The following is a 115,343-nucleotide window of genomic DNA, read 5'->3' as shown; positions in this document are numbered from 1 at the left end:
GCTCACTCACGATCGCGATCACCTCGATCCTGCTCAACCTGCTGTCGGTCGGCGCGGCCTACGGCATCCTGGTGATCGTCTTCCAGCACGGATGGGGCGCCTCGCTGGTGGGCGCGGAGGGTGTCGGCGCGATCGTGACCTGGCTGCCGCTGTTCCTCTTCGTGATCCTTTTCGGCCTGTCGATGGACTACCACGTGTTCGTGGTCTCGCGGATCCGTGAGGCCCGGATGCGGGGCCGTACGACGAACGAGGCCATCCAGCACGGAGTGGTCACCACGGCCGGTGTCGTGACCAGTGCCGCGGTCATCATGGTCGCCGTCTTCGCGATCTTCGGGACGCTCTCCATGCAGACCATGAAGCAGATGGGTGTCGGCCTCGCCGCCGCGGTGCTCATCGACGCGACGATCATCCGGGGCGTGCTGCTGCCGGCCGTGATGGCGCTGCTCGGCGAGCGCAACTGGTACCTGCCGAAGTGGCTGCACCGGCTGCCCGACCTGACCCATGACGAGGCGCCTGAGGCCGTGGTCCGTCCGACGGTGCGCGACGACGAGGGTGAGCGGCTGGGGGTCTGATCTCCCTGGAGATGTGAACCCTCCATGACTGAGGGCCCGCTGGTCACCGGGGTGCCAACGGGCCCTCTGCCGTGCGTGATGTTACGGCAGCTCGGCCTCGATGAGGTCGGCCGCGCGGCGGGTGCCGCCCTCCTCGGCCATCTCCGCCTGGACGTCCTCGAGTCGGCGGGCGACCTCCGGGTCGTCCACCAGCGCGAGGGCGGCTGTCCGGAGCGCCTCGGCGGTGACCTCGTCCGCCGGGAGGTGACGGGCCACGCCGAGCGACTGGAGCATGTCCGCGTTGCCGAACTGGTCCACGGCCTGCGGTACGGCGATCATCGGGGTGGCCGTGGCCAGGCCCTCCTGGCTGCCGCCCGCACCGGCGTGCGTGACGAACAGGTCGGCCTGCTTCAGGATCGCCAACTGCGGCACCCAGGACCGCACTTCGACGTTGCTCGGCAGGTCCCCGAGTTCGGCGGGGTCGACGTGCCTGCCGATCTGGAGGACGAGGTGCCAGCCGGGCAGGTCGCCGAAGGCCGCGACGCACTCGCGGTAGAAGTCGGGCTGTTTGGTGAACGACGATCCCAGTGACACGAGGACGACCTTCTCGGCGTCGGCGGGCCTGGTCCACTCCCCCTCGGCGGCCCGGTCGCCCTGGCAGGCGCCGACGAAGCTGTACACGCTCTCGTCGACCCGGTCGGCGTTCGGCTGCAGTGCCCGGGGGATCAGCACGAGGGAGCGGTCCGGGCGGCCGAGGAAGTCATCGTGGTTGAGGGTGATTCCGTTCTCCTCCAGCCAGGCGTGGAAACGGGCGAGATAGGCCTTCCCGCGTTCGCTGCTCTTCGGCTCGGCCCACAGCGGCTCGGCGACCTCCTTGTCGTAGCCCTCCCAGGCGACGAGGTTCGGCGACAGGGAGATCGCGGGCACGCCCCAGCGATGGGCGAGGACCCGGGCCGGGTACGCGGTGATGTCGTGCAGCACGAGGTCGGGCTCGTCGCCCTCGTACGCGTCGGCGATCTGCGGCAGCGCCTGGATCGCGTCCTCCATGAAGAGCTCCACGTGGTCCAGCAGGACGGAGCCCCAGGCCGACGGGTCGTCGTCCGGACCGGGCAGCGTGGAGTGCCACGGCTTGACCTCGGCTCCGACTGCGGCGACCTTCTCGGCGAACGCGGGCGGAATGGCGTACGTGACCCGGTGCCCCCGCGCCACCAGCTCCCGGATCACTTCGAGGCTCGGGTTCACATGGCCGTGGGCGGCGATGGAGAACATGGCGATGTGTGCACGGCGACTGGTCATGAGACCGACCCTACGCGAGACGATACGTCTCGTGCAATGCGATTAACCCTCGGCTGGGCAGTCCGCATCCGCCCCCTCCGTACGGAAGCCGTCCGGCTGGGTCACGGACACCGGCTTCGGGGGCGTCCCGGGGGAGGCGATCCGCTGCGCCTCCAGGGCCGTACAGATGAGCTGCGCCACTGCGAGCTTCCTGCCGTCCAACTCCGCGCTCACCGAGAGCTGGACGGCGTCGTCGCTGGTCCGCACCCTCACGAAGCCCTCCGTGCCGACCGTCGTCGGGACCGGGACCGGGACCGGGACCGCGCCGCCCGCGGCCGGGGCCGCCGTCGGCAGCAGGGTGACCGACGAGGGCAGCTCCGTCGTGACGCCCTTCACGCCCTCCCGGTCGGTCGGTCCCTGGAGCAGCGCGTCCATGGCGGTCCGCACGTCCACCCGGCCGTCGACACCGCGATATACGCCGAACAGCCCGTCGTCCACCACGAAGTACACCCGCACCCTGGCCTCGATCCCGCTCGCCGGGCCGCCCGCCTCGACCACGTCGGTGGCGGGGATGCCGCAGGCGGTGAGCACGGCCGGCAGCAGAAGGAGCGGCGACACACGGCGAAGCAGGGCGCTTTTCATGACCAGCTCTCTTCGGACGGCCCGCGCAGCGGCAGTTCCACGGTGAAGACGGCTCCGCCCTCGGGCCGGTTCGCGGCGCGGACCGTGCCACCGTGCAACCGGACGTTCTCGGCGGCGATCGCGAGGCCCAGACCGCTGCCCTCGGTACGGGTGCGGGCGGCGTCCGACTTGTAGAAGCGTTCAAAAACGTGCGGCAGCACATCGGCGGGGATACCGGGTCCACTGTCCAGCACCTCGATGATGGCCCGTCGCACGGGTCCGGCGCCGCCTCTCTCCCACAGCCGCAGCAGGACGGGTCGGCCGCCGTGGCGCAGGGCGTTGCCGACCAGGTTGGCCACGACGACGTCCAGCCGACGCGGGTCGACGGTCGCGCGCAGGGTGTCGGGGGGCGGCAGGTCGGTGCCGACCACGTCGGTCCAGGCGCGGGCGGCAAGGGTGCGGCGCAGCGACTCGGCGAGGTCGATCTCGTCCAGGTGCAGCACGGCCGCGCCCGCGTCGAAGCGGGAGATCTCCATCAGGTCGTCCACCAGCCGGGTCAGCTTCACCGTCTCCTCGCTGATCAGCCGAACGGCGGTGGCGGTGTCCGGGTCGAGTCGGGCGGCGTCCTCGTCGAGAACGTCGGTGACCGCCGACATCGCGGCCAGCGGGGTGCGCAGCTCGTGCGAGACGTCGGCGGCGAAACGGCGGGCCCTGCCCTCCATGCCGCGCAGTTCGGCCACCGACTCCTCCAGCGCGGCGGCCGTCTCGTTGAACGTGAGCGACAGATCGGCGAGTTCGTCCGAACCGTGGACGGCGAGCCGGGTGTCCAGCCGGCCTTCGGCGATGCTGCGGGTGGCGCCGCGCAGGGCCCGCACCGGCCGCAGCACCCCGCGCGCGGCCAGCAGCGCGAGCAGCACGGCGAGGGCCAGGGAGGGAATCGTGGCCCGTTCGACGGCGGTGACCAGGGCGTCGATGTACGCCCGCTCCGTGGTCTGCGGCACCGTCAGGAACACCCGTACGCCGGAGGGATTCCGCACCCCCGTCTCGGACGTGGCGAAGACGACGGACATACCGACGACCAGAACGGTGCGGTCACCACGGGTCACGCGCTGGAAGACGGTGGCGGTGCTGGAGTCGACAGCCCGGCGCAGGGCGGGTGTCCGCTCCTCGAACCGGTCGCCGGGCACCGAGGTGGCACTGAGGTCGCCGTACTCGACGAGGACGCGCCAGGTCCCGGCGGGTTCCCCGCGGGCCACGCCGGAGGCGAACCGCTGCAGTTCGGCCTGGTCCGGCGGGTAGGCCAGGTCGGGGGCGAGCTGGTCGACCTGGGTGCGCAGAAGTTTGATCACGGTGTCCTGGCCCTGCTGGAGCACGCCGGTGCGCGCCTCACGGAAGGTCAGCGCGCCGGTGGAGGCGGCGGTGAGGGCGGCGACCAGCGCGAAAGCCACGACCAACCGCATCCGCAGCCCACGCAGTTGGGGTGCCCTGATCCGGGCCCGCACCCCACCCCGAGCCGGGCGCTTGCTCGGGGCCCCCTCCGAGGGCGTCGCCGAGGCCGTCGGGGGCTGTCCCGAGGCCTTCGCCGAACGACACGGTCGGCCCCTCACCGGGCCGCGAACCGGTAACCGAAACCGCGCACGGTCTGGATGTAGCGGGGCTCGCGCGGTGGTTCGCCCATCTTGGCGCGCAGCCGTTTGACGCAGGCGTCCACCAGGCGCGAGTCCCCGTGGTAGCTGTGCTCCCAGACCGCTTCCAGGAGCTGCTGCCGGCTGAACACCTGGCCGGGAGAGGCGGACAGGGTGAGCAGCAGCCTCAGTTCGGAGGGCGCGAGGGCGACCGGTGCGCCCTGCCGGGTGACCGAGAGGCCGGCCCGGTCGATGGACAGGTCCCCATAGGTGTTGATCTTCGGTATGCCGCCCTCGGCGGGCACCCCGGCCGCCCGGCGCAGAACGGCGCGGATGCGTGCCTCCAGCACCCTGGCCTGCACGGGTTTCACCACGTAGTCGTCGGCTCCGGCTTCCAGCCCTACGACGATGTCCTCGTCGTCGCCGCGTGCGGTCGCCATGATGATCGGCAGGGTCTGGTCGAGGGCGCGCATCCCCCGGCACACATCCAGGCCGGACATGCCGGGCAGCATCAGGTCCAGCACGACGACGTCCGGCCGGAAGGACCGCAGCCGCTCCAGCCCGCCCTCGCCGGTCTCGGCGGCGGCGACCTCGTGGCCCTGGCGGCGCAGGGCGAGGGCGACGCCCTCCCGCACGGCAGGGTCGTCTTCGATCAGCAGAACGCGTGGCATGCGCTCAGTATCCGTACGCCGTCAGCCCGTTCGGGACTCTGTTACCGGATGATCACATAGGCCGACACCCCAAAGGCCGTTACTTTTTCGTTACCATTCGAGCCCGAACCCATCACATCGCGATCACAATCTGAACAACCATGACCGCTCGCAAAGCAACTTCTTCCAACAGCCGTAGTCGTCGGAGGGGCCCGTCACACGCCTCCCCGCGCGGACGGAACGGGCAGTTGTGGGCAGGTCTGGCCGCACTGACGGTCCTGGGCACCGCCGGTTTCGCGGCGGTGGGCTGGACGTCTCCGGGCGGGGGCGATACGCACGCCGACGGCCGGTCCGAGCCCACCGAGCGCGCCGAGGCCGGCCCCGGCTCCTCCCGGCCCGAACCCGGCGCGAAGACCACGCCGTCCCGGCCCGCCACCAGCCCCTCCAGCAGTCCGTCCGGCAGTCCGTCCAGCAGTCCGTCCACTGGTGAATCCGCCGCCGGTTCGTCCGGCCGGTCTTCGAAGCCGGTCATCCCGGCCACGGGGCCGGGGACGTTCACCACCGCGTCCGGTGGCAGCGACACGGTGGGGAAGGGCACCGTCCTGCGATACCGGGTCGATGTCGAGGACGGCCTCGACCTGTCCGCCGCGGACGTCGCCGAGCAGGTGGAGGACATCCTGGCCGACCGGCGCGGATGGACGGCGGACGGCCACACGGCGTTCAGGCGGGTGTCGAGCGGCGCCACCGACTTCGCCGTCCGGGTCGCCACGCCCGGGACGGTGGACAAGATCTGCGGACAGTACGGGCTGGACACCGGCGGTGAGGTCAACTGCAACGTGAGCCAGAACGTGATGGTCAACCTCAAGCGCTGGCTGCTGGCGACCCCCGTCTACGCCAAGGACGTCACGGCCTACCGCGGACTGATCATCAACCACGAGGTCGGCCACTTCCTCCGCCACGACCACGTCGGCTGCCCCGGCGAGGGACAACCGGCGCCCGCGATGATGCAGCAGATCAAGGGCATGCACGGCTGTGTGCCGAACGTCTGGCCGTACGACGAGAAGGGCCGCTACATCACGGGCCCCGCCGTTTCCTGATCCGGGCTCGCGACGCTCAGCGCTGATAGCGGGCCAACACCAGGTTGCCGTCCTCCTCCAGCCGTCGACGCAACTCACCGAGGTCGATCGCGCCGCTGTAGTACTCCTGGAACGCGGGCGTGGCCACCTTGTCCTTCCACTCCGGGTAGCCGCGCACGGACTGCGCGGGCGCCGGGCGCAGATGTGAGGCGAGGGCGGTGCCGGTGGCCCAGCCGTCCTTGGCGGTGTGCAGGGCGGGGTCCTCGAGGGCCTGGGTGCCGGTGGGCAGCATCCAGTCGCCCAGGGCGAGCCGGACCATGTTCTCGGGCCGGAGCAGGAAGTCGATGAACTCGGCGGCCTCCTTCTTGTGCGGGCTGTCCTCGGCGACCGACAGGGTCTGCGGGCTGACCCCCTGGGTGAGCCCGTCGGCGCCGGCCGGGGCGGGCAGCACCTGCCACGTGAAGCCCTTCGGTGCCTGCTGGGTGATCTGCTGCCGGTACGAGAAACCGAGCGGGACCATCGCGTACTTGCCGCCGAAGAAGCCGGGCAGGGTGTCCGAGCCGCCGCTGCCGAGGGTGGTCGGCGAGGCGCTGCCGTCAACCTCGGCCTGGTCGTGGATGGTGCGCGGCACCACCGCGTCGCCGGTCCCGAAGCGGACGGTCACCTTGCCGTCCGCGCCCCGGTGGAAGAGCTGTCCGCCCGCCGACAGGGACAGGTTGAGGGTGGCGGAGACGGGTTCCTTGAGCGGCCAGGCCACGCCGTACCGGCCGTCGCCGCTGAGCCGCTCGGTGATCCGCCTGAACTCCGGCCAGCTCCAGGGGTGTTCGGGGGTGGGAATGCGTACGCCCGCCTCCTTCAGCCGGGCCGAGTCGGCGATGAGCACCCGCGGCTCCTGCAGGAACGGGACGCCGTAGATCCCGCCGCCGAAGGTCGCCGTGTCCCAACTGCGCTGCGGGATGTCCGACCTGAGCCGATCGGGCAGCAGGTCGGTGAGATCGGCGAGGTAGCCGCCGTACGCGAAGTCGGCGAGGTCGTCCGAGGCGTCGTGGATGATGTCAGGCGCCTCTCCGCCCTCGAAGGAGGTGAGCAGCTGGTCGTGGACGCTGTCCCAACTCCCCTGGACGTACTCGACCTTGACGTCCGGGTGTGCGGCGTTCCACTCCTTGACCAGGTCCTGGTTGGCCTCGACGGACTCCTGCTGCCAGGCGAGGGACTGGAAACGGAGCGTGACACGGCCGTCCCGCGAACCGCTGTCGTCGCCGGTGCAGCCGGAGAGCAGCAGGGCCAGCGCGAGGAGACCGGCGATCTTGACACGCATCAGCTCTTCACCGCCCCGGCCACCATGCCTCCCGTGATCCGTCGTTGGATGATCGCGAAGACGACCAGTGAGGGCAGGGTGGCCAGGAAGGACGCCGCCGCCAGTGGACCCAGGTCGGCGACGCCCTCCGCGCCGATGAAGTGGGTGAGGACGACCGGCAGGGTCTGCTTCTCCGGCGTCTTCAGCAGCACCAGCGCGAAGAAGAACTCGTTCCACGCCGTGATGAACGCGAACAGGCCCGTCGCCACGATCCCCGGCGCGAGCAGTGGCGCGGTCACCGACACCAGCGTCCGCAGCCGCCCGGCCCCGTCCACCGCCGCCGCCTCCTCCAGCTCCGCGGGCACGGCACGCACGTACCCGACGAGCATCCACAGCGCGAACGGCAGCGCCCACACGACGTACACCAGCACCAGCCCCGCCAGGGAGTTGATCAGGCGCAGCTCCTTCAGCACCAGGAACAGCGGGATGATCACCAGCACGAGGGGGAACGCCTGGCTGACGACGCCCCAGCCCGTCGCGGCCCTGGCGAGCCGGGTGCGGTGGCGGGCCATGACGTACGCCAGCGGGGTCGCGATCAGTACGGCGATCAGCGCGGCGCCGAGCGCGGCGAGCAGGGAGTTGCCCGCGGCGCGCAGCAGCGGCTGTTCGTCGAAGGCCTGCCGGAAGTTGTCGAGGGTGGGGTCCCTCGGGATCCAGGTGGGGTGCAGACTGCCCAGTTCCCGGGGTGACTTGAAGGCGGTGGAGACCAGCCAGAGGAAGGGGAAGGCGAGGAAGACGAGATATCCGAGCAGGGCCGCGTACTGGCCGACCCGACCGCCGGTACTGGTCCTCACGCGTCGTCACCTCCCCTGAGGCGGCCCACCAGGAACAGGGCCAGCAGCACCGAGATCACGGCGACCATCACGCAGCCCATCGCCGCCGCGTAACCGAACTGGCCGTAGCCGAAGGCCTCTTCGTAGGCGAAGAGCATGGGCAGCCGGGTCCGGCCGCCGGGTCCTCCGCTGGTCAGGACGTAGACCAGGGCGAAGGAATTGAAGTTCCAGATGAAGTTGAGGGCGGTGATCGCGAGCGCGACCGGTCTCAGGGCGGGCCAGGTGACCGTCCAGAAACGCCGCCACGCGCCGGCCCCGTCCATCGCGGCCGCCTCGTGGAGTTCGCGTGGGGTGTTCTGCAGTCCGGCGAGGAGGGCGACGGTGGTCTGCGGCATGCCCGCCCAGACGCCGACCACGATCACCGCGGGCAGGGCGGTCCCGAGGCCGCTGAGCCAGTCGCGGCCGTCACCGAGACCGAGGTCGCGCAGGGTCTCGTTGAGGACGCCCGCGTCCGGGTTGTAGACCAGCCGCCACATCACACCGACGACGACCTCGGGCATGGCCCACGGGATGATCGCCAGGGCACGGGCCAGCCAGCGCAGCCTCAGGTCCTGGTCGAGCAGGAGGGCGAGTCCGAGCGCGAGCAGGAACTGCGGGACGGTCACCCCGACCGCCCAGACCAGGCCGATCCGGAACGACTCCCAGAACAGCGTGTCGTGCAGCAGATCCTGGAAGTTGAGCCCGCCGATCCACTCGGTGGGCTCGGTCCGCCCCGACTGGGCGTCGGTGAAGGCGAGGGTGATCCCGTAGAGCAGGGGACCCACGCTCAGCACCAGGATCGGGATCAGCGCGGGCAGCACCAGGAACCAGGCACCGCGGTCGGGCGGCCGTAAGCCCCCGTCGGCGCGCCCAGTGCCCTGCGCCGACCGCTTCGTCGCGGTCATCACGGTCACGTGATCGGCTCCTTCGCACGGCTCGTGACGCATCCGGGCCCGGTGGGCCCTGGTCATGGTCGTGAAGCGGCTCTGCCCCGTCAAGGCACCGCGCACACCGGTCCGACCTGTGCGAATGCGACACTGGCCGGCGGATGGCGGGAACTCGACACCGTCCGGGCGACCGTGGGGCGACTCGGTACGGACGACGACACGGAGGCGGACGATGGACGAGGCACGGGCGCGGGACGTACTGGCCGCGGCGGGGGTGCTGCCCGGCCGGGCTGAGGACGCGCGGCTGCTCTCCCTGGGTGAGAACGCCGTGTTCGCCGCCGGTGACCTGGTCGTCAAGGTGGGCCGCGACGCCGAACTCCTCGACCGGGCCCGCCGGGAACTGGCCGTCGCGGTGTGGCTCGCCGAGCAGGACGTCCCGGCGGTTCGGGCGGCGGGCCCCGAGGCGCTGTCCGTCGAGGGCCATCCGGTGACCGTGTGGCAGCGGCTGCCCGAGCCCGTACGTCCCGCCGAGCCCCGAGATCTGGCCGAACTCCTGCGCATGGTGCACGCGCTGCCCGTCCCCTCCTTCGAGTCCTTCGAGCTGCCGCCGCGCGACCTGCTGGACGGGGTGGAGCGTTGGCTGCGGCTCGCGGGCGAGGCGATCGACCCGCGGGACGCGGCGTACCTCCGCGAGCGCCGCGACGGTTTCGCGTCGGCCGCCGCCGCACTGACCCCGCGGCTGCCCCGGGGACCGATCCACGGCGACGCCCTGCCCCGCAACGTCCACGTGGGACCGTCCGGCCCGGTCCTCGTCGACCTGGAGACCGTCTCCTTGGACCTGCGCGAACACGACCTGGTCGTCATGGCCCTCTCCCACGACCGCTACGGGATGTCCGCCGCGGCCTACGACTCGTTCACCGAGGCGTACGGCTGGGACGTGCGCGAGTGGTCGGGTTGTGCGGTGCTGAGGGGTGCCCGGGAGACCGCGAGTTGTGCGTGGGTGGCCCAGCACGCACCCAGCAACCCGAAGGCGCGGGCGGAGTTCGAACGGCGAGTGGGGTCACTGCGCGAGGGGGACCCGACGGTGCGGTGGTACCCGTTCTGAGCGCCGGTGGCCCCGGGTGTCCTTCGTTGTCGGGCGGCCGCGAGGGTCCGTTGTTGTCGGCCCGGCCCCCGCAGGTTGGCCGCGTCTCCTCACGGCCCCGCGCCGTCAGGAATGCACCTGACCGTCGGGGTCCCTGTCCTGGATGGTTCGTGCTGCGCGGCGCAGTTCGGCCAGGACCGTGCGGACCGCCTTCCGCGCCGCGCGTTCCGGGCGTTGCAGGGCGTCGATGTGCCGTCTGGCCCGCACCCCGACCAGGGGCCGCAGAACCAGCGCGGGATGCGGACGTGTCGTCCAGCGCGGCATCAGCGCGAGGCCGCCGCCCGCCGCGACGGCTTCGGCGGCGACCGCGAACTCGTTGATGCGGTGCGCCAGACGGAGCCGACGGCCCGCCGCCGCGGCAATGGCCTCGATGGTGGCCATGACCGGGAACCCGTCGTGCACGGTGATCCACGGTTCGTCGGCCACATCGTCCGGTGTCAGCCGCCGCTCGGCGGCCAGCGGATGACCGGCGGGCAACGCCACGTCCAACGGCTCGCGCAACAGCGTCGTCGCGGTCACCGCGCGCGGCCACGGCGGGGCGTGGTCGAGACGGTGGGCGAGTACGAGGTCGTACTCCCGGGTCAACCGCGGGAAGTCGTCCTGGGCGACGTCCTCGTCGGCGAGCGCGAGCACCGGATGCCCGGGTTCGGCGAAGGCCCGCAGCAGCGGCGGGAAGAACGCCGCGCCCGCGCTGTGGAACGCCGCCACCGACACCTCCCCGTCCGGTCGGCCGACGAACTCCTCCACCGCGTGCCGGGCCCGCGCCATCGCCGTCTCCACCTCGACCGCCGCACCGGCCAAGGCCTGCCCGGCGCCCGTGAGCACCAGCCGCCGCCCGTCGCGCTCGGTCAGCGGCACGGGGATGGAGCGCTGGAGCAGCCGCAGCTGCTGCGAGATCGCCGACGGTGTCACCAGCAACGCCTCGGCGACCGCGGTGACACTGCCCAGTTCGCCCAGCTCCCGCAGGATCCGCAACTGACGTTCGTCCACCTCCTCAGTGTAGAAGCACCCTGTAGGGAAACTAAAAGATCGTTTAAGAAGGTGGCTCTAGGCTTCAGCAACCTCGTCGGTGCACCGTGGGCGGGTGTCCGACGCCCGCCGTACCGACGCGGTACTCCTCCTGGTCGCCCTCGTCTGGGGTTCCAGCTACCTGTCCGCCCAGACCGCCACCGCTGCCCTCCCCGTCCTGCTGGTCCTGCTCGTGCGGTACGGCCTGTCCGCGCTCGTCTGTCTCGGCCTCGTCGCCGCCCGTGCCGGCACCTGGCACGGCCCGCGTCGGTGGACCCGCGAGGAGCTCAGGGCCGGTGTGCCGCTCGGGGTCACCCAGGCCGCCGTCCTGGTCGTGGAGACGTACGGCGTGGCCCACACCACCGCCGCCAACGCGGGGTTGATCATCAGCCTGACCATCGTGCTCACCCCCTTCCTGGACCGCACCGGACACCCGGGCGGTCTGCCTCCCGCCTTCTACGCGGCCGCCGGCGTGTGCGTCCTCGCCGTCGGACTGCTGATGTCCGGCAACGGTTTCCACGCGCCCCGCCTCGGTGATCTGCTGATGCTCGCCGCGGCGGGCGTGCGGGCGGTGCACGTGGCACTGGTCGGCCGGCTCACCGCGGGCCGGGCGGTCCGACCCCTGCACCTGACGACGGTGCAGACCCTCGTCGGCTCGGCCCTGTTCCTGATACCGGCCGCACACGAACTGCCGGCCCTCGCCCGCACCGACGCCGCGACCTGGGCACAGCTCTTCTATCTCGCCCTGTTCTGCAGCGTGTTCGCCTTCCTCGCGCAGACCTGGGCGGTGCAGCGGACCTCCGCCAGCCGCGCGAGCCTGCTGCTGGGCACGGAGCCGATCTGGGCGGCCGCGGCGGGGATCGTCCTGGGCGGCGAGCACTTCACCCCGCTGGCCGGTGTCGGAGCGGTGCTGATGATCGTCGGTACCTACTGGGGCCAGGCGGTGGAACGTGCCCACCGCGCGGCGGCCCCACGCGAGACCGAAGTCGGACCCACCGAAAAGAACACCCGATGCCAGACCACGACACCTACCACCGTCTGATCTCCTTGCTCGGCACCTCCTCCGTCGACTGCCACCTCATCGACCACGACCCCGAGGGCACCACCGAGGCCGTCTGCGAAGTGCGCGGGCATCCCGCCTCCGAGGGCGCGAAGCGCATCGTGCTTCGGGTCGAGCTGGACCGCCGCACCACCCGGTCGCGAGCCCTCCGACGGTCTGACGGGCCGGGTCACACTTGCCCCACACCGGACCCGTCGGCCTCTCGGCTCACAGCGGGCACCGTCGGGCGTCGAGCCGTCGGCGCGTCGCCTCACACGGGCTCGTCGGCCAACTCCCGCAGCGGCCACACGCTGTCCACCACCGCGTCCGCGTCGCCCTTGCGGCGTAGGAAGCTCTGGAAGTCCGCCGCCCACTCGGCGTACCACTCGATCTGGCGACGGTGCAGCTCCGCCGGACCGAGCTCCGCGACCTTGGCGTGGCGCTCGGCTATCGCGCCGGCCAGCCTGGCGGCGGCGAGGGCGTCGGCCGAGGCCTCGTGGGCGGACTCCAGGACGACGCCGTACTCCTGGCAGACCGCTTCGAGGTTGCGCTTGCCCCGGCGGTAGCGGTCGGCCCACCGGTCGATCGTGTACGGGTCGACGACCGGGGCGGGGTCGAGGCCGCCCAGGCGTTCACGCAACGACAGCAGGCCGTGGCGTCGCAACTCGGCCGAGAGCAGGGTCAGGTCGAAGGCCGCGTTGTAGGCGACCACCGGCACGCCCGTCTTCCAGTACGTCACCAGGACGTCCGCGATGGCCTCCGCGACCTGGTCGGCCGGCTGGCCCTCGGTGGCCGCGCGCTCGTTGCTGATGCCGTGCACCGCCACGGCCTCCTCCGGGATCTGAACACCGGGGTCCGCCAGCCACTCCCGGCGTCCCAGGGGCTGCCCGGCCCTGACCTCTATCACGGCGCCCGTGACGATACGCGCCTCGCGCGGATCGGTCCCGGTCGTCTCCAGGTCGAAGCCGATCAGCAGCTCGCGGTGCCAGCCCATGGGTGGTTCCCCCTTCTTGGTGGTGCTTTCCCCCAGTGGTCTCCACGATCGCACGCACCACTGACAATCCGAGGACCGCATTCCGCTTAGGGGCCCCCAACCGACGGACAGTTCGGGACACCGAGGAGCGGACCACCGCAAGCGGGGCCCACTCCGTTCAGGACACCGGCCGCGAATCGGCCCAAGCCGTCTCGAACTCCTCGCGGTACGTCGGAAAGAGACCGGAGTCGTCGGCCTCGCCCGGCTTGACCACCCTGCTTCCGCCGCGCAGCACCAGCACCGGTGCCTCCATCCCCCGCGAGCGCCGCAGATAGGACTGCACCACGGCGATACCGTCCGAGCCGTCGCCGTCCACCAGGTACGCCGTGAAGCGGGGCGTCTCGTCGTACACCTGGATCTCGAAGGCCCCGGGGTCGCGCAGCTTGGAGCGGACCCGGCGCATGTGCAGGATGTTCATCTCGACGGCCCGGCTCAACTCGCCCCGCTTGAGGCCGAGTTCACGCTCGCGTCGCTTGACCGCGCTGGAGGCCGGGTTCAGGAACAGCAGCCGCACCCGGCAGCCGGTCTCGGCCAGTCGCACCAGCCGGCGGCCGGAGAAGTTCTGCACCAGCAGGTTGAGGCCGATGCCCACCGCGTCCAGCCGGCGGGCGTCGCCGAAGATGTCCTCGGCGGGGAACTGCCGCATGAGCCGCACCCGGTCGGAGTGCACCGCGACCACGTCCGCGTACCTCTCGCCGACGAGGTTCTCGACCGCGTCCACCGGCAGCCGGCGTGCGGAGGGCACGTCGCCGCCCGTGCCGAGCATCTCAAGCAGCCGGGCGGAGGCCCGCTCGGCCTGGCTGAGGACGGCCTCGGACAGTGCGCGGTTGCGCGAGACGACGTTCCGGGTGACCTCCAGCTCGTCCAGCGCCAGTTCGACGTCCCGGCGGTCGTCGAGGTACGGCTCGAAGCAGGGCCAGTGCTGCACCATCAGCTCCCGCAACTGCGGAAGGGTGAGGAAGCTGAGGACGTTGTCGTCGGCAGGGTCGAGCAGATAACCCTTGCGGCGGCTCACCTCGCGTACGGCGACCGCGCGCTGGACCCACTCCTGGCCGGCCGGTCCGGCCGCGGCGACCACCCAGTCGTCGCTGTGCACGGGTTCGTAGACGGGGCGCAGCACGGCGGCCACGACAGCGCGCAGCCGCTGTTCGACGAGATTCAGCCAGATGTAGGCGCGCCCCGCCCGCTGGGCACGGGTGCGTACCTCACGCCAGGCATCGGCGTCCCAGTCCAGCTCCGGCCCGATGGCACCCGCGTCCATCGGCCGGGCCAGGGACACCGTGCCGGGCGGGGCGTCCGCGGAGTCTCCCTGGTGATTCTCGCCACCAGGGGGCAGCTCCAGCCCTCCCGACCCCACCCGCGCACCGCCTTCCGCTCCCCCGAGCTCTCCCGGGGCGCCAGGCCCCATCCAAAGATCAAGGAAGAGTACTCCGCGAGCGGTCGGCGGTGCAGCCCGATGGACGGGTCGTTTCTCAACTACGCGGCTGCCAGTGACCGTTCTGCCAGGCCAGATCGGCGGGAGTGAGCGGATTCATAGCGGTGACGTCCCTCGGGACGATGGAGAACCCCTGCCAGTGGATCGGCATGGGCTGCTGGTCCTCGTCCCGGGCGATGTGGTGGAAGCCCACGTTCATCCAGACGACCGGGTGGGTGAGGGTCTGGCCGTTGACCCACTTGTCCACGGACTTGCCCCCGCAACTGCCCGGGTTGTTACTGGCGAACAGCTCGCAGTTGTTGTACTGGGTGAAGTACAGGTCGTGCTTGGTGAAAGCGCGGCCCGGGTACTTGGTGCTGGTTCCGGGGACGATCTCGTACGACCGCGCGTGCCCGTCCTTGTTCTTGCCGGACTCGCTGACCATCCGCCACCAGCGGTAGGCCTTGGTGTCGGCCGCCTGTTCCTTGGTGACCTTGGTGCGGGTGGTCTTGGTGGTCGGGGCCTGCTGACCTGCGGTGGGCGCGGTGACGGCCGAGTCGTACTGCTCGACGCGGTTCTTGGAGGAGCCGTCGAGGCCGAAGTCGAGCCGCCAGAAGACGTTGTGGCTGTGGCTGGTGGCGGACGCCTTGGCGGCGCCCTTGCCTATCGGCCAGCCGCGGCCGTCGCCGGCGTCGTAGTCCTCGAAGGAGAGGCTGCCGGTCGCTCCCACGTTCATGGTGACCGTGCCGTCGTCCTGGAAGCGCCACTCGGTCATGTACTCGTACCAGCCGACCTGGTTGACCGTGTAGACGAGGAGGTCCTTGCCCTGGGCCTGGTAGACCTTGTTCGCGGCGTCGCCCTGCATGCGGTAGGCGTGGCCACGGGAGCGGGTGGTGGTGCACAGACCCTTGACGTTCGGGTTGTCCGAGGTCCAGAGGTCGGGGACCTTGACCGTCTTGATGGTGCCGCCGGGGCATTCGCCCGGCGCCAGGTTCATCAGGCCCTGGGCGAAGTTGAAGCCGGTCAGGTCGTCGTACTCGTTCTTCCCGTCGTCGTACGGGACGTGGATCTGACCGAGCCGGGCGCTGTTGAGCACCTTGATCGGCGCGCTCTCGCCCTTGGGCTGGTAGGAGACGTTCTCCAGGACGAGCCCGGCCTTGTTGTCGTAGCGCCAGCACATCCGCCAGGTCGTACCGCTGTCGAGCTGCTGCTCGATGCGGTAGGCGGCACTGCAGTCGGCGGCGGCCGCGGCGGTGGCGGTCCTCGGCTGGGCGGGCTGGGCGGCGGCCGGTCCGGCGCCGGTGGTCGCACCGGCGGCCAGCGCGGCCACGGACAGGCCGACGGCGGCCCGGGTGCGGGCCCGACTGGTTCTCCGCGGCCGGGGGTCGCTGATGGAGCGCTTTACGTGCATGAAGAAATGACTCCCTCGCAGGAGGTGCGGTTCGAAAAGTGGACGGAGGGTGGCTCAGTCCTTGAGCTTGGCGACCTTGCGGGCGCTCAGGTCGATCACCAGGGTCCGGGCGTCGATCCACGACCCGTTCTTGATCTTCGGGAACAGCCGCACGCAGCGGTGCTCGCCGCACTTGTCGAGTACGGCGGGCTGGGCTCCCGGAGTCGCCCGGTAGACCCCGCCGGTCACCAGCAGCTGGTCGGCGGAGGTGAGCGCCTTGCCGGTGGCGTCCTTGTAGTCCGCCTTCAGGCCCGCGCCCAGCGGGTCGGCGATCAGAAGGTTCGTCGCCTCGACGTTCTCCTCCCGGCTCAGCGGCGGCTGGACGCCGCGCTGGGTGTCGGTCCGCACGACCTTCCCGCTGGCGAGGTCGACGGTCCGGGACACGAGGGTGTCGTCCCGGTAGTCGTAGAACGTCACGTCGGCCCGCCGGGGGGCGTCCGGGTCGCCGACCTCGGCGGCCTCGGGATCGGCGAGGTCCACGGTGAGGCGCTGCGGGCCGCGGTCGCCCTCGACGTCCTCGCTGGTGTCACGCAGCTGCCGGTTCAGGGCGATCTGCTCGACGCGCGTGATCTCGTCGTCGGTCAGCGGGTCGCGGCCTGTGCCCTTGTCGCCCTCGGCGGCGGGCTGCTCCACCACTCCGGGCGCCACCGCCGCGCCCTGCCCCTGGCCCTGTCCCTGCTCCTGGCCCTGGCCCGGCTCCTGGCCGGCCTGCTGCCCGGCGCGGGTGGTCCCCTGGGTCCCTCCGGTCTCGTCGGCCCCTGCCGTCCCCGGCAGGGTTATCCCGACCATCACGGCGGTCCCGGCGACCGCGATGGCCGCACCGGCCACCACCTTGCCCAGGTGGCGGTGCACTATCTTGCGCACATCTTCCCCCTACTCCCCCAACATCCCCGGGAGTACGTGTCTGCCCCATTTTTTCGGCTCGCGGTGTGGTCATCGATCACCGCGGGCACTGGTCGCCCGGTAAGAGGGACGTAAGTCATAGGTGGTTCCCTCACTTTCGGGGAGACTCATGACCAAGGCGCACCCGGCGGCCCCACTCACCTGAAAGAGTCGTGTCCATGCAGGTCTGGCCTGGAGAGGCGTATCCACTCGGCGCCACGTACGACGGCGCCGGCACGAACTTCGCGGTCTTCACCGAGGCCGCGGACCGAGTAGAGCTGTGTCTGTTGCACGACGACGGCTCGGAGACCGCGGTGGAACTGCGGGAGAGCGACGCGTTCGTCCGGCACGCGTACGTGCCCGGCATCATGCCGGGACAGCGCTACGGCTTCCGCGTGCACGGGCCGTCCGCCCCCGAACGCGGTCTGCGCTGCAATTCGGCGAAACTGCTGCTCGACCCGTACGCGAAGGCGATCAGCGGTGCGATCCGCTGGGGCGAGGAGGTGTACGGCTACCACTTCGACGAGCCCGACAAGCGCAACGACCTGGACTCGGCGCCGCACATGATGACGTCGGTCGTGGTCAATCCGTACTTCGACTGGGGCGACGACCGGCGCCCGCGCACCCACTACCACCACACGGTGATCTACGAGGCCCATGTGAAGGGCCTCACGATGCGGCACCCGGGGCTGCCGGAGGAGCTGCGCGGGACGTACGCGGCCCTCGCCCATCCGGCGATCATCGAGCACCTCACCGAGCTGGGCGTCACGGCGCTGGAGCTGATGCCGGTCCACCAGTTCGTGAACGACCACCGTCTGGTCGACATGGGGCTGAACAACTACTGGGGCTACAACACGATCGGCTTCTTCGCCCCGCACAACGCGTACGCCTCCTGGGGCGACCGCGGCCAGCAGGTACTGGAGTTCAAGTCGGCGGTGCGGGCGCTGCACGAGGCCGGCATCGAGGTCATTCTGGACGTCGTCTACAACCACACCGCCGAGGGCAACCACATGGGCCCGACGCTGTCCTTCAAGGGCCTCGACAACCCGCAGTACTACCGGCTGACCGACGATCCCCGCTACTACATGGACACCACGGGCACCGGGAACTCGCTGCTCATGCGGTCCCCGCACGTGCTCCAGCTGATCATGGACTCGCTGCGCTACTGGGTCACCGAGATGCATGTCGACGGGTTCCGCTTCGACCTCGCGGCGACCCTGGCCCGGCAGTTCCACGAGGTGGACCGGCTGTCGTCGTTCTTCGACCTGGTGCAGCAGGACCCGGTGGTCTCCCAGGTGAAGCTGATCGCGGAGCCGTGGGACGTCGGCGAGGGCGGCTACCAGGTGGGCAACTTCCCGCCGCTGTGGACGGAGTGGAACGGCAAGTACCGCGACACCGTGCGGGACCTGTGGCGGGGTGAGTCACGCACCCTGGCGGAGTTCGCGTCCCGGCTGACCGGTTCGTCCGACCTGTACCAGGACGACGGGCGGCGGCCGCTCGCCTCCATCAACTTCGTGACCTGCCACGACGGGTTCACCCTGCGTGACCTGGTCTCGTACGACGAGAAGCACAACGAGGCCAACGGCGAGGACAACCGGGACGGGGAGAGCCACAACCGGTCCTGGAACTGCGGGGTCGAGGGCGAGAGTGACGACCCGGCGGTGCTGGACCTGCGGGCCCGGCAGATGCGCAACTTCATCGCCACGCTGATGCTGTCCCAGGGCGTACCGATGATCAGTCACGGCGACGAGGTCGCGCGCACCCAGCACGGCAACAACAACGCGTACTGCCAGGACAGCGAGCTGGCCTGGGTGGAGTGGCCGGGCACCGAGGGGCTCGGCCGTGAGCTGCTGGACTTCACCCGCGCGATGGTGGGTCTGCGCAAGGACCATCCGGTGTTCCGGCGTCGGCGCTTCTTCCACGGGCGGCTCGTGGAGGGCACCACCGACGAGCTGTCGGACATCGCCTGGTTCACTCCCCAGGGCGAGGAGATGACCCAGCGGGACTGGGACTCGCCGCAGGCGCCGGCGCTGGCGGTGTTCCTCAACGGCAACGCGATCTCCGAGCCCGGTCCGCGCGGGGAACGCATCACCGACGACTCGTTCCTGCTGATGTTCAACGCCACGCCCGGGACGCTGGACTTCGTGGTGCCCGTCAGCCACGGCCGGCAGTGGGAGGTGGTGGTCGACACCTCCCGCACGGACGGCGTCCCGCCCGCCGCGGGCACGAAGGTGCAGGCCGGCGACCGGCTGACGCTGGTGGACCGGAGCATGATGGTGTTGCAGCGGCCGGTCTAGGCGCACCGCTGCAACCGACGCCAGAAGCGCGTCCCGTCCGATGTCCTCCGGGCGGCGGACGGGGCGCGCGCGGGGCAAGTGACGGTGGTGATGACAGGAACGGCGGCAGGGCGGGTACGTAGGTCTGCATGACACCTGTGCGATCCGTCCCGGCGGTGCCGACGGCCACCTACCGGCTGCAGCTCCAGCGCGAGTTCCCGTTCTCGGCGGCGGCCGCGGCCGTGCCGTACCTGTCCTCGCTCGGGGTCTCGCACCTGCATCTGTCCCCCGTCCTGGAGGCGGTTCCCGGCTCCACGCACGGCTACGACGTGGTGGACCACGCGCGGGTGCGTGAGGAGCTGGGCGGCGAGGACGGGCTGCGGGCGCTGGCGCGTACCGCGCGCGAGCACGGGCTCGGTCTGGTGGTGGACATCGTGCCGAACCACATGGCCGCGGCCCCGCGTCACAACCGCGCCCTGTGGGAGGTACTGCGCGAGGGGCCCGAGTCACCGTACGCGCGGTGGTTCGACATCGACTGGGAGCCGCATGGCGGCCAGGTGCTGCTGCCGGTACTCGGGGGCCCGCTCGGCACCCAGATCGCGCACCTGGAGGTCGACGGGAACCTCCTGCGTTACTACGACCATGTGTTCCCGCTGCGGGAAGGCACCGCGGACTTGCCGCTTCCGCAGCTGCTGGACGCCCAGTGGTACCGCCCGGTGTGGTGGCGGCTGGCCCGGACGGAGCTCAACTACCGGCGGTTCTTCAGCATCTCCGAACTCATCGGGGTGCGGGTGGAGGACCCGGAGGTCTTCGAGGCGACCCACGCCAAGATCCTCCAGCTGCTGCACGAGGGCGTCCTCGACGGCCTGCGCATCGACCACCCCGACGGCCTCGCGGACCCCGGCGGCTACCTCCGGCGGCTCCACGAGGCGACCGGCGGTCGCTGGACGGTCGTGGAGAAGATCCTGGCGGACGGGGAGCACCTGCCGGCGTCCTGGCCGGTCGCGGGCACCACGGGCTACGACGCGCTGCGGCACGTCGACGGTCTCTTCGCGGATCCGGCCGGCGCCGGGGAACTGCTGGGTCAGTACCGGCGTTTCGCGGCCCCGCAGACGGACCGGGGCGGGGACTGGGCGGCGACCGTGCGGCGGGCCGCGTACAAGGTGCTCACCCACGAGCTGGCGGCCGAGGTGGACCGGCTGTCCCGGGTGGTGAGCCGCGTGTGTCAGGCCTCTGCGGAGCCCGCGCTGCGCGACCGCGCTCCCTGGGCACTGCGGACCGCCCTCCAGGAACTCCTGGTGCGTCTGGAGGTCTACCGGCCGTACTCCCCGGGGGACGCGGCCCGGGTCGTCACCGAGGAGGCGGCGGCGCAGGCCCGGTCGGCCTTCCTGGTCCCCGAGGAGGGCGGCGCGGTGGACGTCGTACGGGACCTGCTGCTGGGGCGCCACGGCGACGGGCCCGGGCACGCCGAGTTCCGGGCCCGGTTCGCGCAGACCTCGTCGGCGCTGCGCGCCAAGTCCGTGGAGGACAAGGCGTTCTACCGTTACGTGCCGCTGCTGTCGGCGACCGAGGTGGGCGGCAACCCGGGCGCCCCCGCGGTGTCCCCGGAGGACTTCCACGCCTACTGCGCGCGCGTGCAGCGGGACTGGCCGGTCAGCGGCACCGTCGCTTCGACGCACGACACCAAGCGCAGCGCGGACGTCCGGGCGGCCCTCGCGGTGCTCACCGAGTGCCCGCGGCGTTGGGCGGACGTACTGGCGGAGGTGACCCGCACCGGGGAGGGGGTGCCGGACCCGCAGCTGGCGTGGGCGGCCTGGCAGACGGTGTTCGGGCTCGGCCCGGCTCCGGCGGAGCGGGTCCAGGGCGCCCTGCTGAAGCACGTACGTGAGGCCGGGCTGCACACCAGCTGGACCGAGCAGGAACCCGCGTACGAGGAGGCGGTGGCGGCGTTCGTCGCGGCCGGGCCGTGCGGGGAGCCGGGCGAACGGGTCACCGCGTTCCGGAGCACGCTGGAGTCCCATATCCGGGCGAACGTGCTGGGCACGGCCCTCGTCCAGCTGACGATGCCGGGCGTGCCGGACGTGTACCAGGGCACGGAGGGCGAGTACCGGGCGCTGGTCGATCCGGACAACCGGCGGCCCGTTCCGTTTCCCCCCGAGGACGCGGGCGACAAGGACGCGGTGACGCGGGCGGCGCTGCGGCTGCGCGGGCGGCGGCCGGATGTCTTCGGCGACGCGGCGACGTACGCGCCGCTGACCGCCGAGGGCCCCGCCGCGGGTCACTGCCTGGCGTTCGTGCGTTCCGGGGAGGCTCTGACGGCCGTGACGCGGCTGTCGCTGCGGCTGGCGGAGGCGGGCGGCTGGCGGGACACACGGCTGCCGCTGCCGCCGGGGCGGTGGGCCGACGTGCTGGCACCGGGGCGGGAGTTCACGGGGCACATCAGCGTGGCGGAGCTCTTCGACCGACTTCCGGTGGCGCTGCTGGAGCGGGTCGGGGAAGAGGCGGAGGAGACCGGGGAGGCGTAGGGGGAGGGGCAGTCGGGGTGATGGCGTCGGCTCCCGGACCGGACCGGCGCCCACGGCCATGCTCGCCGTCGTACCCGCTGCCGTTGAATGCGTCCGGGCGCCCCGGAGCCTCCCGCTCGCGGTCCTTGACAGGTCAACGGGACCGTGGGGTACTGCGCATGGGGAAGCCGGGCGGACGTCACGGGGGTGAGTCTCCTGCCGGAGCTGCGTTACCTCACGGTTGCCGAACTGGTCGCGTCCGCACGCGCGTTGGCCGCCCATCGAACCGGCGTGTGCGTCCTGAGACAGGTCGGCGTGTCCCGGGCCGGCCGGCCCCTGCACCTGCTGTCCGTGGGCCACGCCCGACGTGCCGTCCTGGTGGTCGCGGGCGCCCACTCCAACGAGCCGACGGGCGCCAGCACCCTCCTGACGGTCGCCGAACGGGTGCTGCGTGAACGGGAGTTGAGAGACGACACGTCCTGGCACTTCCTGTTGTGCGCGGACCCCGACGGGGCGAGCCTGCACGTCACTCCGGCGCCCCGCAGCCTGTTCGAGTACCACCTCGGTTTCTACCGGCCCGCGGGACCGGAGCAGCCGGAGTGGTCGCCGTCCCTGGTGCCGTCGGACCGGCTGCCGCCGGAGACGCGCGCCCTGACCGCCGTCATCGACGAGCTGCGGCCCTACCTCCAGGTGTCCCTCCACGGCACCGATGTGGGCGGCAGCTGGGTGCAGTTGACGAGGGAGGTGCCAGGTCTGGCCGAGCCGTTCGCCAGGTCCGCGGCGAGGTCGCACATCCCGGTGGAGACCGGCGCCTCGGACGCGGCGGGCTGGCCGGCCTCCGGACGGGGCGTGCATGTGATGCCGGCTCCGGGTGCGGGCGCCGCGTACCCGAGCATGCCGGACGACGCACGCCGGTGCACCTGGTACCACGTGCACCGCTACGGGGGCCTGACCGCGGTGGTCGAGGTGCCGATGTGGGCGAGCGACCTGGTGGACGACCCTGCGCCGCACCCGGCCCCGGCGGCGGCGATGCGCCGGCTGGCGGACCGGCTGCTGCGGGACACCTCGGAGCTGGAGCGGGTGCTCGCCGACGCGCGGCCCCGGCTCACGGCTCTGGGCGGCCCGCTGCTGCGGGCGGCGGACTGGGGGCTGGAGCTGGTGCCGGGACTGGCCGCGGACTGGACGCACACGCCGCCCGCCGACGGCACGCGGGCGTACGTCGGCAGTGTGGACGCGTTCGCGCGCCGGCTGCCGTTGCGGGCGGCGGCCATGCTGCTGCGGGTCCTGCGGGAGACCGACGACCCGGTGGCACCGCGCCTCGAACAGCTCGTGGCGGCCTGGAGCGATGCCTTCACGGAACGTTTCCTGGCCCGCTGGGTGCCCGTGGCGAACCAGGTGGAGCACCAGTCCCGCACGGTGGTGGCGGTGGCGCTGCACGCGCGTGCGAGGGCGGCGTGAGAGGGGCGGGTGAGAAGCCAGGGTGACAGGGCGCCGTCGAACGGCCGCGGCACGCGCGGGTGGGGTCACCGGTCGGTCACCCCACCCGCGCGTGCGCCCTGGTCACGGCGGGGCTGTCAGCTGTCCAGCGCGAAGACCGCTCCGGTCCGCGCCTTCATCACGCACGCGTTGGTGAAGGTCTCCGCATAGGCGACCGGACGTCCGTTCCACAGCCCGCGCGCGTGTGCGGTCACCGGTGCGTGGACCATCGTGCAGTAGGAGTCGGTGGCCGGGAGGGCGTCGATGTCGCCGGCGGTCGTCTCCAGTTGTGCGCAGGCCTCGGCGGCGCGCTGGTGACCGCGTGGCGGGTCGCACATCAGCAGGGTGCCGCGCGACTCTCTGGAGCGGGCGTCGCCCGTGGTGACGGAGACGTAGAGCCAGTTGCCCGGGGCGGCCTCCTGGGGGGCGGCCTGCGCCGGAGTCACGAGGGTGAGCAGGAGGACGGCCGCGGCCGGCAGGCCGCCCCGGAGCGCTTTCGCTGTGGTGGTGTATGTCATTCCCGATGCATCGGCACGGCGGCCTGCGATCCCCACCCCGGCTCACCCGAACGGGAACGGGCGGGCGCGTACCGCGCGGCGAGTTCGCAGGCTGCGAGCACCACCCGGGACTGGTACTCCACCTGGCGGGCGACCGGGATCCAGCGTGCGCCGCAGCCGTCGCGGTAGTCGGCGCACCACTCGTCGATCAGGCGGTCCAGGCCGGGCCGCACCCAGGCAGGTCCGGCACCGGCCCGGGTCACGAGCTGGTGCAGCAGCCCCGCCGTCCGCAGGGCCAGGCGTCGCCCGGCGATGCGCAGTGCGGCCAGATGGGCGGCGCTCAGGTTCGGCAGCGGGCGGACGCCGTCGGGGACGTCGGGGTCCCACGCGTCGGCGAGGCCGGGGCAGACCAGCAGGTAGTCCTCGACCGGGGCGAGCAGCCGGGCCGCGTCCGGGACGGTCGAGACATGGGGGCGGATCTGGGCGAGGAGCACCTCCAGGAGTCGCGCGTCGTGCCGCAGGGCGTGGCTGACGGTCCGCAGCACGCCGACCCGGTCCGGTGACGGGCCGGCGGCCTCCACGGCCGGAACGCCCCACATGGGCGCCTCGACGACGGCGGTCACCGTGCCGTGCCGATGCGGGTGGTACCAGGTCGACTCGACGGCGGCCTCGGTGATGGCCGCGGCCAGGTCGCCCGGGCTCGGCGGCGGTATCCGGTACACGGCCGGCCCCAGGCGCGGCCAGTACAGGGTGTCGTACGGGCCGAGTTCGCGGGGTATGCCGAGAAGGGTCGCGCTGTGGGCGACGTGCTGGGCGAGGCCGGGCAGGTCGCGGGTGAGTTCGACGAAGCCGCCGCCCACGTCGACACCGTGCAGCGAGCAGTGGAAGAAGGGCCGCAGTTCGTCCTGGAGGTCGAGCAGGGCGCGGGTCTCCGGGAGGGCCGCGGCGGCCGCGCCGTCGGGCAGCCATTCGGGCTGTTCCAGGAAGCCCGGCCGGAAGAAGTTCCGGAAGTAGCGGCCCAGCGTGTAGGGGCCGTCCAGCCAGTTCTCGTTGCGGCGCAGGCCGTCCGGGTCGAGGCAGAGCAGCAGGTTCCAGGTGGCGTCGGCGCCCGAGGTGAGGGCCGGGTCGGCGAGGGCCCGCTCGGCCAGCCGCAGGACGGTCGCGCCGCCCACGGGTTCGTTGGCGTGCGGACCGGCGACGACGAGGGCCTGGCGGCTGCCGTGACCGACGGACAGCAGCCACAGGGGGGTGCCCGCGCGGGAGGTGCCCACCTGGCGCAGTCGGGCTTCTTCGGGGTGACGGGCGACCAGCGCGGCCGCCCGGGCGCCGAGTTCGTCGACGGTCGGGTAGCGGAGGAGGGGCGGCAGGGCACACCTCCACGATGCGGTGCCGACGTTTCACCTGGTGTGCATGGTGTACGCACAGTCAGTCACGAGTTGACGAGTACGTCAACACCGCGAAGGGCAAAGGGAATCGGTCCGGTCGACAAGCTGCTGCAGATCCTGCGATGGGGCTGCTCGTACCGTTCTTGTCCGCACGACGGCGGCTTGGGGCATTCAAAGTGCTTGCAGCAGCGCGTGCTTGAATTCCTCAGCCGATGTGCCGGGCAGGCGCGGACTGTCCACCAGCATGGCGTCGATCACCGCGGCCGGCCTGGGTGGGATCGAGGAGAGGCGTTCGCGGATCGGCACCGGCGGCTCGCGCAGCACCACGGCGACCGGGTCCGAGCCGACCGGGAAGTCTCGCGGGGCATGTCCGGTGAGCATCCAGTAGAGCGACGCCGCGGTCGCCCAGACGTCGACCTCGGGCCTGGCGAACTTGTAGTTCACGATCTGGGCACGGGGCATGAAGGCGACGCTGCCGCCCACTGCCCCGGTACGGGTGAGGCCTGACAACCCGGCCCGGTCGAACGCCTTCGCGAGACCGAAGTCCGCGAGTTTCACCACCGGCGGGTCGCCCGGCCCGGACAGCAGGATGTTCTGGGGTTTGACGTCCCGGTGCACCAGTCCGCGGCCGGATTCCACGGAACCGTCCGCCAGCTGAACACTGGGGATCGCGGCGTGGTGCGCGTACACGAGCGCGTCGAGCACCTGGGTGGCGATCGCGACGGCTTCCTCGAGCGGCATCGGGGTGCCTCGCCGCGCGATCAGCTGGTCGACGCTGCCGCCCTCGCAGTACTCGCAGCCGAAGAACGGTTCCTCTCCGATGGTGCCGCTACCTCGGAACTCGACCACGTTCCGGTGCCGGAGAGCTCTGATGTTCTCTATTTCACGCAGGAACTCCCGTCTGGTCTCCGGATCGGTGGCGACCTCGGCGGTCAGCAGCTTCACGGCGATGAGTTCTCCGGTGGTCTTGTGGCGCGCCAGGCGGACGACGCCCTGTCCCCCGCGGCCCAGTTCCCTGAGCAACTCGTAGTCGTGGACGGCGAAAGGCGCGTCATCGGCGGGCGCGGTGACGGACACGAGCAGCTCCATGCGGCCGACGCGCACCACGTCGCCGTCGGCCAGCGCCTGTTCGTCGTCGCCGGGCCGCGGCCCCGGCTGCCGGCCGCCGATCTTCCTGCCGTTGACATAGGTGCCGTTCAGGCTCCCCAGGTCGCGGACCCGCACCTCGGGAGGATCGATGTCGAACCGGCAGTGTCTCCGCGAAACCCGCACGTCGTCATCCGGCGTTCGCAGCTCGCAGTCACGCGCCCGGCCCGCGATGAGCGTCGTCGGGCGTGTGTACGCGTACGCCTTCCCGGCGGCGGGGACAGCCCCCCTCACCGTCAGTGTCACCGTCGTCGGCATGGTCTGCGCTACTCCCCCTCACGCCGCCGGGTGTCCTCGTAGAGGCGGCGGGTGATGCGGGCCTCCTCCAGGCGCCCCAGCCGTTCGAGGGCGTAGGCCTTGTTGCGGTAGTTGTCAGCGAGGTCGGGGCCGATGCTGATGGCTGTGTCGATGGCCGTCACCGCTTCCTCGTACCGGCCGAGCTTGGTCAGCGCGGCCCCCCTGGCGCCGTAGGCGTAGCCGAGGGCGTGCGTGCCCCCGACGGCCTCGTTCGCGGCGTGCAGCCGGACGGCCTCGTCCAGGTCGGCGAGCGCTTCGGCAGGCTGCTCCAGGTTGGACAGGGTGACCCCTTTGTTGATGAGCGCCTCCACATAACGGGGCTCGATTCTGACGGCCTGGGCGTATGCCTCGACAGCGTTCTCCGGCTGCCGGAGCTTCAAGAAGACGTTGCCGCGCTCGAACATCGCCTGGACGTGGGCCGGATCGCGACGGTGGGCCTCCGCGAAGGCGTCAAGGGCTTCGGTGAGTCTGCCCAGATCCCGCAGCGCGATTCCGCGATGGAAGTGAGCGGCGGCATACCCCGGGCGTAACCGCACCGCCTCGTCGAACGCGGTCAGTGCCCTGTCGGCTCGGTCCGCCTCGCCAAGCGCCTTCCCCCGGCGGTAGTAGGCGGCGGCGTCGGAGACGGGACGGTCGGAGGCCTGCTGCCCGGGGCGAGCCCTGTCCAGCCTGCCGCCACAGGAGCCGCAGCTCTTCACGACGCTGAGGGTGCGCCCGCGTCGGCTCGTGGCGCACCGGTCGCAGAAGGCCTCACCGCACTCCCTGCAGAAGAAGTATTGCGTCGCCCAGTGTTCCGGCTCCGCCGCGGCGACAGGATTGCCGCCGGGGAGGCTGGACACCGAGATGAGCCGCTCGCAGGCCCAGCCGAAGCAACTGAGTACGGCCACAGGTGTTCCCCCCGCTCATCGCATCCTCCGGGGCAGCCCCGGCCGGGGCTGCCCGCTGTCGCTGCCGGGCCCTCACATCCGCTGCAACCGCGCGCGTACGCCGTCGGGCCGCAGCCATCCGAAGCCCGCGTCCGCCAGTGTGTCCAGCAGGCGTCGGAAGTCCTCCTCCGTCCACGCCGGTCCTCCGCGGTCGCGGGCCAGGAAGGCGTCCAGGTAGGGGCGTGCGTCCTCGTCCCAGTCGGCGGGCGCGGGGAAGTCGTACTCCCAGTCGAGCTCCCAGACCCGCATGATCTTGTCTGCGCCGCAGGTCAGCAGGGTACGGCCGTCGGAACTCAGCCCGGCCAGCCGGGTTGTCGCCCTGCTCCCCTGGATGACCTGCCGGTATGTGCCCGACGACAGGTCCCACGCCCGGACCGCGCGGTCCTCGCCGATGGACAGCAGGAAGCGGCCGTCGCCGGTGGCGACCGCCTGTTCGGCTTTGGCGTCGGTCAGCTCGTGCAGGCAGTCGCCGTTCCTCGGATCCCAGACGCGGATCACCCCTTTCACGTCGATCGAGAACGCGATACGCCCGTCAGGGGTCACCTCCAGCGAGGTGACGCGATCCAAGGTGATGTGACCGGTGGCGGCACTTCTCAGCAGTGGTCCATCCCGGCCTGTCGTCAAGTCCCACGTGGGGATCACGCTGTTCACACACACCATCCCGGTGCGGCCGTCGATGCTCATCGCGCACAGGAAGGCACTGTCGGTGCATCCCATCAGGGTGTGCGGGCTGCGCCCGGTCGCCAGATCCCACACCCGTATGTGGTTGTCGGCTCCGCCGGACACGGCGATGCGGCCGTTCGTCCGCAACGTCACCGGCCTGAGGCGCTGCGGGCGCTGCCAGGTCCGCGGTCCCAGCCTGTGCAGGCAGCGGCCTTCGAGGAGGTCCCACACGCGCAGTTCCCGGTCCCCGCTGCCGGAGACCGCGATCCGTCCGTCAGGGCTCACCTCCACCGCCTGTACCTCGTGGCGGTGACCGGTCAGAGTGTGGAGGCAGGCGCCGGTCGCGGTGTCCCACACCCGGACCGTCCTGTCGTCACTGGCCGTCACCGCACGTCGGCTGTCGGGGCTGAAAGCGAAGGCGTTGACGGTGCGTATGTGACCGTCCAGCGTGTGCAGTCGGCGCCCGGTCCGTACGTCCCATATCCGCAGGCCCTCGATGCTGTGGTCGGACAGCGCCAGGCGACCGTCGGGGCTCAGGACCGCGTTCTCCGTGTCGATGGCGACTTCGAGGATCTCCCAGGCGGCCCGCAGGCCGCTGCGCCGGCCGCGGCGGCCGACCCGGGCCCACTGGTCGAGTACATCGGGGTTGCGCTCGTGGCCAGGTACCCTCCGGGCGCTCCGGAGTTCGTCGGCGGCTGCGTCCGGCTGACCGTTGCCGAGGAACCGGGCCGCGCGTTCCAGGGCCAGTCCCACCACGTCCGCTTCCCTGACCAGTTCGACGGCGGTCCTCGGCCTGGGATGGCTCCACGGCGACGGCGAACCACCGGGCACCAGGTCGAGCACCTGCACGGTCCCCTCGGTGGTGGGGATGGCTCCGGTACGGCCGTCGCTGCTCAACGCGCTTCCCCGCGCGAACCGCGGAACGCCCAGCGTGCGCAGGCAGCGTCCGGTCCGCGGTTCCCACAGCCGCATGACGCCGTCGGACCCCTCGGAAAGGGCCCGGCTGCCGTCGCCACTGACCGAGAAGTAGCTGCCCAGGTCCGCCCGCCCGTTCGCCACACTCTGCGGGCGGCCGGTCTCCAGGTTCCAGACCTCCGTCATCCCGCCGTCCTGAACGGTCAGGGCGACCCGCCCGTCGGCGCTGAAGACCACGCGAGCGCGCCGTAACTGTACGGAGTGCAACAGATGACCGGTGGCCGGTTCCCACACGCGCAGTCGCTGCGTCGCCGCCTCGAAACGCAGCACTCTGAGACCGTCCGGGCTGACGGCGACGGCCCCGCCAAAGCCCACTGACCGGTGGTGCCGGCCCTCCTGCAAGGTTCGGGCCAGGTGTCCGGTGCCGGTCTCCCACACCAGCACCGCCCCGTCAGGGCTCGCCGACACCAGCAGGCGGCCGTCCGGACTCAGGGCGACCGACTCGACGTTCGCCGTGTGGGCCGCGAGCCGGTGCAGTTGGCGTCCGGTGGCCACCTCCCACACGAGTACGGATCCGTCCGGGCCGCCGGAGGCGACCAGCCGGCCGTCCGGGCTCAGCGCGACCGCGTCGGTTCGTTCGTGGCCCTGCAGAGTGCGCAGGCAGCGTCCCGTGGCCAGGTCCCACACCCGTACGGTGCCGCCCTCGCCCCCCGGGTTCCTGTTGGCGGAGCCCCCTGCCACGGCCAGCCGTCCGTCCGGGGTCAGCGCCACCGTGATCGCCCAGTTGAGGTGGCCTTTCAGCTCCAGGGGTGCTCGGGGCCCGGGCATGCGCTGGGCGAGGGCCAGGGCTTCGGCGACTCCCGGCTCATGGCCTGCCTGCCTGGCCACCTCCCGAAGGGTCGTCAGGGCGGCTTCCGGATCGCCGCGTTCGAGGTGGACCAGGCCGAGGAGGTACTCGTCGGTCCAGTCGTGGTCGTGGCCGGCCTGGATGCCCCGCAGTTCACTGATGAGCTGCTCGTCGGTCAGCCCGCCCTCGCGCCAGCGGTACAGACCTCGGTTGTAGACCGTGTGCGAGTGGTACGGATCGGCACGCAGGGCCTGCTCCCAAAGTGCGGCCGCGCGCTCCGGATGCCCGAGGTCCAGCATCGACAGCGCCTGGTTGGACAGTCCGTCGGCGAGCAGCGTCGCCGCCGTCGGCCGCTCACGGGGGTAGGGCTCGCCGGTTTCCCGGGCATAGACGCCCATCAACTCGTCGGCCAGTTCGTCCATCCCGGTGGGACGGGCCGCCGGATCCTGGCGAAAGCACCGTCTCAGCAGCTCCACCAGCCCGGCGGGCATCGGCGGAGTCGACAGACCGTCAGTCCCTGCCCGGTCCCGGTCGACGAAGTCCTCGAACGCCTCGGCGGCGGCCTGGCCGTAGCGAGTCGGCGGATGCCCGGCGAAGAGCTCCAGCACGCTCACCGCCCAGGACCACACATCCGTGGCACGCGTGAGGCGCACGTGCGCCCCCATGGCGGCCTGTGCCTGTTCGGGTGAGCAGTACGCGGGGGTCCTCCCGCCGAAGCTGACCGTGGGTTCGGCCGACGGCCGGGGGTCGGTGGGCTCTCCCGCCGTGGCCCGGGCTTTGGCCAGACCGAAGTCGGTGACCTTGACCGTCCCGTCCCCGGTCAGCATCACATTGGCGGGTTTGACGTCCTGGTGCACCAGCCCTTGCCGGTGCGCGTGGTCGAGACCCCAGGCGAACTGGATCGCCATGTCGAGAATCCCGCGTAGCGCGCGCCGCGGTCCGCCCTGGTAGATGCGGCCGCGCCTGACGGCATCCGCCAGACTGCCGCCGTCGACCCACTCGGCGAACACCCGGGGCACGTCGTCGAGCCGGCGAACGTACGCGCAGTGCACGGTGTGCGGATGGAGGCCGAGGCCCACCCATGACTGGGCCTCGGCCTCGAAGTGCCGCAGCCTCTCCGCTGACGAGACCAGTTCCCTGCGAGGCACCTTGACGGCCAGATCCACGTTCCAGCCCCGGTGGCGGACCCGGTAGACCAGTCCCATTCCTCCGCTGCGTACGACGTCGAGAACCTCGTAGAGCCCGAGGATCACCTCGCCGCGCCGCCATTCGTGAACGACGCCCCGCTCGCCATCCATCCGGCGCCCTCAGTCCACGTGCGCTACGTACAGCGGGGACCCCAGCAGCACCGTCATGCCGTCATGGGAACCGGATCGAGGGGCGGGGACCGGCCCGTGCAACAGTCGTTTGGCGAGGAACTCGACTTTCTGCGAGGGTCCTCTCAGCAGGGTGGTCGCCCGCTGAACGGCCCTCAGCGGGACCAGATCCGCGTCGACGGGCGCATGCCCGGCGTCCTCGAAGAGTTCCTCGATCTCCGGGTGCGCGGCGAGCCCGTCGAGGAGCGAGGGCATGAGGGAACGCGCGAGAACCGCGTTGTCGCCGTCCGGTGCGGAGAGCGAGCCCAGGACATGCCTACTGGAGCCGCCCAGCCCGACGACGGTACGTTCGGTGCTTCCGCCGAAGTAGACCAGTGACGACCCGGCGCCGGTGGTGAACGGTCCCCACTTCATGTCCATCAGGCCCCTGAAGAACTGTCTCGGCTCGTCGACCGTGCCCACATCGCCGACTTCGTCGAGATGACGGACGACGCGCTCCAGCCGGGCGATCCGGTCGGTGCCCTCGGACACCTCCGTGCCCCGCTTGGCTCCCACGACCTTGAGACCGACACTGACCTCCGACGTCCGCTTCCGGGTGAACGCTGGATCGATCTGGTGGAGCAGCATGTCCACCTTCGAGTCGCTCACGTAGAGGTAATAGCGAAAGGACAACGGACTCCCCCGAATCAGCCGGTACACCTGAGGCTACACCGCGCCTCAGAGCCGGGAGGAGGGAAGAAAGGCCAAAGTCAGAGGGCGGGAAACGATCGCCGGTTCAGTCGACCGAGAGCCGGAACGCGATCCGGCCGAACCCGACCTGGTCGCCCTGGCGGACCACGGCGGCGCCGATGACCCGTCGTCCGTTCACCGTCGTGCCGTTGGTGGAGCCGAGGTCCCGCAGCACCCACATGCCGCCCTGCCGGCTGAGTTCGGCGTGCACGCGGGAGACCGTCTCGTGGGTCAGCCTGAGGCCGTTGGCGGGGTCGCGGCCGATGCGCAACGGCTGACCGGCGCCGGGGTGCGGCAGCAGCAGCTTGGGGAGCCGCTCGGCCTGCCAGGCCCTGCGCAGCCGTACCGTGAAGCCGGAGACCGCCTCGACGGTGCCGAACACCAGGCGGGAGACGCGGCTCTCCCGGGGCAGATCGGCGGTGAGCACGGCGAGTTCGTCCAAGCGGCGGGCGGCGAGGGCGAGTTCCATGCGGTGGATGAACGTGTCGTGCGAGAGCCGACCCATGGCGACGCCGTCACGGAGCACCTTCAACGCCTTGTCGCGCTCCGCGTCGGACAGTCTCGCCGGGTACGTGTTGAACTCGAAGGACGACGTCACCCTCGTGATTGTCGGGCAGCCGGAGCCGGGTGTCCAGAAAACCGGTGAACGGCCGCCCCGCGCGCGTGAGCGGCGGCACCTGCCGCGACACCTGCCGCGAAGGGGAAGATTGACCGGCGTACTGATCGCGTTTGAAGCACCATGGACGGGCTAGATCACCGGTGAACAGACGAAGGGGGACCGTCCGTGCAGTTCGAGGTGTGGGCACCACAGGCCACTCGTGTGACGCTCCAGTGCGACGGCGCCACCAGCGCGTTGGAACGCGATCCGGAACGCCCTGGCTGGTGGTGGGGGCAGGCGCCGGCGCAGGACGGCACCCGGTACGGGTTCGCCCTGGACGACGGTCCGGTGCTGCCGGACCCGCGGTCACGCAGGCAGCCGGACGGCCCGGACGGGCTGAGCGCGGTCGTCGATCACGAGCGGTACGCGTGGCGCGCCGAGTGGGCCGGACGGGCGCTTCCCGGCGCGGTTCTGTACGAGCTGCACGTGGGCACGTACACCCGCGAGGGCACCCTGGACGCGGCCGCGGAGCGCCTTGGGCATCTCGTCGAACTGGGCGTCACCCACGTCGAGTTGATGCCGCTGTGTCCCTTCCCGGGGCGGCACGGCTGGGGGTACGAGGGCGTCTCGCTGTGGGCGGTGCACGAGCCGTACGGCGGCCCCGAGGCGCTGAAACGCTTCGTCGACCGGGCCCATGAGCTCGGCCTGGGCGTGGTCCTCGACGTGGTGCACAACCATCTCGGCCCCTCGGGCAACTACCTTCCGCGGTTCGGCCCGTACTTCACGGACACCCATCACACGCCCTGGGGTTCCGCGGTGAACCTGGACGCGCCCGGCTCGGACGAGGTGCGCGCGTATCTGCTGGACAGCGCGCTGTCCTGGCTGCGGGACTACCGGCTCGACGGGCTGCGGCTGGACGCGGTGCACGCGCTGGTGGACACCCGTGCCCAGCACTTCCTGGAGGAGCTGTCGACGGAGGTGGACGCCCTCGCCGTCGAGGTGGGCCGGCCGCTGTTCCTGATCGCCGAGTCGGACCTGAACGACCCGCGGCTGGTCACCCCGCGCGCGGCGGGCGGCCTCGGACTGCACGCCCAGTGGAACGACGACTTCCACCACGCCCTGCACGCCGCGCTGACCGGCGAGTCCCAGGGCTACTACGCCGACTTCGGCCGCGCCCCCCTCCAGGCGATCGCCAAGACGCTCAGCGGGGGTTACTTCCACGACGGCACGTACTCCAGCTTCCGGGGCCGGCACCACGGGCGCCCGCTGGACCGCTCACGGGTGGCCGCGCACCGGCTCCTCGGCTACAGCCAGACCCACGACCAGGTCGGCAACCGCGCCCAGGGCGACCGGCTGTCGGCCACCCTCTCCCCCGGCCTGCTGGCCTGCGCGGCCACGCTGGTGCTCACCGCGCCCTTCACCCCGATGCTGTTCATGGGCGAGGAGTGGGCGGCGGGCACCCCGTGGCAGTTCTTCACCGACCACACCGATCCCGAGCTCGCCGAGGCCGTACGACGGGGCAGGCGCCGGGAGTTCGCCGCGCACGGCTGGGCCGAGGAGGACGTCCCCGACCCGCAGGACCCGGCGACCCGCGACCGCTCCTGCCTCGACTGGTCCGAACCCGACCGTGAGCCCCACGCGCGCGTGCTGGCCTGGTACCGGAGCCTGCTCGCGCTGCGGCACGAGCAGCCGGACCTCACCGACCCCGACCTCGCCGACACCAAGGTGGCGTACGACGAGCAGGAACGCTGGCTGGCCTTCCGGCGCGGGGACGTCCGGGTGGCCGTGAACCTGTCCAAGGAGGCGGCCACCATCCCCCTCGGCCCTCGGCCCGCACGCGTCCTGGCCGCCTGGGAGCCCGTGCAGGCGCCGGGCGCGGCCGGGATGCTGCATGTGCCCGGGGAGTCGTGCGTGGTGCTGTTGCAGGAATGACCGACCGGTGCAGCGACCGGTGCACTGGCTGGTGCGGGGCGCGTCCCGGCGTGCCCCAGCCCCGCGGTGCACGGTCGCGGGCGTGGTCTCGGCGGGGCCCCGCTCCCCCGCCCTACGGCTGTGTGCCGTCGCTCTCCTCGTCGCGCAGTTCGGTGACGCGTTCCAGCAGGATCGCCTCCCAGGCGCGCCGCAGTCGGGTTCTGAGCAGCGCCAGGGGCCGGTCGTCCCGGCCGTCCAGACGGGCGTCGAGGTGGATGACGGTGTCGCAGCGGGCGAGCCACAGGCCGCGCAGACAGGGGCGGGCGCCGTAGCCGGCGAGGGTGGCCGCGCGGACGGCGGCCGGGGAGCCGACGGCGAGCGCGAGGCCGGCGATGTCCTCGGCGGGGTCACCGACGACCGCGCCGGTCCAGTCGAGGACGCCGCGCACCCTGCCGTCCGCGCTGACCACGAGGTGCTCGCCTCTGAGGTCGTGGTGGACGAGGACGGCGCTGCCCGGCTGCGCGGCGAGCTGGACCGCGGCCGTCGGCGCGAGCTGGTGCAGGCGCGCGGGGTCGAACTCGTCCGCCGCGGCGAGGCGTTCGGCGGCCTTCCCGGCTGCCCTGCGCAGGGCCTCCAGGGAGCGTGGGGCGGTGCGCGGCACCCCGAGCGCCTCGGCCTGCCGGACCGGCACCTCGCGCAGCCCGGTGAGCAGCCCGGCCAGATCGGCCTCGCCGACGGCGGACACGTCGTGCTCCTCCCCCGAACCGCCGGGCACCCTGGTGTCCAGGGTGTAGGTGAGCCCGGGTGCCCACTCGCCGTGCGCCACGCTCGTCGGCACCGCGACCGGCAGGTGGGGGCGCACCAGGTCCCGCAGGCGCAGTTCACGGCGTCGGCGTGCGGCGGCCTCCCGGTCCGGGTCGAGGCGCAGCACATGGCGGGCGCCGACCCACCAGGCGGCGTGTCCGCCGCCCGCGACGACGGGCCGGACCTCGGGCGCGGCGGCGTCCTGGGCGTCGGCCCCGCTGTCCTTGAGCAGGGAACGGACCAGTCGGCGGACGGTGTCCGCGGTGGGTGTCGGTTCCTGGGTCATGGTCGCGCCGCTGTCGGTCGGGGACGTGGGGGGTCCTGCTGCTGTCAGTCGACTATGACCATCTCCCGGCTGGTGGCGTTCAGGCGGCGTCCGCCGTCCTCGGTGACGGTGACGATGTCCTCGATGCGTACCCCGAAACGCCCGGGCAGGTAGACGCCGGGTTCCACGGAGAAGCACATGCCGGGCACCAGGGGCTGTTCCTCGCCCTCGATCATGTACGGCGGCTCGTGCGTGGTGACGCCGATGCCGTGGCCGGTGCGGTGGATGAACCGGTCGCCGTACCCGGCGTCGGCGATGACCGCGCGGGCGGCCCGGTCGACCTCCTGGCAGGCGACGCCGGGCCGTACCGCCCGGAAGCCCGCCTCCTGGGCCGCGCGGACGAGGTCGTGCACCCGGCGCTCCTCGTCGGTGGGCTCGCCGACGTGGACCGTGCGGGAGGTGTCGGAGCCGTAGCCGGCCTTGAGGCCGCCGAAGTCGAGGACGACCATGTCGCCGCGCTCGACGACGCGGTCGCCGACCTCGTGGTGCGGGTTCGCGCCGTTCGGGCCGGAGGCGACGATGGTGAAGTCGACCTGCTCGTGCCCGTGTTCGCGCAGCAGCCGGGCGAGGTCCGCGGCGATCCGGGACTCTTCGCGGCCGGCGAAGGGAACGTCGCGGATCTCCTCGAACGTGGCGTCCGCGGCGGCTGAGGCGGCCGCCAACAGCTCCAGCTCCGCCGCGTCCTTGACGGCACGCAGCATCGGCAGGGCCTCGGTGAGGGAGGCGTACGAGGTGCCCGGGAGCGTCCGCTGCAGGCCCAGCAGATGCATGGCCCAGGCGTTGTCGCTGACGCCGAAGCGGCCGCTCGTGTCGAGGAGCGCCGCGGTGGCGGCGTAGGGGTCCTCGCCGTCGGTCCAGTCACGCAGGGTCAGCGCGGGCGCGCCGGTGGCTCTGGTGGCGTCCGGGGCCTCCAGGGTGGGGACGACGAGGACGGGGTCCTGGTCGGGGGCGAGGACCAGCAAGGTGAGCCGTTCGGTGGCCGCGGTCGGCGCGTAGCCGGTGAGCCACACCAGGTCCGGTCCCGGCGCCACCAGCAGCCCGGCGAGTCCCGCGTCGCCGGCCGCCCGCGCGGCGCGCCGCATCCGAGCCCGGTAGTCGTCGGCGGTGAAGGCCGCGGGCGTGCTGCCGGTCATCCGGTCCTCCCTGGGCGGGTGAAAGGGGCCACGGGCAGCATCCTGCCCGCACAGCCGGGGCCGCGCGAGCCGGTTGTCACGCCTTTCCCGCCTTCCTCGTGCTCGGATCACCGCACACCGTCCACAAACGCCGGGGAAACCGCCCGGGGACTGTTCGTACCAGGACCGCCGTGCTCATGTGACGACGCCGGGGACGACGGTGAGCCGCTGGTAGCCCCCGCTCCGGTGGCGGACCGTCACGACGACCTCCTTGCCGGGACGAGACCGGGTGACGACGTGTGCGAGGTCGGCGGCCGAGTCGACGGGGGTCCGGCCGAACGCGAGGAGCACGTCCCCCCGCACCAGGCCGGCCGTGTAGCCGGGGCCCGGGACGTGCACGCCGACCACCAGGGCGCCGGCCTTCTTGGCGTCCACAGCCTCCAGACCGAGCATCGCACCGCCGGGCGCCGGCGCGGGGCCCGCGAGTGCGGAAGGACTCGGGTCCGCCGCGGACGGGCTGTCGTGATCCCCCGTCGCGACCTGCTCCGCCTGCCGCCGCAGCTCGGCGAGTCCGCCCTCGCCGATCACCGTGGCGCCGACCGTGCCGAGGCCGGCCCCGGACAGGACCAGGACCGTCCCGGCGAACAGGGCGAACAGCAGGGCCCGCAGCCGCCGGCCCCGCCGTCGTGCGGCATGCGGGCGCCGGGCGGGAGCGGGCCTGCCGCCGCCGGGTTCCCGACCGGGCATCGGCTTGGGACGCAACGCAGTCTGTTCCATGGATCGCCTCCGGCTGATGCTCTACCCGGGGCGGCGGCGCACCACGAGCCACGAACGAGTGAGACTGGCCGGTGGTCGGGGGCGGGAAGTCATACCCGTCGGCACGCCGACGCTGCGGAGCCGGGTCAGCCGACCGGCAGCGCCGGTGGTGTGTCCGGGAGGAAACGGTGGGCGCGGCGGGCCAGGTAGTCGGCCTTGTAGCGGTCCACCTCGCGGTGCCAGTTCAGGATGCCCGCGAGCCAGTTCCGCAGGTCGGTCACGTAGTTCGCCATGATCTCGCGGGCCTCGTCCGAGAGGTCGAAGTCGTCGTACACGATGGGCAGTTCGTGCCGGACGACATGTTCGAACTGCTCCATGCGCTGGGTCATCAGGTCGTGGACGACGCCGAGGGCGGTCGGGTAGTCGATGCCGAAGAAGTTCTGCACCACGAGGATCGCGTTGTGGATCTCGCCCTCGTACTCGATCTCCTTCTGGTACGAGAACACGTCGTTGACCAGGCACGCGTAGTCGATGGCGGCGTTCTCCAGCGAGCGGACGGGGCCGCTGCGGTAGACCTCCGGTGGGACTGCGGGGCCGTGGCCCATCCGGCACATGCTCAGGGTGAGGTCGGAACCGAAGGTGGCGCGCCGCATCTCCAGGTAGTCGACCGGGTCGGGGATGCGGTGGTGGAGCTGGTTGGACAGCTCCCAGACCCAGCTCTCCGTCATCACGTTCACCGCGCGCTTCAGGGTGCGCCGTTCGTCGGGGGTCATCGCCGCCGTGGTGCGGGCCCACAGGTCGACGAGTCCGCGCTCCATGGCGTTGGCCGGTACGACGGTCTCCTCACCGTCGACAGGCATGCAGTCCGACAGGCGCAGAGTGGTGAGGCGGGCTGCGGCCAGGTCGCGGCGGTGGCCGAAGACGAGCGGGTAGTAGTCGTCGCCGTAAGTGCCCCAGGCCAGCCAGTGGGAGCTGAGGTCGAGGGCCTCGGGGGTGGCGTCCGGGTCGAGGCCTGCCGAACACAGCGGGAGGTCGGCGGCGGCGAGCTTGTCCTCGTCCCACACGCCCTCCTCCAGGATGCCCATGCGGTGCGCCCACTCGGTGAGCCGGGAGCGGGCCCCGTTCAGATGCGGGCTGAGTTCGACCTGGAAGGGCATGTGGAAGTCGGGCAACCGGGACGGGCCGACCTTCTGGTAGGGCACATGGGTGTGAGCGCGCAGCCGCTCCACCCCGGCCGAGGCGAGCAGCGCGCCGACGTCGGCGGCCGAGGTGCCGGGGCCGGTGAGCCCGTGCCAGGGCTTGCTGGACCGGGCTCGCTCGTTCATGTACCGGCTGGAGCGCAGGTGCCATTCGTGGCCGCCGGACTGCCAGTCCTGCAGTCCCCGGGTGTACTGGGCGACCGCGGCCAGCTCCGGCGGGGTCAGGCCCCGTTCCAGGGCCACGGCGGGCACCTCGGTGAACGCGGTGTGCTCGAACTGGTGCAGACGCGAGGTGAGGATGTCGTTGACGGTGTCGGCGGCCTCCTGGGTGGTGCAGCCGAAGAAGGTCTCCAGGACGAGCACGCCGTTGCTGAGCTCGCCCTCGTCCTCGACCTCCCGCTGGTAGGAGAACAGGTCGTTGCGCAGGTGGACGCCGTCGGAGAAGGTCTCCATCAGGACCCTGAGCGGCCTCGAACCGGCGACCGACGCGGGGACTTCGGCGGTCGCGTACTCGACGAGGCCGGCGGACCAGGGGGCGCCGCCGACCTTGCGGCGCATCTCGATGTACTCGACCGGGTTGGCGATCCGCCCCTCGTTGATGTTGGACAGCTCCCACAGGGACTCGTTGAGCAGGTGCTCGGTGGCGACGGAGAACCGGCGGCGCCAGTCCGCGGACATCGACGGCACCGTGCGCCGCCACAGGTCGGCGAGTCCCGCTTCGACCGGGTTCTCGGGCTCGGGCATCGGCGTGGACAGGTCCATCGGCATGAACAGCGGCAGCCGGTCCAGGTAGGCCTTGCCGCCGACCCGGTCCTGGGTGCGCTTGAAGGTCTCCAGGAAGTGGTCGTCGAAGAAGAACACCCACACGTACCAGTCGGTGATCAGCGAGAGGGCCGGGCCGTCACAGTCGGGGTGGGTGTAGGCGCAGAGCAGGCCGTAGTCGTGCGCGTCGAGGTCGGCCTGCTCCCAGATCCCGGAGCCCTCCAGCATGCCCATCTCGCGCGCCCACCCGGTCGAGTGGGCGCGGGCCTCGTCGAGGTGCGGGTTCAGCCGCGCGGGATACGGCATGTAGAAGTGCGGGAGTTCGAAGGGCTGCTGCGTCATGGCCGGGCCCTACCCAGGGCCCTTCGACGGCATCCGCACGCCGGGACATGATCACACCATCGCGTGAATCAGGGCGAATTCCGCGCGACGGGGCCTGCTCAGTGCCTGGCCTGGATCAGGGCATGGGTACCGCTGGTGCGCCAGCGCTGTCCCTCCGCGGCGACCAGCGCGGCCTCGGTGTCCGCGTCGAGGCCGGTGATCACGTCGGACTTCAGGGTGCGCAGTGCGGCCACCGGGCCCGGGAAACGGGCGGTGACGTCGGCGAAGGGCGTGGTCGCGGGGTGGCGGCGGTCCCCCACCAGGCGGCGGTAGTTGAGGTCGCCTTTGAGGACCGTCAGGTGCGCCGAGGCGAGTTCCCCGCGGAGGTCGTCGGGCAGGTCCGCGTACGGCAGCGGGGCGCAGGAGAAGGGGTGCGCGCGGACCGTGAGGCGGCCGTCGGTCATCGCGGACCAGAGCCGCCGCCCGTGCGCGGCGGCCTCGCCCGTGGCCCGGGTCAGCCGGCGCAGCGCGTCGACCACGTCGGCGGTGGTGGCGTCGGAGACGTAGTACGGGTACGGCTTGACGTGCAGGACGGCCCGCTGGATCCGGCCGTGCGTCAGGAGGTGGGCGACGAGCAGCAGGTCGGGGATCAGCTCGCGGCCGGCGTTGTCGGCGATCAGGCAGAGCGTGCCCGCGCCCGCTGATCCTCCCGTGCCGCTGGCGCCTCCCGCGGATTCGAGCAGGGTCCAGAGGGTGTCACTGTCGTCGGCGACCAGGCTGGGGGCGGCGGCCTGTGCCTCGGCTGAGGCGTCGGAGAGGCGGAAGCCGAGGTCGGCCCGGTTGCCCCACAGGGAGCCGTGCAGCAGGGCGGCGGCCTGTTCGTCCGCGGGGCGGCCGGCGAGGTCGTCGAGGGCGGCCAGTTCCTGGTCCGTCTCCCGGGAGTCGAGTTCGGCGAGCTTGAAGGGGCGGAAGGGATCGACGCCCTGCCAGGGGCCGGGCCCGAAGTAGCCGACGGCGTCCAGGAGTCGGCGGTAGAAGTAGCTCTCCGACCACAGCCACGGCACGTCGAACCAGGAGCGGCCGACGTGGTCGTCCATGCCCCAGGGCAACCAGAGGTCCCGGTCGTGCGCGTCGGCCGGGAGCGGTTCGATCACGCCCTTGACGCAGCTCGCGAGCAGCGCGTCGAGGGCGTCATGCTGTTCGGGGCCGTACGGGAAGGCCTCCCGCACCTGCCGGATGATCGCGGGATGCCGCTCGGCGAGCACGCTGTGCGGGAACGAGCCGGGTTCGTCGGCGAGGATCACGGGCGCGGACGGCACAGGACCGGACGGCGGGGTGTCGAACATGCGCCTCACCGTATCGCGAGGGGTCCCGGCCACCGGCTGAACCTCACCCGCCCCGCCCGGGCCCCACCCTCACCCCCGGCCCCGCCCCTCCTCAGATCGTCCTGATCTCCCGCTCCAGCTGCGCGATCAGGGTCAGATAGCGCGCCCGCCGGGGCACCGGGACCATGCCGCGGATCATCATGTGCCACATCTCGGCCAGTCTGCGGGGCTGCCGGTTCACGGATTCGAGGGAACTGCCCACGACGCGGGTGCCGACGAAGAAGCAGACCAGGGAGTGGGCGACGGTGTCGACGTCGGTCTCCGGATGCAGGTCGGACTCCTTGACCGCGCCAAGGAGTTTGCGGGAACACAGCTCCAGCCACTCCGTGAACGGGTGCCGCAGCGGCGGCCGCACCGCCACTCCCCCGGTGGCCAGACGGAGACCGGCTCGGGGAATCGGGTCCTCGACGGACAGCCTCGCTATGCCGAAGGTGATACGCATCAGCGACTCGAGCGAGGTGCAGCCCCGGCCGTCCGCGTCGCTCGTCAGCCGCCGTGAGGCACGGGACTGCAACTCCATGATCGCGTGGGCCAGGTCCTCCTTGGCCGCGAAGTGGAAGTACAGGGCCCCTTTGGTGACTTGGGCGTGCTCGACGATGTCGCTCAGGCTGGTCGACTCATAGCCGTGCCGGTCGAACAGGTCGGCGGCGGCCGTGATGATCGTCGAGCGGGTCTGCTCGGCGCGTAACTGCCTCGGCATCGACGGAACACTCCTGCGGGGAAAGAACGGGTCATGCCGTTTGTTTCAGGCTCCACTTACACCATAGCTCACCACGCCGCGATGTCGACCGTGCACTCGAAGACCGTCGAATCGCCCTGCCTTCCCACGACTTGTACGGCACCCCCGGCCCCGTCCGCCGCCTCGATCCAGGCAGGTTGGTCCAGTTCGGCGTAGCGATCGAAGGTGATCCGGAACGACACCAGGGAACGGGCCCCGCCGGTGTGTGCCCGGACGGCCTGGCGGGCGGCTTCCAGCAGCAGCATTCCGGGAACATGGTCAAGAGGATGATCAAAGAAAACGGGGTGTGCGGTATCTACGCGCAGCTGCCACCGGCCGGGGCGGTCGGCCGGGGCGAGGACCACGTCCGCGGGCAGCGCGCGGCCCACCGTCGCCGGGTGCAGCGGGGGCGGCAGCGGCAGGGGGGCCACGGTCGCGGCGGTACGGCCGCCCCGCAGCCGCCGGTAGACGGGCTCGCTCAGGCAGGTGAACACCACCCGGGTCGCGGTCGCGACCAGCTCGCCGCCGCGCAGCACCTGAGCCGTGTAGCGGGCGCCCACCGGCCGGCGGCCCCGGTACTGGACGTCGACGAAGTCGACCTCCACCGTCAGCTCGGCGGGGACCGCTCCCACGGCCAGGTACTGCGGAAACGTGTCCACTTCGAAGGCGTGGAGCACGAAGTGGTGGTCCATCGGCACGTCGTACTCGGCGTGCGCGATCAGTGTTCCGCTCTGCCGCACCGTCTCCACGACGAGCAGCGGGTCGTACGCGGACCGGTCCGGAGACACGTGTAAACCGTGGGCGCGCGGCCACTGCGCCGACACGGAGAAACGGTGGTCCGCGATCCGGCGCCAGCCGGTGAGGAAGGTCTCCGCGACCGCCGCGCGGTGAACGAGTTGACGGGGCACGGTCCCCGTCATGGACGGGGTTTCGGCAAGTTGCCGCGGTTGAGGCATGTCTCTCCCTACGGTCCCCGAAGGCCATGTGCAGACGGTGAAACGTCCACGTGGGTGAGCGTCAGAGTACGAGCCGACCGGTTTGTTTTCAATGAGATCGGTCTCCGGCGCCTTATGATCGGGGCCACTGCGGCACACGAATGCGGGCACCGGCCAAGTCGGCGCAGCGGAGGGGCTCTTATGGCACAACAGGAGCGCGCCATCAGGACGCGCAGGGCGATCCTGGAAGCGGCGGGCGCGGTCTTCGACGAACACGGCTACACGACCACCACCATCGCCATGGTGCTGGAGCGGGCCGCGGTCACCAAGGGCGCCCTGTACTTCCACTTCCCGTCCAAGGAGTCCCTCGCCCAGGCGGTGCTGGACGAGCAGGTGCCGTTCGGGGCCGTGCCGCCGCAGCCGTGCAAGTTGCAGGAGGTCATAGACATGACCTTCGTGGTCGGGCAGCGGCTGCTGAGCAACGCCCTGTTGCGGGGCAGCGTACGGCTGGCGGTGGACCAGGCGACGCCGTCCGGTGTCGATCACGGCGAGCCGTTCCGCCAGTGGGCGGACCGGCTGACCTCGCTGCTGGAGAGGGCGCGGACGCAGGGCGAGTTGCTGCCCACGGTGGATCCGCGGGAGACGGTGGAGCTGCTGGTGGGGTCGTTCACCGGCATCCAGCTGATGTCGCGGGCCCTGTCCGACCGGGACGACCTCGGGCACCGGTTGTCCGTGCTGTGGGCGCACGTCCTGCCGAGCATCGCGGTGCCGGGGCTGCTGCTGGCCCTGGACAGCAAGGCCGACCGCGGTGCCCGGGTCCTCGCCTCGCTCGACGCCGCCGCGTCGTGATCCTGCTGACCGGGGCGACCGGTACCGTCGGCGGACTCACCGCCCGGCTGCTGCGCGGCACCGAGCCGGTACGCCTGCTCACCCGGGACCCCGGGCGGGCCGCGAATCTCGCGGGACCGCAAGCCGAGGTGGTGGGCGGGGACTTCGAGGACCCCGCAGGTCTGCGGCGGGCGCTGGCCGGGGTGCGGTCGGCGCTGCTGGTCACCGTGGATCCGCTCACCCACGCCCATGACGAGAACTTCCTGACGGCGGCCCGTGCGGCGGGAGTCCGTCATGTGGTGAAGGTGACGACCCTGTCGGTCACCGAACCCGAGGCCACCGATCTGGTCACCGAGTGGCACCGGGAGAACGAGCGGCTGCTGCGGACCTCAGGCCTCACCTGGACCCTGTTGCGGCCGCGGGCCTTCATGTCGAACACCCTGGGCTGGGCGCGCGCCATCCGGGAGGACGGCGAGGTGCGCGCCCCGCACGGCGGCACGGCGACCGCGGCGGTGGACCCCTCGGACATCGCGGAGGTCGCGGTGCGGGCACTGACCGACCCTGCGGAGCACGCCGGGCGGACGCACGCGCTCACCGGGCCCGAGTCGGTCACCCCGGTGCGGCAGACGGAGATTCTCTCCGAGTTGCTCCGACGGCCCCTCACCTTCGTCGAGTTGACGGAGGATCAGGTGCTGCAAGGGCTGCTGCGACGTTATCCCGCCCCGGTGGCGCGGGCCCTGGTGGAAAGTGCCGCGCGGGGGCGGGCCGGGACGAAGGGGCGGGTGGAGCCGACGGTCACCGACCTCCTGGGCAGGCCCGCGCGCTCCTACCGGGCGTGGGCCGCCGAGCACCTCGCCGCGTTCCGGGCCTGAGGGACGTACCAGCGACGCACGCCCCGGGCACGGCGGAAACGAGGCTGTCGTAGGTGTGCGGGGCGCTGCGCGGTGAACGCGCCGGGGCGGCCGTCCGTATGGCACGGGAGCAGACCGCCTTGGCAGGGAGCAGACCGTTCCCGTCCCAGGCACGCCGTTCCCGTTCCTCCCGAGGAGACGATCCGGATGCGCCGGACGACCGCACATCGCACCGCCGCTGTGGCGATGGCCGCCGCGAGTCCCCTGTTGCTGGGTGTGTGGGCGGCGGCGCCCGCCGTGGCGCACGGCGCCCCCACGGACCCGACCAGCAGGGTCTACGGCTGCTCCCCCGACGGAGAGCAGACCGGCACCGCCGCCTGCCGGGCCGCCGTCGCCGCGAACGGGTCGCCCTTCACGGCCTGGGACAACCTGCGGGTGGCGAACGTGAACGGCCGGGACCGGCAGACCATTCCCGACGGGAAGCTGTGCAGCGGTGGACTGCCCGCCTACCAGGGCCTCGACCTGGCCCGCGCCGACTGGCCGTCCACCCGTCTGACGCCCGGCGCCTCGCTGACCATGCGGTACGCCTCGACGATCCCGCACACCGGCACGTTCAAGCTCTACCTCACCAAGCCCGGCTACGACCCGGCGAAGCCGCTGACCTGGTCGGACCTTCCGGAGAAACCGTTCGCGCAGGTGACGGACCCGGCACTGACCGACGGGGCGTACCGGCTCAAGGCGACCCTGCCGTCCGACCGGACCGGTCGGCATGTGCTGTACACGATCTGGCAGAACAGCAGTACGCCGGACACGTACTACTCGTGCTCGGACGTGGAGTTCCCCACGGCGAAGAGCTCGGGCGCCCAGGCCGGCGGGGGGTCGGGCTCGGCCACGGAAAACAGCGACGACAGCGGCGCCGTGTCCCCCGCGAAGTCGGCGGCGCCCGAGAAGTCCGCGCCGCAGAGCCCGACGCCGACCGCGCCGACGCCGACCACCGCCGACTCCGGCAGCCGCGCCGAGGCCGGCGCCGCCCCGCAGAGCACTCCGGTGGCCTCCACCGCCGACTCGGGCTCCGGCCCGTCCACGCCGACAGTGGCGGGCGGCGCCGCCGCGGTGCTGTTGCTCACCGGGGGCGCCGCCCTGGCGCTGCGGTTGCGCCGACGTTGAACGCCGGGCAGGTAAGGACTAGTTGACGAACACCGGCGCGGTGCCGTCCGTCACCGGGGCGTACTTCGCGGTGAAGTAGCCGTTGGCGAAGCACAGCGAGGAACCGGACGTCTTGGTGAACTGCTGCTTGGTGAAGGTGATGCTGTTGTCGGCGTTGTCGGCCTTGCCGGTCAGACTGGGCGTCTGGTAGACGCAGTTGATGCTGCCGAGCAGGGTGCGCAGGACGACGGTGGTCTGGACGGCGGAACCGCTCGGCGCGGTGACCGTGACGGTGCCGTCCGAGTTCACGGCGGTCGTGTACGGCAGGTTGTTGACGGTGATGCTGGTGACGCCGGTGACACCGACGACGTTGGCGCTGCAGCTGCTGCTGTCGAAGCTGTGGCCGCTGAGCGACTCGGTGGCCGTGCCGGGCGCGGCCGGGTTGTCGGTGACCTTGGCGGTGAACTGCGACTTCGTGCAGGAGATGCCGCTGGTTCCGGTCGCGCTGGAGTAGAGGGTCGCGGTGGTGCCGGAGGCCAGCGGCGCGGTGAGGACGTCGCCGACGGCGACGGGCGTACCGCCGAGCCCGCCGGTGGTGAGGACCGGGGTGTCGGCCGCGGACGCGGGGACGGCCGCCAGGGTCAGGGCGGCGACGGCTCCGGTGAGGGCGAGGAGGGAACGGGTACGCATGCGGTGCCTCTTTTCTGGGGGGCGGATTCTTCCGCGGTGAGGGGTGGCTCCCCGTTCGGGGACGCGGTTCGGGTCCGCCGTTGCCGGCCCGTGACGCCTTCTCCGTACGTGACGGACCGGCAACGGCAGCCCGACCGGTGACCGTCCGGAGACCCAATGGGGGGAGGGCCTCCGGACGGGCCGGGTGGGAGGGCGGCCCGGTACGGCCTCAGGGGGGAAGCGACCGTGTGGGTGCCGTGAAGGGGCTGACTCGGGCAGTGACATGCCCGCACTGGACAGAACGTCCGGGAAGCGGCTGGATCCGGCGCCACGGATCCGGGGGGAGCCACGGAGAGTTCTAGACCTGAGGATCAGTCAACGTCAAGGTTTCGCACGGCAGTTAGGCGTTCTGCGAGGTCTTTTTGTCATCCGGGGCAGCAGTTGGATCACAGGTGGCACATAACCAACACCGTTTTCGCACAACTTGCTTGACCCTCGAATGTAACCACGGGTAACTTCCTGGATGGCTACTGATGCGTAACGAGAACGTCCTTGCATCCACCGGGAGTTGTGAGGAGGCGTGCGCACCGGTTCGCTGTCCGCGCCAGGACAACGTGCCAACTGAACCTGAAGCTGAACTGCATTGACTATGCCCACGGGAGCAGCACATGGCCTCGTCCTCGGACGCCACACCGTCCGCCGGTAACACCCCAGAGAACCCGGAAAGCGGTTCCGCCACCGAAGTGTCCGCAGTCCCCGACGGTTCCGCCCGGCGCGGACGGGTACGGGCGCGGCGGGCCGCGATCATGGCGGTGCCGGCCGCCGCGGTCGCCGCGGGGCTCGCCATCCTGACCGCCGAGGGCGCGCTGGGTGTCCAGTTCGCCATCTCCGGCATGCCCTTCACGGTCACCGCGAAGGAGCTCAACGGCACTGGATTCGAGCAGTTCGGCGGTCTCGACAGCATGGCCGAGGGGAGCCCGAACGCGGGCGACACCGGTGGCCAGGTGCTGGTCGTCACCTCCGCCATCAAGAACGCCACGCTCGACTCGCTGTGCCAGAGCGTCGACCTGGGCGGCACCAACCTGCTCATCAAGGCCGGCAGCGGGTCGCAGAAGGTCCAGGCGAGCGACCTGACCACCGACTCGACGGAGCTGACGGGTGACGCCTCCTTCAACAACATCGAGATCGGCAACGACGCCAGCACCCTCACCAAGGCCGGCGTGAAGGGGCCGATCGGCGTCTTCAGCCAGCAGGCCGACACGGTGCGCATCGCCAACCTGCGGCAGACCAACTACGCCACCACCGCAGGCGTGTTCAAGCTGCCGGGTCTGAAGCTGAGCTTCAGCGACAAGGGCTGCTGATGTCGGGCCGGCCAGGTCAGGACGCGGGCTCCGGCTTCCGGCAATGGCGGGCCCGCCGTCCGTTCTGGGGTGGGCTGCTGCTCGCCCTGGGCGGAGCGGAGATCCTGCTCACCGAGAAGGCGTCGCTCAAGGTCGTCATGCACATCGGCATGCAGGGCCTGGCCGGTTACCTCCTGCCGGGCCTGATGGTGCTGCTGGGGCTGCTGATCCTGTTCAATCCCTCGCAGCGCCTCTTCTACTCGATCACCGGCATCCTGCTGTCCCTGGGTACCTGGCTCACCTCGAACCTGGGCGGCTTCTTCATCGGCCTGCTGCTGGGGGCGGTGGGCAGCTGCCTCGCCTTCGGCTGGCTGCCCGACCAGGCGCCACGCGTGAGCCGACGGCAACGCCGCCGGACGGCACGCGAGGCGAAGGAACTGGGGACGTCCGCCGAACAGACCGCTCAGGACGAGACGGCGCACGACGAGACGGCTGAGCGGCGGGCCGGTCAGCGGCAGACCGTCGAATCCGTCTGAGGCCCGTCCCACCCGGCCGTCCGGCGAGCCCATCGGGCATCCGGGCGGCCCGGAGTCATCCGGCACGCACGCCCCACCGCGGGGGCGCTCAGCGCCCGGCGGTGGGCGGCTCCGACACCGGCACGTTCACGGACGCCGGAGGTGCGGTCGTGTCGGTCCCACGCGAAGCCACCGTGGAGCCCGCCTCCGCCTCCGCCGCGGGCGACGCGTTCTCGTCCTTCAGTGCCTTCGCCTCGCTCTTGAGGATGCGCATCGACTTGCCGAGGGCCCGCGCCGTGTCCGGCAGTTTCCTCGAGCCGAACAGCAGGATGACCACGATGGCCAGGACCAGCAGGTGCCAGGGTTCCAGTCCGTTGCGCAGCATGACAGCCCTCTCACTTTTCCTTGTCCAACAGTTGCTACATTGCGCAACTGTACAACCCAGAGTGAGGCCAGGAGGGCGCCGATGACCGTGAGCAGCCACCGCAGGGCAGCTCCGCCGCGACACCGGCCCTCCGGACGTCGGGACCGCCGACGCCGGCGCGGCGGCCGGGCCCGGGTCGTGCTCGTGGTCTGTCTCACCCTGCTGGTGCTCACCGGAGCGGGAGCCGGCTGGCTCTACCTGCGGCTGGACGGCAACATCAGCACGTTCGACGCGGGCGGGCTGTCCGACCACCGGCCCCGGTCCGGCTCGTCGAAGGGCGAGAACGTGCTGGTCATCGGCTCCGACGCGCGCACCGGCGGCAACGCCGCGCTCGGTGGCGGCGACAAGGACGACATAGGCCGCTCGGACACGACGTTCCTGCTGCACATATACGCCGACCACCGGCACGCCCTGGCCGTCTCCATCCCCCGCGACACCCTGGTCACCGTCCCACCGTGCAAACTGCCCAACGGCAGGTGGACGAGCGCACAGACCGACACCATGTTCAACGCGGCCTACTCCGTCGGCCAGACCGCCCAGGGCAACCCCGCCTGCACCCAGAACACGGTCGAGCAGCTCACCGGCCTGCGCGTCGACCACACCGTCGTCGTCGACTTCAAGGGCTTCGCCCGCCTCACCGAGGTGGTGGGCGGGGTACAGGTCTGCCTCCCGCAGGACGTCTACGAGAACGACCTCGACCCCCACCTCAAGACCCCGGGCAAACTGCTGTTCAAGAAGGGGGTACAGACCGTCTCGGGGCAGCGCGCACTGGACTACGTCCGCATCCGGCACGGCATCGGCGACGGGTCCGACATCGGCCGTATCAAGCGCCAACAGGCCTTCGTGGCAAGCCTGTTGAAGGAGGTGAAGAGCAAGGGCCTGTCCCCGGCCAAGCTGCTGCCGCTGGCCGACGCGGCCACCGAGTCGCTGACCGTCGACCCCGGCCTGGGCTCCGCCGACAAGCTCATCTCGTTCGCGATGTCCCTGAAGGACATCGACCTGCACAACACCAAGTTCGTCACGCTGCCCTGGCGGTACGAGGGTTCACGGGTCGCGATCGTGCAGCCCGACGCCGACGAGCTGTGGGCGGCGCTCAAGGCCGACCGCACGATCGACGGCAAGAACGCGGGCGGCAAGCAGGGCGCGTCCGTGGCCCCCTCCCCCACCCCGGCCCCCGTATCCGTCTCCGTCTCCGGCGACGGCATCGACGTCGCCGTCTACAACGGCACCACCGTGACCGGCCTGGCCGCCCGCGCCGCCGCCGCGCTCACCGCGGACGGCTTCACGGTCACCGGCACGGCGACGGCCTCGGCCCAGGACCACCCGGTCACGCTCGTCGAGTACGGCCCGGGCCTCAAGACCCAGGCCCAGACCGTCGCCAGGGCCTTCCCGGGCGCCGGGATCATGCCCGTCACCGGCTCCGGCATCAGTGTCGTACTGGGCCAGTCCTACGCCGACACCCCCGGCGTGAGCGCCTCGCCGACCCCGACCGCCGTGCCCTCGGAGGTCGCGGACGGGGCCCGGTCCGCCGACGACAACCCCTGCTCGAACCTGACCTACGGCTGACGTCCCTCGTGCCACGCCCGGGCCGCGGTCAGCGCGAGGGCGTACAGGCCGAGGACCGCGGCGAGCAGCAGGTAGTAGGTCGCGGGCAGGGCGGTCATGCCGAGCGAGGCGCCCAGCGGACTCGGGGGCAGCAGCAGTCCGGCGACGCCGAGCAGGGCCGCCGCCCACCCGACGGGGCCCCGGCCGCGGCCCTCGGCGACGCCCCGGCCGGTGCGCAGCAGCAGCATCACCAGGGCCTGGGTGAGCAGGTTCTCGGTGAACCAGGCGGAGTGGAACACCGTACGGTCGTCGAGCGCGTCGGGTCCGCGCAGCGCGAGCGCGAGGACGGCGAAGGTGGCGAGGTCGGCGACGGCGTTCAGCGCGCCGAAGCCGGTGATGAACCGGAGGAAGGCGCGCGGGCGCAGCACGGCCGGCCGGCGCAGCGCGGCCGCCCCGGGACGGTCGTGGGCGAAGGCGAGCTGGGCCGCGTCGAAGCACAGGTTCTGCGCGAGGACCTGGGCCGGGAGCATCGGCAGGAAGGGCAGCAGCAGGCCGGCGGCGAGCATCGCGAGGACGTTGCCGACGTTCGAGGAGAGCGTGACGCGCAGATAGGAGGCGATGTTGCCGGCGGCCTGCCGTCCGGCGGTGACCGCGTGCCCGATCGCCCCGATCCCGTTGTCGGCCAGTACCACGTCGGCGGCCTCCCGGGCCGCGCCCACGGCGTCGCGGGGCGCGATGCCGACGTCCGCGGCGCGCAGGGCGGGCAGGTCGTTGACCCCGTCGCCGAGGAAGCCGACGGTGTGCCCGGCAGCCCGCAGGCCGGCGACGACACGGGCCTTGTCGGCGGGGGTGCAGCGGGCCACGACGGTGGTCCGGCCCAGGACGGTGTCGCAGCCGTCGGTGCCGTGCGCGTCGGCCGGTCCGCTCGCCACGCGCACCTCCCCCGGGTCCAGTCCCAGGTCGCGGCAGGCCCGCGCGGCCGTGGCCGGGTGGTCGCCGGTGAGGACCGTGACCGTGACTCCGAGGGCGGTGAGCCGGCGCAGCGCGTCGGCCGCGGTCGGGGCGAGGGCGTCCCGGAAGGTGACGAAGCCCCGGAAGGTCAGGCCGCGTTCGTCGGCCGGCGTGTACGCGCGGGCGCGGGCCGGCCGGTCGGCGGTGGCCACGGCCAGCAGCCGCAGTCCGGCCTGAGCCTCGTGTGCGGCGAACGCGCTCAGCCGCTGACGCTCCGCCGCTTCGAGCACGCAGCGTTCCAGTACGTCCTCCGCGGCGCCCTTCACGACCAGGGTGTGGGTGCCGAGGGGGCCGTGGACGACCGCGGTGGCCAGCCGACGTACCGGATCGAAGGGCACGGCGTCCACGCCGTCCTCCTCCTCGCCGACCGGACCGGCGGCGTCCAGGAGCGCCTCGTCGAAGGCGTCCGGGGCGGGCAGGTCGGCGAGCTGCAGGGTCCACCAGGCGTTGACGGCGGCCCAGCGCAGCACCTCGGGGTCGTCCCGCCCGGCCGGGTCGACGGACCGTTCGAGCACCGGCCGGTCCTGGGTGAGGGTGCCGGTCTTGTCGACGCACAGCACGTCCATCGCGCCCAGGTCGTGCAGGGCGGGCAGCCGCTTGACGATCACGCCGTGGGTGCCGGCGAGCAGCGCGGCTCCGCGCGCCAGGCAGGTCGTGACGATCACGGGGAGCATGTCGGGCGTGAGTCCGACGGCCACCGCGACGGCGAACGGCAGCGTCTCCAGGCCCCGGCCGCGCAGGGCCGCGTTGGCCATCAGGACGAGGGGCGGGGTCAGCAGCATGAACCGGATCAGCACCCAGGAGATGCCGAACACGGACCGGTCGAAGGCGCTCTGCGTCCGCCGGCCGGGCCCCGGGCCGTGCGCGGCCGCCAGCCGGGTCCGCGGCCCGGTGGCGAGGACGACGGCGGTGGCGCTGCCGGTGACCACACCGCTGCCCTGGAAGCACAGGTACGGCGCCGCGAAGGCCCCGCCCTCGCCGCCGCTGCCGAGGTGACCGGTGCCGGTCTCGTCCCCCGCCGTCTTCGTCACCGGCGCCGACTCCCCGGTCAGTGCCGCCTGGTGCACGGTCAGCCCGCGGGCCCGCAGGAGTCGTACGTCCGCGGGGACGAGGTCGCCGGGACCGAGGCGGACCACGTCCCCCGGAACCAGGTCGGCGACCGGTATCTCCCGTGGCGACGGGCCGGCCTGGCCGCCCTCCTCGCGTCGCAGGACGGTGGCCGTGCCGGCGACCAGGGCGCGCAGCGCGGCCATGGAACGGTCGGCGCGGCGCTCGCCGCTCGCCCGCAGTACGCAGCTGACGGCGACCAGCGCCAGGATCACCGTGGCGGTGCCCCAGGAGGCGACGGCCGCCGAGACCAGGCCCAGACAGAGCAGTACGGCGGTGAAGGGGTCGCGCAGGCCGCGCAGGAGGCGGCGGGGCCAGGAGGGAGTACGCACTTCGGGGAGGGTGTTCTCGCCGGTCCGCGCCAGCCGGGCCTGGGCCTCGGTCTCGGTCAGTCCGCGCGGGCCGGTGTCCAGTCGCCGCAGCACCTGCAGGGAGGTGTCCTCGGCGGACTCGGAGGCCGCGCGCTCAGATTCCACGGAGGTGGCGCGCCGGGGCGGCGCCGTCGGACAGCCGGCCCACCATCAGCCGCACCACGTCCACGACGGCCGCCTGCTCGTCGGCGTCGACGAAGTACACCTGCCGGCGCCCCTCACGACGGGAGCGGACCAGGCCGGCCAGCTTCAGCTTGGTCAGGTGCTGGCTGACCGCGGGCAACGCGCCCCCGACCCGCTCCGCGAGCCCGGTGACATCGCTCTCGCCCTGGGCGAGCGCCCACACGATGTGCAGCCTGGCCGGCGAGGCGAGCAGCCCGAAGGCCGCGGCGGCCTGCGTGAGCACGTCGGCGGAGGGATCGTCGAAGCCGTGGTCGACCGTCGTCATCGTCCTTGTCCTCCTGTCCACCGCCCGCGGTCCCGCCGTTTCCGCCGAGTCCATCACGTCCATCACGTCCGTCAAGTCCGTCACGTCCGTCGCGTCGGTCACGTCCGTCACGTCCGAGGGAAAGTATGAGGGGGAAAGTCGCGGGGCGGATTCAGTCTAGGGCGCCGGGAAACACCGCACTGCGCTCCGGGAGCGGCACCCTTACCGGCGGGTGGGAGGGGCGGCGGGATCCAGGCCGCAGGCGCGGACGGCGCACGTCGAGGCGCACATGCGTGACCCCGGCCTCGTCGAGCCGGGGATCGTGCAGGTCCCACCCCGCCGCCTCCACCGACGGTTTCCGGTCGCGGCAGAGGTGATCACGATGCGGCACCGACAACTCAGTGCGAGCGGCCGATCACTTGACTACCGGCGGTCACACACGATTGGCTCCAGGCCAGTGAAGTTTCAACCGGTCAGGGCGCCTTGTGTGCTTCGACCGTACTTTTGTGTTCCTCTTGCTCGGCCGCACAGCGAGGTGCCTGCTCCATGAACAATCCTCCCCCACCTCAGGCCTCCCCCAGATTCGTCCGCACCGCCGTGCTGGCCGCCGCTCTCTGCCTGCTCCTGGCCGGCTGCTCCGGATCCGGCGGCTCCGGCGACACAGGTGCGGACGGGGCGGACGGGGCGGACAGCGGCGGGACGAAGGTCGTTCTGATCACCCACGGCGGCCACGGGGACTCGTTCTGGGATCTGGTGCAGAGGGGCGCCCGGGCCGCGGCCGCCAAGGACGGCCTCGACCTGACGTACGCGAGCGACCCCGATCCGGCCGAGCAGGCTCAGTTGGTGCGGGACGCGGTCGACGACAGGGTCGACGGCATCGCGGTGACCCTCGCCAAGCCGCAGGCGATGAAGGGCCCGGTCGCGGAGGCGAAGGCGGCCGGTATCCCCGTGGTCGGTCTGAACTCCGGTATCGACGCCTGGCGTTCGCAGGGGCTGCTGGAGTTCTTCGGCCAGGACGAGAGCCTCGCGGGCCGGGGCGTCGGCGAAAGACTGAACGCCGTCAAGGCCAAGCACGCGCTGTGCGTCATCCACGAGCGGGGCAACGTCGCCCTGGAGGCACGCTGTGCCGGCGTGAAGAAGACGTTCTCCGGCCGGACCGAGATGCTCTATGTCGAGGGCACCGACCTGGACGCGGTGGACGCCGCCGTCACCGCCCAACTGCGGCAGGACCCCTCCATCGACGAAGTCGTCACGCTGGGCGCCCAGTTCGCGCTCACCGCGGTCAAGGCGGTGAAGGCGTCGGGCAGCAGGGCCAAGGTCGCCACCTTCGACCTGGACAAGAACCTGATCAAGGCCGTACGCGACGGGGACGTACAGTTCGCGGTGGACCAACAGCCGTATCTGCAGGGCTATCTCGCCGTGGACGCGCTGTGGCTGTACCGGACCAACGGCAACGTCAGCGGCGGCGGGGTGGCTCCCGTGCTCACCGGGCGCGCGTTCGTCAACAAGGCGAACGTCGCCTCGATCGCCCGCTTCGCCGCCGCCGGAACCCGCTGACGGTTCAACTCCGCCGCCGGCCTTCCGCTCCCTCCCGCTCTCCTCCCCGCTGATCGCCCAAGGAAGACCATGTCTGGACGGACAGGTTCTCGTCGCCGCCTCGGCTCCATTCGTCTTTCGCTCATCCTGCTGGCACTGGTTCCGAGCGTCACCCTCGCCGCCCTGTGGGGTGTGACGACGACACAGATGTTCTCGGAGGGCCTGCGGCTGCGCTCGCAGACGGAACTGAGCCGCTCGACCGGCGCCATGGGCACCGAGGCCACGTTGGCGCTGCAGCGGGAACGCGGCCTGTCGGCCGCCTGGCTGGCCCGGCAGCCCGGCTCCCGGGCCGCGCTGGACCAGGCGCGCCGGGAGACGGACAAGGCGGTCGCGAAACTCGTCGGCCGGTCCGACGCCATCCGCGAGGCCCCCGACCGGATCGCGGACCGCCTGTACTCGGTCGTCGGGTCCGTCGGCAGCCTGGAGTACTACCGGGGCCAGGTGGACGACCCCTCCGACATCACCGCCGAGCAGGCCCTGGGCCAGTACACCTCGATCATCGACGACCAGATCCACGCCTTCCAGGAGCTCTCCCAGGTCGACGACGGCGACCTCACCTCACAGGCCGGTCCACTGGTCGCGCTGGAGCACGGCGCGGAGCTGGTCTCCCAGGAGGACGCGCAGCTCACCCTCGCCTGGCCGTCCGGGTACCTCGACGAGAAGGCGTGGACCACGTTCGGCCAGATGGTCAGCACCCGCCGCTGGATCGTCCAGGACCAGATTGTGCCCTCCCTGCGCGGCACCGCGAAGACGCAGACCGAGCGCATCCTGCAGAGCCCGCAGTGGCAGACCCTGCAGTCGATCGAGGACCAGGTGACGCAGGCCCGGCCGTCCGACGGCCAACGCCGGGTCGCGCTGCCCGACCTGCGCGAGCAGTGGACCGCGGCACTGCGGAAGGTCTCCGACCAGTACGGCGACCTGATCCGGCAGCAGACCGCCGCGCTGCTCGCCCAGAGCGCCGACAAAGCCGACGGGCTGCTGCTGACCGCCGCGTCGCTGAGCACCGGCGGACTCGTCGCGCTGCTGCTGTGCGCTGCCATGTCCTGGCGGATCACCCGCTCCCTGTCCCGGCGGCTGCGGGGCCTCAGGGAGGCCACCCTCGGTCTCGCCGAGGAGCGGCTGCCCGACGTGGTCAGGCGGTTGGAGCGGGGCGAGACGGTCGACGTGGACCTGGCGGCGCCCCCGCTCGACTACGGCTCGGACGAACTCGGCCAGGTGGCACAGGCGTTCAACACCGCCCAGCGCACCGCCGTGGTGACCACCGTGGAACTCGCCGACACCCGGCGCGGTTTCCAGAAGGTGATCCTCGGCATCGCCCGGCAGAGCCAGAACCTGGTCAACCTCCAGCTCAGTCAGCTCGACGCGCTGGAGCGCGAGCACCAGGACCCCGACGTGCTCAAGGGCCTGTACGAACTGGACTCCACGGCGAGCCAGTTGCGCCGCTACGAGGAGAACCTCGTCATCATCAGCGGCGAGCAGCCGCGACGCAGCTGGACCGAACCGGTCGCACTGATCGACATCCTGCGCAGCGCGGTCGGCGAGGTCGCCCAGTACCAGCGGGTGGAGGTGGACACCGAGGAGGAGGTGTGCCTGGCCCCGCCCGCGGTGGCGGACGTGATCCATCTGCTGGCCGAACTCATCGACAACGCCACCGCGTACTCCCCCGCGCCGGGCCCGGTCGGCGTGCGGGCCACGATGGTGGCCAAGGGGCTGGCCGTAGAGGTGGAGGACCGGGGTCTTGGCATGTCGGAGGAGGACTACGCCTCGCTCAACGCCCAGTTGGCCGATCCGCCGCAGTTCGACGTGGTGGCGCTCGCGGACGACCTGCGGCTCGGCATGTTCGTCATCTCCCGGCTCGCCAGACGGCACGGCATCACCGTCACCCTGCGGCCCTCTCCGTACGGCGGCACCACGGCGATCGTGCTGATCCCGCACGACATCGTGGTCCCGGAGCCCGCCGACGACGACGCTCCCGACGTACCGGACACCGCCCCGGCCGACGGGACGACGGAGGCCGGGAACCCGCCGGCGACGGCGGACACGCGGGCCGGGACGGACCCGGGGACCGCGCACGTCCCCGGACCCGCGAGCGCCCCGGGGACCGACCAGGACCCGGTGCCGCCCCGTGGCGCCGCCCGGCCCCTCCTCGCCGCGCGGACAGCCCCCGCCACCGCCGCCGCTCCCGTCCCCCGCACCGACGGGCTCACCCCGCTGCCGCGCCGCGTACCGCAGACCAGCCTGGTCGCCGAACTCCGGGAGGAGGCCACCCCGCCGGACGCGGCGGAAGCCGCCGACGCCGATGAGTTCACCGCGGAGCACGCCGCCTCCTCACTCGGCGGCTTCCAGGCCGGCACCCTCCGGGCCCGGGACGAGCAGGAGCCGGGAGAGGACAAGGACCGGTCGGGGGAGGACATGTACCGCCCGGGGGACGACAAGGACCGCCCGGGAGGGGACGAGGGCCCTCCGACCCAGGACGATCGCGATCGGGTCCAGGACGATCGCGAACCGCTTGAGGACAGCGCACCGCACGACCGGAAGGACCCGCCCCCCACGAGCACCCTCGCCGCGCACCTCCCCTCCGCGGACGCCGACGACACCCCGACCTCCCCGACCGACCGCTGACGAAGGACACCGTCATGACACGCCCCACCCCCGCCACGGACACCCAGCTGGACCAGTTGCTCACCGGTCTCGTGGACCGGGTCGCCGACGTGAACCACGCCGTGGTGCTCTCCGAGGACGGACTGGTCGTCAGCAGGTCCACCGGGTTCGTGCGCGACGACGCCGAGCGGCTCGCCGCGACCGCCTCGGGTCTGATGAGCCTCAGCAAGGGCGTCAGCCTGGACTTCCGCGGCGGCCCGGTGCGCCAGGCGCTCATCGAGATGGCCAACAGCTTCCTGATCCTGACGTCCGCGGGACCCGGCGCCCACCTGGTCGTGCTGACCGGGCCGGGCGCGGACGTCGGCGTGGTGGCGTACCAGATGAACATGCTGGTGAAGAAGATCGGCGAGCACCTCAGCGCGGCGCCGCGGGCCCATGTGGGCCTCGACGCCGCCGGCGAGTGACGGGCGACGAGTGACGAGTGAGGTGAGCGGAAGCGACGCGGCGGGCCGGCTGGTACGGCCCTTCGCCTTGATCGGCGGCCGGACCCGGCCCAGCCGCGCCGACTTCACCCTCATCACGACGGTGACCGCGGTGGTCCCGCCCCCGGACCGGGCGCCACGGCCGCAGCCCGAACAGACCCGGATCCTGCGCCGGTGCGTGCGGCCGGTGGCCGTGGCGGAGCTGGCGGCCCTGCTGGACCTGCCGGTGAGCGTGATCGTCATCATGCTCTGCGATCTGCTGGAGGCCGGTCTCATCACCGCCCACCCGCCGCATCCCGTCTCGCCCCGCGCTCCCCACCTGGACCTGCTGCAGAAAGTGAGGGACGGCCTTGGCCGGCTCTGACGCCGCCACCCCCGCGGCACCCGACACCGTCAAGATCCTGATCGCCGGGGGCTTCGGCGTCGGCAAGACCACCATGGTGGGGTCGGTCAGCGAGATCGCGCCGCTGCGCACCGAGGAGTCGCTGACCTCCGCGGGCCTGGGCATCGACGACCTCCACGGCATCGAGGAGAAACGTGCCACCACGGTGGCCCTGGACTTCGGCCGGATCACCATCAGCGACGAACTGGTGCTCTATCTCTTCGGTACGCCCGGGCAGCAGCGGTTCTGGTTCATGTGGAACGACCTGGCCGTGGGCGCGCTGGGCGCGGTGGTGCTCATCGACGTCCGCAGACCGGAGTCGAGTTTCGCCGCGGTCGACTTCTTCGAGCGGCGGGGCATCCCGTTCGTGGTCGGTGTCAACGGCTTCCACGGCCTGCATCCGTACCCGGCCGAGGACATCCGGGATGCGCTGGCGCTGCCCGACCACGTGCCGGTGCTGCTGTGCGACGCGCGTGAGCGCGCCTCCGCGCGGGACGTGCTGATCGCCCTGATGGACCGGGTGATCGCCGAGGCGGACTAGGTGTCCCTTGGGTGACGGTTCCTGGCAGCTCACTCGTCCGGTCCGCTGAGCGGCTCGTCGCTGGGTGCGATCAGCCGGGCTCCGAGGTCCGGGGCGGGCATCTCGGGGTCGAAGGGGAACAGCGGCCGGCGGACGCGATGGTGGCCGAGGCGGGTCAGGTCCTGGTCGACGCCGCCCGGGGTCAGCGCCATCTTCCAGTCGGCGGCCATGGCGAACAGCTCGGGCTCCAGATAGCCGATCTTGACGAGCACGACGTCGGCCGCCCTGGGATCCAACTCCAGGTCGGTGAAGTCGTGTTCGTGGTGGTACGGCTTGCGCAGCCCGGTGAGGATCACATGCACGCTGCCCACCCGCAGCACGACCTCGGTCCGCGCGTCCCGGTCGCCGTGCCGGACCGCGTGGACCACGCCGGTCAGGGTGAGCGGGCCCGCGTGCCGGTCGTCGACCTCGGCGCCCGCGGTGACGGTGACGCTCGCGCCGACTCCGGCTCGCGCGGCGGTCTCGACGGCGGCCGGCCCGGGCAGCGAGGCGTAGATGACGACGGGGCCGGACGGGTCCTTGAACTCCGGGCGGTCCAGGACCTGTCGAAGGCCCCAGGTGACGTCACCGGCGCCGCCCGCGGTCGGGTTGTCGCCGGTGTCGCTGATGAAGTACGGGCGGGCGGGGGAAGCCAGCGCCGCGTCGAGGCACTCGTCCAGGGTGCCGGTGGGGGCGACGAACGCGAAGTCGTGCCGCGCCGCCCAGAAGCCGTGCGCCAGCCGCTCGGCACCGGCGGTGACGGCGGCCGTCGACGGGCCGGTGACGACCACCGCTGCCCGGTTGCGCGGCTCGTCCGCCCAGGCGTAGCCGACCCAGATCGCCGCGTCCGTCACTCCCTCGGCCGCCGCCACCTCCTCGACGGCCGCGTACACGCTGCGGGCGGGTTCGATCCGGGTGGAGGTCTGCTCGCCGGCCAGCAGCACCGGCACCGGCACCCACGCCTTGGCCGGTCGGGGCGCCCCGCTGGCCAGCAGCTCCACCAGGTTGCGGGCGGCCCGCTCCTTGGTCTCCATGGCGTCCTCGTGCGGGGCCATGCGGTAACAGGTGATCAGGTCGCTGCGGTGGACGAGTTCACGGGAAACGTTGCCGTGCAGGTCCATGGAGGTGGACACGAGGACGTCGGGGCCGACCACCTCGCGGACGCGGTGCAGGAGTTCGGCCTCGGCGTCGTCCAGTCCCTCGACGGTCATGGCGCCGTGGATGTCGAACCAGAGGCCGTCGAGGGGGCCCGACTGCCGTAGCCGGTCGAGGAGTTCGGCGGTCAGTTCGGCGTACGCGGACGCCGTCACCGTGCCGCCGGGCAGGGCCTTCCCGACGAGGGCACCGCGCCAGTCGGCGGCCTCCCGCAGGGGCTGCCCGGGGGCGAGGAAGGGGTAGCGCGTGAGGACGTCCGCGCCGCGCAGCGGGTGGAAGGCGGGGGCCTCGGTCCGGGCCGGGGAGAAGGTCGAGGACTCGATGCCGAGTCCGGCGATCGCTATGACGGGCAGGGACATGGTTCCTCCGGGGGCTCGAGACGGTCCGGGGACGGGACGCGGGGTGTCAGGACTGGACGGCGGCGCTCAGGACGGGACGGCGGCGCTCAGGACTGGTGGCCGGTGACCGCGTGCAGCGCCTGCGCCAGTGCCCGCTGCAGCGCGAACTGGCCCGCGCCGACCAGACCCGCGTCGGCACCCAGGCCGGCCCGTTCGATGACCAGGTGCTCGGTGACCAGCGGATGGCAGCCCTCGTACAGCTGGCTGCGGACGGCGGCGACGAACGGCTCCAGGGTGGAGAGGATGCCGCCGAGGTACACCGCGTCGGGGTTGAAGAAGTTCACGTTCGCGGCGAGCACCCGGCCGAGGTAGCGGCCGGCTTCACGGACCGCGCGGGTCGCCTCGGGGTCGGCGTCGGTGGCGAGCCGTACGACGTCCTCGGTCGACGTCACGTCACGGCCGCGTTCCCGCAGGATGCGGACCAGGGCGGCCCCGGAGGCGACGGTCTCCAGGCAGCCGGTGTTGCCGCAGGAGCAGGGCGTGTCGTGGGCGGCCTCCACGCGGACGTGGGTGATCTCGCCGGCCGCGCCGGTGCCGCCCCGGTAGAGCCGTCCGTTCGCGATCACGCCCGCGCCGATGCCGGAGCCCGCCTTCACCATGATCGACTGGCGGTGTTCCACGGGCCGCACGCTGTGCTCACCGACGGCCATGCAGTTGGCGTCGTTCTCGATGGCCACCGGGACCCCGAACCGCTCCTCCAGCCAGTCCCGCACCGGGAACCTGTTCCAGCCGGGCATCCGGGCGGGCAGGGTCACCAGGCCCGGCTCGACGTCGACCGGTCCGGGCAGGCACAGACCGACGCCCCGCAGCAGGTCACGTCCGTGCCGGTCGGCGAGGGCCTCGAGGGTCTCGGCCAGTCCGGGCAGCGCGGCCTCGGGTCCGTCCGCGGTCGGGAACGGCACCGTGGACACGTCGGTGAGTCCGCCGCCGGGGTGCACGACTCCCACGTGGGCGTGCTTTCCGCCGAGGTCGGCCGCCACGGCGTACCCGTCGCTGCCGCCGAGCCGCAGCACCTTGCGCGGGCGCCCGCCGGTGGACGACAGCGTGCCCTCCTCGGTGACCAGACCGTGCGTGAGCAGTTGACCCACCGCGAACGAGACCGTCGACGGGGCGGCGCCGAGCAGCAGGGCCAGTTCCGTGCGGGTCGTCGCCTGCCCGGACGCGAGGAGTTCCAGGACGCCCTCGGTCAGCGAGGAGAACCCGGACCCGTTCTTCCGGCGCGTCTGGCTCTTGGGCTCCGGACGCTTCGCCTGAGGGCCGCTCGGCTGCGGGACCCTCGGCTGCCGGTTGCTCGGCTGCGGGATCCCCGGCTGCGGACTGTTCGATTGTGCACTGTTCGGCTGCGGACTTTTTTCAGGCATGGAGGAAGTAACTTCCGTCGTCGGCGGTCGAGGCCCTGAGCGTAGGCCAGTCGGAGCCTTTCGCGGCTTTTTTCAGAACGGCAGAAACAGACTTTTTACCGTGGAGCGTCTGTTTCTTCGCATCGACGAGGCGTTCACTGACTCCGCCCAGCTTCTGTTTGCCTGAGGAGAGTCATGTCCCTTGCCCGCACGAGACTCCTCGCCGGTGCCGCCCTCGGCGCGGGCACGCTGCTGCTAGCCGCGTGTTCCGGGTCGAGCGGCACGTCATCGGCGTCGCACGACACCATCAACTACGCGCTGCCCGCGAACTTCACGCCGAACTGGATCCTGCCGATCGGCACCGCGGCCCACCTGAACACCAACAACATCTCCATCGCGAACACCCTGTGGGAGCCGCTCGTCGCCTACGACGGCTCGACCGGGAAGATCGCCTGGAACAAGGCCGGTTCGGTCGCCACGGCCGCCGACTTCGCGTCCGACGGAAAAAGCGTGACGATCACCTTGGGCGACCGCCACTGGAGCGACGGGAAGCCCGTCACCGCACGGGACGCCGAGTTCTGGTTCAACCTCATCAAGGCGAACAAGGCCCAGTGGGCGGGCTACAACCCCGGCAAGGCGCCCGACAACTGGACGTCCTTCAAGACCGTCGACGCCCGCCACTTCACGATCACCTTCGACCGCGCCTACAACTCCCAGTGGATGCTCGCCAACGAGCTGAACAGCATCACCCCGCTCCCCCAGCACGCCTGGGACAAGACGGACGCCTCGGCGAAGGTGTCCGACGCCGACCGCACGGCGGCGGGCGCCAAGCAGGTGTGGACCTACCTCAACACCGCGGCGAAGAACATCTCCGGCTACGCCTCCGACCCGCTGTGGAAGACCATCAGCGGCCCCTACGCCGTCAAGTCCTTCTCGACCGCCGGCAAGGTCGTCCTCACCGCGAACAAGAAGTACGACGGCGGCGAGAAGCCGGGCATCCCGACGGTGAACCTGCTGCCCTTCACCACGGCGGACGCCGAGAAGAACGCGCTGCGCTCCGGCAGCGTCGACTACGGCTACATCGAGGCCACCGACCTCGACCAGAAGGGCAGCTTCACCTCGCAGGGCTACACCGTGAAGCCGTGGTCGGGCTGGGCGATCACCTACATGCCGTACAACTTCAACAACCCGGCGATGGGCGCGGTGTTCAAGCAGCTCTACGCTCGGCAGGCGGTCCAGCGGTCGATCGACCAGACGACCCTGGCGAAAGTCGTCCTCAACGGGACGGCGGTGCCCGGGTACGGCCCGATTCCGCAGGGCCAGGCGTCGGACTTCGTGTCCCCCGAGCAGAAGAACAACCCGTATCCGTTCTCCACGTCGGCCGCCCGCGCGCTGCTGACCGGCCACGGCTGGAGCGAGCAGGGCGGGGTGATGACCTGCACGAGTCCCGGCAGCGGCGCCACGCAGTGCGGTGCCGGGGTCGCCAAGGGGACGAAGTTCCAGATGCAGGTGCTGTCGCAGTCCGGGTCGACCGTCACGGACAACATGATGAGCGCCATCCAGTCCTCGTTCGCGAAGACCGGGATCAAGTTCTCGATCAAGACCGCGCCGGTGAACTCGGTGCTCTCCCAGACCCCGCAGTGCACGTCCGGCCAGTCGATCTGCAAGTGGCAGCTGTCGTTCTTCGGTACGGCGGGCAGCTGGTACTTCAACGCCTTCCCGACCGGTGACTCGCTGTTCCAGTCCAAGGGCGGCTCGAACTTCGGCAACTACTCCAACCCGGCGGTGGACAAGCTCATCTCCGCGTCGACGACGTCGAGTTCGAACCAGGCGATCCAGGAGTACAGCGCGGCCCTCGCCAAGGACCTGCCGGTGATATGGCTGCCGGAGCCGGTCTACCAGGTGTCGGTCATACGCAACGGCCTCGGCGGTTTCTCCCAGGACTCGCTCGCCAACTTCCATCCCGCGCAGTGGAAGTGGACCAGCTGAGGCATGGACACCCTCGCGTACCTCACCCGGCGGGTTCTCCAGGCCCTGGCGGTGATCCTGATCGTCACGGTCGTGGTCTTCTGCCTGCTGCACGCACTGCCCGGGGGTCCCGCACGCGGGATCCTCGGCCCGCAGGCGACGGCCGGGCAGATCGCCTCGTTCAACCACGAGCAGGGCCTGGACCGTCCGCTGCCCGTCCAGTACGTCTACTACCTGAACACGCTCGTGCACGGTGACCTCGGCACCTCGTACACGCTCAACGAGGCCGTCTCCCGGCTCATCGAGCAACGGCTGCCGAAAACCCTGGTGCTGACGGTGCTGTCGGCACTCGTCGGACTGCTGCTGGCGATCCCGCTCGGCATGTGGCAGGCGGTGCGCCGCAACAAGCCGGCCGACTACGTCATCACCACGCTGAGCTTCGTCGCGTACTCCACGCCCGTGTACTTCCTGGGGCTGATCCTGGTGCTGCTGTTCACCCAGACCCTGCGCTGGTTCCCGTCCCAGGCGCCTCAGGGGGACACCCTGGCGCAGGTGTTCGCGGATCCCCAGGCGCTGGTGCTGCCGGTGGTCACGGGGGCCGCGTCCATGATCGCCGTGTTCAGCCGGTACATGCGGGCGGCGACCCTGGAGAACCTCTCCGAGGACTACGTCCGCACCGCGCGGGCCGGTGGCGCACGGTCGGCGGCGATCCTGTGGCGGCACGTGTTCCGCAACTCGCTCACCCCCGTGGTCGCGATGCTCGGGTACTACGTGCCCGTGCTGTTCGGCGGAGCGCTCGTGGTCGAGCAGCTCTTCAACTACCCGGGCATGGGGCTGCTGTTCTGGTCCGCCGCGCAGTCCTCCGACTATCCGGTGCTGCTGGGCTGCGTCCTCGTCATCTCCGTCGCGACGGTCGTGGGCACGCTGCTCGCGGACGTCGTCCAGCGGATCGTCGATCCCCGAGTGAAGGCGGACCGCGCGTGACTGCCGTACTCCAGACCGCGACCGTCGAGCCGGTCGCCGGCCATCGACTGTCGCTGCGCCGGTTCGCCCGCAACAGGCTGGCCGTCGCCGGACTCCTGGTCGTCGTCCTGTTCCTGTTGTTCTGCTTCGTCGGTCCGCTGCTGTACTCCACCGACCAGACCCACACCGACCTCACGCAGGTCAACCTGGCCCCCGGCGGGGGGCACTGGCTGGGCACGGACGCCGTCGGGCACGACGAGCTCGGGCGGCTCATGTACGGCGGGAAGGTGTCGCTGCTGGTCGGGCTCGCCGCCGGGTTGCTGGCCACCGTGATCGGCACCCTGTGGGGTGCGGTGGCGGGGTACGCGGGCGGCTGGGTGGACGCGGTGATGATGCGGGTGGTGGACGCCGGGATCGCGATCCCGGCCCTGTTCATCCTGCTGGTCGTCTCCGCGATCACCACGCCGGGTGTGCCCGGCCTGATCGTGATCCTCGGTCTGGTGTCGTGGCTGGTCCCGTCCCGGCTGGTGCGGGCGGAGACGCTGACGCTGAAGAACCGTGACTACGTGCTGACGCTGCGCGCGACCGGCGGCACCCACGGGCGGGCGATCTGGCGGCACATCCTGCCGAACTCGGTGTCGACCATCGTCGTCGCGGCCACCTTCCAGGTCGCCGACGCGATCCTGCTGGTCGCGTACGTGTCGTATCTGGGCCTCGGCGTCCAACCGCCGTCGACCGACTGGGGCGGCATGCTGTCGGCCGGTCTGACGGCGGCGTACTCGGGGCGCTGGTGGCTGATCGTGCCGCCGGGCCTCGCGATCATCCTCGTCGTGTGCGCGTTCAACGCGATCGGCGACGGGTTGCGCGACGCCTTCGACGTGAGGGGACGGGGATGAACAACGTGAGCACGGACATCCTGCGGATCGAGGACCTCGGGGTCACGTTCGCGACGGACACGGGCGACGTGCCCGCCGTACGCGGTGTGTCGCTGCACGTCCGGCCCGGTGAGACCTTGGCGCTGGTCGGCGAGTCCGGGTCCGGGAAGTCGACGGTGGCGTTCGCCGCGATGGGGCTGCTGCCGGGCAACGCGCGGGCGTCCGGGCGAGTGGACGTCGGTGGTACGCAGATCGTCGGCGCCGGTGAGGCGGAGCTGGCCCGGCTGCGCGGCCGTACCGCGTCGATGGTCTTCCAGGAGCCGGCCACCGCGCTGGACCCGCTGACCCGGGTCGGCCGGCAGATAGCGGAGGTCGTCCGCAATCACCGGCCGGTGTCGCGGGCGGAGGCCGCCCGCGCCGCGGTGGAGCTCCTGCGCAGGGTCGGCATTCCCGATCCGGAGCGGCGGGCGTCGGCGTTCCCGTTCCAGCTGTCGGGCGGTCAGCGGCAGCGGGTCGTCATCGCCATGGCGATCGCCAACTCGCCCGCCCTGCTGGTCGCGGACGAGCCGACCACCGCGCTCGACGTCACCGTGCAGGCCGAGATCCTCGATCTGCTCAGGGGGCTCGCGGCCGACTCGGACACCGGCGTGCTGCTGGTCACGCACAACATGGGCGTGGTCGCCGACTTCGCCGACCGGGTCGCCGTGATGCTGCGGGGCGAGGTGGTGGAGACCGGTCCGGTGGAGGAGGTGCTGTTGCGACCCACGCACGAGTACACCCAGCGGTTGCTGGCCGCGGTACCGCGACTGAGGGTGAGCGGAGCGGGGGCGCCTGCGGCGGGCGGGGCCGGGGGGTCGTCCGCGGGGGAGCCGGGGGCAGCGGGGGCTCCCGCGGAGCCGGCGGCTGCGGCAGACCCGGTGAGCCCGGCGGCTCCGGGGACCCCGGTGGACCCGGCGGCTGCGGCTGATCCGATGGGTCCGGCGGCTGCGGCTGCTCCGGCGGGCCCGGTGAACCCAGCGGCTCCGGGGACCCCGGTGCACGCAGCGGCTCCGGTGGATCCGATGGCCCCGGCGGCTGCGGCTCCTTGGGTGGGCCCGGCGGCTCCGGAGGCCACGGCAGCTCCCGTGGTCGAACTGCGCGACGTGACCGTGGACTTCGGGCGGGGTCGTGGTGTCGTGCGGGCTCTCGACGGGGTGTCGTTGGTGGTCGGGCCCGGGGAGACCGTGGGGCTGGTGGGTGAGTCCGGGTCGGGGAAGTCGACGGCGGCGCGGGTCGCGCTCGGGCTGGTCGCGCCGGCCGCCGGTTCGGTGTCGCTGTTCGGCGGCGACCTGGGGAGGGCCCGGGGAAGGGCGCGCCGGGCCCTGCTGTCCGGCGTGGGTGTGGTGCTCCAGGATCCGGTGGCCTCGCTGGACGCCCGGATGAGCGTGGCGGAGTGTGTGGCCGAGCCGCTGCGCACGCACCGGCGGGGCATGCCGGCCGCCGAGCGGCGGGAGCGGGTCGCGGAGGCGCTCGAACTCGTGCGGCTGTCCCGGGAGTTGGCGGGTCGAGGCCCGCGCGAACTGTCGGGCGGTCAGCGGCAGCGGGTGAGTCTCGCGCGGGCGCTGGTGCTGCGGCCGCGACTGCTGGTCGCGGACGAGCCGACGAGCGCGCTGGACGTGAGTGTGCAGCGGACGGTCCTGGAGGTGATCGCCGAGTTGCAGCGTGAGCTCGGGTTCGCCTGCCTGTTCGTGTCGCACGACCTGGCCGTGGTGCAGGAGTTCGCCCGGCGGGTCGTCGTCATGCGGGCGGGCCGGGTGGAGGAGGAGGGGCCGACCCTGTCCACCCTGTCGCGTCCCGAGACCGAGTACACGCGTCGGCTCATCGCCGCCGTGCCGGTGCCGGATCCGGTCGTCCAACGGCGTCGGCGGGCGGCGGGACGGACGGGGGCCACCGCGTGACGCACACGATCGCCGGCGTGGACATCGGCGGTACGACGACCCGGGTGGTGCTGTGCTCGGAGGACCTGGCCGTCCTCGACCGGGTGGAGGTGGCGACCCCGGCGGCCGGGGGCGGCGCGGCGATGGTCGGGGCCGCGCTGGACGCCGTGGCGCTGCTGCTCGGCCGGACGGGCACGCGGCTGCTCGGGGTCGGGGTGGGCGCGGCCGGGGTGGTGGACGCGCGGGCCGGCCGGATCCTGGTGGCCAGCGACTCCTTCCGGGGCTGGGCCGGGTTCGGGGTGACGGCTGCGGTCGAGGAGGCGTTGGGGGTGCCCGCGTTCCTCGACAACGACGTCAACGCGTTCCTGCGCGGCGAGACGGCGGCCGGCGCGGTCGCCGGCGAGCCGGATGTGCTCGGGATGACGCTGGGCACGGGCGTGGGCGGGGCGCTGTGGCTGGACGGGGCGCTGTACGACGGACCGCACGGCGCGGCGGGTGAGATCGGGCATGTGCCGGGCTTCGGGGACCTGCCGTGCACCTGCGGCGGCCGGGGGCACCTGGAGACGCTGGCGTCGGGGCGGGCGATCACCGCGCGCTACGGGGAGCGCACCGGGCGGACCCGCGGCGCGCGGGAGGTGGCCGAGGCGGCGGTGAGCGGCGATCCGGACGCGCTCGCCGTGTACGAGACGGCGGGTTCCGCGGTGGCCCGGGCCATGCTGGTCACCGCGGGTCTGCTCGACGTCACGACCTTCGTGGTCGGCGGGGGCGTCAGCCGGGCCTGGACGCTCGTCGAGCCGTCGATCGGGCGGGCCCTGACCGCGGAGCCCCCGGTCAGCGGGCGCCCGGTGCGGGTGCTGCCCGCGCTGCTGGAGGGGGACGCGGTGGCGGTCGGGGCGGCGGCGCGGGCGCGGTCCGAACTCGGTTCGGACCCGGGATCGTTAACAGCGAGGTAGCGGGAGTCCGTCAAGGCCGCCCGAAACTTTGACGTGTTCTCCGCCATCTCCAGCCTTCTGGCCGCTACACCGAACCTGATTCGGTACAGCGGCCAGAAGGCCTGCTCCGTTCCGGAGGGTGTGTGGGCGCACAGGCCCGCAGCCGTCCGGGAGGGGGGCGTCAGCTCAGGCCGGCCGACTTCAGCCAGGCCTGGGCGACGTCGAGCGGGTCCTTGTTCTCCAGCTGCACCTGGGAGTCCATCTCCAGCAGCGACTTCGTGTCCAGCTTGGCCGAGACCGCGTTGAGTGCGGCCACGCCGTCCTGGGAGAGCCCGGACTTGTAGACCAGCGGGGTCACGTTCGCGAATCCGAAGAGGTTCTTCGGGTCCTGCAGGACGACGAACTTCTCCTTGACGATGGTCGGGTCCGTGGTGAAGATGTCCGCGGCCTGCACGGTGTTCTTGGTCAGCGCCGCCTGGGTCAGCGGGCCGCCGGCGTCCAGTGCCTTGAAGGACTTGAACTTCAGGCCGTACACGGACTGGAGGCCCAGCAGACCCTGCTGCCGGGTCTGGAACTCCGGCGAACCGCCGATGGCCAGCTGGGGCGCGATGTCCTTGAGGTCCGCGAGCGTGGACTGCGAGGTCAGGCTGTACTTCTTCGCGGTCTCCGCGTTGATGCTGACGGAGTCCTTGTCCTCGGCGGGCGCCGAGTTCAGCAGCGTCAGCTTCGAGTCGAGCTTGGACTTCGCGGTGGCGTTCACGGCCTCGGCCGTCTTCTGCTCCGCCTTCGGGTCCAGGTAGGCCAGCAGCGAGCCGTTGTACTCCGGCAGGACGGTGATGGAGCCGTTCTTCAGCAGGCCGTAAGTGGTCTCCCGGCTGCCGATGTTCGGCTTGTAGGAGACCTTGACACCCTTGGCCTTCAGGGCCTCGCCGTAGATGTCGGCGATCAGGATGGACTCGGCGAAGTTGTTGGAACCGACGACGACCGTGCCGTCTTCCGCGGTCTTCTCGGCCAGGGGGTCGGAGGTGTCGTCCGAGGAGGAACATCCCGCCAGCAGGGCGGTGGCGGCGGCAAGTGCGAGGGCGGCCAGGCCGGGACGGCTCCGGAGGGACCTGCTGTGTACGGCGGTAGAAGTCACGATTTCCGTTCCGGACTCTGGGGATTGCTCGGAGGCTCTTGCTCTGATCCAATCCAGCCGCTTCTTGGTCAGTCAAGAGCAGGCTTATTAACAATTGACTTCATTGCCCGTCCGAGACTGGAGGCGGCTCGAACACAACCGACACCAAACCCGCCAGACCATGGATGAGTCGTGATGGATTCTTGACGTACGGGCGCGCGATCCGGCCCCCGAAGAGGCTGTAGTCTCGCGGTCGTTGTCGCCGGTCACAGTGGCGTGCGGGGCCGTATCGGTGGTGTCCTGTCACATCGCCCCGTATCGATCCGTTTTTTGTCGATCCTTCCCGTATCGATCAGAAACGGTCACGTGCAGTTCTGTGCGCGCCGTAAGACACCCACGAAGGAGGCCTGGTGTCCACGAGCGAGGTGGGCTCGGCTGCCCAGCCGGGAACACCGTCGGCCCCGGGTGACCCGGCCGGCGTACGGGGTGCCCGGCGGCTACGGGGTTTCGCCGACCGCTGGCCGTTCAGACGCAAGCTCAACGTCCTGGTGGGTGTCCCGCTGGCCGTGGTGGCCGTGCTGCTCTCGTATCTCATCGTCGAGCAGCTGAACCAGGCCTGGGACGCGGACTCCGCCGCTCAACTGGTGCGGGACAGTTCCGAGGTCGCCGAGCTGGTGGACCGGGTGGAGAGCGAGCACCAGCAGGCCATCCTGCTGTCCGTGCGGCACGAGGCCGCGCCCGCGGGTGCCCGTCCCTCCTCCGCCGACTACCGCAAGGCGCAGGCCGCGGTCGACGCCCAGGTCAAGGAGGTGCGCGACACCTTCGGCGACCGGCTGCCGGACACCGAGGCGCAGGCACTGCGGGAGATCAACGGCCTCAGCAGTCTGCGCGGGACCATCGAGCAGGGCTATCTGCCCGCCGACAACATCGACCCGGCCTACACCAACGCCTCCAAGGGGCTGATCGACGGCCTCGGCCTGGACCACAACGAGGCTCTCGCCGGCACCTTCACCGGCAGCCTGCTGGACTCGCTGCTGCGCGCCGACGCCGCCCACAGCGCCTTCGAGACGGCCGTGTTCTCCGCGCGCACCGGTGACAGCAACGCCCTGATCGAGTTCATCGGCGCGGTCGGCTTCGAGAACGAGTACTCCCACCAGGCCGACCGCTTCGCCCGGTTCGCGACCGAGGCCCAGGCGGACGAGCTGGGCGGGATCGAGCACAACAGCTCGCAGGCGACCATCGGCCGGCACTACGCCGAGCTGCAGATCGACCCCGGCAACCTGCAGGCGGGAACGCCCAAGGAGGTCCGCGAGGCCTTCACCGAGACCCTCGGCTCCTACCCCGCCTACCGGCTGCAGTCCGAGGCCCGGCTGCAGATCACCGCGTCCCTCATCGGCCAGATCGCCGACCGGGCCGACCGTGCGTCGAGCGAGGCCACCTGGCGCGCGGGCCTGCTGCTGGGCCTCGCGCTGTTCGGCTTCGCGGCGTGGATCGCCTTCGCGGTCCTCGTACGGCGTTCCGTGGTGCGCCCGGTGCAGGCGCTCACCGGTGCCGCACGGCAGGTCGCCGACGTCGCCGGACGCGAGCTGGCACGGGTGGCCGACGACGACTCCGAGGACGACGCGCCGCCCCGGCTGCGGCAGGTGCCGGTCACCGCGAAGGACGAGATCGGCGACCTCGCCGAGGCGTTCAACCATGTGCAGACCACCGCGTCCGCGCTGCTGGAGCGGCAGGTGCTCAGCCGCCGCAACGTCGCCGAGATGTTCGGCAACGTCGGCCGCCGGGTCAGCAACCTGACCACCCGGCAGCTGGCGCTGATCGACGCGGTGGAGCGCGGCGAGACGGACCCCGCGCTGCTGGAGCGGCTCTACAGCATCGACCACATCGCGGTCCGGCTGCGGCGCAACGCGGACAGCCTGATGCTGCTCGCCGGAATCCGCGAGACGGTCCTGGACTCCGGGCCGCTCGCGCTCACCAACGTGGTCCGGGCCGCCCTCGGCCAGATCGAGGGCTTCCAGCGGGTTCATCTGCTCGCCGGGACCGAGGTCATGGTGGAGCCCGACATCATCGGCGACCTCACGCTGATGGTGGCCGAACTGGTGGAGAACGCCGTCTCGTTCTCGCCCGCGGGCAGCCCCGTGGAGGTGACGGTCCGCAACAGCGCCGACGGCGCGCTGGTGGTGATCGCGGACCACGGTCTCGGCATGAGCGCGGAGCGGATCGCCGAGGAGAACGCCCGCCTGATCCGCCGCGAACGCCTCGACGTGGTCCCGACGAAGGTGCTCGGCCTGTTCGTGGTGGGCGCGCTGGCCCGCCGCTGGGAGGTGGACGTGGCGCTGTCCCGTACCCCGGGAGGCGGCGTCACCGCGGAGGTGACCATCCCCTCGTCCCTGCTGCTGACGATGAGCCCGGTGGTCGCGGCGGGTTCCTCCGGCGGTTCGGCGAGGAGCGTGGGGGCCGGTTCGGGTGTGGCTTCCGGGCCCGCCGCCCCTTCCGCTTCGGCCTCGGATTCCGGTTCGGCCTCGGACGGCCGCTCGGGCGTCGCCGGCTCACGGGCGACCGGCTCCGGCCCGCGGTCGGTGTCCCCGGCGGGCACGGCAGCCACCCCTGCCCGAAGAACCGCCCCGACCGACGAGCCCGCCCCGCTCCCCCGCAGGGTGCCCAAGCGAGCCACGCCCGCGAACGGCACGCCGGCCTCCCCCGCCGGGGAGATCGCATCGGCCTCCCGCACCGCGGACAGCACCCCGGCCACCGCTCCGCACACCGGCCCGCACACCGGCCCGACCCCGCCCGGTGTGCCCACCACGACGGTCGGCCCCGCCCCGGACGACACCGCCTCGGCCGCCCCCGGCGACCCCGCCCGTCGGACCGCCCCCGCCTCCGACAGCACCCCCGCGCCCCACGCCCCCGGGACCCCGGACGATGAGCCGGTGTCGTCCGTGTCGGCCCGCGGGGACGAGGCCGGGCCCGCGGCGGAGGCCGGTGACGGCGCCCGCCCGTTGCGCCGACGCGTCCGCGGAGCCACGCTGCGTACGACCTTCGGCGCCGACCCCGACCAGCAGGCCGCCCGCCGGTCCGCACCCCGCCCCGCCGACGCGGACGCCGTACGGGACGCGCTCGACGAGTTCGAGGCGGCCGTCGCCCGCGCCAACCGCGACAGCGAGGACGAGGTCGGCAGGCATCGCCGGCCCGCCGGTCCCACCCCGCACCACCGCACCACGGATGACACCGCGCCCCTCTCGACCCCCGCACCCCGCGCCAGCGGCCCCGCACCCAACCCACCGCCCCAGCACCACAACCAGCACCACCACTCCCCGGAAGGAGCGGAGCAGTGAGCACGTCGACAGGTGACACGCCTACGGGAGGCACCACGCCGGCCGATCTGCAGGCCGCCGCAGCCGATTTCACCTGGCTGTTGAATCGGTTCGCCACCGAGACGGCAGGCGTCGTCGACGCCATCGCCGTCTCCTCCGACGGCCTGCTCATCGCCGTGTCCGAGCTGCGTGAGCACGCCGACTCCGAGCGCCTCGCCGCGATCGTCTCCGGCATCACCAGCCTGGCCGCCGGGGCCTCCGGCAACTACGGCCTTGGCGGCCTCAACAAGGTCATCATCGACCTGGAGGGCGGCCATGTCCTGGTCTCCGCGATCGGCAGCGGCGCCGTCCTCGGCGTGGTCACCGACAAGGAGGCCAAGCTCGGCAACATCGCGTACGAGATGACGCTGTTCGCCAACCGTGCCGGTGCCGCGCTCAGCCCGCAGCTCGTACTCGAACTGAAGAACAGCGTCGGCACCGCGTCGAAGCGCTGACCGGGCGCCGCCCGGCCGAGGAGGAAGACACAACCCATGGCGGACGGCCGCACGCACCGCGGTGCCGACGAGGACGGCGGCCCGCCCCCCGGTCCAGGGACGGTCGGTCCCGTCGCCGCCGTGCGGCCGTTCCTGGTCACCGCAGGCCGGGTGGCCCCCAGCGCCAACGGCCGGACGATGCCCGTGGAGACCCAGGTGGTGGCCACCACCGAAGGACTCGACGTCCTCGACCAGCTCCCCTTCGAACAGCACGACATCATCGCCGCCTGCCGCCGGCCGCAGTCCATCGCGGAGATCGCGGCCAGGCTGCGGCTGCACCTCAACGTGGTCCGCGTCCTCGCCGAGGACCTGCGCGCGGCGGGGCAGTTGACGGTGCACGTGCCCGACTCCGACGTCATCCACGACGCATCCGTCCTGCGAAGGGTTATCGATGGCCTGCGCGCCATCCCCGACTCCCGAGGGGTTCTCCGTGACACCGACTGAACCCGCCAACCGCCCGGCGGCCGCGCAGGCCTCCATAAGGCCACCGCTGCCGGTCAAGATGGTGATCGCGGGCGGCTTCGGCGTGGGCAAGACCACCGCCGTCGGCTCGATCTCCGAGATCGAGCCGCTGACCACCGAGGCCGCGATCACCGAGGTGGCGGCGGGCGTGGACGACCTCAGCCACACCCCGCGCAAGACGACGACCACGGTCGCGATGGACTTCGGCTGCATCACCATCGACCCGACCCTGAAGCTGTACCTGTTCGGCACTCCCGGCCAGGAACGGTTCGGCTTCATGTGGGACGACATCGTCGAGGGCGCGGTCGGTGGTCTCGTCATCGTGGACACCCGCCGCCTCGACGACTGCTACGCGGCCGTCGACTACTTCGAGCACCAGCGGATCCCGTTCGCGGTGGCCGTCAACGCCTTCGACGGGCAGGTCCAGCACACCCTGGAGGAGGTCCGCTGGGCACTCGACATCAACGAGCGGGTCCCGTTGGTGGTGTTCGACGCCCGCGAGCGCGGCTCGGTGCGCGACGCGCTGCTCGTCGTACTGGAACAGGCGCTGGCCCGCACCGAGGGCTAGGGCCCTTCGGTGGTGCGAACGGGCCCGGGCGACGATCTCGTCACCCGGGCCCGTCGGCGTACGACGCGCCTCAGCCGCTGCGGCGCACGCCCGGCGACACCGCGAGCCGGTGCACCGCCCAGAACAGGCCCAGCGTCACCAGCGCCATCACGGCGACCAGGGTGGCACCGCCGACGACCTTCTCGTAGTTGCGCTGGTAGAGACCGTCGACGATGTACCGGCCGAGGCCGCCGAGCGAGACGTACGCGGCGATGGTGGCCGTGGAGACGATCTGGATGGCCGCCGAACGCAGGCCGCTGAGGATCAGCGGGAGCGCCACCGGCAACTCCACCTGGAACAGGATGCGGGACTCCTGCATGCCCATCCCGCGGGCCGCGTCCACCGGGGACGGGTCGACGGAGCGCACCGCCTCGTAGGTGGTGACCAGGATCGGCGGGATCGCGAGGACGACCAGCGGGATCATCACCGGCAGCAGTCCGAGGCCGAGGACGACGAACATCAGCACCAGCAGACCGAAGCTGGGCAGGGCGCGGGCGGCGGTGGCGATGAACGCGAGCGCGTTGCCGCCCCGTCCGGTGTGCCCGGTCAGCAGACCGATGGGGAGGCCGATCGCGGCGGCGACGGCGAGCGCAAGCAGCGAGTACCCGACGTGCTCGCCCAGCCGGGTGGGGATGCCGTCGTAGCCGTGCCAGCGGGCGCTGTCGCTGAAGAACGCGTTGATGAAGTTGAGTACGTTCATTTGACCGCGTCCTCCAGGGCGAGCGTGGCCGGTTCGGGCCGGGCCGCGGCCTCCTTCGGTTTCCGGCGGGCGGCTCTCGGCATCCAGGGCGTGAGCAGCACCCTGAGGCCCACCAGCAGGGCGTCCAGGACGATCGCCAGGACGGCCGTGGTGATCACGGAGTTCACGGCCAGTTCGGGGCGGTGGTAGAACATCGCGTCGGCGAGCAGGTTGCCGAGCGCGCCCTGGTTGCCGATCAGGGTGCCGACGCTCACCAGTGACACGCTCGACACGACCGCGATCCGCAGACCCGCGATGATGGCGGGCACCGCGATCGGCAACTGCACCTGCACGTACCGGCGTACCGGCCCGAAGCCCATGGCGGTCGCGGCGGCCATCGTCTCCTGCGGCACCGACCGCACCCCGTCGACGATCGCCGGGACCAGCACCACCAGGCTGTAGACGGCCAGCGGGATCATCACGGTGAGCTCGGTCTGGCCGGTGTAGTCGATGAGGACGACGAAGAAGGCCAGCGAGGGGATGGCGTACAGCACGGTCGTCACCCACAGCACCGGCGGGTACAGCCAGCGGAAGCGTATGCACAGCTGGGCCAGCGGCAGCGCCAGCACCAGGCCGAACAGGACCGGCAGCAGGGCCTCGCGCAGATGCAGGCCGATGAGGCCGAGCCAGCTGTGCTGGAGGTCGCTCGGGATGTCGAAGAAGCCGCTCATGGGGCGACCTTGGTGACCGGGGCGGCCGGGGTGTCCTGGTCGGTGGCGCGGCCCTCGGCGTGGGCGCCGCGGATCGCCTCGCCGATGGTCTGCTGGGAGACCACCCCGGCGGCCCGGCCCTCGGCGTCCACGGCGACCGCCCAGCCGGTGGGCGAGAGCACCGCGCAGTCCAGCGCGGCCCGCAGCGACTCGGTCCCGGCGACGAACGGCCGTCCGTACGGCAGGAGTTGCTCCGGCCTGATCTCCCCGGTCCGCAGCTCGCCCGGCTCGCTCCAGCCGAGAGGCTTGCCGTCCAGGTCCGTCACGAGGAGGTAGGGGGCGCCGGCGGTGTCGCGGGCGGCGAGCTGCTCGGCGGTGGAGTCGATCGCGACGATCGGCGCGGTCAGCAGCTCCAGTCCGGTGGACGGGAAGAAGGACAGCCGCCGGATGCCGCGGTCCGCGCCGAGGAAGTCCTCGACGAAGTCGTCCGCGGGGTGGGACAGCAGCTCGGCGGGCGGCGCGAACTGGGCGAGCTTGCCGCCGGTGCGCATCACGGCGACCATCGTGCCGATCTTGACGGCCTCGTCGATGTCATGGGTGACGAAGACGATCGTCTTGCCCAACTCGTCCTGGATACGCAGGAGTTCGTCCTGCAGTCCCTTACGGACCACCGGGTCGACGGCGGAGAACGGCTCGTCCATGAGCAGCACCGGCGGATCGGCGGCGAGCGCCCGGGCCACCCCGACGCGCTGCTGCTGTCCGCCCGACAGCTGGTACGGGTAGCGCCGGCCGAGCGAGGCGTCGAGCCCCACGCGCTCCATCAGCTCCCGGGCCCGCGACCGCGCCTTCTCCTTGCCCCAGCCGAGCATGCGGGGCACGGTGGCGATGTTGTCGACGATCGTGCGGTGCTGGAAGAGACCGGCGTTCTGGATGACGTACCCCATGGACCGCCGCAGCGTGTTCACGGGCTGCCGCGTGATGTCCTCGCCGTCGAGGAGGATGGTGCCCTCGCTCGGCTCGACCATCCGGTTGATCATGCGCAGGGTGGTCGTCTTCCCGCAGCCGGACGGGCCGACCAGGACGGTGATCGAGCGGTCGGGTATCTCCAACGAGAGCCGGTCGACCGCCACCGTGCCGTCCGGGTACCGCTTGGTGACTGAATCTATCCGTATCAAAGCGCCGAATACCCTTCGGGTCTGGCAGAAGTTGCCCACTTTTGGCCAGGTGCGGTCCGTTGGGGGGAGAGTCTAGACGGCTTGTGTTGCGGGCATTCGAACGGCTTCGCGGGGCCGTTCACGCCGTCGGCCGCTCCCCCGCCGTCGGGAACCCCGGCGTGCGCAGCACCCCGCGGTGCGCGGTCACCGCGAACACCTCGCAGCCGGGGAGCTGGGCCGCCCACTCGACGCCCTCGGCGCCCATCGCGAAGGCCGCCGTGGCGACCGAGTCCGCCTCGGTGAGCGTCGGGGCCAGGACCGTCAGGCTGAGCAGCCCGGTGGCCGGGCGGCCGGTGCGGCCGTCGATGATGTGGTCGCCCCGCTCGTAGCGGGCGGAGGTGGCGACCGCGCCGTCGGTGAGCTCCAGGACGGCGCACACCTGGTCGGCGTGTTCGGGGTGCCGTACGCCGACCCGCCAGGGTCCGCCGGCGGCGACCACGTCACCGCCGGCGTTGAGGCAGAAGCGCCGCGCGCCGGCCGCCCTGAGCGACTCCGCCGCCCGCTGCACCGACCAGCCCTTGACCACCGCGCAGGGGTCGAGACCGCGGCCGGGCAGCCGTACGTCGAAGGCGCCGCCGGTGGCGAGACGGTAGTGCTCGCACAGGTCGAGGATCTCGGCGAGGTCCGCGCTCACCGCGTCCGCCGACAGCTCTCCCCGGTCCAGCCGGGAGACCTCGCTGTCCGACTTGAACGGGCTGAACCGCGCGTCGGCCTCGTTCAGCCACGCGAAGACCGCGTCCACCGCCGACTCGGGGACGTCCTCGTCGTCGATCCGCAGCGAGACGGGGAAGCCCATGACGTGCTCGACGCGGTGCACGGTCAGGCGCCCCTGGCGTCGAGGGCGGCTTGCAGGGACTCCTTGTAGCCCTCGCTGGTGATGGTGGCCCCGGACACCGTGTCGATGTCCGCGCTCTGCGCCTGGAGCGTCTGCGCGATCAGCTTCGGCACGGCGGCCGTGGTCTGCGGGTGGTCCGGCTGCTGGAGCATCCGCACCGAGCCGATCCGCTCGCCCGCGAAGGTCACCTCGACCTGGACGGGACCCTTCTCCGTGTCGACGGTCGTACCGGCGACGACCTTCTTCGCGGAGGCCGACGCGGAGGGTGCGGCGGACGCCGCGGCCGTGTTCTTGTCGATCGCGGCCTGCAGGGAGTCCTTGTACCCCTCGGTGGTGATCGTCGCGCCGGACACCGTGTCGATGTCCGCGCTCTGCGCCCGCAGGGTCTCCGCGACCAGCTTCGGCACGGCGGCCGTGGTCTGCGGGTGGTCCGGCTGCTGGAGCATCCGTACGGCGGTGATCTTCTCGCCGTCGAAGGTCACCTGGACCTCGACGGGACCCTTCTCCGTGTCGACGGTCGTGCCCGTGACGACCCGGGAGGAGGAGCCGCCGGAGGCGGAGGTGGAGGGGGCCGGTGCGGCGACCTGGCCGGTGGACGGCGTGGCGGTCGACGGTTCGTAGCGCCAGACCGGGATCAGACCGGCGACGCTGAGGACCAGGACGGGTATCGCTCGTTTCACTGATTCTTCCTCATCCCGCCAGGCTGAAGCGTTCGAAGTGGATCTGCGGCTTGGGCACGTCCAGCTCGCGCAGGCTGCCCAGCACCGCGTTCATCATGGGCGGCGGTCCGCACAGGAAGACGTCCCGGTCGGCGATGTCCGGCACCAGTCGCGTCAGCTCGCCCGGCGCCAGCCGGTCGGGGACCGGTGGCCCGGTCACCAGGTGCAGTTCCGCGCCCTTGGCGAGCGCGAGGTCGCGCAGCTCGTCGTAGAGGACCGCGTCCCGGTCGGTGGCGACCCGGTAGATGACCACCGCGTGGCCCTCCAGCTCCTCCAGGAGGGCCCGGATGGGGGTGACACCGACGCCGCCTGCGATGAGCACGGCGTCCGGGCGGGTGCGGTGCAGCGCGGTGAAGGCGCCGTAGGGGCCCTCGGCGAAGACGCGGGTGCCGACCTTGACGTGGCGCAGGGCGGCGCTGCCGTCGCCGGCCGCCTTCGCGGTCAGCCGCAGGGTACGGCCGTCGGGCGCGGCCGACAGGGAGAACGGGTTGGCCTGCCACCAGCGGTCGCGGGTCAGGAAGCGCCACAGGAAGAACTGGCCCGCCCGGGCGGGCATCCGGTCGAGGTCGCGGCCGGACATGTAGATGGAGACGACGTTGTCGGCCTCGGGGACGACGGCCGTGACCCGCAGCTGGTGGCGCCAGTTCCGCCACAGCGGCAGGACCAGCCGGCCCAGGGCCACCGAGCAGAGGGCGACGCTCCACACGCCGTACCAGTAGGCGGTGGCGGCGTCCGACGCGGTGAAGGTCGTTCCGACCGCGACCTGGTGGGTGAAGGCGAGCAGTACGGCGACGTACGTGTACAGGTGGATGAAGTGCCACGTCTCGTAGGCCAGCCGGCGTCGGGCGTAGCGGGCCGAGGCGGCGCCCACGACGAGGATGATGCCGAACGCGACGACCGCCCGCAGCACGCCCTCGACGGTCTCGGCGAGGTCGACGATCTGGTTGACGGGGTCCATGGAGGACGACTGGGCGTAGCCGAAGGTGATGCAGACGACATGCGTGAGCAGCGTCCACAGGATGCCGAAGCCGGTCCAGCGGTGCCAGGAGGTCAGCCGGTCCATGCCGATGCGGCGGTCGAGCCAGGGCAGCCGGGCCACCAGCAGCAGTTGGAAGGCCATCAGGAGCGCCCCGTACAGACCGGCCAGCCGGCCCAGCACGACGAGGGTGTTCGAGGCGAAGCCCGCCTGAGTGAAGAAGAAGGTCACCACGGCCAGGTTCGCGGCCAGGACGGCGTACAGGCCCGTGCGGGCCACCACCCTCGGGCGTATCGCCGTGGGGGGCGCGGGGGGTGATTGGACGGTCGTCACGGACAGAACTCCTTGATCCGGGTCCGGGATACCGAGCTTGTCCGGCGGGACCTGTCGAATCACTGTCGTACAACTTTCAAGAGGTTATCGATGTGGCCACGGGCAGGGGCCCGCTCTGGCTTCGGGCGCCGGGTGACGCACTATGAGCGGGTGGAAAAAGTACGCCTCCTCGTCGTGGACGACGACCCGCCGATAGCCGATCTCGTCGCGACGGTCGCCCGCTACGAGGGCTGGGACGCGGTCACCGCGAACTCGGGTGAGGAAGCTCTGAGCCGCGCCGCCGAGTTCCGTCCCGACATCGTGGTGCTCGACCTCATGCTGCCCGACCTCGACGGTTTCGGGGTGCTGGATGGGTTGCGCCGCTCCGGCACCATGGTGCCCGTGGTGTTCCTCACCGCGCGCGACACCGTCGCCGACCGGGTGGCGGGGCTGACCCGGGGCGGGGACGACTACCTGGTCAAACCGTTCGCGGTGGAGGAGCTGATGGCCCGGCTGCGGACCGTGCTGCGGCGCAGCGCCGGGCCCGGGTTCCAGCGGTCCGTCCTGCGAGTGTCCGACCTGACGATGGACGAGGACACCCGCGAGGTGCGGCGCGGCGAACGGCTGCTCACCCTCACCCCGACCGAGTACGAGGTGCTGCGCTACCTGATGCGCAAGTCGCCGACCGTGCTGACCAAGGCGCAGATCCTGGACCACGTGTGGGAGTACGGCTTCGGCGGCCGGTCCAACGTGGTGGAGCTGGTGGTCAGCAGGCTGCGCCGGAAGCTGGACGCGTTCGGCGAGCCGCTGATCCACACCGTGCGGGGCTTCGGCTACGTGGTCCGGCAGGCGACGGAGTGAGGGGCGCCCTGCGACGCCTGCGCCGGACGTACCGCAGGCTACGCCTGGGCACCCGGCTGGCGCTGGGCCTGGGCGCGCTGTCCCTGCTGGTGTTCGCGGTCGTGGGGTCGGCGCTGACGATGTACATGCGCGACTACCTGGAGCACCAGCTGGGCTACCAGCTGAAGGTGGTCCAGACCGTGCAGACCAAGGACGCCGAGGCCAACGGGACGGTGACGCAGAAGCCGTACTGGGGCTGGTTCACCGCCGTGTACGACGTGTCGGACGACTCGGCCGCACTGCGCCGGCCCGCCGACATCCCGCACGACATCCGCCCGCTGACCACGCTGGCCCAGAACATGGCGCACTCCGACACCGAGCTGATGCGCACCGTACGGCTCGACGGGGAGGGCCTCTACCGGCTGCGGGCCTGTGAGGTGGAGCCCGGGGTGGTGCTGGTCAGCGCCGCGCCCATGGACGACATCGAGGACACCGTGAACCGGCTGGTCACCGTGCAGGTGATCGCGTTCGCGCTGGCGGCGGGGGCGCTGGTGGTGTTCGGCCGGAAGATGCTGCGGCGCGGTCTGCAACCGCTCAGCGACATGGCGCACACCGCGCACGGCATCGCCTCGCACGACCTGACCGAGTCGGCGTCCCGGCTGCCGCTGCGCGCGGACGGCCGGGACGGCGGCCCGGAGGTGCACGAGCTGCGCACGGCGTTCAACACGATGCTGGAACACATCGACGACTCCCTCGCGGTCCGCGCCGAGGCCGAGCAACGGCTGCGCCGCTTCGTCGCGGACGCCTCGCACGAGCTGCGCACCCCCCTGATGTCCGTACGGGGTTACGCGGACCTCTTCCAGTACGCCGCCGCCAACGCCCCCGAGGAACGCGACAGGCACCTGGCCCGGCTGCGCGCCGAGGCGGCCCGGATGGGCGTGCTCCTGGACGACCTGCTGCTGCTCGCCCGGCTGGACGCGGCAGAGGTGGAGACACCGCTGCGTCCGGTGGAGGCGGACCTGGTGGAGCTGGTCGAGCACGCGGCCGACGCGTTCCGCGCGAGCCACCCGGGCCATCCGCTGACCGTGACGCCGGGCCCCGCGGAACTGACGCTGCGCCTGGACCCGCAGCGGATCCGCCAGGTCCTGGACAACCTGCTCACCAACGCGGCCGTGCACACCCCGGCGGGCACGCGGGTGACCGTGGGGGTCCGCGTCGAGTCCGGCCGGGCGCTGGTGCGGGTCGCGGACACGGGCCCCGGCATCCCGTCCGCCGATCGTGACCGGGTCTTCGACCGCTTCTACCGCGTCGACAAGGCCCGCAGCCGAGACCGCGGCGGCAGCGGCCTGGGTCTCGCGGTGGCCAGCTCCCTGGTGCGGGCGCACGGCGGCTCGATCGAGCTGAACGGCGAGCCGGGCTCGACGGTGTTCACGGTGACGCTGCCGACGCGGCCGGCGGGTCTTACGAAGCCGTGACGTGCCGGGCGCGGCCCCCTCGTGCGGGCCGTCCGCGCCCCTAACGTGGCCGCATGCGAGTACTGGTCACCGGCGGTGCCGGGTTCATCGGGTCCCATGTCGTGGCGGCGCTGAAGGCGCACGGGCACGAGCCCGTCGGCTACGACGTCCGTGCCGACCCCGCGTCGGACGTGCGGGACCCCTACGCGGTCGGCCGGGCGCTGGCGGGCGTCGACGCGGTGTGCCACCAGGCGGCGATGGTGGGTCTCGGGGTCGGCTTCTCGGACGCGGCGGAGTACGTCTCCCGCAACGACCTCGGTACCGCCGTGCTGCTCACCGCCATGGCCGAGGCAGGCGTACGACGTCTCGTGCTGGCCGGGTCGATGGTCGTGTACGGCGAGGGCCGGTACGCCTGTGAACGGCACGGGGTGGTCCGGCCGGGGCCGCGTGCCGTCGCCGACCTGGACGCGGGACGCTTCGAACCCGTCTGCCCCCGATGCGCGGCCGAGCTGACACCCGGCCTGGTCGCCGAGGACGCCCCGGTGGACCCGCGCAACGTCTACGCGACCACCAAGCTGGCCCAGGAACACCTGGCGGCGGCGTGGGCGCGGGCCACCGGCGGGTCGGCGGTGTCGCTGCGGTACCACAACGTGTACGGGCCGGGCATGCCGCGCGACACCCCGTACGCGGGTGTCGCCTCCTTCTTCCGCTCGGCGCTCGCCCGCGGCGAGGCCCCCCGGGTCTACGAGGACGGCCGCCAGCGCCGGGACTTCGTGCACGTGCGGGACGTGGCCGCGGCGAACGTGGCGGCGCTGGAGGCGAGTTCGCCCGCGGGCACGCTCACCGCGTACAACACCGGCAGCGGTGAACCGCACACGGTCGGCGAGATGGCCCGGGCGCTGGCGGCCGCGTACGGCGGTCCCGAGCCGGTCGTCACCGGGGAGTACCGGCTGGGCGACGTACGGCACATCACGGCGGACTCGGCGCGGCTGCGGGCGGAGTTGGGCTGGAAGGCGGGGGTGGGCTTCGAGGAGGGGATGCGGGAGTTCGCGCGGGCCGCGCTGGGCGGGGAGTGATTCTCGGCCCTCGCCGTACCGGGAGCGTTCAAGCGATGGTCGGCCCTCCGTGTCCGGAGTCGCCGTCAGACCTCGGCGGCCGGCAGGGTCACCTCGAACCGGCATCCGCCGGTCACGTTGCGTACGGTGGCCCGACCCTGGTGGGCCTCCACGATCCCGCGCACGATGGCGAGGCCGAGGCCGGCGCCGGCGGGCGGAGTCCGGGCGTGCGTGCCGCGCCACCCGGTGTCGAAGACCCGCGGCAGGTCCTCCTCGGGAATCCCGCCGCAGCTGTCGGTGACGGACAGGACGACCCCGTCGGGTCCGCGCTCGGCGGCGACCGCGACGGTGCCGTCGGCGGGCGTGCGGCGGATGGCGTTCACGAGCAGGTTGCCCAGCACCCGGCTCATCTCCTTGCCGTCCACCTCGACCGGCACCGGCTCGACCCGGTCGCCGACCAGCCGTACGCCGTGCTCGCGAGCGAGCGGGTCGGCACCCGCGAGCGCGTCGCCGACGAGGTCGTACACGGAGATGCGGCTCGGGCTCAGCGCCAGCGCCCCCGCGTGGATGCGGGAGAGCTCGAAGAGGTCGCCGACCATGCCGTTGAGGCGCTCCACCTCGGTGCGGATCTGCCTGAGGTAACGGCCGGGGTCGGCGGCGACGCCGTCCTCCAGCGCCTCGGACATCGCGCGCAGACCGGCGAGCGGGGTGCGCAGGTCGTGCGAGATCCAGGCGACGAGTTCGCGCCGGGAGGTCTCCAGGGCGCGTTCGCGGTCCCGGGACTCGGCGAGCCGGGCGCTGGTCGCCTCCAACGCGCGCCCGAGTGCGGCGAGTTCGGCGGTGGCGGGGCCGTCGGGCGAGGTGAAGCCGCCTCCGTCGCCGAAGGAGCGGGCGGCGAGCGCGAAGGCGTGGCTACGGCCCACGACCCAGCGGCCGAGCAGCAGGGCGGTGGCGAGGGATACCCCGGCGGCCATGGCGACGACGGTGGTGACGACCTTCAGGTCGTGCGCGGACAGGAACATCGCCTGCGCGACGGCGAGGGTGCCCGCGAACATCGCGGTGACGGCGACGGCGGCGACCACGGCGAGATGAGTGACGACGGAGCGGCGCCGGATGAGCAGGACGACGCCCGCACCGAGCACGCCGGCCGCGGCGGCGCCGAGGAAGGCGACGAGGGCGATGAGGAGGGTGTCGCTCATTGCCGTCATCCCTCCTGACCGGCGGTGTCGAAGCGGTATCCGACGCCCCACACGGTCTGGATCAGGCGCGGCCGGGCCGGATCGTCCTCGACCTTTCCACGCAGCCGCCGGACATGGACGGTCACCGTCGACAGGTCGCCGAAGTCCCAGCCCCACACCTCGCGCATCAGGTCCTCGCGTCCGAAGACCCGGCCGGGGTGCCTCAGAAGGAAGGCGAGGAGGTCGAACTCCCGGATGGTCAGGGCGAGTTCGGTGCCGTTCTTGGCAGCGCGGCGGGCCGCGGGGTCCAGGGTGAGTCCGCCCGCGCGGAGGGTGGCCGAGGGCTCGGCGGGCCGGGTGCGGCGCAGCACGGACTCGACCCGCAGGACGAGTTCACGGGGGCTGAAGGGCTTGGTGACGTAGTCGTCGGCGCCGACCTCCAGGCCGAGGATGCGGTCGTCCTCGTCGCCCCGCGCGGTGAGCATGATGACCGGGACGGGCCCGTGCCCGCGCATCCGGCGGCACACCTCCAGGCCGTCCATGCCGGGCAGCATCAGGTCGAGGACGACGAGGTCCGGCCAGTGCGCGACGGCCCGGGCGAGCGCGGCCGGGCCGTCCCCGGCACGGTCCACGACGTATCCGGCCCGGTCCAGGTACCCGGTGACGACCTCGGCGACCGTGGGGTCGTCGTCCACGACGAGGACCCTCGCCCCGGACTGTGCGTTGGACTGCTGCTGCTCCATGGCGCCAGCCTCGCACCGTACGCGCCGAAGTGACGTCCGCGGCTCCCGACGTCCGCGTTCCGTAAGGAGCCGGAGCCCGATTTGTCGGTTTCGCGCTCGTAGGGTGAGAGCCGTGACGACCTCTTTCGAACCTGTCCCGGAACCGGTGTCCGTGGACGTCGTACTCCCCTGCCTCGACGAGGCCTTGGCGCTGCCCCGGGTGCTGGAACGCGTCCCGCCCGGCTGGCGCGCGCTGGTCGTGGACAACGGCTCCACGGACGGTTCCGCCGGCATCGCCCGCTCCCTCGGCGCGACCGTCGTACGCGAGGAGCGGCGCGGTTTCGGCGCTGCCTGCCACGCGGGACTGACCGCCGCCACCGCCGACATCGTCTGCTTCTGCGACTGCGACGCCTCGCTCGACCCGGCCGACCTGGTGCCGTTCGTGCGGGAGATCCTGGCCGGCGAGGCGGACCTCGTGCTCGGCCGGCGCCGCCCGCAGACCCGCGGGGCCTGGCCGGTGCACGCCCGCACCGGCAATCTCGCCCTGGCCCGGCTGCTCCGCCGCCGCACCGGACTGCGGCTGCGCGACCTCGGCCCGCTGCGCGCCGCCCGCCGTGAACCGCTGCTCTCACTCGGCCTCACGGACCGGCGCAGCGGTTATCCGCTGCAGATGGTGGTGCGCGCCGCCGACGCGGGCTGGCGGATCGCCGAGCACGACGTGCCGTACCGTCCGCGCGCCGGCGCGTCCAAGGTCACCGGTACCTGGCGCGGCACCTGGCAGGCGGTGCGGGACATGAGCCGGGTGCTGGCCGAACCCGGGACCGCCGCCGAGAAGGGAGCGCGCGCGTGACCTTCTCGACCACGCTCCTGGTCATCGCGAAGGAGCCACGCCCCGGCCGGGTGAAGACCCGGCTGACCCCGGCCTTCACGCCCCGCGAGGCCGCCGCGCTCGCTCAGGCGTCGCTGGCGGACACCCTGGACACGGTGGTTCGGACGCCGGCACGTCGCCGGGTCCTGGTCCTGGAGGGCGAGCCCGGCCCGTGGCTGCCGCCTGGCTTCGAGGTCGTACGGCAGTGCGCGGGCGGCCTCGACGAACGGCTGGCCGCCGCCTTCGCGGGCTGCGACGGCCCGGCCCTCCTCATCGGCATGGACACACCCCAGGTCACCCCGGAGCTGCTCACCGTGGACTTCGCGGACTGCGACGCGTACTTCGGGCCCGCCGAGGACGGCGGCTTCTGGGCACTCGGCCTGGCCGCGCCGGACCCCGCGCTGCTGCGGGGGGTGCCGATGTCGACGTCCTCGACGGGGGCGGTGCAGCGGGCGCGGCTCACCGGCCTGCGGGTGCGGGAACTGCCGCGGCTGCGGGACGTGGACACGGCGTACGACGCGGAGGTGGTCGCCCGGGCCGCGCCCGGCGGGCGGTTCGCCGCGGCGCTGGCCCGGCTCAGCGCCGCCGGGGCCCGATGAGCACGGTACGGATCGGACGGCAGCGGAGCCCCCTCGCCGATGAGGTCCCGCCCGTCGGCGACGGGGACTGCTGGTCGGCCGACCCCTACGCCGACGCCGTGCGTTCCGGTCGTGGCCCCCTCTTCCTGCGCCGCGGTGACGGCTGGCTGCTCCCGCTGGACGTGGAGCGCTGGTGCGCGGACGCCGACGCGGCCGACCTGGAGGTGCTGCGGCGCTGCGAGGGCACGGTCCTCGACGTCGGCTGCGGGCCCGGGCGGCTGGTCGCGGCCCTGGGGGCGCGGGGGCGGCGGGTGCTCGGCATCGACGTCAGCGAGGCGGCCGTGACGAGGACCGGGGAACTCGGCGGACCGGCACTGCGACGCTCGGTGTTCGATCCGCTGCCCGGCGAGGGCCGTTGGGGCACCGCGCTCCTGATCGACGGCAATGTCGGCATCGGCGGCGAGCCGGCGGAACTCCTCACCCGGATGTCCGAACTCCTGCTCCCCGGCGGCCTGTTGATCGTCGAGACGGTGCCGGGGATGGACCTCGACGAACGCGCGCTGGTCCATGTCACCGACTCCCGGGGCAGGACGGGCCGCCCGTTCCCCTGGGCACGCCTGGGCACACCGGCCCTGCTGCGGCACGCGGACCGCGGGGGCTGGTCCGCCACGGGTCAGTGGGCGGCCGGCGGGCGCTCCTTCGTCGCCCTGCGCAGCCGCAGGACGAACAGCAGCGCCGAGCCGCCGAACAGCGCGGCCGTCAGCAGCAGCCAGCGGGTCAGGAACACGTCCGGGGGCAGGCCGGTCGCGGAGGCGTAACGGCCCGCCGTCCACCCGCTGATGAGCGGGAACCAGACGAGCAGGAGCAGGGCGGAGAGGGCGGCGGGCACCCGGACGTAGGTGATCCGGTCCCGCCGCCTGCCCCAGGCCCTCACCAGCGCCCGGTCGAGCCCGGCGTACAGCGGCAGCAGCACCAGGTCGTGGAGGAGCGCCGCGCCCACGAACCACAGCACCACCCCCGACCAGTCCCCGTCGAGGAGCCGTACGCCCGCATATCCCGCGAGCGCGAACGAGCAGACGAGCAACAGGAGTTGCAGGGTACTGCCCACGACGATCGGACTGCCTACGACGATCCTCGGCCGCTTCACAGATCTTCTCCGAACGTCATCCGGGCCACCCACTTGGTGTTCAGCACGCCGGGCGCGGCGGGCACGATGACCCGCGCCGGGTGGCCGTGGTCGGGGGTCAGGTCCTCGCCGTTGACGAACAGGGCGAGCAGCGAGCGCGGGTCGGCGACCTGGTTCGCACGCAGGGCCGCCCGCCGGAACGCGCCGTGCCGTTGCAACGACTCCACGAGGACGTCGGTCGGCTCCTCGTACCCGACGAGCGCGGCGAGGTCCCGCAGCCGCACGCCGCGCCACAGCTGGTCGGAGGTCGACCAGCCCTCCACGCAGGCGATGGGCAGGGCGGCGCTGTACAGCGGGAACCGGGTGGCCAGTTCGGAGCGGCTGAGCCGGACGGTTCCGGTGCGCCCGGAGACGACCAGCCGCCACGCCTCCTCGCCGGTCTGAGCCGCGTCGATCCCGGCGTACGCGGCCGTCTTGTTGATCTGGAACCCGCCGGGTCCGGTGCCCGGCTCGGCACCGCCGTGCGGAGCGAGCAGGGCGGTCCTGCGCAACGGCCCGTCGACGGTCTGCCCGGCCGTGGTGGCGAGCAGCAGCAGCGACCCGCCGCCGACCAGCCCGAGGGCCCCGCGCCGGGACACGCTGGGCTCGGCGGGGTCCGGGGAGACCAACTCGCTCGGGGGCGTCAACTCCGCTTGTTCTTCCGCCGGTTGCCGCAGATTACGCAGGGCTGCCGGTGTCTTCAGCACCGCGTGCACGAGGAACGCGGAGAAGAACACCCAGGCGCCGTAGAAGTGCAGCCGGTAGAAGGAGCCCGGAAAGACGTAGTCCAGCTGGACGTTGAGCACGCCGGTCACGAACTCGAACAGCGCGCCGCCGACCAGGAGCAGCAACGAGAAGCGTTCCAGGGCGTGCGCGAGGGAGCGAGCCGGCGGCAGCGTGAACAGCTTCGGCACGACCGACCACAGCTTGGCCAGCAGGACCGGGATCAGGGTGACGCCCAGGGTGACGTGGACGCCCTGGTTGAGCCGGTACAGCCAACGCGGGTCGGTCGGCCACGAGAAGAGATAGAAGCCGAGGATCCCCTTGTCCGGGGTCTTGTCGTTCACCGGCGACAGGTCCGGGTTGTAGGCGGCGTACGACAGCAGCCCGGTCAGGAACAGCACGGTGATACCGCCGAGCAGGACGACACCGAGCACCGAGGTGAACCAGGGACCCCGCAGCGGGCTGCGCCAGAACGCGGGTGAGAAGGGAGTGCGTGGCATGCCCCGAACCTAGGCCCGCCGGGCCCCCGCGAGCGGCTCGGGAACGATGACGAAACTCTGACGTCCGCGCCTGTCAACCGTCCGGAGCAGGCCCGGCGACCTAGCGTTTGCGCGTGCACCGGGACCTGAGACGTGACCTGTACGCGGCCCTGGCAGCCGCCCTGCTCGTGGTGGCCGCCTGCGTCGTCGGAGACGTGATCCAGCGTCGCGACGGCACCCTCCGCGTGGGTTGGCCGCCCCTGCTGGCGACCTGGGACCCGCACCTCGGCCCCGGCACCCCGGCCGCCCTCGTCGTGGCGGCCGCCGTGGCGGCGTACGGCCCCGCCCTGGCCGCCCGGCTGCCCTGGCGGGCACTGCTGCTCGCCACTTGGGGGGCAAGCCTGGCCTGGACGTGGTCCCTCGCCCTCGTGGACGGCTGGCACCGGGGTGTCGCCGAGCAGTTGACCACCGGGAGTGAGTACCTCCGGGTCATCGACCGCTTCCACGACATCCCGGCCACGCTGGCGGACTTCACCCGGCACATCCTGATCGATTCCCCCGACAACTGGCCGGCCCATGTGGCCGGTCATCCTCCGGCGGCCACCGTCACGTTCGTGCTCCTCGACCGGGTCGGACTGGGCGGCGGGGGCTGGGCGGGCGCGTGGTGCATCACCGTCGGCACCACGGCGGCGCTCGCGGTCCTGGTGACCGTGCGGACCCTCGCCGACGAGTCACTCGCCCGCCGTGCCGCTCCCTTCCTGGTCCTGGCCCCGGCGGCGGTGTGGGTGGGCACGTCCGCCGACGGCTACTTCACGGCGGTCGCGGCCTGGGCGGTCGCCTTCCTGGCCCTGGCGGTGACCGGACACCGGCCGGCCTGGACCGGCCTCGCCTCGGGGCTGCTGTTCGGGCTGACCCTGTATCTGTCGTACGGCCTGACGCTGTTCGCCGTCATCGCGGGTGCCGTGCTCCTGCTGGGCCGCCACCGCGTCCGCCCCCTCCCGTTCCTGCTGCTCGGGCTGCTGGTGGTGCCGGTGGTGTTCACCGTCGCCGGGTTCGACTGGTGGGAGGCGTACCGGCTGCTGGTACGCCGCTACCACCAGGGAGCGGGCGGGGTCCGGCCCTACGGCTACTGGGTGTGGGCGAACCTGGCCTGCATGGCGCTGATCGTGGGCCCGGCGACCGTGGCGGGCCTGCGCCGCACGCGAGCGGCGCTCACCCCAAGGCGCCTCCAACTCCCCGACGTCCGCCTCGGCGTGCTCGCGCTGTCCGCGCTGGTCGCCCTGCTCGCCGCCGACCTGTCCGGCATGAGCAAGGCGGAGACGGAACGCATCTGGCTGCCCTTCGCGGTGTGGCTGCTGCCCGCGTGCGCGTGGCTGACGGGGGCGCGGGGGTGGCTGGTGGCGCAGGGGGTGGTGGCGCTGTTGCTCAACCATCTGCTGTTGACGGGGTGGTGACACCGCTGGTCCACAGGGGGAGGTGACTTCTGGCCGTCCGAACTTCCCACCCCCTCCGCCCATTGAATGCTCAATTCAACATCCCTACCATCACTCGGTGGATGAATTCACCCGCGGCCTCCGGAGGAGAACCCGTGCTTCCACCCTCACGCGTCAGACGTACCGTCACCGCCCTGCTCCTGGCCGTCGGCCTCGCCGTCCCCGTGGGGCACGCCTCCGCCGCGACCCCGCAGAGTGTGCCGCAGGTCTGGCCCGCGCCCCAGAGCATGCACACCGGGCCGGGTCGGCTCGCCGTTCCCGACCGGGTCGTGGAGGTCGTCGGACGCGGCACCGACCCGTCCGCGCGACGGGTCGTCGACGCCGTGCTGCGTGCCGCCGGAGCGGACCGGATCACCACCGTGGACGCCGGTGACCGGCCCCCGGCGGCCGGGCTCACCGTCTACCTCGGCGGCCCGGGGGAGAACGGCGCGACCGGCGGGGCGCTCAGCCGGCTGGGCGCCAAGGCCCCGACCGGACTCGCCCCGGGCGGCTACGTCCTGGCCTCCGGGCGGAGGAACGGGCAGGCGCTCCTCGCCCTCTCCGGCGTGGACACCACGGGCACCTTCTACGCGGTCCAGACCCTGCGCCAACTCCTCGCAGGCTCACAGGCGTTGCCCGAGGTAACCATCCGCGACTGGCCCACCGCCGCCCTGCGCGGAGTCATCGAGGGCTTCTACGGAACCCCCTGGACCCAGTCCGAGCGCCTGAACCAGCTGGACTTCTACGGCCGTACGAAGCAGAACGTCTACGTCTACTCACCCAAGGACGACGAGTACCTGCGCGCCCGCTGGCGCGACGCCTATCCGCCCGCCGAACTGGGCCAGTTGAAGGAACTCGTCGACCGGGCCGCCGCCAACCACGTCCGCTTCACCTACGCCCTCTCCCCGGGGCTGTCCGTCTGCTACTCCTCGGACGCCGACATCAGCGCCCTGACGGCCAAGTTCGACTCGCTCTACGCCATCGGTGTGCGGTCCTTCGCGATCCCGCTGGACGACATCAGCTACACCAAGTGGAACTGCGACGCCGACGAGCAGGCGTTCGGCACCGGGGGCGGGGCGGCGGGCGCGGCGCAGGCGCATCTCCTCAACCGGGTCTGGCAGGAGTTCTCCGCCGAACACGCTGACCTGCAACCCCTGGAGATGGTCCCCACCGAGTACTCCGACCTCGCCGACACCCCGTACAAGAAGGCGCTGCGGGAGAAGCTCGACGCGTCCGTGGTGGTGGAGTGGACGGGCGTCGGCGTGATCGCGCCGACCATCACCGCGGACCAGGTCACGCAGGCCCGCCAGGTGTACGGTCACCCGATCCTGGTCTGGGACAACTACCCGGTCAACGACTACGTCACCAGCCGACTGCTGCTCGGCCCCTACACGGGCCGGGAGGCGGGAGTCGCGAGCACCGCGACCGGCGTGACGGCCAACCCGATGGTCCAGGGCGAGGCGAGCCGGATCGCCCTGTTCACCTCGGCCGCCTACCTGTGGAACCCGCACGCCTACGACCCGCGGGCCGCCTTCCTCGCCTCCGTCCGCGACCTCGCGGCGGACGGATCCTCCACCGGCGCGGCCCCCTGGTTGCGGATCTTCGCCGAGAACAACTACTCCTCCCAGCTCGACGCGACCGAGTCCCCCACGCTCACCCGGCTCATCGCCGACTTCCGCAAGGCCTACGAGCAGGACAAGGGCCTGGACCGCGCCGCCGCCCGGCTCACGTCGTACTTCACCGACATGGAGGCGACTCCCGCACAGTTGCGCTCCCGCCTCGACAACCCCCGGTTCCTCGACGAGACCTCCGCCTGGCTCGACAAGCTCGGCCGTTACGGCACCGCGGGACGGACCGCCGTGGACCTGCTGCTCGCCGACAAGCGGGGTGACACGGACGCGGTCACCACCTACTGGAACGAGCTCAGGACCGAGCGCAAGGAACTCGACGCCATCCCGCAGCAGGTCTCCCCGGGCGTCATGGACCAGTTCCTCTACACGACGATGGTGCAGAACGCGCCCGACCCGGGCGTGGACGCCTCCTTCGCCCCCGCGTCCCTCTCCTTGAAGCCGGGTGCCTCCGAGACGGTGACCCTCGCGCTGTCCGACCGGCGGTCCACGTCCGCGAAGAGCGTCTCCTGGAAGCTCGACGTGCCCGACGGTGTCACCGCCTCGCCCGCCGAGGGCACGCTCGACGTCCCGGCGGGAGGCGGCGCCTCGGTCGCCGTCACTCTGACCGCCGTCACGGAGGGGGTCCACTCCGTCGTCGTGTCGGGCCCGGGGATCCTCGACCGCGCGATCCCGGTCCAGGTCACCGACGGCACCGGCACACCCCGCGCGCTGACCGCCAACTTCAGCGGAGCGTCCGTCAGTTCGGTCGACCTGGTCTCCGGCAAGAGCACGAACATCGGCGTCGGCGACAACCCCGGCGAGGTGGTGGTGAGCGCGGACGGACGCATCGCCTACGCCGCCAACCAGGGCTCGAACTCGGTCAGCGTGATCGACGTGGCGAGCGGCGAGGTCACCGCCACGGTCGCCGTCGGCCACGTCCCCGCCGGCCTCGCCCTCACCCCCGACGGCGACACCCTCTGGGTCGCCAACTACACGGACGGCACGGTCCAGCCCGTGGACACCGGCACCCTGAAGGCGGGCGCCCCCGTCACGGTCGGCTCCGGACCGGAGAACATGGCGATCACGCCCGACGGCACGACCCTGTACGTGGCGAACATCCACGACAACACCGTGACCCCGGTCGACGTCGCCACCGGCACGGCGAAGGCCCCGATACCGGTGGGCCCCGGCCCCTTCAACGTCGTGGCGGCGCCCGACGGGAAGACCGTGTACGTGTCCAACTCCGGCGGCTCGACCGTCACCCCCATCGACACCGCCACCGACGACACCGAGCCGACGCTCCTGGTCCCGGGCCAGGCCTACGGCCTCGCGATCTCGCCCGACGGCCGCACCCTGTGGGTCAGCCCCAGCAACGGCGACCGCATCACCCCGGTCGACACGGTGACCGGCGCCCCCGGCACGAGCATCACGGTCGGCAGGTCGGCCTTCGACGTCGGACTCGACTGGAACGGCGCCACCGCGTACGTCACCACCGCCGACGGCAACGCCCTGGTACCGGTCGACACCACGAAGGGCACCACGGGCACGCCCCTGACGACCGGCGCCTATCCGCTCGCGGTCGCGCTGACACCGCTGCCGGTGAAGTAGCGGCACAGCAGGTGGCCGGGCCCGTTTGCGGACCCGGCCACCGTCACGTACGAGGGCTCAGCTCGCGGTACGTCGGATCCGGCCGGCGTACCGCTTCTCCAGCTCCAGGTTGCCCTCGAAGCCGCCGGGCACGTTGGCCGAGACGTAGACCGGCGGTTTCTCCCCGGCGGCGAGGAGCAGGGCGGAGGCCTCCGCGACCGCCATCTGGACCAGCATCACGCCGGTGAGCGTGGACAGGGCGGACACCGCGCCACCGCCCGGGAGTTCGAGGAGGGCGTCGCCGCGCGGGGCCGCGTTGTCGAGGACGACGTCGGCGAGGTCGGCGAGCTTCTTGCCGCTCGCGTGGCCGGCCGGGACCGCCCGGGTGTGGGTGAGGGAGGTGATGGCCAGGATCCGGTGATCCTGTTCCTTGGCGCGCAGGGCCATCTCGACGATCACGTTGTTGACGCCGGAGTTGGAGATCACGACGAAGAGGTCCTGGGGCTGCGGGGCCGCGAGGTCGTAGAGCCGGCCGGCCACACCGGCCCGGCGTTCCAGCAGCGGGTCGTCGAGGACGGCGGGGTCCTCACCGCCGTACAGGACGAGGTCGGCGATGCTCAGTCGGTTGGTGGGCACCAGCCCGCCGGCCCGGCCGGCCAGTTCGAGGACGATCGCCTGGGAATGGCCGGTGCCGAAGGCGTGGATGACGCCGTCGGCCCGGATGGTGTCGGCGATCAGTTCGGCGGCGCGTGCCACGTCCTCGCGGGCGGATTCGGTGACGCGCTGGAGGACGGCCAGGCTCGCGTGTGCGAACCCCTGGGCGCTGACGGACTCGACGGACACGCGACACTCCCCTGCTGATGGATTGAACCACCCTATACATCTCAAGAGGTGAATCAATAAACCACGTGCGGTCCTGGTATTCAATCCGTCCCATGAACGGTGGCTGGTACATTCTTCCCATGCCTCCCACGGACGTCACCACTCTGATCCGCACCGAGCTGCCCCGGCTGGCCGGCTCCCTGCGGAAGGTCGGCGAGCTGATCCTGGAGGATCCGGCCGCCGTCACGCACTGCTCGGCCGCCGAGCTGGGCCGCCGCACCGGCACCTCCCAGGCCACGGTGACCCGGTTCTGCCGTGCGATCGGCCTCGACTCCTACCAGCACCTGCTGATCGAGCTGGCCCAGGAGCGCGGCCGCGGCCAGGCCTCCGACTGGGGCACCGCGGAGATCGGTCCCGACATCTCCCCCGACGACGATCTCGAACGGGTCGTACAGGTCGTGGGCAGCGCCGATCTGCGCGCGGTCCAGCAGACCATCGACCGGATCGACCTCGACGCGGTCGAGCGCGCCGCCCAGGCCACGGCACGCGCCCGCCGGATCGACGTGTACGGCGTCGGCGGCAGCGGCGCGGTGGCGCAGGAGACCGAGACCCGGCTGTTCCGCATCGGCTGCACGGTCCGCGGCTGGATCGAGGTGCACGCGGCCAGCACCTCCGCCGCCCTGCTCACCCCGGCGGACGTCGCCATCGCCATCTCGCACTCGGGGGCCACCCGCGAGACCATCGAGCCGTTCGAGCTCGCCAAGGAGCGCGGCGCCACCACCGTCGCGATCACCGCCGACCCGCGCTCGCCGCTCGCCCGCACCGCCGATATCCGGCTCATCTCCTCCACCTCGGAGACCAGCTTCCCCACCGGCATCATCGGCGCCCGGCACTCCGTCCTGGTCCTCATCGACTGCCTCTACGTCCGGGTCGCCCAGCTCTCCTACCAGCGAGCGAGTGCGTCACTCGCGCTGACCGACCACATCGCGGGACAGCACACGGTGAAGGGCCGGCGCGCGCGCTGAACGCGGCCGAAGATGCATGGATGAACCACCGGAATTACACGAACATGGTTGTTTGAATCATCGATCCGGTGCCACGATGAGGCTCCCCCGAGCATCCTCGTAGGAGCCCCATGCGCGTGTCCTGTGTCGAGTCGACCGAGCTCTTCGTCGGAACCACCGAGCAGCCGCGCCAGGTGGTGGCCGTCGAGGTGAGCCACGCCCCCGGCCGCACCGTCCGGCTCACCGTCGATGGCCCCGGCGTGCACGGCACGCTGGACGCCACGACGGCCGACGACGGCACCGTGCGCGCCGAGGTACCGGTGCTGACCGAGCTGGCCGTCGGCGAGCGTCGCGAGATCACGGTCACCGCCGCCGACGGGGACGAACTCGCCCACCTCACGGGCCTGTTCACAGCGGAAGAGCCCGGCTGGACGATGTTCATGGTCAGCCACTTCCACTACGACCCCGTCTGGTGGAACACCCAGGCCGCCTACACGGAGACCTGGGACGTCGCCGACGACCCCGCGAGCACCGGCCTGCCCGCCCGCACCTTCGACTCGCGCGGCCAGTCCGGGATGAGTCTGGTGCGGGCCCACTGCGACCTGGCGCGGCGCGATCCGGCGTACACCTTCGTGCTCGCGGAGGTCGACTACCTCAAGCCGTACTGGGACGCCTTCCCGGAGGAGCGCGCGTTCCTGCGCGAGCTGATCCGCACCGGGCGGGTCGAGATCATGGGCGGCACCTACAACGAGCCCAACACCAACCTCACCGGCGCCGAGGCCACCGTACGCAACGCGCTGTACGGCGACGGCTTCCAGCGCGGGATCATCGGGGCGTCCCCCGAGACCGCCTGGCAGCTGGACGCCTTCGGGCACGATCCGCAGTTCCCCGGGCTGATGGCGGACGCCGGGGTCACCTCCAGCTCGTGGGCGCGCGGGCCGTTCCACCAGTGGGGTCCGACGCTGTCCGTGTTCGGCGAGGAGCCGAGGGACCCGCGGCGGATGCAGTTCCCGGCCGAGTTCGAGTGGATCGCCCCCTCGGGACGCGGGCTGCTGACCGCGTACATGGTCAACCACTACGGCGCCGGCTGGGCGATCGACAACGCGCCGACCCTCCCTCAGGCGGAGGCGGCCGCCCTCAAACTGTTCCGCGGACTCAAGAAGGTCGCGCTCACCCGCAACGTGCTGCTGCCGGTCGGCGGGGACTACGCGCCGCCGTGCCGCTGGGTCATGGGCATCCACCGCGACTGGAACGAGCGGTACGTCTGGCCCCGGTTCGTCAGCGGCATCCCGCGGGACTTCTTCGCCGCGGTCCGCGCGGAACTCAAGGCGGAAGGGCGCCGTGCCTCCCCGCAGACCCGGGACATGAACCCGGTCTACACCGGCAAGGACGTCTCCTACATCGACACCAAGCAGGCCCAGCGGCACGGCGAGGCCCTGCTCGCCGACGCGGAGGCCTGGGCGACGCTCGCCTCGCTGGTCACCGGCCACCCCTATCCCGACGCGGCCCTCGACAAGGCGTGGCGGCAACTGGTCTACGGCGCCCACCACGACGCCATCACCGGCTCCGAGTCCGACCAGGTCTACATCGACCTGCTCACCGGCTGGCGGGAGCTGTACGACCTCGCCGAGACGGTGCACGCCGACGCGACCCGGGCCCTGGCCGCCAAGGTCGCCCCGGGCAGCGGCCCCGACCTGGTGGTCTTCAACTCCGCGACCTGGCAGCGCCGGGACGTCCTCACCGTCGAGGACCCGGGCCTGGTCCCCCTGGACGACGCCTCCCGGCCGCTGCCCGCCGTGCGCGAGGACGACGGCACGATCCGGGTCGTCGTACCGGCGGTCCCGGGCATGGGCCTCAAGGCCCTCCCCCTGACCGAGGGGTCGGTGCCCGAGTGGACGCCCGGCGAGGGAACGACCATCCGCAACGAGTTCTACGAGGTGACGGTCGACCCCGGACGCGGCGGCGCCGTCAGCGGTCTGCGGGCGCTCGGCGAGGAGGGCGGCCGGGAACTGCTGTGCCCCGGCGACATCGGCAACGAACTCGTCGTCCAGGAGGAGTACCCGCGCCACCCGCGCTTCGGTGAGGGGCCCTGGCACCTCACGCCCACCGGCACGACCGCCGCCCGCAGCCGGGACGTGAGCGCCGAGGTCCGCGTCGAGCACTCCCCGGCCGGGTCCCGAATCACCGTCCGCGCCGACCTCGGCCTGTTCCGGTACACCCAGCGGCTGACGCTGTGGACGGGCGTCGACCGCCTCGACGTCAGCACAACCCTCGACGGCTACGACGGCGCCGACCGGCTGATCCGGGTCCGCTGGCCCTCCGACGTACGCGGCGGACTGCCGGTGCACGAGGTGGCGGACGCCGTGATCGGGCGCGGGTTCGGGTTCGTCGAGGTGGACAGCGAGCAGTTCCCGTGGACGCTGGACAACCCGGCCAACACCTGGTTCGGGCTGGGCTCCACGGCCCGGGTCGCGGTCCACGACGACTCCGGTACGTTCCTCGGTCACCGTTCGATCGGTGTCGCGGAGCTGGTGTACGCGGACTGGGACGCCGCCGGTGACCTCGGTACCCCGCTCGCCGCCGCCCTCGTGCGCGCCGGTGTCACCGCGACCTCGACCCTCGCGGGCGGCCCCCGCTACGGCGACCTGGAGGTCGACTCCAACCTCCCCGACATCCGGATCGCCGTCGGCGGCCCCGACCGCAACCCGGTGGTCGAGGAGGCCCTCGGCTGGGATCCGGCCGCCGGACGCGAACTCGCACGGCAACTGGCCGAGCGGGGCGTGGCGTCCGTCTGGGTCGCGCCGCGCGCCTCGCTGCGCGAGGAGTGGGTGCCGGGGGCCGACCTGCGCGACCTGGAGCGGCTGCCGCTGCTCGTGGTGGCGGGGGACCGGCCCGAGGACGACGCCAAGGCGGTCGACGCGCTGATCGCCGACCTGGACGACTTCAGCGTCACGGCCACCGCGGCGGGCGGCGGCGAGGCGCTGCCGCCGGGCGACGCCTGGGACGGGCGCGGCTTCGCCGTCCTCAACCGGGGCACGCCCGGCTGCGTGGTCACCGCGTCCGGCGACCTCTACCTCTCCCTGATGCGGTCCTGCACCGGCTGGCCGTCCGGCATCTGGGTCGACCCGCCGCACCGCACCGCTCCCGACGGCTCCGCCTTCCAGCTCCAGCGCTGGTCCCACACCTTCGAGTACGCCGTCGTGGCGGGCGAGGGCGACTGGCGGGAGCAGCGACTGCCCGCCCGGGGACACGAGTTCAACCATCCGCTCACCGCCCGGCGACGGGACACGCAGGCGGCCTCCGTGCTGCCCAGGGCCGTCTCCCTGCTCACGCTGGAGCCGGCCCGCGAGGTCCTCCTCGACGCCGTCAAGCCGGCCGGTTCCCCGCTCGCCCGGGGCAGCGTGGCCCCCGCCGAACCGCACGGCCAGGTCGCCGTCCGGATGCACGAGGTGAACGGACGGCCGGTGCTGGCGCGGCTGCGGGGACCGGCGCGCTGGCTGGACGGCGCCCGGGCGGACGTACTGGAGCGGTCCGGTGAGCCGCTGGCGCCGGACCGGGAGGGCGCGTTGGACGTCGCCCTGACCGGCTTCGAGGTGGCGACGGTCCTCGCCGCGCCCGCGGTGGACACCGAACCGTCCCCGGGCCCCGGGGTCGCGGCCCATGAGCCCGCGCAGCCCGTCCACACCCGGTACTGGCTGCACAACTCCGGTCCGGCGCCCCGCGGCAACCTGCCGGTGGCCGTCTACGTCTCCCCCGCCGCGCTGACCGCCTCCGGTCCCGTCACCGCGACCGTCAGGGTGAGCTCGGAGCTGACGGACGCTCCGGCCCGGGGCACGGTGGCCTTCGAGGTGCCGCCGGGCTGGTCGGCCGAGCCCGCCGAACTGCCGTACGCGCTGGGCCCGGGCGGGTTCACCCTCGCCGAGGTCACGGTGACCCCGCCGCCGGACGCCGCGCCGGGCCGGCACTGGCTGGCGGCCCGGCTGTCGTACGGCGGGCAGACGTACGAGGACGTCGTGGCGCTGGACGTGCCCGGCGGGCACACCGGGCCGACGCTGGTGTCCCGGCTGGGCGTGGAGCGGGTCACCGTGCGTCGTGGTGAGCGCGCCCGGGTGCCGGTGACCGTGCGCAACCCCACCCGGGGGCCGGTGAGCGGGCAGTTGTGGGCCCTGTCGTCGTGGGGCACCTGGGCGGGGGTCCAGCCGGGCTGTCAGGGGTTCACGGTGGACGGCGGGCAGGAACTGGAGTGCGTGATCGAGGTGGACGGGTCGGCGGTGCCGCCGGGGGCGTACTGGCTGCTGGCGAAGGTCGCCTGGCACGGGTCCGTCGCCTACACGGAGGCGGTCACGCTGGAGGTGACGCCGTGAATTCTCCCACCGGGCACGCCGCGTCGGTGGACGGCGACGCGATCGGCAGGGACCGTGTGGACGCCCTGCTGCGGGCGGTCCCGCCCCGGGACCGCGAGACCCGTCCCGAGGCCCTGGCCCGCTCCGAACGGCAGCGTCGGCGCTGGGCCACCCAGGTCGTGGTCACCGACGAACTCGCCCGCCGCGCCTGCGCGGACCGGGGGCTCGCACCCCCGGCGGAGGTGTCGCCGGCGCGGGTGCTCGCGGTGGCCGAGGCCGACGTGGCCGACCTGGGCAGCATCGTCGCGGCGGCGCTCGCCCACTCCCCGGCGGCGCGGCTGCTGCTGGCCGCGCTGGAGGCCGAGCAGGACGTGCCCGAGGCGGCGGTACGGGACTACTACGACCGCAACCGGGACCGCTTCCTGACGGCCCAGGCGCTCCGGCGCGGAGTCGATCCCTTCGACGGGGCGGCCGAGGCGGACTTCCTGCCCTACCCGGAGGTCCGCGAGGGGGTCGAGCAAGAGCTGCGGCGGGCGGCGGGCCGGCGGGCCTTCTTCGACTGGCTGGACCGGGCGCGCACGGGTGTGGTGTACGCGCACGGGCACGAGCACCCGGGCGATCCGTCCCATCCGGACCACGAGCACCGGCACTGAACTCCCACGGAACACTCCCACGGAACCGAAAAGCAACACGGAAACCATTGACCTCCGATGAATTCTGGTCCACCTTTTCATCAACCAGAGTCGAAGTTGGTTCATTGAACCAGCCACATCACCTGACTCGCCCGGTCGCAGGAGGGCCCACCACATGCGCGCAAGAAGACTCACCCGCACCCTGACCTGTATCGCCGCCCTGTCCCTGGCCGCCGCCGGCTGTGGCCTGTCCGGCGGTTCGGACAACGGTGACGCCACCGCCGGTGGCTGCAAGGTGGACAAGGGGAACGTCGGGTCGGGGAAGCTCACCGGCGACGTCAAGGGACAGATCACCTTCCAGACGACCAATCTGAAGAAAGACTTCGGGGACTTCTTCAACGGAGTGATCAAGTCCTTCGAGAAGGCCCACCCCGGCGCCAAGGTCAAGTGGATCGACGATCCCGGCGACAACACCTTCACCCAGCGCACCGTCGCCGACGCCCAGGCCTGCACGATGCCGGACGTCATCAACGTCAACGCCCCCACCGCGACCACCCTCACCAAGGCGGGCTACCTGCTCGACCTGAGCGTGAAGGACCCGGACGTCGCGAAGCCCTTCGTCCCGTCCTTCTGGAAGTCCGCCACCTTCAAGGACGCCTCCGGGAAGGCGATCCACACCACGCTCCCCTGGTACACCGGCGGCGTCCTGCTGACGTACAACAAGGACCTGCTGAAGAAGGCCGGGGTCGACCCCGCCGAGCCGCCGACGACCCTCTTCGGGCTGTTCGCCGACTACGAGAAGGTCGCCAAGGCCGGCAAGGGCAAGTTCTACGCGACGATGGCCAACCCGATCTGGCGCATCCCGTCGGACTTCGACCAGATGAACATCAAGATGCTCTCCGCCGACGGCAAGTCCGCGGTGTTCGCCGACGACCCGAGGACCACGCAGTGGGTGGCGTGGATGGCGAAGCTGTACAAGGAGGGCGCGATGCCGAAGGACTCGCTGTCCTCCAGCAACGACCCGTCCACGCTGTACAGCCAGGGCAAGGTGGCGTACGGCTCGACCAACCCGAGCTTCGTGCGCTTCGTGCAGCAGAACAGCCCGTCGGTCTACGACAAGACGGCCGTGGGCCAGCAGCCCTACGACGCGCTCGGCCGCGCCTCCGCCGGCGCCCCGCAGTACATATCGGTCGCCGCGACCAGCAAGCACGCTCCGGTGGCGCTGGCGTTCGCCGAGTACCTCACGAACGCCGAGAACCAGACGGCCTGGTGCAAGGACCCGAAGGTCGTCATCTTCCCGACGACCACCGCCTCCCTCAGCGACCCGTTCTTCCAGAACGTGACCGGCAGCGACCCCTTCTCCCAGGCCCGCAAGCTCGTCGCCGACCAGCTCAAGACGGCCGACACCAACCAGACCAACCTCTCCCCGGCCGTGCAGAACGCGATCGTGGGACAGGTTCAGCTGGCCATGCAGGGCAAGAAGAGCCCCGCGCAGGCCGTCAAGGACGCCCAGGCGAAGGCCGATGAGCTGCTGAAGCAGGCGGGCTGAGGGTGGCGACCGAGACCGCGAAGCCGGTGCCCGTGCCCGGTACGGAGCGCAACTCCTCCGTGCCGGGCGCGGCCCCGTCCCGTATCCGACGCCTCGGCCGAGCGGTGCTGCCCGGCCCCGCTGCGGGCGCCAACGGCGCGGCGCTGTACCGCCGTTGGTGGCTGCCGTGGCTGTGGACCCTGCCGGCGATCGTGTGCGCGGTGGTCTTCGGGGTGTTCCCGTTCCTCAACACCCTGCTGTTGTCGTTCACGAACGCCAAGCCGCTCGGCGGCGTAGCGAGCTTCGTCGGGCTGGACAACTACACCCGGATGCTGGGTGACTCGGACTTCTGGCTGGCGACCCGCAACAGCATCCTGTACGCCGTGGTCGTCGTCCCGCTGATGGTGCTGCTGCCGCTGACGCTGGCCGTGCTGGTGGAGAAGAACCTGCCCGGCATCGGCTTCTTCCGCTCCGCGTTCTACACCCCCGTCCTCGCCTCCAGCGTGGTCGTGGGTCTGAGCTGGCAGTGGCTCCTGGCGGACGACGGACTGGTCAACACCTGGCTGCAGAAAGCCCACTTGATCAGGTCGGCCATCCCGTTCCTGTCGGACTCCTGGCTGATCCTCCTCTCCGCGATGGGCCTGACCCTGTGGAAGGGCCTCGGCTGGTACATGGTCTTCTACCTGGCCGCGCTCGGGAACGTGCCCCAGGAGTTGCACGAGGCGGCGCAGATGGACGGTGCCGGACCCGTCCGCCGCTTCTGGCACATCACCGTGCCGGGCGTGCGGCAGGCCATGATGCTCGTCGGCACGCTCACCGGCATCGGCTCACTGCGGGTGTTCACGGAGATCTACATGCTCGGCAGCTCCACCGGCGGCCCCGGCGGCGCCGACCGCACCCTGCCGTTCTACATCCGGGACGTCGGCCTGGACCCGATCACCGGCAACGCCGGTTACGGCTCGGCGGTCAGCGTGGCCTTGTTCCTGCTGACGCTGGGGCTGACCCTGCTGGCGCAGCGCCTGACGAAGGAGGACGACGCATGACCACCGCCGCCGTGCCCAAGCGCCGCCGCCTGATGCCCCGTTGGCGGGACTACGGCCGCCCGCGCGAGCTGGTCGTGCGCTACCTGCTGCTGTTCCTGGTGCTCGGCATCACCGTCGGGCCGCTGGTCTGGCAGTTGCTGGCCTCGCTGAAGAGCACCAGCGAGGACGTGTTCGGGGCGAACGCCACCCTGCTGCCGCACCACCCGACCCTGCGGGCCTACCGGACCGTCTTCGATCAGGTGCCGGTGGCCACGTACATCAGGAACAGCCTGATCGTGGTCGTCCTGTCGATCACCAGCCAGCTGGTGTTCTCCACCACGGCCGGCTACATGCTCTCCAAGCCCGGCTGGAAGGGCCGCAAGGCGGTCTGGGTGGTGCTGGTCGCGTCGATGATGTTCCCCTTCGAGTCGATCATGGTGTCGCTGTTCCTGAGCATTCGTGACCTGGGGCTGGTCGACAGCCTGGCGGGCGTGTGGCTGCCCGGGTTCGTCGGCGCCATCAACGTCCTGCTGATGCGCGGCGCGTTCCTGGCGGTGCCGCGCGAGATCGAGGACTCGGCCATGCTCGACGGCGCGAACGAGTGGCAGCGCTTCCGGTACCTGTACCTGCCGTCCGCGTGGGGCGCCATCATGGTGGTCGTCATCAACACCTTCATCAGCGCCTGGGACGACTTCCTCTGGCCGCTGATCGTGCTGCGCTCGGAGGGCCACATGACGCTCACGCTGGGCCTGTCCCGGTTGCAGAGTTCGTCGTTCGGCTACGACCAGCGGATGGTCATGGCCGGGTCGGTGATCTCCGTGATCCCGGTGCTGGTGCTGTTCGTGATCACGCAGCGGTGGTTCTACAAGGGCGTCTCGGCGGGGGCCGTCAAGCTCTGAGGTCCAGTACGACGGGCACGGCGTCCAGCGCGGCCCGGGCCGACTCCGCGACGCGCAACTCGACGGTGTCGGTCCGGTCCCATCGGTCTTCCCCGACGGTCATGGTGACCGTACGGCGCTCGCCCGGCGCGAGGCCGACGCCCTCGAACGCGCACAGTTCGAGGGCGCGCGGCCAGACGGACGTGATCAGGCGTCTCAGATAGACCTGGACGACCGTACGTCCGTACCGCTTCCCGGTGTTGGTGACCTCGACCTCGACCGTGTGCCCCGACAGCCGCGGCGGGCCGTACCCGAAGCTGGTGTACGACAGTCCGTGGCCGAAGGAGTAGCGCGGCTCGGCGCTCTCGTCCACGTAGGCGCCGTACTCGACATCCTTGTGGTTGTAGTAGACGGGGAGTTGGGCCACCGAGCGCGGGACGGAGACGGGGAGCCGGCCGGCCGGCTCCGCGAGGCCCAGCAGCACCTCGGCGATCGCCTCGCCGCCCCACGGCCCGGGGTACCAGGCGGTGAGCAGCGCCGCGTCCGTGTCGGGTACGACGTGCGGGCGGCCCTGGATCAGCACGACCGCGGTCGGCGTGCCGGTCGCGGCGACCGCGTCCATGAGCGCGTACTGGGCGTCGCCGAGCCGCAGCCCGGCGAGGTCGGCGCCCTCGCCGCAGGTCATCTCGGACACAGTGGCCCGGGCCGCCCCGTTGGCGTCGAACTCGGTGCCCGGGGTGCGGGCGCTGCTGCCGCCCAGCACGAGAACGGCCAGGTCGGAGGCGGCGGCCGCGGCGACCGCCTCGGGGATGCCGGAGAGGTCGCCGCCGGTGAGCGCGCAGCCGTGGGCGTGCCGGATGTCGACGCCGGGCGGGGCGAGTCGCCGTAGCCCGTCGAGCACACTCTCGCCCGCGCCGGGGTGTTGCGGGGCGGTGTAGTCACCCGACTGGTGGGCGAACGTGGCGGACTGCGGCCCCAGGACGGCGATACGGGAGACGCTCGCCTTTATGGGCAGCGTGCCGGCGTCGTCGCGGAGCAAGGTGATCGCGGCCCGCGCGAGGGCGGTGCTCACCTCTCGTCCCCCGGCCGGGAAGGACGTGGTCGTGCCGGTCTGTTCGAACAGGCCCAGACGGAACTTGAGGCGGAGCACCCGGGAGACGGCCGCGTCCAGAACGCCCTCGTCCACCAGCCCCCGCTCGACCGCCTCCTCCAGGTGGGTGAAGCTCTCGTCCCACAGGCTCAGATCGACACCGGCGTCGAGCGCGAGGGCGCCCGCGGACACCTTGTCGCCGGTGACGCGGGCCAGGCGGTCCACGGCGAGGCCGTCCGCCATGACGAGCCCCTCGAAGCCCCAGTTGTCCCGCAACAGCCCGGTGAGCAGGGCCCGGTTGCCGCAGCAGGGCATTCCGTCGACCTCGTTGTAGGCGGCCATCACGGCGGCCGCCCCGGCGCGCACGCCGGCCCGGGCGGCGGGCAGGTGGATCTCGTGCAGTTCACGGGGCCCGACCTCGGACTCGGCGGAGTTGCGACCGCCCACCGTGGCCCCCTGCGCCGCGAAGTGCTTGAGGACGACGGGGGCCTTGTCGGCGGCGAACCGCTCCGCGTGTTCCCCCTGCATGCCACGGACCAGCGCCTCGGTGAGCCGGGCCGCCAGGTGGGGGTCCTCGCCGAAGCACTCCTCGGTGCGGCCCCAGCGCGGGTCGCGGGCGATGTCCAGGGCGGACACCAGGGCCACATGGCCGCCGCGGGCGCGCAGTTCGGCGGCGGCGTGGGCGGCGGCACGCTCGTACAGGTCGGGGTCCCAGCCGGCGCCCACGGTCAGGTTGACGGGCAGCACGGTGCCGTCGAGGGCCATGTGTCCGTGCGGCACCTCCTCCACGAACAGGGCGGGAATGCCGAGCCTGCTGTGTTCGACCACGTGTCGCTGCACCAGGTCGGCGAGCGCGGCGCCGTCCTCCTTGCCCGGACCGTTGTCGTGGTCGACGCCGGACCAGGCGTCGGCGCGCTGGAGTCCGTACAGCGCGCCCAGGCCGGCGAAGCGCTCGGTCTCGGCGTGCAGGGCCTCGGTGAGCTCGAAGTGGCCCTCGGGGGTGCGGCGGTAGGCGTCCCAGCCGTACATCCGCTGGTTGAGCTGACCGGCCTTCTCGCGCAGGGTCATCCGGGAGAGCAGGTCGCGGACGCGGGCGTCGAGGGGGGCGGCGGGGTCGCGGTAGAGCATGGTGGGTTCACCGGAACCGTTCGTCGCGTTCATCGGGCACCGCCGTGAGCGAGCCGGGCGAGGGCCACCGCACCCCGGGAGCCGTCGGCGACCCAGTCGAGGGTCAGACCGAGCGCCCGCAGGCGTGCGGTCAGACGGGGGGTGAGCGGGCCGCCGGGGCCGAGGAGGCCGCCGGTGGCGACGATGCGCTCACCGGGGTCCGGTTCCAGCGCCCGCACGGTGTCGGTCAGGTGGTCGGCCGCCTCGTCCAGTACGGCCTGGGCCACGGCGTCGTTCGCGGCGGCCGCCTCGGCCACCAGCGGGGCGAACCTGGCGAGCCGGATCGGGGGCTCGGCCATCACGGCGGGGAGCAGGTGCATGCGGTAGGCCTCGCGGTCGGCGCGGGTCCACGGGCCGTTCGGCAGCACCTCGCCCGGCAGCACCTGGTCCGGCAGCACCTGGTCCGGCAGCACCTCGTCCGGGAGCCCCAGCACCCGCCCCACCGTCTCCGCCAGCACCGTCGCCTGCCCCCGTCCGTCCGCCGTGCGCAACGCGGCCCGTACCGCGGCCCGTCCGATCCAGAAACCGCTGCCGTCGTCGCCGAGCAGCCAGCCGTCGCCGTCCACGGTGGCCGTGCCGTGCCGGCCGGTGATGCGCATGGCGACCGCGCCGGTGCCGGCCACCAGCGCGAGTCCGTCGGCCGGGGTGCCGGGCGCGGCGGCGAACGCCGCCTCGATGTCGCTGCAGATGCCGACCGGGCCGGCCGGGACACCCAGCCGTCCCAGCGCCGTGGTGAGGGCCGCCCGGGCGTTGACGTGCCCGGGGTCGTCGGGGGACGCGGCCGTGGCACCCGCGAAACCGCCGACCACCGAGACGACGCTGCCCCGCAGCCGCGGGGGCACCGCTTCGGCGACGGCTTCGGCGAGGTGGTCGGTGAGCCGCGGCACCGGCACGGTCAGCGCGTTGCCCGGCCCGGCCGCGCCCTCGCCGAGGAAGCGCCCGTCGGCCTCGGCGGCGGCGAGCACGACCCGCGTGCGGGTGCCGCCCGCGTCGAGACCCACGACGAGTTCCTCGCCCAACGTCTGGTTCAAATCATTGCCCATCGATGACTATGGTGGTTGATACATTCGCGCAGGACAAGCCCGAACTGGATACACGCAAACCCGACAAGCCCGATTCGACGAACCCGGACCCGAGGAGGATCCCATCCATACGCTCCGCTTCGGCGTCAACTACACGCCCCGCCGCGGTTGGTTCCACTCCTGGCACGACTTCGACGCCGCGCACGCGCGCGAGGACCTGGAGCAGATAGCCGGGCTCGGCCTCGACCACGTCCGGGTCTTCCACCTCTGGCCGCTGCTCCAGCCCAACCGCACGCTGGTGCGTCCCGCCGCCGTGGACCAGCTGGCGCTCCTGGTCGACCTGGCGGCCGAGGCCGGTCTGGACGTCCTGGTGGACGGCGTCCAGGGCCATCTGTCGAGCTTCGACTTCTACCCGGAGTGGACCCGCTCCTGGCACCACCGCAACGTGTTCACCGACCCGGAGGCGGTGGCGGCGCAGGCCGAGCTGCTGCGCACCCTCGGTCACGCCTTGGCCGACCGCCCCAACCTCCTCGGGCTCCAACTCGGCAACGAGCTCAACAACATGATCGAGCACAACCCGGCGACGGCCGAGGAGGTCGACCACTATCTCGACACCCTGCTGGCCGCCGCCCGCGAGGGCCTGCGCCCCGGCCAACTGGCCACGCACTCCGCGTACGACGCCGCCTGGTACGGCGACGACCACCCCTTCACCCCCGAGGCCTCGGCCCGCAAGGGCGATCTGACCACGGTGCACCCGTGGGTGTTCTCCGGCGACTGCGCCCGCCGCTACGGCCCCCGCTCCCCGCAGGTGCTCCACCTCGCCGAGTACGGCACCGAACTGGCGAAGGCGTACGCCGACGACCCCGCCCGGCCCGTGTGGGTCCAGGAGACGGGTGCGCCCGAACCGCACGTCCCGGCCGCCGACGCGCCCGGGTTCGCGGAGGCGACCGTGCGCAACGCGGCCGAATGCGCGGACCTGTGGGGTGTGACCTGGTGGTGCTCCCACGACGTGGACCGCGCCCTGGCCGACTACCCGGAACTCGAGTACACGCTGGGCCTTTTCGACTCGGCGGGACGCGCCAAGCCGATCGCCCGGGCCCTCGCCGCCACCGTCGCCGACCTGCGCGCCGCGCCGCCCGCACCCCGGCCACGGGAGACCGCCCTGGTCCTGGACTGCACCCCGTCCACCCGTTCGGTGTCCGGTCCGGGCGGCGCGTACTTCGAGGCGTGGATGCGCCTGCGCACGGAGGGGGCCCGCCCGGCGGTGGTCCTGGCGCCGCTGGCCGACGACCCCGGATACCTGGCGACGCGCGGGATCACGGAGGTCGTACGGCTGCCCTGAGTCCGGGCATGAGGCCCGGCCCGCCGGGTGCGTGGGCGTTCGCGCACCCGGTCTCCCCGTGCGTCCGCGGCAGACCGGGACGGCCCGCTCAGCCGCCCTGCCCGCGCACCTGACCGACCACACCGACGCCCGTCAGAACCTCCGCCGCCGCCCGCAGGTTCGCCCGGCCCCTGCCGTACGAGCACAGGGCCTCGCCGTCCGGGAGCCCGGTGGCCACCTGTACCGCGTCCGGCCGTCGGGTCAACAGGGCGGCCCGCAGGTGACGTTGCCAGGGGTGCAGGTCGGCGTCGCAGGTGGCGACGACCAGAGGAGCGCCCGCTGCCACGCGGGCTATGCCGTCGGCGAGGGAGGAGGGGTCCGCGGCCTCGCCGGTGACGGCGGTGCCGGTGGCGGTGGGGTCGACGGCCCGCACTTCGCTGAGCAGGTCCTCGCCGCCCCAGTTGAGCGCCGGATGCGGCGGCGGGAACAGGTCGACGACATGGGCGCCCCGCACCTGCCCGAAGCCGTCCCGCCCGAAGCCGTCCTGGCCGCGAACGGCACGGCGCGCGGCCTCCAGCCCGGCCTCCGGATCCCACGCGGCGACCGCGCCCGCCGGGGTCGCGTACCGCTCGGCGAGCCGCCGTACCCGCCCCGCCGCCTCCAGCACGCGCTCCTCGGGCAGCAGCCCGGAGCGCAGCGCGCCCAGCACCTCGTCCCGGCAGGACAGTGTGACCTCCAGGTCCGGGACGGCCACGATCACCTGGTCAGCTCCCGCGGCGAGCGCGATCCGGGCGCCGGCCGCCTCGCCGTAGCGGTCGGCGATCGCCTTCATCTCCAGGGCGTCGCTGACCAGCACGCCCTCGAAGCCGAGGTCGACGCGCAGCAGGTCGCCCAGGATGCGGCGGCTGAGGGTGGCCGGACGGTTGGCGTCCAGCTCCGGGAACACCACATGGGCGCTCATCAGCATCGGCACGCCCGCGGCGACGGCCGCCCGGAAGGGGGCGAGGTCGAGTTCGTCGTACGGGCGCGGGTCGACGGCCACGTCGTGGTGGCTGTCGGTGAGGGTGCCGCCGTGCCCGGGGAAGTGCTTGGCGCAGGAGGCGACGCCGCGTGCCTCGGTGGCCTCGATCCAGGCGCGCAGATGGCGGGAGACCAGTTCGGGGTCGGTGCCGAAGGCCCGGGTGCGCACGATCGGGTTGTCCGGCTGCAGCTGGACGTCGGCGACGGGGGCGTAGGACGCGGTGATGCCGAGCGCGGCCAGATGACCGGCGAGCGCGTCGGCGCAGCGGGCGGTGAGCCCGGGATCGTCGACGACGCCGAGGGCGAAGTTGCCGGGGACGTCGGGGGCGTCGGCGGCGACCAGGTGGCCGATGCCGCCGCCCTCGTTGTCGATGCCCACCAGCAGGTCGGGTCGCATGGCCCGCAGGGTGTCGGTGAGGCGTCGCACCTGCTCGGCGTCCCGCACGTTCCGGGTGAACAGGATGACCCCGCCGAGACCGCGGTCGACGAGCCGCTTCAGCGTGTCGGGGACCACCGTGGTCCCCTCGAACCCGGCGACGAGGCAACGGTGGGCTGTCTCGTCCAGGTCGACGGGGAGAGCGGCACTCAGGGGCACGTGCTCGGCATGGGTCATCCCGCACATACTCTGGATCGGTCAGCCTAAAGTCAACAGTTTCATGATTCATTGATTCACGGGGCCGGGGCCGCCCCGGGTGCGACTCCGATCCACCACCTCCTCACGCGACACCGGAGCCATTCCTGGCTCGCGCGGCTACCCTGAGGACGTATGGAGGGGGCTTCGTGTACGGGTGTGTTCGGTGAACCACCGCGCTCCAGCGGATCGTTCGGGCCAATGATCGTCGCGCCCCGGCCCTTCGCGCGGGCCGCGCGGGTGGAGCTTCCCGAGGAGAGCCCCGACCCCAGCCTGCTGCCGACCATCACGCTGGTGAACCGCGCGGCGTCCCGGCCCGATGCCGACCCGGACGGCCTGCCGCTGCCGGCCGGCGAGCTGCTGGCCGGGCAGTACCGGCTGATCCGCAAACTCGGCTACGGCGGGATGGGCGAGGTCCACCTGGCGCTCGACACCAAGGTCGACAACCGCGAGGTCGCCATCAAGATCCTGCACCCGGAGCGGGCGGCGGCCGCCCTGGTCCGGGAGCGGCGGGCGCTGGTCGACCTCAGCCACGACGACATCATCCGGGTCTTCAACTACGGGCACCATCCCGAGATCGGTGACTTCCTCGTCCTGCAGTACGTGGACGGGCTGACGCTGGAGGAGGTGCGGGTCCGGGCCCTGACCGACCCGGCCGAGTTCGGCGGCAGCCGCTTCCACGAGTTCGTGCTCGCCTACGGGGTGCGCATCCTCGCCGCGCTGGACTATCTGCACAGCGACCGGGTCGGCAAGGTCTACGGCGACCTGAAGCCGGACAACGTCATGCACGACGGCACCACGACGAAGATCGTCGACGTGGGGAGTGTCCGTGCGGTCGGTTCGCGCGGCCTCACCACGGAGGGCTTCCGCGCCCCGACGGTCCGCCCGGACGGTGAATCCACCGGTCAGGACGACCTGTTCAGCCTGGGCGAGACCCTGCGTCGGCTCAGCGGGCTCGGGCAGTCGCCGCAGCACCTCGCGGAGCTGGGTTCCCTGGACATGCTCACCGAGCTGGACGCGTCGGGCACGGTCCCGGAGGCGCACGGGATGACGGCACCCGCGCCCAAGGGGCTCGGCCTCCTCTCACTCGCCCGGGTACTGCACCGGGCGACCCGCGACGACTCCGACGAACGGTTCGCCACCGCGCACGAGATGGAACAGCAACTGCGGGGCGTGTTCCGGGAGTTACGCTCCCTGCGCACCGGGACGGAGACCTTCGAACCGTCGCCGCTGTTCCTCCAGTCGCCCTACGCCCTCGACGGTGAGCTCGGGTCCGCTCCCCCGCTGGCCCGCTGGGCCGCGCCGGGCACCCCCGTACCGGACGGCCCCGCCGCGTACGCGCCGCCGCCGCCCGCCGTGGTCGCGCAGCGGCTGCCCGTCCCGCGGCCCGACCCGGACGACGACCACCATGCCGAGCTGAGCAGACTCGCGGACGCGGCGCCGGAGGCGCTGCTCCAGCACACCGCGGACTGGCGGGAGTCCCCGGAGGTCCACCTGTTGCGCTGCCGCGTACACCTGCGGGTCCCCGGCGGCGCGTGTGAGGACGCCGAGCGTGAACTGAGGGCCGCCGAGGCGCTGATCGGGCCCGAGCACGCCCCGTACGACTGGCGGCTCGACTGGCACCGGGGGCTGCTCGCGCTCGGCCGGGACCAGGTGGACGCCGCCTGGTGGCACTTCGACCGGGTGTACGCGGCGATCCCGGGCGAGTATGCGCCCAAGCTCGCGCTCGGCCACTGCGCCGAACGCCTCGGCCGGCCCAGCGAGGCGCTGACCTTCTACGAGGCGGTGCGGCTGCGCAACCCCTCGCTGGGCAGCGCGACGTTCGGCGCGGTGCGGGCCCGCCTCGCGCTCGGCGGCGAGCGGGCCCGGGACGACGCGGTGCAGGCGCTGGACGCGGTGCCGCAGCACTCGCGGCACCGGACCGCCGCGCGGACCGCCGCCGTACGCGTCGGAGTGGAACACGTACGGACCGCCGGACATCCCGACGAGGTGGCCGAGCGGCTCCAGGAGGTGCTGGCCCGGCTGGCCCGGCTCTTCCACGCGCACGGGCTGACGGACGAGGAGGCCAGGGTCCGGATGACGGCGGAGGTGTGGGAGGCGGTACGGGGCGCGCTCACCCGGGGCGTCCTCGACGCGCCGGGCCTGGTGGCGCTCGCGGCCGGTGCCGACGTACGGCTCTCTCTGCCGTCCGACGACGCCGGTCTGCGCCGGGACCTGTCCCGTCTCTACCTCGCCCTCGCCCGGCAGGCCGCCCGGTCCGCGGTCCCCGAGGACGCGGCCGTCGCGGAGGCCTTGCTGGACCGCGCCTACGCGGTACGTCCGCTCGCCTTCCGGCACCACCGGGACAGCCCGTGGCTGGGAAAGCGGGTCGGCGACTGGCTGCGTACGGTCACCCGCCCGCCGTCGTCCGCAGCGACCACGAAGAGCATCGGGGAGGACGGCGAGTGAGCGTGCCTCGCGCGGGTGTTGACACCGCCTGGCTGCCCGCACGGCTGCCCCGCGGGTACCGGGCGGTCTGGGCGGTGGCCGTCCGCGGCGGCCGTCGCGTCCGGCGCTGTCTGTGGCCGACGGCGGACGGTGCCCGCAACCGGGTGTTCCTGCGGGACCGGCTCGTCACGCTGCCGCTGCTGGCCGTCGTGGGATTCGGCGCGTTCGGCTGGGCCCACACGCAGGTGCGCGACGACTCGGCGTTCGTGCGGGACCGGGCGGCGCCCGCGCTGGTCGGCCTCGCCGACGCCAGGACCTCGCTGTTCATCGCGCAGGGCGCCGCGGAGGAGAACATCGGCGGGGGCCGGGCCGCGGGGATCGGCGGGCTCGGCGAGCGGTACCGGACCCGGGTGACGCGGGCCACGCAGAGCCTGAACCAGGTCATCAGCAGCGGAGCCCTGACCGTGGCCGAGGAACAGGAGCTGCGGGTGGTGTCCGCGCTGCTGGTGGGTTACACGGGCTACATCGGCCAGGCCCAGGAGCATGCCGAGGACCCGGTGCTGCGGGAGACCACGCTGGCCTACGCGCGCAGCATGCTCTGCTCGTCCCGGCTCGTCACCGCGGCCGGTGACCGCTATCCGTCGTGCGCCCCCACGACGGGGTCGACCGCGACCTCGATCGTGGACCGGGTGTCCGGTCTGGAGCGGGCACTGCGCGACCGGCTCACGGGCCGGGCCCTCTGGGGCGGGCGGGTGCTCGCCGCCGCCGTGGTCGGCGTACTCGCCCTCGCCCTGTTCGCCGTCGGGATCTGGCGGACCCTGGACTTCCTGCGCCACCGCTTCCGGATCCGGCTGAGCGTGCCGCTGGCCATCGCCGCCCTGCCCCTGCTCGCCCTGCCACTCCTGGCCGCCGACGCGCTGCTCGCCCAGCGGGCGCAGCACGACGTCCTCCCCGTGGCGGGCACGCTCGCCGAGCGGACCTCGCCCGACACGGAGGCGGTCGCCGAGGAGCGCCCCTTCGCCAGCCCCGACCCGCGTGCCGTCGAGGTCCTGGCCGACCGGATGGACGACTCCCTCGCCGACGGACGGTTCGCCTTCCTGGACGGGGTGGGCCCGTTCGTGTTCCCGGCCGGCCTGGCGGTGGCCGCCCTCGTCGGCGGCACCCTGCACACGTACCGCCGCGAGTACCTCGTGGTGGCCCGCCCGGGAGCCGCCGTATGAGGGCCCTGCCGAACCGCGTCCAGCGCGCCCTGCTCGCCGCCCTCTGCCTGCTCACCGTTGCCCTCGTGCCGGGCTGCGCCTCGAAGGCCCCCGTTCCCCTCGTCGTCCTGGGCCCGTGGACCGGCATCGAGGGCGATGCCTTCGAGGCGGCCCTGAAGCGGCTCGACGACGGGACGGGACGGACGTACACCTACGAGGGCACCAATTCGCTGCGCGAGACGCTGGTCTCCCAGCTGGCGGCCGACGACCCGCCGGACGTGGCGATCCTCAACAGCATCGGCGAACTCACCGAGTACGCCCGCCGCGGCCTGCTGAGCCCCCTGCCCGAGCAGATGGCCGGGCGCGCGTACCCGCCGTGGGCCCCGACCTTGCGCGTGGACGGCAGACCCGGAACCTACTGGGTGCCGCTGAAGGTCGACCTGAAGAGCCTGGTGTGGAGCCGGCCGGACGCCTCGGACGCGGACCCGGTCTGGTGCGTGGGCCTCGCCTCGCAGGCCACCTCGGGCTGGCCCGGCACCGACTGGATCGAGGACATCCTGCTCCACCAGGCGGGCCCGACGCTCTACACGAAGTGGGCCACCAGCAGGCTCAGCTGGCAGGACCCGGCCGTCCGGCGGGCCTGGACGACCTGGGCCCGGCTGCTCGGCAAGCGCGGTGCCAAGTCGATCGAACGGTCCCTCATCACCTCGTACGAGGGCGTCCCCGGCCCGAACGGCTCGCGCGGCCTGCTGAACTCCGGTTTCCACTGCACCTACGAGCACCAGAGCGCCTTCATCCGGTACGTGTACGCGGGCGACGACGTCCGGGTGGAGCCGTCGGCCGGTTTCCTCGGCGGCCGGGCCGCGAACCGCGACACCTACGAGGTGGCCGGCGACATGGCCGCGGTCTTCAGCACCGACCCGGCGGCCCAGGAGCTGGTGGAACGGCTGTCGGGTCCGACCGGGCGGGCCCTGTGGCGCAGGCAGGCGGCCCCGGAGGCGCGTCCGCTGTTCCCGACCCGCACCGGGCCCGAGCCCGCGAACCCGATCGAGCAGAAGATCGACACGTTGCTCACCTCGGACGCCCACGCCCTGTGCTTCGACGCCTCCGACGTCATGCCGCCGGAGCTGCGGGACGCCTTCCACCGCGCGGTCCTGGAGTTCTTCCGCGACCCCGCCGAGGAACATCTCACCTCGCTGCTGCGGCAGTTGGAGACGGTACGCGCTCAGGTGACCGGGGAGTCGCCCGCCGATCCCTCGTTCCGCCCGCCGGAGGACCTGTGCGCGAGCCCCGGGGGGCCGGCCGCGGCACCCGCGCCCAGTTGATCCGCCAGACAGGCGAGGTAGAGGGCCATGGTGGTCCGGTGTTCGCGCAGGGGGCGGCCGGTGAGCTGCTCGATCTTGTGCATGCGGTAGACCACGGTGTTGCGGTGGATGTGCAGGGCCGCTGAGGCCCGGACCAGGTTGAAGCCGCTCTCGCACCAGGCGATGACGGTGTCGCGGAGCGCCGGCCAGTCCGGCTGGGCCCGCAGCTTCGCCGTGGTGAGCTCGATCAGACGGTTGCGGGCCGACTGGTTCACCCCCGCCAGGACCTGGTGGACCCGCAGATCGGTGACGAGGTGGACCGGGGAGGCGCCGGTCAGCCGGGCACCGAGGCGCAGGGCGTCACACGCGTCCTGGTACGAGTCGTGCAGACCGCCCACCGAGGTGGCAGGCTCACCGATCCCGGCGCGGGCGGCCAGACCGTCCTGCGCCGCGATGACGTCGACGACCCGTCGGCAGTCGGCGACCAGGGCGGCCGTGGAACGCCGGGCGGGCAGCCGGTGCAGGACGCCGATCCAGCCGGGAGCGGTACCGGCCACGATGTCCTGGGAGTCGGCGAAGACGTCGCGGACGGTGCGCAGCAGTTCCGAGCGGACCAGTGCCACGTCCCGGGCGGGGGTGCCCGGCCGGCGGACGGCCGCGTGGGGCACGGCCACCTCGAACACCACCGCGACCCGT

Annotated in this window: 92 protein-coding genes and 1 pseudogene (2 of these 93 running past the window's edge); 46 read left to right on the top strand and 47 right to left on the bottom strand. The window is 72.2% G+C overall.

All coding sequences use genetic code 11. The annotated features are described in order from the left end of the window. A protein-coding gene (locus ABZ027_RS01865) for an MMPL family transporter (RefSeq protein ID WP_356763281.1) crosses the window boundary here: on the top strand, positions 1-572 show its final stretch. It extends 1,675 nt beyond the left edge of the window; 572 of the gene's 2,247 nt are visible here — the last part of the coding sequence; its start codon lies beyond the left edge, outside the window; the stop codon is at positions 570-572. 81 nt (positions 573-653) lie between these two features. Here ABZ027_RS01865 and mgt read toward each other — a convergent pair. The 4 genes and pseudogenes from mgt to ABZ027_RS01845 form a co-directional block, all read right to left on the bottom strand. Further along, a pseudogene (gene mgt / locus ABZ027_RS01860) lies at positions 654-1,890 on the bottom strand (macrolide-inactivating glycosyltransferase). Further along, complete coding sequence (locus tag ABZ027_RS01855; protein ID WP_356763459.1) at positions 1,890-2,468, bottom strand: hypothetical protein; 579 nt, start codon at positions 2,466-2,468, stop codon at positions 1,890-1,892. The pseudogene mgt and the gene ABZ027_RS01855 overlap by 1 nt, the downstream one beginning before the upstream one ends. After that, positions 2,465-3,907, bottom strand: a complete 1,443-nt coding sequence (locus ABZ027_RS01850; RefSeq protein ID WP_356763451.1) for a HAMP domain-containing sensor histidine kinase — start codon at positions 3,905-3,907, stop codon at positions 2,465-2,467. Before ABZ027_RS01850 ends, ABZ027_RS01855 begins: the two co-directional genes overlap by 4 nt. A gap of 143 nt (positions 3,908-4,050) precedes the next feature. After that, the gene (locus tag ABZ027_RS01845) at positions 4,051-4,743 is read right to left on the bottom strand and encodes a response regulator transcription factor (protein WP_356763279.1); all 693 of its coding nucleotides are present in this window, start codon (positions 4,741-4,743) and stop codon (positions 4,051-4,053) included. A 227-nt stretch (positions 4,744-4,970) separates the two neighbouring features. Here ABZ027_RS01845 and ABZ027_RS01840 point away from each other — a divergent pair, with 227 nt between their 5' ends. Continuing rightward, entirely contained in the window at positions 4,971-5,819 is an 849-nt protein-coding gene (locus tag ABZ027_RS01840; RefSeq protein WP_356763277.1) for a DUF3152 domain-containing protein, read from the top strand. A gap of 16 nt (positions 5,820-5,835) precedes the next feature. Here the strand turns inward: ABZ027_RS01840 and ABZ027_RS01835 are convergent, their stop codons facing one another. Genes ABZ027_RS01835 through ABZ027_RS01825 form a run of 3 tightly spaced genes read right to left on the bottom strand, consistent with a single transcriptional unit; the run spans position 5,836 to position 8,881 of the window. After that, positions 5,836-7,116 (bottom strand): sugar ABC transporter substrate-binding protein, encoded by a 1,281-nt coding sequence (locus ABZ027_RS01835; RefSeq protein ID WP_356763275.1) that lies wholly within the window; start codon positions 7,114-7,116, stop codon positions 5,836-5,838. Further along, complete coding sequence (locus ABZ027_RS01830; RefSeq protein WP_356763273.1) at positions 7,116-7,949, bottom strand: carbohydrate ABC transporter permease; 834 nt, start codon at positions 7,947-7,949, stop codon at positions 7,116-7,118. The genes ABZ027_RS01835 and ABZ027_RS01830 overlap by 1 nt, the downstream gene beginning before the upstream one ends. Then, the gene (locus tag ABZ027_RS01825; protein WP_356763271.1) at positions 7,946-8,881 is read right to left on the bottom strand and encodes a sugar ABC transporter permease; all 936 of its coding nucleotides are present in this window, start codon (positions 8,879-8,881) and stop codon (positions 7,946-7,948) included. The genes ABZ027_RS01830 and ABZ027_RS01825 overlap by 4 nt, the downstream gene beginning before the upstream one ends. A 205-nt stretch (positions 8,882-9,086) precedes the next feature. On the opposite strand from ABZ027_RS01825, the gene ABZ027_RS01820 reads away from it, so the two are divergent. Next, a complete protein-coding gene (locus ABZ027_RS01820; protein ID WP_356763269.1) occupies positions 9,087-9,959 on the top strand; it encodes an aminoglycoside phosphotransferase family protein in 873 nt (290 codons plus the stop codon). Positions 9,960-10,064: 105 nt separating this feature from the next. Here ABZ027_RS01820 and ABZ027_RS01815 read toward each other — a convergent pair whose 3' ends face one another. Further along, positions 10,065-10,988, bottom strand: a complete 924-nt coding sequence (locus ABZ027_RS01815; protein ID WP_356763267.1) for a LysR family transcriptional regulator — start codon at positions 10,986-10,988, stop codon at positions 10,065-10,067. Between the two features lie 94 nt (positions 10,989-11,082). Between ABZ027_RS01815 and ABZ027_RS01810 the strand changes: the two genes are divergently transcribed. Continuing rightward, complete coding sequence (locus ABZ027_RS01810; protein WP_356763265.1) at positions 11,083-12,048, top strand: DMT family transporter; 966 nt, start codon at positions 11,083-11,085, stop codon at positions 12,046-12,048. A gap of 268 nt (positions 12,049-12,316) precedes the next feature. On the opposite strand, the gene ABZ027_RS01805 is transcribed toward ABZ027_RS01810, so the two are convergent. The 4 genes from ABZ027_RS01805 to ABZ027_RS01790 form a co-directional block, all read right to left on the bottom strand. Further along, positions 12,317-13,039, bottom strand: coding sequence for a 3'-5' exonuclease (locus ABZ027_RS01805; RefSeq protein WP_356763263.1), 723 nt, complete (start codon positions 13,037-13,039; stop codon positions 12,317-12,319). 157 nt (positions 13,040-13,196) lie between these two features. After that, positions 13,197-14,486 carry an SAV2148 family HEPN domain-containing protein gene (locus ABZ027_RS01800; RefSeq protein ID WP_356763261.1) on the bottom strand — a complete coding sequence of 430 codons (1,290 nt, stop codon included), beginning with the start codon at positions 14,484-14,486 and terminating at the stop codon, positions 13,197-13,199. 64 nt (positions 14,487-14,550) lie between these two features. After that, entirely contained in the window at positions 14,551-15,903 is a 1,353-nt protein-coding gene (locus ABZ027_RS01795) for a copper amine oxidase (RefSeq protein WP_356763259.1), read from the bottom strand. A 54-nt stretch (positions 15,904-15,957) separates the two neighbouring features. Continuing rightward, positions 15,958-16,806, bottom strand: coding sequence for a Tat pathway signal sequence domain protein (locus tag ABZ027_RS01790; protein WP_356763257.1), 849 nt, complete (start codon positions 16,804-16,806; stop codon positions 15,958-15,960). A 197-nt stretch (positions 16,807-17,003) separates the two neighbouring features. Between ABZ027_RS01790 and glgX the strand changes: the two genes are divergently transcribed. The 3 genes from glgX (at position 17,004) to ABZ027_RS01775 (ending at position 23,062) form a co-directional block, all read left to right on the top strand. Then, complete coding sequence (glgX, locus tag ABZ027_RS01785) at positions 17,004-19,121, top strand: glycogen debranching protein GlgX (RefSeq protein ID WP_356763255.1); 2,118 nt, start codon at positions 17,004-17,006, stop codon at positions 19,119-19,121. A gap of 128 nt (positions 19,122-19,249) precedes the next feature. After that, positions 19,250-21,625 carry a malto-oligosyltrehalose synthase gene (treY, locus tag ABZ027_RS01780; protein ID WP_356763253.1) on the top strand — a complete coding sequence of 792 codons (2,376 nt, stop codon included), beginning with the start codon at positions 19,250-19,252 and terminating at the stop codon, positions 21,623-21,625. A 186-nt stretch (positions 21,626-21,811) separates the two neighbouring features. Next, the gene (locus ABZ027_RS01775; protein ID WP_356763251.1) at positions 21,812-23,062 is read left to right on the top strand and encodes a M14 family zinc carboxypeptidase; all 1,251 of its coding nucleotides are present in this window, start codon (positions 21,812-21,814) and stop codon (positions 23,060-23,062) included. A 116-nt stretch (positions 23,063-23,178) separates the two neighbouring features. On the opposite strand, the gene ABZ027_RS01770 is transcribed toward ABZ027_RS01775, so the two are convergent. The 7 genes from ABZ027_RS01770 to ABZ027_RS01740 form a co-directional block, all read right to left on the bottom strand. Next, positions 23,179-23,598: an SSI family serine proteinase inhibitor gene (locus tag ABZ027_RS01770; protein ID WP_356763249.1), complete on the bottom strand. Its 420-nt coding sequence runs from the start codon at positions 23,596-23,598 to the stop codon at positions 23,179-23,181. Beyond that, positions 23,595-24,944, bottom strand: a complete 1,350-nt coding sequence (locus ABZ027_RS01765; protein WP_356763449.1) for a M14 family zinc carboxypeptidase — start codon at positions 24,942-24,944, stop codon at positions 23,595-23,597. The genes ABZ027_RS01770 and ABZ027_RS01765 overlap by 4 nt, the downstream gene beginning before the upstream one ends. Positions 24,945-25,133: 189 nt before the next feature. Next, positions 25,134-26,366 (bottom strand): FHA domain-containing serine/threonine-protein kinase, encoded by a 1,233-nt coding sequence (locus tag ABZ027_RS01760; RefSeq protein ID WP_356763247.1) that lies wholly within the window; start codon positions 26,364-26,366, stop codon positions 25,134-25,136. Between the two features lie 8 nt (positions 26,367-26,374). Continuing rightward, positions 26,375-27,292, bottom strand: a complete 918-nt coding sequence (locus ABZ027_RS01755; RefSeq protein WP_356763245.1) for a tetratricopeptide repeat protein — start codon at positions 27,290-27,292, stop codon at positions 26,375-26,377. A 72-nt stretch (positions 27,293-27,364) separates the two neighbouring features. Then, positions 27,365-31,054, bottom strand: a complete 3,690-nt coding sequence (locus ABZ027_RS01750; RefSeq protein WP_356763243.1) for a protein kinase — start codon at positions 31,052-31,054, stop codon at positions 27,365-27,367. Positions 31,055-31,063: 9 nt separating this feature from the next. Then, the gene (locus tag ABZ027_RS01745; protein WP_356763241.1) at positions 31,064-31,771 is read right to left on the bottom strand and encodes an SAVMC3_10250 family protein; all 708 of its coding nucleotides are present in this window, start codon (positions 31,769-31,771) and stop codon (positions 31,064-31,066) included. Positions 31,772-31,847: 76 nt separating this feature from the next. Next, entirely contained in the window at positions 31,848-32,399 is a 552-nt protein-coding gene (locus ABZ027_RS01740) for a DUF1707 and FHA domain-containing protein (protein WP_356763239.1), read from the bottom strand. 186 nt (positions 32,400-32,585) lie between these two features. On the opposite strand from ABZ027_RS01740, the gene treZ reads away from it, so the two are divergent. After that, positions 32,586-34,331, top strand: coding sequence for a malto-oligosyltrehalose trehalohydrolase (treZ, locus tag ABZ027_RS01735; RefSeq protein ID WP_356763237.1), 1,746 nt, complete (start codon positions 32,586-32,588; stop codon positions 34,329-34,331). Between the two features lie 112 nt (positions 34,332-34,443). Here the strand turns inward: treZ and ABZ027_RS01730 are convergent, their stop codons facing one another. The 7 genes from ABZ027_RS01730 to ABZ027_RS01700 form a co-directional block, all read right to left on the bottom strand. Continuing rightward, a complete protein-coding gene (locus ABZ027_RS01730; protein ID WP_356763236.1) occupies positions 34,444-35,400 on the bottom strand; it encodes an aminoglycoside phosphotransferase family protein in 957 nt (318 codons plus the stop codon). 44 nt (positions 35,401-35,444) lie between these two features. Beyond that, positions 35,445-36,572, bottom strand: a complete 1,128-nt coding sequence (locus ABZ027_RS01725) for an aminopeptidase P family protein (RefSeq protein ID WP_356763234.1) — start codon at positions 36,570-36,572, stop codon at positions 35,445-35,447. A gap of 174 nt (positions 36,573-36,746) precedes the next feature. Beyond that, positions 36,747-37,328 carry a PDZ domain-containing protein gene (locus ABZ027_RS01720; RefSeq protein ID WP_356763232.1) on the bottom strand — a complete coding sequence of 194 codons (582 nt, stop codon included), beginning with the start codon at positions 37,326-37,328 and terminating at the stop codon, positions 36,747-36,749. Positions 37,329-37,453: 125 nt separating this feature from the next. Beyond that, a complete protein-coding gene (cyc2, locus tag ABZ027_RS01715) occupies positions 37,454-39,610 on the bottom strand; it encodes a germacradienol/geosmin synthase Cyc2 (RefSeq protein ID WP_356763230.1) in 2,157 nt (718 codons plus the stop codon). 98 nt (positions 39,611-39,708) lie between these two features. Further along, entirely contained in the window at positions 39,709-40,935 is a 1,227-nt protein-coding gene (locus ABZ027_RS01710; RefSeq protein ID WP_356763228.1) for a damage-control phosphatase ARMT1 family protein, read from the bottom strand. Positions 40,936-41,026: 91 nt separating this feature from the next. Then, positions 41,027-41,674: a ScbR family autoregulator-binding transcription factor gene (locus ABZ027_RS01705; RefSeq protein WP_356763226.1), complete on the bottom strand. Its 648-nt coding sequence runs from the start codon at positions 41,672-41,674 to the stop codon at positions 41,027-41,029. 68 nt (positions 41,675-41,742) lie between these two features. Beyond that, positions 41,743-42,648: a ScbA/BarX family gamma-butyrolactone biosynthesis protein gene (locus ABZ027_RS01700; protein ID WP_356763224.1), complete on the bottom strand. Its 906-nt coding sequence runs from the start codon at positions 42,646-42,648 to the stop codon at positions 41,743-41,745. A gap of 180 nt (positions 42,649-42,828) precedes the next feature. On the opposite strand from ABZ027_RS01700, the gene ABZ027_RS01695 reads away from it, so the two are divergent. The 3 genes from ABZ027_RS01695 to ABZ027_RS01685 all read left to right on the top strand — a co-directional run bounded on the left by ABZ027_RS01695 (position 42,829) and on the right by ABZ027_RS01685 (position 45,473). Next, the gene (locus ABZ027_RS01695) at positions 42,829-43,476 is read left to right on the top strand and encodes a ScbR family autoregulator-binding transcription factor (RefSeq protein WP_356763222.1); all 648 of its coding nucleotides are present in this window, start codon (positions 42,829-42,831) and stop codon (positions 43,474-43,476) included. Further along, a complete protein-coding gene (locus ABZ027_RS01690) occupies positions 43,473-44,327 on the top strand; it encodes an NAD(P)H-binding protein (RefSeq protein ID WP_356763220.1) in 855 nt (284 codons plus the stop codon). The genes ABZ027_RS01695 and ABZ027_RS01690 overlap by 4 nt, the downstream gene beginning before the upstream one ends. 186 nt (positions 44,328-44,513) lie before the next feature. After that, positions 44,514-45,473 carry a lytic polysaccharide monooxygenase gene (locus ABZ027_RS01685; RefSeq protein WP_356763218.1) on the top strand — a complete coding sequence of 320 codons (960 nt, stop codon included), beginning with the start codon at positions 44,514-44,516 and terminating at the stop codon, positions 45,471-45,473. Between the two features lie 18 nt (positions 45,474-45,491). Here ABZ027_RS01685 and ABZ027_RS01680 read toward each other — a convergent pair whose 3' ends face one another. Then, positions 45,492-46,142 carry a Tat pathway signal sequence domain protein gene (locus ABZ027_RS01680; RefSeq protein ID WP_356763216.1) on the bottom strand — a complete coding sequence of 217 codons (651 nt, stop codon included), beginning with the start codon at positions 46,140-46,142 and terminating at the stop codon, positions 45,492-45,494. A 647-nt stretch (positions 46,143-46,789) separates the two neighbouring features. Between ABZ027_RS01680 and ABZ027_RS01675 the strand changes: the two genes are divergently transcribed. Then, on the top strand, positions 46,790-47,482 hold the full coding sequence (locus tag ABZ027_RS01675; protein WP_356763214.1) for a DUF6230 family protein: 693 nt from the start codon (positions 46,790-46,792) through the stop codon (positions 47,480-47,482). Continuing rightward, positions 47,482-47,997, top strand: coding sequence for a DUF6114 domain-containing protein (locus ABZ027_RS01670; protein ID WP_356763212.1), 516 nt, complete (start codon positions 47,482-47,484; stop codon positions 47,995-47,997). Before ABZ027_RS01675 ends, ABZ027_RS01670 begins: the two co-directional genes overlap by 1 nt. Before the next feature lie 88 nt (positions 47,998-48,085). On the opposite strand, the gene tatA is transcribed toward ABZ027_RS01670, so the two are convergent. Further along, positions 48,086-48,361: a Sec-independent protein translocase subunit TatA gene (gene tatA, locus ABZ027_RS01665; protein WP_356763210.1), complete on the bottom strand. Its 276-nt coding sequence runs from the start codon at positions 48,359-48,361 to the stop codon at positions 48,086-48,088. 81 nt (positions 48,362-48,442) lie between these two features. Here tatA and ABZ027_RS01660 point away from each other — a divergent pair, with 81 nt between their 5' ends. After that, positions 48,443-49,966 carry an LCP family protein gene (locus ABZ027_RS01660; RefSeq protein WP_356763208.1) on the top strand — a complete coding sequence of 508 codons (1,524 nt, stop codon included), beginning with the start codon at positions 48,443-48,445 and terminating at the stop codon, positions 49,964-49,966. Here the strand turns inward: ABZ027_RS01660 and mgtA are convergent. Together mgtA and ABZ027_RS01650 are read right to left on the bottom strand one after the other, a co-directional pair. Next, positions 49,957-52,539, bottom strand: coding sequence for a magnesium-translocating P-type ATPase (gene mgtA / locus ABZ027_RS01655; RefSeq protein ID WP_356763206.1), 2,583 nt, complete (start codon positions 52,537-52,539; stop codon positions 49,957-49,959). The two genes, ABZ027_RS01660 and mgtA, sit on opposite strands and share 10 nt — an antisense overlap. Continuing rightward, entirely contained in the window at positions 52,529-52,882 is a 354-nt protein-coding gene (locus ABZ027_RS01650; RefSeq protein ID WP_356763447.1) for a metalloregulator ArsR/SmtB family transcription factor, read from the bottom strand. The genes mgtA and ABZ027_RS01650 overlap by 11 nt, the downstream gene beginning before the upstream one ends. A gap of 525 nt (positions 52,883-53,407) precedes the next feature. Here ABZ027_RS01650 and ABZ027_RS01645 point away from each other — a divergent pair. The 5 genes from ABZ027_RS01645 to ABZ027_RS01625 all read left to right on the top strand — a co-directional run bounded on the left by ABZ027_RS01645 (position 53,408) and on the right by ABZ027_RS01625 (position 58,463). Next, on the top strand, positions 53,408-54,418 hold the full coding sequence (locus ABZ027_RS01645; protein WP_356763204.1) for a sugar ABC transporter substrate-binding protein: 1,011 nt from the start codon (positions 53,408-53,410) through the stop codon (positions 54,416-54,418). Between the two features lie 69 nt (positions 54,419-54,487). After that, positions 54,488-57,079, top strand: a complete 2,592-nt coding sequence (locus ABZ027_RS01640; RefSeq protein WP_356763202.1) for a nitrate- and nitrite sensing domain-containing protein — start codon at positions 54,488-54,490, stop codon at positions 57,077-57,079. A gap of 14 nt (positions 57,080-57,093) precedes the next feature. Continuing rightward, positions 57,094-57,522: a roadblock/LC7 domain-containing protein gene (locus tag ABZ027_RS01635; RefSeq protein WP_356763200.1), complete on the top strand. Its 429-nt coding sequence runs from the start codon at positions 57,094-57,096 to the stop codon at positions 57,520-57,522. Between the two features lie 22 nt (positions 57,523-57,544). Continuing rightward, a complete protein-coding gene (locus ABZ027_RS01630) occupies positions 57,545-57,904 on the top strand; it encodes a DUF742 domain-containing protein (RefSeq protein WP_356763198.1) in 360 nt (119 codons plus the stop codon). Next, a complete protein-coding gene (locus tag ABZ027_RS01625; protein WP_356763196.1) occupies positions 57,891-58,463 on the top strand; it encodes an ATP/GTP-binding protein in 573 nt (190 codons plus the stop codon). Before ABZ027_RS01630 ends, ABZ027_RS01625 begins: the two co-directional genes overlap by 14 nt. Positions 58,464-58,492: 29 nt before the next feature. On the opposite strand, the gene ABZ027_RS01620 is transcribed toward ABZ027_RS01625, so the two are convergent. Next, the gene (locus ABZ027_RS01620) at positions 58,493-59,995 is read right to left on the bottom strand and encodes a M81 family metallopeptidase (RefSeq protein ID WP_356763194.1); all 1,503 of its coding nucleotides are present in this window, start codon (positions 59,993-59,995) and stop codon (positions 58,493-58,495) included. An 86-nt stretch (positions 59,996-60,081) separates the two neighbouring features. Continuing rightward, positions 60,082-61,395, bottom strand: a complete 1,314-nt coding sequence (locus ABZ027_RS01615) for an ROK family protein (RefSeq protein ID WP_356763192.1) — start codon at positions 61,393-61,395, stop codon at positions 60,082-60,084. Positions 61,396-61,569: 174 nt separating this feature from the next. On the opposite strand from ABZ027_RS01615, the gene ABZ027_RS01610 reads away from it, so the two are divergent. From ABZ027_RS01610 to ABZ027_RS01590, 5 genes are read left to right on the top strand one after another with little or no spacing between them, the layout of a single operon-like run. After that, positions 61,570-63,363 (top strand): peptide ABC transporter substrate-binding protein, encoded by a 1,794-nt coding sequence (locus tag ABZ027_RS01610; protein ID WP_356763190.1) that lies wholly within the window; start codon positions 61,570-61,572, stop codon positions 63,361-63,363. Between the two features lie 3 nt (positions 63,364-63,366). Continuing rightward, the gene (locus ABZ027_RS01605) at positions 63,367-64,326 is read left to right on the top strand and encodes an ABC transporter permease (protein ID WP_356763188.1); all 960 of its coding nucleotides are present in this window, start codon (positions 63,367-63,369) and stop codon (positions 64,324-64,326) included. Then, positions 64,323-65,201, top strand: a complete 879-nt coding sequence (locus ABZ027_RS01600; RefSeq protein WP_356763186.1) for an ABC transporter permease — start codon at positions 64,323-64,325, stop codon at positions 65,199-65,201. The genes ABZ027_RS01605 and ABZ027_RS01600 overlap by 4 nt, the downstream gene beginning before the upstream one ends. Then, complete coding sequence (locus ABZ027_RS01595; protein WP_356763184.1) at positions 65,198-67,117, top strand: ABC transporter ATP-binding protein; 1,920 nt, start codon at positions 65,198-65,200, stop codon at positions 67,115-67,117. Before ABZ027_RS01600 ends, ABZ027_RS01595 begins: the two co-directional genes overlap by 4 nt. Further along, positions 67,114-68,049, top strand: coding sequence for an ROK family protein (locus tag ABZ027_RS01590; protein WP_356763182.1), 936 nt, complete (start codon positions 67,114-67,116; stop codon positions 68,047-68,049). Before ABZ027_RS01595 ends, ABZ027_RS01590 begins: the two co-directional genes overlap by 4 nt. A gap of 160 nt (positions 68,050-68,209) precedes the next feature. On the opposite strand, the gene ABZ027_RS01585 is transcribed toward ABZ027_RS01590, so the two are convergent. Beyond that, entirely contained in the window at positions 68,210-69,166 is a 957-nt protein-coding gene (locus tag ABZ027_RS01585; RefSeq protein WP_356763180.1) for an ABC transporter substrate-binding protein, read from the bottom strand. 389 nt (positions 69,167-69,555) lie between these two features. On the opposite strand from ABZ027_RS01585, the gene ABZ027_RS01580 reads away from it, so the two are divergent. From ABZ027_RS01580 to ABZ027_RS01565, 4 genes are read left to right on the top strand one after another with little or no spacing between them, the layout of a single operon-like run. Then, positions 69,556-72,480, top strand: a complete 2,925-nt coding sequence (locus ABZ027_RS01580) for an ATP-binding protein (RefSeq protein ID WP_356763178.1) — start codon at positions 69,556-69,558, stop codon at positions 72,478-72,480. After that, positions 72,477-72,953 (top strand): roadblock/LC7 domain-containing protein, encoded by a 477-nt coding sequence (locus ABZ027_RS01575; protein ID WP_356763176.1) that lies wholly within the window; start codon positions 72,477-72,479, stop codon positions 72,951-72,953. Before ABZ027_RS01580 ends, ABZ027_RS01575 begins: the two co-directional genes overlap by 4 nt. Positions 72,954-72,989: 36 nt before the next feature. Beyond that, entirely contained in the window at positions 72,990-73,436 is a 447-nt protein-coding gene (locus tag ABZ027_RS01570) for a DUF742 domain-containing protein (protein WP_356763174.1), read from the top strand. Then, positions 73,423-74,022, top strand: a complete 600-nt coding sequence (locus ABZ027_RS01565) for an ATP/GTP-binding protein (protein ID WP_356763172.1) — start codon at positions 73,423-73,425, stop codon at positions 74,020-74,022. The genes ABZ027_RS01570 and ABZ027_RS01565 overlap by 14 nt, the downstream gene beginning before the upstream one ends. 70 nt (positions 74,023-74,092) lie before the next feature. Here the strand turns inward: ABZ027_RS01565 and ABZ027_RS01560 are convergent, their stop codons facing one another. The 6 genes from ABZ027_RS01560 to ABZ027_RS01535 all read right to left on the bottom strand — a co-directional run bounded on the left by ABZ027_RS01560 (position 74,093) and on the right by ABZ027_RS01535 (position 79,527). After that, positions 74,093-74,761, bottom strand: coding sequence for an ABC transporter permease (locus tag ABZ027_RS01560; RefSeq protein ID WP_356763170.1), 669 nt, complete (start codon positions 74,759-74,761; stop codon positions 74,093-74,095). Next, the gene (locus ABZ027_RS01555) at positions 74,758-75,471 is read right to left on the bottom strand and encodes an ABC transporter permease subunit (protein WP_356763168.1); all 714 of its coding nucleotides are present in this window, start codon (positions 75,469-75,471) and stop codon (positions 74,758-74,760) included. The genes ABZ027_RS01560 and ABZ027_RS01555 overlap by 4 nt, the downstream gene beginning before the upstream one ends. Further along, entirely contained in the window at positions 75,468-76,625 is a 1,158-nt protein-coding gene (locus tag ABZ027_RS01550) for an ABC transporter ATP-binding protein (RefSeq protein WP_356763166.1), read from the bottom strand. Before ABZ027_RS01550 ends, ABZ027_RS01555 begins: the two co-directional genes overlap by 4 nt. Before the next feature lie 118 nt (positions 76,626-76,743). Next, positions 76,744-77,481: an FAD:protein FMN transferase gene (locus tag ABZ027_RS01545; protein ID WP_356763164.1), complete on the bottom strand. Its 738-nt coding sequence runs from the start codon at positions 77,479-77,481 to the stop codon at positions 76,744-76,746. A gap of 2 nt (positions 77,482-77,483) precedes the next feature. Next, on the bottom strand, positions 77,484-78,179 hold the full coding sequence (locus ABZ027_RS01540; RefSeq protein WP_356763162.1) for an FMN-binding protein: 696 nt from the start codon (positions 78,177-78,179) through the stop codon (positions 77,484-77,486). Positions 78,180-78,189: 10 nt separating this feature from the next. After that, positions 78,190-79,527, bottom strand: a complete 1,338-nt coding sequence (locus ABZ027_RS01535; protein WP_356763160.1) for a ferredoxin reductase family protein — start codon at positions 79,525-79,527, stop codon at positions 78,190-78,192. Between the two features lie 150 nt (positions 79,528-79,677). Between ABZ027_RS01535 and ABZ027_RS01530 the strand changes: the two genes are divergently transcribed. From ABZ027_RS01530 to ABZ027_RS01520, 3 genes are read left to right on the top strand one after another with little or no spacing between them, the layout of a single operon-like run. Next, on the top strand, positions 79,678-80,367 hold the full coding sequence (locus ABZ027_RS01530) for a response regulator transcription factor (RefSeq protein ID WP_356763158.1): 690 nt from the start codon (positions 79,678-79,680) through the stop codon (positions 80,365-80,367). Continuing rightward, positions 80,364-81,821, top strand: coding sequence for a HAMP domain-containing sensor histidine kinase (locus ABZ027_RS01525; RefSeq protein ID WP_356763156.1), 1,458 nt, complete (start codon positions 80,364-80,366; stop codon positions 81,819-81,821). Before ABZ027_RS01530 ends, ABZ027_RS01525 begins: the two co-directional genes overlap by 4 nt. Before the next feature lie 53 nt (positions 81,822-81,874). Further along, entirely contained in the window at positions 81,875-82,876 is a 1,002-nt protein-coding gene (locus tag ABZ027_RS01520; protein ID WP_356763154.1) for an NAD-dependent epimerase/dehydratase family protein, read from the top strand. Positions 82,877-82,941: 65 nt separating this feature from the next. Here ABZ027_RS01520 and ABZ027_RS01515 read toward each other — a convergent pair whose 3' ends face one another. Continuing rightward, positions 82,942-84,054 (bottom strand): HAMP domain-containing sensor histidine kinase, encoded by a 1,113-nt coding sequence (locus tag ABZ027_RS01515; RefSeq protein WP_356763152.1) that lies wholly within the window; start codon positions 84,052-84,054, stop codon positions 82,942-82,944. Between the two features lie 5 nt (positions 84,055-84,059). After that, positions 84,060-84,776, bottom strand: a complete 717-nt coding sequence (locus tag ABZ027_RS01510; RefSeq protein WP_356763150.1) for a response regulator transcription factor — start codon at positions 84,774-84,776, stop codon at positions 84,060-84,062. 103 nt (positions 84,777-84,879) lie between these two features. Between ABZ027_RS01510 and ABZ027_RS01505 the strand changes: the two genes are divergently transcribed. The 3 genes from ABZ027_RS01505 to ABZ027_RS01495 are packed head-to-tail and all read left to right on the top strand — an operon-like array spanning position 84,880 to position 87,019. Further along, a complete protein-coding gene (locus ABZ027_RS01505; RefSeq protein ID WP_356763148.1) occupies positions 84,880-85,605 on the top strand; it encodes a glycosyltransferase family 2 protein in 726 nt (241 codons plus the stop codon). Next, positions 85,602-86,222 carry a DUF2064 domain-containing protein gene (locus tag ABZ027_RS01500; RefSeq protein WP_356763146.1) on the top strand — a complete coding sequence of 207 codons (621 nt, stop codon included), beginning with the start codon at positions 85,602-85,604 and terminating at the stop codon, positions 86,220-86,222. Before ABZ027_RS01505 ends, ABZ027_RS01500 begins: the two co-directional genes overlap by 4 nt. Then, a complete protein-coding gene (locus ABZ027_RS01495) occupies positions 86,219-87,019 on the top strand; it encodes a methyltransferase domain-containing protein (RefSeq protein WP_356763144.1) in 801 nt (266 codons plus the stop codon). The genes ABZ027_RS01500 and ABZ027_RS01495 overlap by 4 nt, the downstream gene beginning before the upstream one ends. 325 nt (positions 87,020-87,344) lie before the next feature. Here ABZ027_RS01495 and ABZ027_RS01490 read toward each other — a convergent pair whose 3' ends face one another. After that, positions 87,345-88,589: a molybdopterin-dependent oxidoreductase gene (locus ABZ027_RS01490; RefSeq protein ID WP_356763142.1), complete on the bottom strand. Its 1,245-nt coding sequence runs from the start codon at positions 88,587-88,589 to the stop codon at positions 87,345-87,347. A gap of 113 nt (positions 88,590-88,702) precedes the next feature. Here ABZ027_RS01490 and ABZ027_RS01485 point away from each other — a divergent pair, with 113 nt between their 5' ends. Next, the gene (locus ABZ027_RS01485; protein WP_356763140.1) at positions 88,703-90,022 is read left to right on the top strand and encodes a hypothetical protein; all 1,320 of its coding nucleotides are present in this window, start codon (positions 88,703-88,705) and stop codon (positions 90,020-90,022) included. A 134-nt stretch (positions 90,023-90,156) separates the two neighbouring features. Further along, positions 90,157-93,258, top strand: coding sequence for a beta-N-acetylglucosaminidase domain-containing protein (locus tag ABZ027_RS01480; RefSeq protein WP_356763138.1), 3,102 nt, complete (start codon positions 90,157-90,159; stop codon positions 93,256-93,258). A gap of 57 nt (positions 93,259-93,315) precedes the next feature. Here ABZ027_RS01480 and ABZ027_RS01475 read toward each other — a convergent pair whose 3' ends face one another. Further along, the gene (locus ABZ027_RS01475; RefSeq protein WP_356763136.1) at positions 93,316-94,080 is read right to left on the bottom strand and encodes an SIS domain-containing protein; all 765 of its coding nucleotides are present in this window, start codon (positions 94,078-94,080) and stop codon (positions 93,316-93,318) included. Between the two features lie 119 nt (positions 94,081-94,199). On the opposite strand from ABZ027_RS01475, the gene ABZ027_RS01470 reads away from it, so the two are divergent. The 6 genes from ABZ027_RS01470 (at position 94,200) to ABZ027_RS01445 (ending at position 103,487) form a co-directional block, all read left to right on the top strand. Next, positions 94,200-95,084, top strand: a complete 885-nt coding sequence (locus ABZ027_RS01470; RefSeq protein WP_356763134.1) for a MurR/RpiR family transcriptional regulator — start codon at positions 94,200-94,202, stop codon at positions 95,082-95,084. A 110-nt stretch (positions 95,085-95,194) separates the two neighbouring features. After that, on the top strand, positions 95,195-99,427 hold the full coding sequence (locus tag ABZ027_RS01465) for an NEW3 domain-containing protein (protein WP_356763132.1): 4,233 nt from the start codon (positions 95,195-95,197) through the stop codon (positions 99,425-99,427). Continuing rightward, positions 99,424-100,059 (top strand): peptidyl-prolyl cis-trans isomerase, encoded by a 636-nt coding sequence (locus ABZ027_RS01460; RefSeq protein WP_356763130.1) that lies wholly within the window; start codon positions 99,424-99,426, stop codon positions 100,057-100,059. Before ABZ027_RS01465 ends, ABZ027_RS01460 begins: the two co-directional genes overlap by 4 nt. A 154-nt stretch (positions 100,060-100,213) precedes the next feature. Continuing rightward, on the top strand, positions 100,214-101,587 hold the full coding sequence (locus tag ABZ027_RS01455) for a sugar ABC transporter substrate-binding protein (protein ID WP_356763128.1): 1,374 nt from the start codon (positions 100,214-100,216) through the stop codon (positions 101,585-101,587). Positions 101,588-101,613: 26 nt separating this feature from the next. Beyond that, positions 101,614-102,609 carry a sugar ABC transporter permease gene (locus tag ABZ027_RS01450; RefSeq protein WP_356763445.1) on the top strand — a complete coding sequence of 332 codons (996 nt, stop codon included), beginning with the start codon at positions 101,614-101,616 and terminating at the stop codon, positions 102,607-102,609. Continuing rightward, positions 102,606-103,487: a carbohydrate ABC transporter permease gene (locus tag ABZ027_RS01445; protein ID WP_356763126.1), complete on the top strand. Its 882-nt coding sequence runs from the start codon at positions 102,606-102,608 to the stop codon at positions 103,485-103,487. Before ABZ027_RS01450 ends, ABZ027_RS01445 begins: the two co-directional genes overlap by 4 nt. Here the strand turns inward: ABZ027_RS01445 and ABZ027_RS01440 are convergent. Next, complete coding sequence (locus ABZ027_RS01440) at positions 103,477-105,717, bottom strand: glycoside hydrolase family 3 N-terminal domain-containing protein (protein ID WP_356763123.1); 2,241 nt, start codon at positions 105,715-105,717, stop codon at positions 103,477-103,479. The two genes, ABZ027_RS01445 and ABZ027_RS01440, sit on opposite strands and share 11 nt — an antisense overlap. Next, on the bottom strand, positions 105,714-106,766 hold the full coding sequence (locus tag ABZ027_RS01435) for a BadF/BadG/BcrA/BcrD ATPase family protein (RefSeq protein WP_356763121.1): 1,053 nt from the start codon (positions 106,764-106,766) through the stop codon (positions 105,714-105,716). Before ABZ027_RS01435 ends, ABZ027_RS01440 begins: the two co-directional genes overlap by 4 nt. A 103-nt stretch (positions 106,767-106,869) precedes the next feature. Here ABZ027_RS01435 and ABZ027_RS01430 point away from each other — a divergent pair, with 103 nt between their 5' ends. Beyond that, complete coding sequence (locus ABZ027_RS01430; RefSeq protein WP_356763443.1) at positions 106,870-108,087, top strand: glycosyl hydrolase; 1,218 nt, start codon at positions 106,870-106,872, stop codon at positions 108,085-108,087. A gap of 88 nt (positions 108,088-108,175) precedes the next feature. Here the strand turns inward: ABZ027_RS01430 and ABZ027_RS01425 are convergent, their stop codons facing one another. After that, positions 108,176-109,699, bottom strand: coding sequence for a glycoside hydrolase family 3 N-terminal domain-containing protein (locus tag ABZ027_RS01425; RefSeq protein ID WP_356763119.1), 1,524 nt, complete (start codon positions 109,697-109,699; stop codon positions 108,176-108,178). Between the two features lie 219 nt (positions 109,700-109,918). On the opposite strand from ABZ027_RS01425, the gene ABZ027_RS01420 reads away from it, so the two are divergent. Genes ABZ027_RS01420 through ABZ027_RS01410 form a run of 3 tightly spaced genes read left to right on the top strand, consistent with a single transcriptional unit; the run spans position 109,919 to position 114,668 of the window. Beyond that, positions 109,919-112,165 (top strand): tetratricopeptide repeat protein, encoded by a 2,247-nt coding sequence (locus ABZ027_RS01420; protein ID WP_356763117.1) that lies wholly within the window; start codon positions 109,919-109,921, stop codon positions 112,163-112,165. Next, positions 112,162-113,364 (top strand): hypothetical protein, encoded by a 1,203-nt coding sequence (locus ABZ027_RS01415; RefSeq protein WP_356763115.1) that lies wholly within the window; start codon positions 112,162-112,164, stop codon positions 113,362-113,364. Before ABZ027_RS01420 ends, ABZ027_RS01415 begins: the two co-directional genes overlap by 4 nt. Continuing rightward, positions 113,361-114,668, top strand: a complete 1,308-nt coding sequence (locus ABZ027_RS01410) for an extracellular solute-binding protein (RefSeq protein WP_356763113.1) — start codon at positions 113,361-113,363, stop codon at positions 114,666-114,668. The genes ABZ027_RS01415 and ABZ027_RS01410 overlap by 4 nt, the downstream gene beginning before the upstream one ends. On the opposite strand, the gene ABZ027_RS01405 is transcribed toward ABZ027_RS01410, so the two are convergent. Further along, positions 114,569-115,343, bottom strand: the 3' portion of a protein-coding gene (locus ABZ027_RS01405; RefSeq protein WP_356763111.1) for a sugar diacid recognition domain-containing protein. Its footprint extends 485 nt past the window's final position; 775 of the gene's 1,260 nt are visible here — the last part of the coding sequence; its start codon lies beyond the right edge, outside the window — the gene reads right to left on this strand; it ends in the stop codon at positions 114,569-114,571. The two genes, ABZ027_RS01410 and ABZ027_RS01405, sit on opposite strands and share 100 nt — an antisense overlap.

Origin of the sequence: Streptomyces sp. NPDC006332, from assembly GCF_040612855.1 — a bacterium.
Lineage (GTDB): Bacteria > Actinomycetota > Actinomycetes > Streptomycetales > Streptomycetaceae > Streptomyces.
This window is presented reverse-complemented; position numbering and strand designations above follow the sequence as displayed.

Bases quoted from the DNA above. Each gene is read 5' to 3' on its own strand.
- ABZ027_RS01820 (WP_356763269.1), top strand. From the start codon at position 9,087: ATGGACGAGGCACGGGCGCGGGACGTACTGGCCGCGGCGGGGGTGCTG.
- ABZ027_RS01720 (WP_356763232.1), bottom strand. From the start codon at position 37,328: ATGGAACAGACTGCGTTGCGTCCCAAGCCGATGCCCGGTCGGGAACCC.
- ABZ027_RS01620 (WP_356763194.1), bottom strand. From the start codon at position 59,995: ATGTCCCTGCCCGTCATAGCGATCGCCGGACTCGGCATCGAGTCCTCG.
- ABZ027_RS01845 (WP_356763279.1), bottom strand. From the start codon at position 4,743: ATGCCACGCGTTCTGCTGATCGAAGACGACCCTGCCGTGCGGGAGGGC.
- ABZ027_RS01520 (WP_356763154.1), top strand. From the start codon at position 81,875: ATGCGAGTACTGGTCACCGGCGGTGCCGGGTTCATCGGGTCCCATGTC.
- ABZ027_RS01645 (WP_356763204.1), top strand. From the start codon at position 53,408: ATGAACAATCCTCCCCCACCTCAGGCCTCCCCCAGATTCGTCCGCACC.
- ABZ027_RS01640 (WP_356763202.1), top strand. From the start codon at position 54,488: ATGTCTGGACGGACAGGTTCTCGTCGCCGCCTCGGCTCCATTCGTCTT.
- ABZ027_RS01855 (WP_356763459.1), bottom strand. From the start codon at position 2,468: ATGAAAAGCGCCCTGCTTCGCCGTGTGTCGCCGCTCCTTCTGCTGCCG.
- ABZ027_RS01595 (WP_356763184.1), top strand. From the start codon at position 65,198: ATGAACAACGTGAGCACGGACATCCTGCGGATCGAGGACCTCGGGGTC.
- ABZ027_RS01425 (WP_356763119.1), bottom strand. From the start codon at position 109,699: ATGACCCATGCCGAGCACGTGCCCCTGAGTGCCGCTCTCCCCGTCGAC.
- ABZ027_RS01730 (WP_356763236.1), bottom strand. From the start codon at position 35,400: ATGACCCAGGAACCGACACCCACCGCGGACACCGTCCGCCGACTGGTC.
- ABZ027_RS01705 (WP_356763226.1), bottom strand. From the start codon at position 41,674: ATGCCGAGGCAGTTACGCGCCGAGCAGACCCGCTCGACGATCATCACG.
- ABZ027_RS01470 (WP_356763134.1), top strand. From the start codon at position 94,200: ATGCCTCCCACGGACGTCACCACTCTGATCCGCACCGAGCTGCCCCGG.
- cyc2 (WP_356763230.1), bottom strand. From the start codon at position 39,610: ATGACGCAGCAGCCCTTCGAACTCCCGCACTTCTACATGCCGTATCCC.
- ABZ027_RS01795 (WP_356763259.1), bottom strand. From the start codon at position 15,903: ATGCACGTAAAGCGCTCCATCAGCGACCCCCGGCCGCGGAGAACCAGT.
- ABZ027_RS01410 (WP_356763113.1), top strand. From the start codon at position 113,361: ATGAGGGCCCTGCCGAACCGCGTCCAGCGCGCCCTGCTCGCCGCCCTC.
- ABZ027_RS01495 (WP_356763144.1), top strand. From the start codon at position 86,219: ATGAGCACGGTACGGATCGGACGGCAGCGGAGCCCCCTCGCCGATGAG.
- ABZ027_RS01515 (WP_356763152.1), bottom strand. From the start codon at position 84,054: ATGAGCGACACCCTCCTCATCGCCCTCGTCGCCTTCCTCGGCGCCGCC.
- ABZ027_RS01660 (WP_356763208.1), top strand. From the start codon at position 48,443: ATGACCGTGAGCAGCCACCGCAGGGCAGCTCCGCCGCGACACCGGCCC.
- ABZ027_RS01650 (WP_356763447.1), bottom strand. From the start codon at position 52,882: ATGACGACGGTCGACCACGGCTTCGACGATCCCTCCGCCGACGTGCTC.
- ABZ027_RS01610 (WP_356763190.1), top strand. From the start codon at position 61,570: ATGTCCCTTGCCCGCACGAGACTCCTCGCCGGTGCCGCCCTCGGCGCG.
- ABZ027_RS01685 (WP_356763218.1), top strand. From the start codon at position 44,514: ATGCGCCGGACGACCGCACATCGCACCGCCGCTGTGGCGATGGCCGCC.
- ABZ027_RS01770 (WP_356763249.1), bottom strand. From the start codon at position 23,598: ATGACATACACCACCACAGCGAAAGCGCTCCGGGGCGGCCTGCCGGCC.
- ABZ027_RS01465 (WP_356763132.1), top strand. From the start codon at position 95,195: ATGCGCGTGTCCTGTGTCGAGTCGACCGAGCTCTTCGTCGGAACCACC.
- treY (WP_356763253.1), top strand. From the start codon at position 19,250: ATGACACCTGTGCGATCCGTCCCGGCGGTGCCGACGGCCACCTACCGG.
- tatA (WP_356763210.1), bottom strand. From the start codon at position 48,361: ATGCTGCGCAACGGACTGGAACCCTGGCACCTGCTGGTCCTGGCCATC.
- ABZ027_RS01680 (WP_356763216.1), bottom strand. From the start codon at position 46,142: ATGCGTACCCGTTCCCTCCTCGCCCTCACCGGAGCCGTCGCCGCCCTG.
- ABZ027_RS01555 (WP_356763168.1), bottom strand. From the start codon at position 75,471: ATGAGCGGCTTCTTCGACATCCCGAGCGACCTCCAGCACAGCTGGCTC.
- ABZ027_RS01420 (WP_356763117.1), top strand. From the start codon at position 109,919: ATGATCGTCGCGCCCCGGCCCTTCGCGCGGGCCGCGCGGGTGGAGCTT.
- ABZ027_RS01760 (WP_356763247.1), bottom strand. From the start codon at position 26,366: ATGCCGACGACGGTGACACTGACGGTGAGGGGGGCTGTCCCCGCCGCC.
- ABZ027_RS01605 (WP_356763188.1), top strand. From the start codon at position 63,367: ATGGACACCCTCGCGTACCTCACCCGGCGGGTTCTCCAGGCCCTGGCG.
- ABZ027_RS01560 (WP_356763170.1), bottom strand. From the start codon at position 74,761: ATGAACGTACTCAACTTCATCAACGCGTTCTTCAGCGACAGCGCCCGC.
- ABZ027_RS01725 (WP_356763234.1), bottom strand. From the start codon at position 36,572: ATGACCGGCAGCACGCCCGCGGCCTTCACCGCCGACGACTACCGGGCT.
- ABZ027_RS01710 (WP_356763228.1), bottom strand. From the start codon at position 40,935: ATGTTCGACACCCCGCCGTCCGGTCCTGTGCCGTCCGCGCCCGTGATC.
- ABZ027_RS01695 (WP_356763222.1), top strand. From the start codon at position 42,829: ATGGCACAACAGGAGCGCGCCATCAGGACGCGCAGGGCGATCCTGGAA.
- ABZ027_RS01800 (WP_356763261.1), bottom strand. From the start codon at position 14,486: ATGGGGCCTGGCGCCCCGGGAGAGCTCGGGGGAGCGGAAGGCGGTGCG.
- ABZ027_RS01490 (WP_356763142.1), bottom strand. From the start codon at position 88,589: ATGCCACGCACTCCCTTCTCACCCGCGTTCTGGCGCAGCCCGCTGCGG.
- ABZ027_RS01510 (WP_356763150.1), bottom strand. From the start codon at position 84,776: ATGGAGCAGCAGCAGTCCAACGCACAGTCCGGGGCGAGGGTCCTCGTC.
- glgX (WP_356763255.1), top strand. From the start codon at position 17,004: ATGCAGGTCTGGCCTGGAGAGGCGTATCCACTCGGCGCCACGTACGAC.
- ABZ027_RS01675 (WP_356763214.1), top strand. From the start codon at position 46,790: ATGGCCTCGTCCTCGGACGCCACACCGTCCGCCGGTAACACCCCAGAG.
- ABZ027_RS01835 (WP_356763275.1), bottom strand. From the start codon at position 7,116: ATGCGTGTCAAGATCGCCGGTCTCCTCGCGCTGGCCCTGCTGCTCTCC.
- ABZ027_RS01635 (WP_356763200.1), top strand. From the start codon at position 57,094: ATGACACGCCCCACCCCCGCCACGGACACCCAGCTGGACCAGTTGCTC.
- ABZ027_RS01455 (WP_356763128.1), top strand. From the start codon at position 100,214: ATGCGCGCAAGAAGACTCACCCGCACCCTGACCTGTATCGCCGCCCTG.
- ABZ027_RS01570 (WP_356763174.1), top strand. From the start codon at position 72,990: ATGGCGGACGGCCGCACGCACCGCGGTGCCGACGAGGACGGCGGCCCG.
- ABZ027_RS01435 (WP_356763121.1), bottom strand. From the start codon at position 106,766: ATGGGCAATGATTTGAACCAGACGTTGGGCGAGGAACTCGTCGTGGGT.
- ABZ027_RS01445 (WP_356763126.1), top strand. From the start codon at position 102,606: ATGACCACCGCCGCCGTGCCCAAGCGCCGCCGCCTGATGCCCCGTTGG.
- ABZ027_RS01615 (WP_356763192.1), bottom strand. From the start codon at position 61,395: ATGCCTGAAAAAAGTCCGCAGCCGAACAGTGCACAATCGAACAGTCCG.
- ABZ027_RS01805 (WP_356763263.1), bottom strand. From the start codon at position 13,039: ATGGGCTGGCACCGCGAGCTGCTGATCGGCTTCGACCTGGAGACGACC.
- ABZ027_RS01670 (WP_356763212.1), top strand. From the start codon at position 47,482: ATGTCGGGCCGGCCAGGTCAGGACGCGGGCTCCGGCTTCCGGCAATGG.
- ABZ027_RS01850 (WP_356763451.1), bottom strand. From the start codon at position 3,907: ATGCGGTTGGTCGTGGCTTTCGCGCTGGTCGCCGCCCTCACCGCCGCC.
- ABZ027_RS01750 (WP_356763243.1), bottom strand. From the start codon at position 31,054: ATGGATGGCGAGCGGGGCGTCGTTCACGAATGGCGGCGCGGCGAGGTG.
- ABZ027_RS01440 (WP_356763123.1), bottom strand. From the start codon at position 105,717: ATGAACGCGACGAACGGTTCCGGTGAACCCACCATGCTCTACCGCGAC.
- ABZ027_RS01700 (WP_356763224.1), bottom strand. From the start codon at position 42,648: ATGCCTCAACCGCGGCAACTTGCCGAAACCCCGTCCATGACGGGGACC.